The sequence below is a fragment of the Acinetobacter sp. GD03645 genome, assembly GCF_029845285.1.
In the GTDB taxonomy this organism is placed as follows: domain Bacteria; phylum Pseudomonadota; class Gammaproteobacteria; order Pseudomonadales; family Moraxellaceae; genus Acinetobacter; species Acinetobacter corruptisaponis.
On record NZ_JAOCLL010000006.1, the window covers coordinates 115,343 to 208,556 of the forward strand.

Consider the following 93,214-nt stretch of genomic DNA (forward strand, 5'->3'; position numbering starts at 1 on the left):
CTTGTGAAAGGTTGGTTGTTAGATACGAATATCCTCTCTGAATTACGTCGTTCCAAGCCTCACCCACAAGTTTTAAAATTTATTGCTGAACAACGTAACGAATCTTTATTTGTGAGTGTGATTACATTCGCTGAGATTCGTTTTGGAATAGAAAGAATTGCTGATATACAAAAACAACAAGCTTTAAGTATTTGGTTGGATAAAGAGTTACGTCCATTTTTTATGAATCGTGTACTTTCTCTTGATGAAGAAATTATATTGAAATGGCGTATTTTATTGGAACAAGGTCGCAAACAAGGGTATACCTACTCACAACCAGATTTATTTATTGCAACAACAGCATTACATTATAATTTAGGTTTGGTAACTCGAAATATCAAAGATTTTGAGAAAATTGATATTCCTTTATGTAATCCTTGGGATAACTAAAATCTTGGTTTAGTTATTTTTATAATTATCCTTCACTTTCACATAATGACGTGCTGAATAAGGTAAAAACTCCAGTTCTTTTTCAGTCAGTGGACGCATTTGTTGTACTGGACTACCAACATAAAGATAACCACTTTTTAATACCTTACGGGGTGGCACCAGACTGCCAGCACCGATCATGACGTCATCTTCAATTATCACATCATCTAAAACAACAGTATTGATTCCGACTAAAACTCGGTTGCCAATGGTGCAACCATGTAAAGTCACATGATGCCCAACCGTCACATCCTCACCAATGATCAGTGGTGAACCATTCGGTTTAGCTTGATTCTTATGACTGACATGCAGCATGCAATGATCCTGTACATTGCTATTTTTGCCAATCTGGATGGAGTTGACATCTCCACGAATCACGGCGAAAGGCCATACTGAAACATTCTCTGCCAGTTTTACGTCACCAATGACCACAGACATTTCATCAATATAACAACTTGGATCAATTTCTGGACGGTGGTCGAGATAAGGGCGGATATTCTTGGTCATGGTCAGTATCAAAATAAAATATGGATGAATTATAAAATAAAAAGGCACCCAGACTAAAGTGTGTGGGTGCCTGATTTGGCAATTCTAAAATTAGAACAAGTTGCTAAAGAACATCTTGATATGGTCAATCATACGGGCAAAGAAGCCAGCTTCTTCCACAGGTTTGAGTGCAACCAGTGGTTTTTCAGCAATCACTTTACCGTCAAGGCTGGCCACCAATTTACCAACGACCTGACCTTTTGCCAAAGGTGCATTCAATTTAGGCTGTACCACAAGCTGGGTCTTGATTTTGTCAGCCTGACCTTTCGGCATGGTCACGTTGAAGTTTTCAGCTAAACCAATCTGAACATCATCTTCCTTACCAAACCAGACCTTGGCTTTTGCAAGCACCTGATTGGCTGGTTGTACATTAGCCGTTTCAAAGTTTGCAAAACCCCAAGCTAAAAGGGTACGTGTCTGATTGGCACGCTCATTCATGCTTGGTGTACCAAAGATCACGGAAATCAGGCGCATTGGACCACGTTTGCTTGATGTGGTGAGGCAGTAACCCGCTTCTTCGGTATGACCTGTTTTGAGGCCATCAACACTTGGGTCAGTGTAAAGCAGGGCATTACGGTTGCCTTGCTTGATGCCGTTAAAGGTAAATTCTTTTTCAGAATAGATTGGATAGTATTTGGAACTGTCCTTGATGATGTGCTGGGCAAGGACCGCCATATCTTTTGCAGTTGAGTAATGTCCTTCCGCTGGCATTCCTGTTGAGTTAATGAAATGGGTGTTCACCATGCCAATGCGTTTGGCTTCCTGGTTCATCATGTGGGCAAATGTGCCTTCATTGCCTGCAACGTGTTCAGCAACCGCCTTGGAGGCATCATTTCCAGACTGGATGATAATACCACGCAGCATTTCCAGAACAGTCGCGGTCCCATTGAGTGGTACATACATACACGATTCAGTGCTGCTACCACGGCACCATGCAGATTCATTCATCCGCACCTGTTCATCTTCAGTCAATTCACCCTTTAAAAGTTTCTGCTCTATGATGTAGCTTGTCATCATTTTTGTCATAGATGCAGGCGCAAGTTTTTCATTTTCGTTTTTGGCAGCGAGAATCTGTCCTGTCTCATAATCCATGAGCACATAGGATTTATTATTTAATTCTGGTGGAGCAGATAGGACAGTTGCTGCATATGAAAAGCTTGGCAAAAGTAGTAATGCAGCAAGAGCGCTTTTTTGAGTCATTCTAGGTGGTTCCAATATCTTGTATGAAGCAGAAGAGCCTAGCATTTTAGGACAAAGCAAAGCCGACTGCTATGGGCGAAGTCGGCTTTTTATCATGCTATTGTAGCAAATCGGTTACTTGGAATAATAATTACGGACATCATCACAGATTTGACGGTTATCTTCATCCGAGGCTACCTTGGCAATGTCACGGGCTTCTTTCAAGGGTTCCTTATATTCCTTGGTTTGCATGCGTTTGCTGAGAATCTCAACCGCATTTTTTTCATTGGATAAATAGGACTTGACCAGGGTGTCGTAGGCCTTGTTGAACTTTAAATCCTTGCCAATCAAGGTTGGGCAAGTTTCAGACAATACATAAATGACCGCAAGTTCCTGTGGGGAAACTTCATCAGACATTGGGGTGACTTCAATCTTTTCAGTTTCAGGCTGTTTGTCTGCTGCAAATGTGGTAGGAACAAAAGTGCTGGCAGCGATGAGGAATGATAAACCTAGTGTTTTTACAACATTTTTCTTCATAAGAAATCAAACTCAAAACAAGACTTAAAGAATTTGAACAACTTATAGCATAAAAACAGATAAAAATTTGTATATTTGCTGTAGGGAATATGGAGAAACTGTGGTTTTAAATATCAATATCTAAAACCACTTTAATGTCTGGATGGCCTGTTTAGCCCTCAAAATTCAATACTTCTTCACATACCGCTTTCTGTTCAGCCTTATCAACCTCTGTGGCAGCTTGACGGGCATCTTTTAGTAAAGTGTTGAATTCACCATCTTTTTGCAGGCTTTCAAGCGAAGCAGACTTGTCCGAGTAGCTCCCCAAATAAGAACCCACCATTTTTTTGATATTCTGGTCAAATTTTGCATTCTTACCGATCAGGTTGGGACACATCTCAATCAGCACTTGTGCATTGGCAATATCATCCTTAATCAATGCATCCGCTTCTTTTACCGAAGCTGCGTCAGCAAAAACTGCTGGTGCCGCAAGAAATGTGAAACTAACCGCTAAAACTCGAACAAAACTGGATAAATGTCTCATGGCTGCATAAATTTCTAATACTATGAAAGTATAAATATATATAATTCAATGAATATTTCAATTGAAAAAACTGCACAGTAATTTTTGAAGAGACAGAACCTTAGTGAATATCTTGATTGCAAATGATGATGGTGTGTTTGCACCTGGACTGCAAGCCTTGGCGCAGGCGTTAAAACCTTTGGGGCGGGTTGTGGTGGTTGCCCCTGAGAGTGAGCGTAGTGGTTATTCAAGCGCCTTAACGCTAGATCGGCCCTTACGTCCCATCCCCATTTCCGAAGATGTCTGGGCTGTCAATGGCACACCTGCGGACTGTGTCTACTTATCCATGAATGGCTTGTTTGATTTCGAATTTGACCTTGTGGTCAGTGGAGTCAACAGTGGTGCCAACCTAGGCGATGATGTTCTATATTCAGGTACGGTTGGGGCTGCATTTGAGGGAAGATTGATGAAACATCCAGCAATTGCCGTGTCTTTGGCGGGTGCAAATGTACGTTCCTATGAACATCCGCAGCATTATGCGCAAGCGGCACAATGGGTGCATGACTTCATTGCCAAAGGACTGCCTGTGTTGCCACCGCGTCATATCTTTAACATTAATATTCCCGATGTTGAGCAGATCAAGGGGGCACAGGTGACTTATCAGGGTCGCCGTGCGCAGTCCAAGCCAATCAGCAGCCATGTTGATCCGCGTGGTCGGCAAGTGTACTGGATTGGGCTTGCTGGAGAGGCGGTGACTGATCCTCAGTCGGCTTCCAGCCATATCCAGTCTGATTTTTTTGCGGTATCGAATGGTTATGTCAGCATCACCCCAATCCAGATGGATGCGACAAATTATGCGGTACTGGACAATCTACATACCTATGTGAATGGACCTGAATAAGCACCTAAATGTTATAACTTTGTGAATATGGAAAGTGAGAACTCGTTTTTTCTCACTTTTTTGGTACTCTTAGGCGCAAATAAGTTAAGGTTTTTTCGATGAGGGCGAAGATGCACTTAAATCATGTTTCGATTTTTCTATCACAAAAAATGATGAAAACAATCGTACTGTCTACGGTGGTAACACTCACAGCGGTGGTTACTGGTTGTGCATCTAAACCGCAGGTGAATGGTGGCGTTCGCAATGTACAGGCACCAAATTACTATACAGTGCGTTCAGGCGACACCTTGAGTGGGATTGCAAATCGCTATGGCCTGAATTATCTGGATATTGCCGCATTGAATGACATTGCGGCGCCATACCGCATCTATGTCAACCAGTCTTTACGCTTAAAGGGTTCTGTGGCGCAGCGTACCACCTCAACCCAGGCGGTTACCCAGGCTGCTCCAATCCAGCGCCAGAGCATTAATTTGCCAGCACAACAGCCAGTGGTTCCAAAACCGCAACCTGTGGTTCCTAGAACTCAGCCTGTTGCTCCAGTGGCCCCCGTAAATCCATCCTCTTCAACTCTGGCATCCAGCCTGCGTTGGGTAAAACCATCAAATGGTGCGGTCATTCAGGGCTTTAATCTTGCGGGTAACGTGAAAGGTATTCGCTATGGCGGCAATGAGGGCGATCCAATATTTGCCGCTGCAAATGGTCAGGTGGTTTATGCTGCGGATGGTCTGAAAGAATATGGAAACTTGGTATTGATCAAGCATATTGACGGTTACATCACGGCATACGCCCATAACAGCAAGATGCTGGTGAAGAGTGGGGACAATGTCACCGCAGGACAAAAAATCGCAGAGATGGGTTCTTCTGGCGCTACCCGTGTGATGCTGGAATTTCAGGTTCGTCTAGATGGTAAACCTGTGAATCCAACAACAGTTTTACCTAATTAGGGTCTGTTGACATTTCAGCCATGCCTTGCGTTATCGGCTAAAACGACATAAACAAGGCATGAAACGTAGACAATGGCGATACCCTTGTCAAGTTTCATAACGCGGTTTAGGGAAGTTTTAGCCATAACCCTACGGGACAGGGACATTTTTTGCCGCTCCTGCGTTATGTCTTGCTTACTTAGAGTTACTAAGTTTCGCAATCCATGCCTTGTACCGTCTAAAAAATGTCCTCTGTCGCAAGCACCTGTGAAATGTTAACAGACCCTACAATGTTATTTAACAAACTTTCAACAATTTGTTAATAATAGCTATTCCACAAATAGACTTTTCTGTATACTAGGCTTGTTTGCTTTTATTAGAACAATAAGCATATTAATAAATTACGAGGGAAGTCTATGTTAGATCAATTGCGTGCAATGGGGGTCTTTGCTTGCGTTGTAGAAAAAAGTTCTTTTAGCGGTGCAGCAAGAGAACTGGGCATTACAACCAGTGCGGTCAGTCAACAAATCCGATCTTTAGAACAAGAAATGGATGTCACCCTACTTCATCGTTCGACCCGAAAACTGAGTCTAACCGAGGCGGGTCAAGCATTCTTTTTGAGCTGTCAGGAAATGCTGGCTGCGGCAGAGCGTGGCAAAATCCGTATTAACGAATTGCGTGATGATCTGGTGGGAGATTTACGTATCGCAACCACGCCTGAGCTGGGTGCGCTGCATGTCATTCCAGCGTTGTCACACTGGATGTCGGCCCATAAGGGATTGGCCATTCATTTTGAAGCAGACCATCGCTATATTGACCTGATTGAAGAGCGTATTGATATTGCGATTCGCATGAGCCTACGGGTGGATGACCACCATGTGACCGCCGTACCTTTGGCTCGGGTGGATCAGGTATTGGTCGCTTCACCAAGTTACCTGAATCAGGCGCCACCGATTACCCGTCCAGAAGACTTGCGTCATCATGAGCTGCTTCCAGTCACCTTAATGCAGAACTATCAGCATTTTGCATTCCGTCACGGTTTAAGTGGGGAAATCGTCAATGTTGACATGAAAACACGTTTGGGCACCAACAATGTTTTTGTGGCAAAATCACTTTGCCAACAGGGACTTGGTCTGGCACGTATTTTATACATGGATATCCAGAAAGAGCTGATTAATGGCACGCTGGTTGAGGTGTTGCCTGACTGGCACATGCCTGCCTATACCTTGCATGCCTTAACCTCCAAGCGTGAACAGTATCCAATGAAAGTACACCGCTGTATTGATGCGTTGAAACAATATTTTGTGCAGTTACCAGGTGGGCGTTCTTTGCAGGGCGTTGCTTGAACTGATCAATAAAACCAAAAAGCGATGCTTAAGAGAGCATGGCTTTTTTATGGATTATTTACGTTTTTTAGCTAAGGCCTTAAGGGTTTTAACCTCGACTACCGTTTCCTCGGGGGCTTTGGTCTCTGTTTCAGCCTTTTTGCTTTTCTTGCGTTTTTTCTTTTTCTTGTGCTGTTCCTCTTCAACAGCCTCGCCATCCTCAATGGCCTGCCAATATTCCAGCTGTTCCATCACGGCGGCATAGATGGAGTTCTTACTGTATCGGCCTTTCTTGTCGAGGGTGCCAACTGGACGAGCCATCAGGATTTCCAGCGCCTGATCAATGGTATCAATCGCATGGACATGGAATTGCCCCGTTTGTACTGCTTCAATCACGTCCTGTCGTAGCATCAGGTGTTGCATGTTCTGGCGTGGAATAATCACCCCTTGTTTGCCTGTAAAGCCTTGCAACTTACAGGCATCAAAGAAGCCCTCAATTTTGGCATTCACCCCACCAATCGGCTGTACTTGACCCAACTGGTTCATTGAGCCTGTAATTGCCCAGGACTGATCAATTGGGATTTGGCAGATCGCGGAAATTAACGCAGAAAGTTCGGCAACGGTGGCACTGTCCCCATCTACCTGTCCATAGCTTTGCTCAAACGCCAAGGCAGCAGAGAAGTGCAGGATTTGTTCACGGCCAAAGTGGGCTTTTAGGAAGCTCGACATGAGCAATACGCCTTTGGCATGCAATGAACCACCCAGCTCTACACTGCGTTCAATATCCAGAATATCGCCACCACCTTGATAAACAGAGGCGGTCAGGCGAGAAGGTAAGCCAAACTCAACATCGGCATAGTGAATCACAGAAAGGGCATTGATTTGACCGAGACGATGCCCAGAAGTTTCAATCAACTGCGTACCACGAGACAGGTCTTGCCAGTAAAGTTCACGTAAATAGCCTAAACGATATTGGCGATGATGCAGGGCCTGGTTGACATGCTGGTCGGTGACAATCTTGTCACCCGCTTTAAAGGCATGGTGATGCGCTTCGCGGATCAGGTCACCAAGGGTTGAGGCATGTAATGATAAAGAGCTTTGATCCTCAGCCTGACGGCTGGAATCAGTAAGCAATGCGGCTAGTGCAGAACGGTCAAAGGGAAGTAATTTATCTGCCTGAACATAGTCAGCAATCAACTGCATATAAGCCTGTTCGTTACTGTCATTACGTTGTAATGTATCGGTAAAGTCGGCACGGATTTTAAAGACACTGCCAAGTTCAGGTTCTACTTCCAGAATTTCATAATAAATTTCAGGTTCGGCTAATAAAACCACTTTAATATCAAGTGGAACAGATGCAGGTTCAATGGAGATGCTGCCTGTGAGGGTGAGCATATGTTCCAGTGAAGAAAGCTTGAGTTGTCCAGATTTTAAGGCACGTTTCAGACCTTGCCACGCATAAGGCTGCTCCAGCAGTTGTTCCGCTTCCAGCATCAAAAAGCCGCCATTGGCCCGATGCAGTGAACCAGGACGAATCAGGGTGAAATCGGTAGTGATCGTACCATTGTGAGTCAGTTGCTCTACATGACCCAGTAAGTTGTAGTGCGTTGGAAAATCTTCAAAAATAACGGGTGCGCCACTATTTGGTTTATTGGCAATAATGACATTGGCCTGATAGCGTGAGGGTACGCGGTTGAACAGTGCAGGGGTAAAGTCATCTTCCTCTTGCTCTAAAATCAACTCAACATTGTCAATGATGTCTTCTGCATATTGTTTTAAATAAATATCGAGACCTTTAACCTCCTTATTTTTGTTTAAAATCAGTTCAATACGGGGCATCACCACCTGGGTGGCAATATCACGGTTTAAGCTGGACACCTGATCCCGTGCATCATCTTCCAGATCGCCCAGATGTAAACCCAAACGTTCCAGTTTTTTCTCCATATAACGCATATTGGAGTTGATTTCAGCACGTTCCTTGCTCGTTAATGCGTTCAGGTCATTTTGGGTGAGTTCATGATATTCATTGTCTTTCAACTGCATCGGAATAAAGACATGCTTGTCATTGCGGGAAATCAATTTTAAATCGAGTTCCTCGCCCTCTTTGGTCAGTTCAACCAGTGCCTGTTGCTGTACATCACCCGTATCCTGACGGATACGTTCAATACGGTTGTGATATGTTTCCGCACTAAAACGGCGTTCCAACTGCTTTAAGATAACTTGCCATGCCTGCTGCAAGGCATTTTGGAATTTAGTGCCTTGTCCCGCTGGAAAGCGCAAGGCAATCGGTTGTCTTGGATTCTTGAAATTATTGACGTAGACCCAGTCATCAGGGGTAGGCATGGTTTTGGCGTGCTGTTGGAGCAAACGCTTGATCATGGTTCGTTTACCAAGACCAGCCGTACCCACGGCAAAAATGTTATAGCCTGAATAGGGTAAAGAAATCCCTGCTTCGACTGAGGCGCGGGCGCGATCCTGTCCTAAAAAATTATTCAGTGGCTTAATTCGTTTGGTTGAACTTGGAATTTCAGCCAAATCTGGCGTATGCGTCAGTTGGTGTGCATGTAATGCCGTTTTAAGTAGGGTTGCCTGGATGTCCGTCTGTTCAAAAGCACTTGGAAATGAATTGATTTTTGCTGTAATCGTGTTTGTTGGTGTTGAAGATAAAGTTGTTGCAGTCATTTGATCGAGTTTTTGGGTCACTATTGCTATCCAACAAATAAAACGAAATGTGGGTAATTAACGTTATACGGGTTTAACCCCAAAGATCAAGCGAACTTGTGTTTTTTATCGACAAAACAAAACAATGACTTTATTTGATTGCATAAAGCAACTTGCAAGCAGGCGCAAGACACGATTGAATAGGCACATTCACGCATGTTCATGGAAAATAATAACCAATGACAACTCAAGCCACTGGGTGGGCATCTGCATTTAAGGCATTTTGGGATCGCCGTGCCCTGATTATGTTATTTCTGGGTTTCTCGGCAGGGATTCCGATTCTACTGATTTTTTCCAGTTTATCGCTGTGGCTGGGTGAGGCTGGCATTGATAAGAGTGCAGTGACCTTTTTTAGTTGGGCTGCCTTGGGTTATTCCTTTAAGTTTGTGTGGGCACCCTTAATTGATGAATTGCCTGTGCCGTTCTTGACCAAAACTTTGGGTCGTCGTCGGGCCTGGCTGCTGATTGCCCAGTGTTTAATTATCTGTGCAATTTGTATCATGGCATTTTCTGACCCAGCACTTGGGCAAGGCTATTTGGTTCAAATGGCAGTGGGTGCGGTTCTATTGGGGTTTTCAGCGGCAACACAGGACATTGTGATTGATGCCTACCGTATTGAGCTTGCTGAAACTGAAATGCAAACGGTTTTGGCTTCGACCTATAACGCTGGTTATCGCATCGGGATGATCGTTGCAGGTGCAGGTGCATTATTTTTAGCGGCTTATATGGGAACCGCAAAAGGCAACTACATCTATGAGGCCTGGAAATATACCTATTTAACCATGGCTGCCGTCATGGTGGTTGGAATTGTGACTACCCTCATTATTCGTGAACCACAAGTCAATCGTGTCTATAAACATTATAAAACCACAGACTATTATCGCTTGGTATTTGTGTTCTTTATTGCCGTGGCAACCTTTGTGGTGAGCTATATCTATTCAGGCAATGTCACGGAAGCAATGACTAAATCCGCGGCGATTAAAGACACCGCCGCATTGTTTGGCTTGGAGGCATTGCGCTTTTTAACCGCCACAGCAGCAGCGCTATTTGTAGGCACTACATTGGTGAAAATGGGTGTCGTCAATCAGCAGATGGCAAAAGAAACATGGGTTGCGCCCATTCTGGATTTCTTTAAACGCTATGGCGTAAAACTGGCTTTGGTTTTATTACTGTTGATTGGTTTCTTCCGTATCTCTGACATTATTGCAGGGGTGATTTCCAATGTGTTCTATCAGGACCTGAACTTTAGTAAAGAGCAGATTGCCGAAGCGGTCAAGATTTATGGTGTTCTGTTTAGTTTGGTGGGGGGCTTTCTGGGAGGGCTACTCGCGCAGCGCATGAACATTATGAAGCTGATGTTTGTCGGTGCGGTGTTGGCAAGCTCAACCAACCTGATTTTTATCGGTCTGGTTAAATCTGGAAAACCACTGGATCAGGTTGAAGTGCAAGTCGGTAGTCAACATTATCAGGTACTGGCGGATGAGGTGGGTTACTGGAAATTAGATGTTCCAACTCAGGTTCTGAGTAAGGCGAAACAAATTGAGGTCACAGCATCCTATTTAGATAAAGACAATGAGCCACCTGTGGTCATTGCCCAGCCTTATTTGGTGGGTGATGGCAAGAGTGCAGCTATGCAATTGTTGCCTGTAACCAGTAATAATCAAATTACCTTGCATGAGCATAACAGCAGCATCGTCGTCAAAGGTCAATATTTCGGTGAGCCTTTAACAGCCACCCAGAAGATTGTGATTGATTTGGACGGGGAAAGTTTTGATGCAAAACTGGATAAAAATGGGGTTTTTAGCGCAGTTGTTGGTGCAGATAAACTGCTGGCTTCACCCTCCAAACAGCTTAAAGCACAGTTGCTGGATGGAGAGCGTAGCCTGTTATCTACCGCACATCACTATCAGGCAAATAGTCATCTGACACTGAACAATGAACTTGATGTTGATATGCAGGACATACCATTGATTGACCCGAAATCAACCCAGAATGTTGAGATCAAGGGTAAGGTGATTAAAAGCTACAGCTCTTTATGGCTGTATATGGCGATTATTATCGATAATTTGGCCTCAGGTTTGGCGGGAGCGGCCTTTATCGCATTCCTATCCAGTCTGACTAGTGTGTCATTTACAGCGGTTCAATATGCAATTTTTAGTTCCCTGATGACACTTACCCCTAAATTATTAGGGGGATATTCAGGAACAATCGTCAGCAATATCGGTTATCCAAATTTCTTTTTGATGACCACATTGATTGGTATTCCCATTTTAATTTTAGTGGTTTGGGTTGCGAAACTGTTGCGTGACCATGAAAACCAGATAACACAGCAGAAAGGTGAATAACGATGCGCATGTTACATACGATGCTACGAGTAGGCAATTTAGAACGGTCGTTAAAGTTCTATACTGAAGTGCTTGGTATGAAATTGCTACGCCAGCGTGACTATGAAGAGGGCCGCTTTACATTGGCCTTTGTTGGTTATGGCGATGAAGAACACAATACTGTTCTTGAGTTAACCCATAACTGGGATACATCAAGCTATGATCTTGGCAATGCTTATGGTCATATTGCGATTGGTGTTGATGATGCCTATAAGGCATGTGAGGAGATCAAGGCCCGTGGTGGTAAGGTGGTGCGTGAGGCTGGCCCGATGAAAGGTGGCGTAACAGTCATCGCCTTTGTTGAAGATCCAGATGGCTATAAGGTCGAGTTGATCCAGCAGGATCAGGATGCTCGTAACAACTAAAATCTGTTCGATTCAGGCTAAGATTTCTTATTGAAAGCACTGGCTTTATTTAAATAGCCCAGTATGATGATTTGATCAAACGGTCAATCATTATATTGGGCTTTATATTTATTGGTATAGGTAGGGATGGGTTATGTTGAAGTTATTGGCACTGGATCGCTTTACAATATTATTGGTTGTCATGGTGGTATTGGCGTCCTTTATTCCAGTATCAGGTCAGCTTGCACATTATTTTAATATTCTCACAACTGTCGCAATTGCTATCCTGTTCTTTTTACATGGTGCAAAACTCTCACGTGAAGCAGTGGTTGAGGGGATGTTGCACTGGAAAATGCATGCCTTGGTATTTGCCTTTACTTTTGTGATTTTCCCAGCTATTGGGTTACTGGCAAAACCCATTTTGGAACCTCTTTTAGGTCAGGAGTTGTATTGGGGTTTCCTGTTTATGTGCTTCCTGCCATCAACAGTACAGTCCTCCATTGCATTTACCTCAATGGCAAAGGGTAATGTTGCTGGGGCAGTGTGTAGCGCATCTTTCTCCAATATCATTGGTATGTTTATTACGCCAATTCTAGTCAGCTATTTTATTCTCGGGCAAAGCCAGCATGATTTTGATCCAACCAAGTCAATTATTCAAATCACCTTATTGTTACTGGTTCCTTTTATTTTGGGGCAGTTATTACGTCCTTATGTTTTTCCTTATATGCTTAAGCTGCCAAGTCTGGTAAAGGCTTTTGATCAGGGTTCCATCTTGATGGTGGTGTATGGTGCTTTTAGTAGTGCCGTGGTGGCTGGTTTATGGCATCAGGTGAGTGGCTTGACGCTGCTTTATTTAACAGTTGCATGTTCTGTTCTGCTGACTGTGGTGATGTTGCTTGCTTTATATCTGCCCAAATGGCTGGGCTTTAACCGTGCCGATCAAATCACCATTTTCTTTTGTAGTTCCAAGAAAACACTGGCCAGTGGTGTCCCGATGGCACAAATCCTGTTTATTGGACAGCCACTGGGGATGATTGTGTTGCCAATTATGATTTTCCACCAAGTTCAGTTGATGGTGTGTGGGGTAATCGCCAATCACTGGTCAAAATCAGGTCAGGAATAGTTCGCAAAATTTAATTTATTGGCGTATAATACTCGCCACTTGTTGGCTTTGCCCTGACCTGGAGTCTCGGTGAGTCAAAAGAAATGGTCTGTTGTGGTGTTGATCTGCGAGTGTGAAAACACTTTGCTTTCCTCATGTTGAGAGTGATCAATTGCGATAACAGTTTAAGCCTTTCTTACTAAATAGGAGCATCGACCATGCGCGCCGATATTCACCCTAAATACCAAACATTAGTTGCGACCTGTTCATGTGGTAACGTGATCGAAACTCGTTCTGCGCTTGGTAAAGAAACAATTTACCTTGACGTATGTTCAGCTTGCCACCCATTCTATACTGGTAAACAAAAGAATGTGGACACTGGCGGTCGTATCGACAAATTCAAGCAACGTTTCTCTGGTATGTCACGTTCTATCAAACGTTAATATCGAGAAAACAAAAAAACGGGCATATTGCCCGTTTTTTTATGATTATAATTTCTAGACATAGGGCGTATTGAATACGCCCTATGTGAATTTATTGGTCTTGCACGTCCGTTAAACGGTCCAGTTTCTTCTGGAAATAGTTACCCTGTAAGAAACGGGCCTCTACATTCCATGCATTGGCAAACTGGTTCATGTCATTGAGTTCAGTCAGGAAAATCTCAACAGGTTTTTGGGCAATAAAATGCAGAATCTTTTCCTGTAGTACTGCCATCTCTTTTTCAGACCCCAGCATTTTTGCCAGCTTGCTATGGAAGCTGAGATATTGGGTATCAATCTGTTGAAGTATGCTGTCACTATACAATGAGTCGCCAAAACCACGGATGGAAATCTCTGCACCATGTTGTCGCAGTAAGGCAATTTGTGGCTGTGCCTGAGACAGGTTCTGCTGTAGGGCCTGCTCTGAGAATTGCAGAATCAGTGGATGAGCCTGTTTACTGCCAATAATGGTAAGTAACTTCGCAACCAACTCAGGCAGTTTCTTGTCATTTAATAAGATATGGTGATTGAGGTTTACAATCAATTTCGCTTTAGGGTACTGGGTAATGAAGTTGTGCAACTGCTTGCATGCCTCAACCAGTATCCAGCGGTCCAGTTGAACCGATAATTCAGGGTCATCCTTTAAATCACCCAAGTCAGTGATATCCTGCCATTGATTGTTATGGATAAAACCACCCGATACTTCATAGGTATGGGTATGTTGATCCTGCTTGTCATAAAGTTGCTGGTATTTTAGGTGAATATCACCTGCATCCAGTTTTTGCCTGAGTTCCTGTAACAGGCTTAACTCTACATTGGTTGGAATATGTTCGGTTGTTAAACCAATATCCGCATCAATTTTCGGGCTATCAATGGTTGGCAAACCAAGTGAGAACGCCTTGGTCAGGATCTGTTCAAGACTGGCTTCATCCGCAATTGGCTGGGCAAGCTCACTGTAGCCCAGTTTTAGATGAAGAGGGAATGTATAATTCTCAGTCACCAGTAACTGTGGTTTTTGCAGGCTATTCAATCCAATCAGCAGTGAGTTGAGTACATGGGTTGATTCTGCCTGAAACAAGGCAACATAAAGCGCATGGTCCACCTGACAGACAGGAACATTGACCTGTTCCTTAATAAAACCTGCAATGTTGGCGAAATAGGCCTTGGTGGCACGCCAGTCAGTCTGGAATACTTCGTTTGGACAGCTATTAAGGCTAAATAAAACCAGTGCATTGGCATTGGCTGGGTGGTTTGCAAGCTGTCGGTTGATTTGTTGCAGGGCTGTGTTCAGGCCTGAGATTTTTTCAGAGGAAGTAACGGCTGGTATAGTCGCTGAAGACTGACTGGTGGACTCACATTCGATGTTCAGCTGGATTTCATCCTCATTTCCCGAAGGAATGAACTCAACCTGTAACGCACTGTTTTTTACACTTGGGTTTTGGGTGCGAAGTTCAAAACGCCCTTGTTCGAACTGTCCCTGTGAAATTTTCTTAAAACGCAGTTTAAACTGACTCAGGTCTTGAGGCTGCAAAACGTCCAGAATGGGCAGGCCAATTAAATCATCTGCGTTGCTGAACCCAAAAAGCTGTGCATATTCGGTGTTGGCCGTAATATGAATGCCTTCCTGCAAAATTGCGACCGCTTTATGGGTTTCTGCAACCAGTGACTGCGCCTGGGTTTGTGCCGCTTCCAATTCACTGAGTAGGCGATGTTCCGCCTGAACCAAACGGCTATAGGACAGGGCCCGAATAATACTGATATAAAAATTTTCAGGTGATTTAAGATTTAGGACATCATAAATCCCTTTATGAATATAAGTTTGATATTGATCAGCTTTGTAGTCATCTGGTTCAAGTAACAGTACAGGCAGGCTAGGCTGTGACGATGCCTGAATCAGTGAAAGAGTCTGTTCAATCTTTAGGTCGTATGCACGTCCAAAAATAACCATATCCCAGGGAAGATTCAGCTGTTTTTCAAATGTTTTGAGGTCATCAAGCAAGGTTGCCTTAACCTGATGTTCCTGATTGGAGAATAACTCCAGAATCTGGTTATAACGTAACTGGTTGTCATCAATAATGAGTAAGCGGGTTTCAGTTCGTTTTAACTTTTTAGAGAGTAAAGAATTTCTCACTTCAATGCTTCCCATAAATCTTGATCATTGGTATCCATATTCTTTTGTGCCATGAATTTATGAAGAATGGACTGTTCATCTTCATTTAGCAGTTCAAAATCAAATTGAACAAAACTCTGGGTAATTAATTGGGCGTTTAATAAATACACTTTTACTTCCTCTTTCCCCAATCTTAAATGAATCGCCTGTTGTTCCCGAAAAATTTGTGAACCAGGTAAAATTAAAGTTGTTTTGGTTTCATCCAGATTCTGGTTTTTTAATAAAAGTGCTGGATGATAGTTACTGACATGCCGATCGGCCTGAATGCGTACAGCACATGGGAAGATTTCCTGCGCAAGAACTTCCAGACCAAGTTCCAGACTTTTCTCAGTTGACTGCTTAAGCCAGCGAATCACCCCACCACGCCAGTGTCCATGTGAGGTTTCCTTGACCAGAATGTATTCACCTGTTCTTAAATTCTTGGGAGCTTCCCCCGACCATTTAATGCGGTAGCCATTAACACTGATATCCAGTATATCGGATTGGTAAACTGCCTTGCTTTCACGACTTAGGCGTTGAATGCTTGATTCTTCATTATTTCCAGAAAGCTTTTTATCCCAGGCAGACATAAACTTTGATTCGTTTTGTAAATTAAAGTGATGCTCTAGTAATAAGGTTTCTGAAAAGTTCTTTGCCTTGGAAAGATAAAAGTGCGCTGTCAGCAAACCAAAACAGATATGCAACTGGGCTGAATATTCATAACGTTCATGACGACGCTCTGCTGTGGTTCCAAGAATGGTCTGAACATGGAACTTAAGTGCAGGGGTCAGGTAAATTTTTTCATTCTTGGAAATATATTCAGCATTTTTATGCAATGTTGCCGTGACATGGTCCAGCAAAGTATTGGTGCTAATAAAAACATTGGGATTAAAACCTGAGCTTTGCTTTTTATTATAGATTGGTGGGTGGTCCTTGGTGGTGTCCACGACATATTTGGTCAGGTCAGTCTCTTTAGACAGGATTTGAACCATTTTTGCCCAGTCAAAACTACACTGGAACAATGCTTGAATTTCAGACTGGCGAATCTGGTTGGTATTAAAAATATCCATCAAAATCAGCTGGGCATAGGCCTGGGAAATATTGCTGAGAGAGTTGGGTTTGCCACCCTGAATCTGTTCCAGATTGGTCTGATGATATTTATGGGTGAGTGCAGCCTCATAAAGTTGATGGGAAATCAGCCATTGTCCTGCAACAGGTTCACTATAGAGCATATGTTGCTGATAGAGCAGTTGGGTCAGCTGCTGCAAGGCCTGAAAGGTTGCCAAGGTTCTGGCAGTTTGTAAGTTCTTTTTCTGGTTTAGCGCAAAGATTGAAAATTTTTGATTGTCGAGCTGGTCACTACTACGGCGCACAATATTAATATAGATTGCCGCAAAATAGCAGCGTAACAACATGGCCAGTTCAATGATGTGTTCATTACGGTCTGAACTGATGACACCCTGGTTAAAAAAATTCTTTTCCAAGCTACCCAATACATTTTCAATTGTCGGATGTAAAATTTGTACCAGATCAAAACGCAGTGTCTCAGAACACTCAAGTTCGCTGAGTTCTAACAGGGCTGCAAATAGTGCTTTGGAGGTATCTCCCAACTGCATGATGGACAGGTTGGAAATCCATTCATTCAAGCTTTTTGAATTGGTGTCGCAAAAGCTTAGTTTATCCCGTCTCAAGACAGTTGGAATTTGAAATATATCCGAAAAAGCATTATTCATCATTGTGTTATCAATCTCAGAACGTTTGAACCCCAAAAAGCGGTGTTTTATTTTTTTCGCCCGCAATTTCCCTCACAAGTTTCGGAACCAGGTAACCTGGTAAACTTGCCAATACATCACTGTATATCTGATCTATCTCTGAAGACCTTAAATCAAAATGCTGAGCCCCTTTGACTTTATCCAAAACATGCAGGTAATAGGGCATTACCCGCGCTTCAAATAAACGGAAACTCAACTCATGCAAAATTTTTGCAGAATCATTCACACCTTTTAATAAAACCGCCTGATTCAGCACGGTTATGTGATGGAGTGATAACTGTAATAACTTTGAGCAGGTGAAACCATCCAGTTCAGCTGCATGGTTTGAGTGTACCACTACTATAATGCGTAGCCTACTGTTTTTTAATATAGAAATCAGTTCTTCATCAATACGGTTTGGAATAACGATGGGAACACGTGAATGAATTCTCAGTATTTTAATCTGTGGGAGGGAGGCAAGACGCTCCAGCCAAAGTGAAATTTTTCGATTTGAAAGCGTCAGTGGATCGCCACCACTTAAAATCACTTCATTGATCAGCGGATTTTGCTCAATATATTGCCTGATATGTGGCCAGTCATCATTTTTAGGTAGATTTTCCTGATAGGGAAAGTGACGGCGAAAGCAGTAACGGCAGTGAATTGCACATGCACCTGTTAAGGTCAGTAAAAAACGCGACTGATATTTATGTAGAACGCCAGCCATCTGGTTGGCTGCCTCTTCACCCAGTGGGTCGGTGACAAACTCAGGATGTTCCTCAAGTTCCAGATGATGGGGGAGGACTTGTAGCAACAGGGGATCAAGGGGATCGCCAATGCTCATTTTTCCGACGAATGCACGCGGGACACGCAATTTAAACTTTTCAGAGGCGAGGATTGCCCCTGATAATAGCTGATCGGTGGATAACTCAAGCAGATTTAACAGCTCCAGAGGGTCAGTAATGAGGTCACTCAGTTGTGATTGCCAGTTTTGCTCTTGATGTAAATAGTTTATCATGCCATACGTTAAAAATAGTGTGAGGACTATGCCTGTACGTGTAGTCTAGCATTAATAGAGTTGAGTTTTAAGTTTGGAGTGCGCCTTTCATGGCCTATTATTCTACAAATGATTTTAAAGCAGGCCTCAAGGTTATGCTTGATGGCAACCCATGTTCAATCATGGAAAACGAATATGTAAAACCAGGTAAAGGTCAGGCGTTCAACCGTGTGAAACTGCGTAACCTGCGTTCTGGTAAGGTATTGGAAAAAACTTTCAAGTCAGGTGACTCTTTGGAAGCCGCTGATATTGTTGAAGTTGAAATGGATTACCTCTACAACGATGGCGAAATGTGGAACTTCATGGACCCTGTATCTTTCGAGCAAATCGCTGCTGACAAAACTGCAATGGGTGATGCTGCGAAATGGTTAAAAGACGATTCAAATGAAAAATGTACCATCATGTTGTTCAATGGCGTACCTTTAACTGTGAGTCCACCGAACTTTGTTGTGCTTAAAATCGTTGAGACTGATCCAGGTGTACGTGGCGATACTTCTGGTGGTGGCGGAAAGCCAGCGAAACTTGAAACAGGTGCTGTGGTGCGTGTTCCATTATTCGTACAGCAAGAAGAAAGTGTTCGTGTAGACACGCGTACAGGTGACTATCTAGAGCGTGCATAATCGTAAATGAGTAGCACTGCTACGCAAGATATACGATTCTCTAAGGGATGATTAAACAATCATCCCTTTTTTTATGCCAAAGTATTAGATAAATAATTTTTGATAAAAGATAAACTGACAAAGATATTTTTCTACAGAAAATAGAGAAAGGGAAATCAAAATAACCACAAGTTATGTATTGGAGAGGTTTTGAATGGAGACAACACAAGCAAAATCAACACTTCCCTCAAAACTCCTATGGAGTTTGGTTGCCATAGTCGGGGCAATTTCATTTGGGATATTGGCGGTGAGTCGCGGTGAGCATGTCAATGCAGTCTGGCTGGTTCTCGCTGCGGTCTGTGTCTATAGCATTGCATATAGGTTCTATAGTTTATTTATTGCAAATAAGGTATTTGAGTTAAATCCCAGACGTTTAACACCAGCGCATCGCTTAAATGATGGTCTGGATTATGTCCCGACCAATAAATATGTTTTATTCGGACATCACTTTGCAGCGATTGCGGGTGCAGGACCGTTGGTGGGACCAATTCTAGCAGCGCAGATGGGTTATTTGCCTGGAACAATCTGGCTTCTGGTGGGTGTGGTGATTGCTGGGGCAGTGCAGGATTTTCTGGTTCTGTTTATTTCCACACGACGTGATGGTCGTTCCTTGGGAGAAATGGCAAAGCAGGAACTTGGAACTTTTGCAGGTGTCATTGTTATGCTCGGCACATTGGGCGTAATGATCATTATTCTTGCAGTATTGGCTTTAGTTGTTGTAAAAGCCTTGGCCCATAGCCCGTGGGGTGTGTTTAGTATTGCCGCCACCATTCCAATTGCCCTGTTTATGGGCATTTATATGCGTTACCTACGCCCAGGAAAAATTGCAGAGGTATCCATCATCGGTTTTGTGCTGATGATGGCTGCAATTGTGTTTGGTGGTGATGTGGCGAAAGATCCATATTGGGGGCAATTGTTTACCCTCAGTGGAACACAGCTGACCTGGGCACTGATCATTTATGGCTTTATTGCCTCAGTATTGCCAGTTTGGTTGCTATTGGCACCGCGTGACTATCTATCCACTTTCCTTAAAATCGGTGTGATTGCAGGTCTGGCTGTTGGGATTATCTTTGCCATGCCTGACCTGAAAATGCCTGCGGTGACCCATTTTATTGATGGTACAGGTCCTGTATTTGCAGGCAGTTTATTCCCTTTCCTATTTATTACCATTGCCTGTGGTGCGATTTCAGGTTTCCATGCGCTGGTTTCTTCTGGAACAACCCCAAAACTGGTTGATAATGAAGTCAATATCCGCATGATCGGCTATGGTGGGATGTTGATGGAATCTGGCGTTGGGATAATGGCAATGATCTGTGCGACAGTGCTTGATCCTGGTGTTTATTTTGCGATTAATGCACCAGCGGCTGTTCTCGGTACAACGGTGGATACGGCTGCGGAAGCGGTGCGTAATCTAGGTTTCATCGTCACACCTGAGATGCTGACTGTGCTTGCTCAGGAAGTTGGTGAAAGTTCAATCCTTTCCCGTACGGGTGGCGCGCCAACCTTTGCGATTGGTATGGCACATATCATCTCTGAAATTTTCAATAGCCGTTCCATGATGGCATTCTGGTATCATTTTGCCATTCTGTTTGAAGCCTTATTCATCCTCACTGCGGTAGATGCGGGAACACGTGCCTGTCGTTTCATGGTGCAAGATACGGTCGGTATCGTGGTGCCAGCGGTGAAACAATCCAGTTCATTCTTTGGAAATCTGGTTGGAACCTTTGTTGCGGTTGCAGGCTGGGGCTTCTTTGTTTATCAGGGCGTGGTTGATCCACTGGGTGGGATTAACTCATTGTGGCCGCTATTCGGTATCGGTAACCAGATTCTTGCCTCAATGGCATTGATTTTGGGTACAGTCATTTTATTCAAGATGAAAAAAGAGAAATATGTTTGGGTCACCATTGTCCCAACAATTTTCCTGTTCATTACCTCAATGACCGCGGGTTGGCAAAAGATTTTCCATGAAAATCCAAAGATTGGTTTCCTTGCGCAAGCCAACCGTTTTTCTGATGCGATTGCGCGTGGTGAGGTGCTTGCTCCAGCCAAAACTGTTGCTGAAATGCAGACAATTGTCATGTCCAATCAGATCAATGCCGCATTGTGTGGCTTCTTTATGATTGTGGCGATTGTGATGGTAATTGCCTCAATTGGAATTGTACGCCGTGCATTGCAAAGTTCTGTGCCTACTGTCAATGAAGCACCCGCAGTTTATTCAGAAACACCGATGACTGCGAATAGCATCAAGGGAGAGTAGGCATGGATTTTAAGATCGCTCGGCAGGGTGGTTCTGTGATTGTAAAGATCATTAAGTTCACGATCCTGTCACAAAAACACCTGATTTTTTCGCCCAAAAATTGGTCGAGGATTGCGGTTTTATGGCAGAACCTGCAAAAAAGTTTTCGTTTGATGGTCGGTGTCCCTGACTATGAAAATTATGTACAGCACATGCAAAAGCATCATCCTGATTTGACACCGATGGATGCCAAGACATTTTATCGTCATTGTATTGATTCACGCTACCCGTCAGCAGGCGGTAATATGAAGAAATGTCCTTGCTAGAAATCTTTTGATTTCTTTGAAAAAAACCTAAAACAGTGTATGTTGAGACATACACTGTTTTATTTTTGGGAGAATATAATGTGGGGCACGGAAAAAGCTTCGGTTCAAGACAAAAAACAACAAAACCAAGAATTAGAACAAGATATTAAAAGCTTTAGCCAAAAGATCGATAAATTTTTAGTAGAAGTGAACCAGCTTATTCTGGATAAACCACAACAAACTAAACTTGCCCTGACCTGTTTACTGGCAGGCGGTCATGTGTTGTTTGAAGACTTACCTGGTTTAGGCAAAACCACGTTGGCCAGTGCACTGGCGCGTTTGGCTGGACTGCATTTCCAGCGTATTCAGTTCACCAATGACATGCTGGCAAGTGATGTGATTGGAATCAATATCTTTAATCAAAAAGAACATTTATTTGAGTTTAAGAAAGGTCCGATTTTTACCCAGATTTTGCTGGCCGATGAAATTAACCGTTGTAGCCCCAAAACACAGAGTGCCTTGCTTGAGGCAATGGAAGAGGGGGCAGTCACGGTGGATGGGATTCATTATGAATTGCCACAGCCATTCTGGGTGTTGGCTACTCAAAATCCGCTGTTTCAAAGTGGAACGTATGCCTTGCCTGAGTCGCAGCTTGACCGTTTCCTCATGCGTTTATCTTTGGGTTATCCATCACGGCAGGCAGAAAAATTGCTGCTACAGCAAAGCTCACGTCAGGTTTTGATTCATCAGTTGGATGCTGTATTTAATCAGGCTGATATTCTGCATTTACGTGAATTGGCAAAACAGGTTTTTCTCAGTGATGCAGTGTTAAATTATATTCTTGATTTAGCAGCTGAAACCCGTAAGCAACGACATGGACTTTCTACCCGCGGCGTATTGGCGCTCAAGGCGGCAGCACAGGCCTATGCACTGGTTGAGGGACGAAGCTTCGTCACAACCGATGATGTGCAAACGGTTTTTGTGGCAGTGGTTGCCCATCGTTTAAGTCTGGGAGAGGTTGAGGTGAAACAGCTTTTGCAGTCAGTTGATACCTTATAGTTGAGAGTGGCTTATGCAGAATGGACTTAGGCAGCGAGTACAGCATTGGATTGCAAAACGCTTTCAGGTAGAGGGTACTAAAATACTGTTGCAGAAAGATGTTTTGGTTTTCATTTATAAGCAGGGTTTTTTATATCTTATTTTGATTCTGATTACCTTTATTGCTGGGATTAACTATGCCAATAACCTGATTTTAGGATTCTGCTTTTTAATCAGTGCCATTTTATGTATTAGTTTTTACCTGACTTTCAAACAGTTGCACGGCTTACAAATTGAAGTTGTGACTCCAGAAATTGGACAGGTTGAACAGGCTTTAATGCTCAAGCTGCTGTTTAAACAGCCAGCAAATAACAGTCGATATCTGCGGGTGCAATGGCAGCAACAGGAACAGATTTTTTATTTGGATCAAACACAACAAATTTTAGAATTGCCTATTCTTCCTCAAAAGCGGGGGATCTATGAGGTAGGCTCAGTGAAAATTTATTCCACCTATCCTTTAGGACTGGTACGGGCTTGGACTTATCTATATCCCAAACAGAAAGTCTGGATTGCACCCAAAGCCCATGACTGGCAGAAAGAGCATAAACATCAGAGCACAAATGCGAATGACAGTCTGGATGAGTTTAAAGAGTTGAGAGCATTTCAGCAGGGTGATTCCTATCAAAATGTCGCATGGAAGCAGGTTGCACGTGGGCAGGGATTTTTTATCAAGATGTTTGAAGCCCAGGCCAACCATCAACATCTGGAAATTGATTATCAACAGATTCCAACACAGGGACATGAAGAAAAGCTCAGTTTCATGATGGGCTTGATTGAGCAATGTGAACAGTTGGGGGATGACTATGCCGTGATTTTGCCACATGCGAGACTGGAAAGTGGACAAGGGCAATCACAGCTCATCAAGGCTAAACTTTTACTGGCGCAGGCTTGACGATGACCAAACAAATCTATTTCTGTATTTTGGCTGCGCTGGCATGTATCTTGATGGGGCAAGTCCCCTTTATTCCAGTTACCCTAAGTGGGTTATGGGGCGTTGTCTGGTTAACACTGGTCTGGCGATATAGCAAACACAGGATCAATCCATTTCCTAAACTGGTTTTGATATTGTTTACCTTACTATCATTAGGGCTGATTTATATCAACTATCAGACCTTGTTGGGTGTGGAGGCAGGTGTCGCTTTTTTAAGCACCTGTTTATTTGCCAAAAGTCTGGAGGCTAAAAATACCCGTGATCTACTGATCGTGTTCAACTTTGCTTTATTCGTTAGTGCAAGCTTACTGTTGCACAGTCAGGCATTCTGGATGGCGGTACTTGTATTCGCATCATTTGTGATGTGTTTGATGGGATTGTATCGGATTCAGACCAGCTTATTTAGCAACAACACAATATCCTCAAACCAGTTGAAACAGGACATTAAGCAGATTTTTAAGTTTGTGGGTATAGCAACGCCGTTCTTTATTTTACTGTTTGTCTTTTTCCCGCGTCTGCCCCCTCTGTGGTCAATTCCAATTCAGAAAGATCGGGCAACCACAGGCATCAGTGACCGCATGTCACCTGGGGATATTGCCGAGCTTTCGCAGTCCTCGGCTTTGGCTTTTCGTGTGGTCGCAAATATGTATCAGTTGCCAAGTCGCAATGAATTATATTGGCGTGCTTTGGTGCTGGATGAATATGATGGCACCACCTGGACCAGTAGTTTTTTTAATCAGCAAATCAAAAATATACAGTCTACCTCGCATAGTGTGCCGTACCAATATCTGCCTGCCGATGAACAGGCAAACTGGATTATGGGTTTGGAATATTCAGTTCCTCAGGGACGTTATTTACAGCTTTATCAGGATGATAGTATTCGACCAACCCGATTGATTAAACGTAATCAACCCATTCAAATGCAATGGTTGGGACGAACATCAACAGAAGCTGTTTCTTTGTCACCACGTCAACTTGAATTCAATATCAGGTTTAAAGAGGGCAGTGATAAAAAAGCCCAGCAATTGGCACATGAGTTGTTTGAGCAGAACCAACAGCAACCTGAAAAATACATTCAAGCAGTGCTGTCTTGGTATCGTAAAAATGGCTTTGTCTATACCCTGACACCTGGCACTTTGGGGGGGAATCGTATCGATCAATTCCTATTTTCCAGCCGAAAAGGTTTTTGTGAACATTATGCCTCCAGTTTTGTCATGTTGATGCGTTATGTGGGGATACCTGCACGAGTGGTGACAGGCTATCAGGGCGGACAACTTGCGCCTGATGGTCAAAGTTGGGAGGTTCGCCAACTGGATGCACATGCCTGGAGTGAGGTTTATCTCAATGGTAAGTGGAAAAGAATCGACCCGACTGCAATGATTGCCCCACAACGGATTGATGCTGGGATGCAGGATTATCTGGCAGAAGATCAAACAGTTTGGGGCGATAACCAAACACAGGCTTGGCGTGTACAGCAGTTTAAATTATTAAAAAATATGCGTATCTGGAGCGATTACCTAAGTTATCAATGGCAAAGCAAAGTCGTGGGTTATGATGCCGAAAAACAAAAAAACTGGTTAGCTCGACTGGGGCTGGATTCAAGCTATGGCTCTGCTGTGGTTCTCATTTTAGGAATAGGTGGTGTTTTAATGCTCTACGTTGGTTTTTATTGGTGGAGACAAAGCAGACGCCAAGAGCAATATCAACGTATCATTTTTAAATTTCAAAAACAGTTACCGAAACATTTGCAAAAATATCCTGCTGAAACTTTCCATAGCTGGATCAAACGTTTGTCGTTACTTGTTGAGGATCAACAATCATTTGAACAAGTGATTGTGTTATATCAAAAAATCGTGTTTTTAGAACAAAAGGATGGTTCTGATATTCATCAATTCAGGAAGTTGCTTAAAGACTGCGCGATTGCACTCAAACAGTCCCAAAAAAACTTGTGAATACGCTGAAAAATGAATATTATGCTTGTCATTCTAGGTGTATAGCTCAGTTGGTTAGAGCGCTACGTTGACATCGTAGAGGTCTCCAGTTCGAGTCTGGATATACCTACCAAATTTTAATGCTAAATTGGTCAGCTTGATGGTTTAAAATCATCAAAATTTTCGTCAAAAACACCTTATTATTTCCGTTTTAGCACCAAATGGACACCAAGTTTTTACTTGGTTTTCTGTGTTGGTGCTGCAACGACACCAAGGTGATTTTATGCAAAAACCAGTGAAGCGTGGCAATGCTTGGTGTATCCAAGTCCGTTATAAAAATCTTCGTGATACCGCAACTAGAGATACTGCTCGTGAATGTGAGCAATGGGCTGCTATACGTCTGCTTGAGATGAAAGCAGAGTATGATCCTAAAAAAACTCAAGAACAAAAACCTTATTTTTCATTCTATGGACTTTGTCAAAAATACTATGATGAAGAAGGTTGTAAGAAAAGAGGCAAATCTTTCATTGAGCAACAAATAAAAAAAGAAACATTTAAAAAGTATTTTGGTGATCTTGCAGAAAAATCAATATATGAAATTGAACCAATTGACATAAAGAATTGGCGAGATAAACGTTTAAAGGATGTCACATCTGGAACGGTACATAGACAAATGTGCCTGTACACTTCTGTGTTTAATTATGCTAAAAATGAACTTTTCATGATTAAAGAAAATCCATTTGCTCAAGTAGTAAAACCTGAAAAGCCCCCATCTCGCAACCGATTAATAAGTCCAAGTGAAATAGAAATCATACTTCAAGCACTTAATTATAAAATTGGTACTACACCTAAAACGCCACGGCAGTATGTTGCTTGGGCTTTTCTTTTTGCGATAGAAACAGCGATGCGAAAAGGGGAGATTGTAGGAATTACTTGCAATAATATTCACGCTGATTATGTACACTTACCGATCACTAAAAATGGTGATGCTCGTGATGTGCCATTATCAAAAGAAGCCCGTGAACTTCTTGACCTGGTTCCTCACACTGACCGAGTAAAATTAATTCCTCACAACTCAAATTCATTTCGCTTAGTTTGGCAAAGGGCAATTGAAAAAACTGAACTACATAATATTGTTCATTTCCATGATACACGGCATGAAGCTATTACTTGACTTGTGAACAAGCGTAAATTGCCAGTTGAGATACTTGCCCGATCAGAACAGAAGCAAAACCCAAAAAGTTTTTCAGCAATATCCATATTTAAAAGTCTTTAATGGAGAGATCTTCCAAAATCAAAAGGTCTATACACCCAAACAGATTTATATCTATAGCCAGCCCTATAAACGTGACACTTCTTATCTGAATGACATGATTGCTTTTTTTTAAGTATGAAAATATGGAGTTTGACTTTGTTATTTTAGTTTTAACTAGTAAGTTACTTAAAATTTCTAGAGTTGTTGTAAGATTCAGCTAATCTAAACTCCTACCATGGTATAAGATCGAATAGCATTGCTATTTCTAGATAGATAGTCTATTTTATAAATATGAACTATTCAAATTTACCTAAAAGACCACGTGGTCGGCCCACTAAACATGGAAGCAACTATGCAGATACGAAAGACGTATTAATACGTCGTGGTATTGAATTGCTTACAGAACGGGGAATGAATGCCATGAGCCTAGATGATCTCATGAAGCCTATTCAGATTCCTAAAGGTTCGTTCTACCATTATTTTGAGAACAAAGAAGCATTTATTTTAGAAGTCTTAAAGGCCTACGAAATTTATTTTGCGAGACGATTGAATAAATTTTTAAGCCAACCAGATCTTCCCCCAGTAGAAAAACTACAAAACTTTGTAAAAGACGCTGGAGAAAAGTTACAAAAATATGATTATAAGCGAGGCTGTATTCTCGGTAATTTAGGGCAAGAGGTTTCTTATTTAGCGCCTGAAATTATTGATCGAATAGAAAGTATTTTTCAGGTGTGGCAGAAAATGGTTTCTGACTGTTTACATGAATTTTACTCTCAATATAGCTTAACAGATTGTAAGGAAATGGCTTACCAATTTTGGATTGGATGGGAAGGTGCCGTTCTTAGAGCACGTTTAATCAAATCTACGAGTCCTTTAGAAGCATTTTTTCGCTTGTTTACATTGGGCGTAGAACAGTTTAATAGTGTAAGAAATTGATTAAAAAAATGCAGAAAATGCATTTATTTTTTAATCAATTCTAGTCGATAGGTCTAATTAAATAAAGAGGATGTTTTATGTACACAGGTATCTTAATCACTAAAGATGACGCTGGTTATGTCTCAAAAGTTGCTGAGATTACTCCAAATCCTTTGCAGGAAAGAGAGGTTAGAGTTGAAGTAAAATATTCAACATTAAATTATAAAGATGCTTTAGCCATTACTGGGCGTTCGCCAGTAGTACGCAGTTTTCCATTAACACCAGGCATCGATTTTTCAGGTGTTGTAATTGAATCAGAACATCCAGCATGGAAACAAGGAGATGAAGTTCTATTAAATGGTTGGGGTGTTGGGGAAAAATACTCTGGCGGATTAGCTGAACAAGTGACTGTTTCAGGTGATTGGCTCATACAAAAACCTTCTGCTTTTTCTTTTAAAGATACGATGATTATTGGGACAGCAGGTTATACAGCTATGCTGTGTGTCATGGCTTTGCAAAAGCATGGAATCAAACCAAGTGATGGAAAAATTTTAGTAACGGGTGCAAATGGCGGAGTGGGTAGTATTGCCATTATTATTTTGAGTCATCTTGGCTATGAGATTACAGCATCAACTGGTAGACCCCAAGAATCAGAATATTTAACCTATTTAGGTGCGAGTGAAATTATTGATCGCGCTGAATTATCTTCACAAGGAAAGCCGCTAAATAAGGAAATTTGGGCAGGTGTAATTGATACTGTGGGTAGTCATACTTTAGCCAATGCATGTGCTAGTACAAAATATCGTGGTGCTGTCGCTGCGTGTGGTTTAGCTGGTGGAATGGATTTTCCTGCAACAGTTGCTCCATTTATCCTGAGAGGGATTACCTTATATGGAATTGATAGTGTTATGGCACCAATCGAGCTAAGAAAAGAAGCTTGGGAGCGTTTAGCTAAAGAACTAGATAAAATAAAACTGGAAACAGTAACGACTGAAATTCAGTTAACAGATGCTGTAAATATTTCAAATGAAATTTTAGATGGAAAAATAAGAGGTAGGATTGTTGTAAAAGTATAATTTTTAAAGTGGATTTTCAAAATGAGATTTGGCGTAGATCTCATTTTTTAGATGAGGATATTCCCATTAGTCAATTCATTCCCTTTATTTAATTTTTAGTCAATAGAGTTATTTAAATTATGACCAGTACTTATATAAATGTACAAGACACAGCATTTATCAAGTACTGGTGGAGTTAACTGGTGGATCTTTGATGAAAAAGACACTTAAGTTTCAGTATTATTTTAAGGATTTTTGCCATAGTGACTTTACAGATATAGTAGTTATTCCCTCAAAATTTTTATCATAATTAATTAGATTATGTTATGCCTGTCTAATTTTTGCGGGTTTTTCAATGAGTGGGTTCCAAAATGAAAGAAACCCAAAATCAATCTTTGCTTCGAGCCCATATCAGCCTTTGTATGACTTTTGAATTTCTTGTAAAATACTCCCTTGTGAAGATGTAGACATAAATATAATAAATGATATGTTATAATATATCAATTGATGGTTTTTAGGTCGTGTATACTTATAATAAAATACATATCCAGTTTGCTAGTTATTTAGCTGAAAAATATCTATTAAAAATTTTAATTACAGCACTTCATTAATGGTGCTAAATTTAAGTAAAACAATTAAATGATTTAATTTTACAAGTCATACTTTAGACTTGATTTATTGTATCAATAATTTTGATAATATTTATATATTTTGTTTATAACCGATCGAGAAATTAATAAAATCAACTAAATCATCTTCAATATTTAACAGTTCATCAAATTTATTTTGACAGATATAACGAAAAATAATTTCATAAGCTCCGCCAATCGCAGCATCATAAAATAAATCAGGAACAGCTACCCACAATTCAGGTTGTTTGATCTTAATAGCACTATGAATTAATTTAAGTCTTTTTCCTAATTCTGAAAAAAATAAATTGCGTTGCTCTAAACATCGACTCCCAGCTTTTGGGAATTCAATTGCCCATGCCTTAGTGAAGTCCTGTTCAGTAACACACAGTTGTAAATAGGCACGTAGAGAGGACCTGATCCATTGATCACCGTTGCTCCCCTGAGCTTTGATATCCGTAAGCACTTGTTCATACAAGGCTTTTCGACCTAAATCATCAGCGGCAAGAAAACAATCTTCTTTATTTTCAAATATTTCATAAAATGCCTGTTTAGATACTCGTGCTGTTTTAACAATGTCAGCAATCGTTGTGGCAGCAAACCCCTTTTCAGCGAATACACTAATTGCTGCTTTAACTAAACGTCGACGTTGCTTTTCACGTGTTTCTTCGGTTAAGAGGCTGGTACGGCCTCTGGGTAAGCCTGCAGCTTGAGTATCGTAAGCACCAGAAAGTTTTTCCACACTAAATCTTCTACAAATTTTTAATCTTAGCAAAGCTATCATTAACCCGTTTATTGCTCAAGATTGTTTTGTTTAAACAATCTTCAATTGAAAAATAAATATATAAGTTTCAATTGGATGAAAAATATTGATTGACTAAGAATGCAAAGCAAACTACAAAAGAACCAATAAGTACTTTTGTGAATTGGAAATAATATGTCTACCTTAGAAGCTATTAAAATTAGTCAATCTTCCACAGCACATCGTTTGAAAGCTTCTTTCCCTGTCAGACGCTTAAGTTTTGATTTCACCAGTTCAAAGCGTTATTGGTTTGATAATGATGCTTATTTCACCCATTTGATGAATGCAATGTCCGCTATTTTTCCTCAGGGGGAATTGATGCTAATAGAAGCTTTGAGAAATATTCGGGACAAAATTGATGATCCTCTACTTCAAGCAGAAATCAGTGCTTTTATCGGACAAGAAGCCATGCATGCTAAAGAGCATTTGGCATTTAATCGTTATGCTGATGAACAGCAGATTAATATCGATAAATTACAGAATGAAGTTAAAGCCTTGTACGCCATAATGCAAAAAATATTGCCAAGTATGCATATCATGTCAATTGGGTGTGCGATTGAACATATTACCGCAACCTTAGGGGCTGAACTTTTACGCAATGATCATTGGAATAATCGTTTAGTTGGTCCAGTTGCTGAACTATGGCTTTGGCATGCAGTTGAAGAAAATGAACATAAAGCAGTATTCTTTGATGCATATGTCGCCTCAGGCGGGGGATATGTATCACGTATTTTTTATATGACCTTCGCAGGCAGTATTTTAACTTTCTTAATTGCAAATAACACACGACGATTGCTTAAAGCAGATCGAATGCTTTCTCTGAAAGGTATAGCGCAGTTCCTCAAACAGGGAGTCGGTCATCGAGGATTATTAACCTTACAAACCGTTAAAGATTTTTTAGATTATTATCGACCTGATTTTCATCCTTTTGATCATGATACCAAGGCTTTAGAAAAACTCTGGCAGCAACGTTTGGATCTAAAAATTTAAATCTTAGGGAAATACATAAATGAAAACCACATCAAATATTGATGCAAGTTATATTCAAGCACAATCAGAAGAAGTTGTAGAACGATTTCTGACTGCTTTGGTTGAACAAGATCATAATGTGATTAGAGAACTCCTTCATTCAGATGTGCTTTATACAAATGTTTCTTTACCGACTTTTAGAGGTGGAAAACGGGTTGCTGGTTTAATCAAACTTGCGCTCAGTAGCTCAAGAAAGTTACAAGTTAAAAATCATCAAATCGTAGCAAAAGAAAATATTGTACTCACCGAGCGTACAGATATTGTAGAAATTGGACCATTGCATATTGGATTTTGGGTATGTGGCACATTTAAAGTGGAGAATGGAAAAATAATTTTATGGCGTGATTATTTTGATTGGTTAAATGTGAGCCAGGGGTTGCTCAGAGGAGTTTTCGGGATAGGAATAACTGGTTTACGTCCCAAGATATAGATTTTTAAGATATTTTTTGAAATTTTTGACTTTTGGTAGTTGTGTATCTTTAAGGTTAAAAATAAGTAGTGTATTTGGCTGATAGTGTTTTTGCGAACAAAGTCCCAAAATGATATTTTATCTTATTTAATAAGTTCTAAAATGGAACTTTAGAAAGAAAAGAGTTGAGTTGTTCTATGAAAGTTCTCGTATCAAGTAAAATGTCATCAGGAAAAATCAAAGATAAGATTAATCAAAAGATTGCTCAAACGGCAGGGGCTTTAATCGGAGTTGTAAAACCTGAAAAACAGGTTTTATTACCAAGGGAATATGAACTTAGTCCGCATGTGTATTACAAACGTTTTGGTAGTACGCATTATGGAATTATGGTACCTGACTTGCCTGAACCATTCAGGTATTTATCGTGGGCATCCGTAATCGGTTATATTGGTTTTGCTATAACGGATTCAGAATACAAAATATCTCCGGATGGAAAAGGGGATACGGCATCATTGGTACATGGAACCGCTTTATCTACTTCAGATGATGCTTATCAAACGTATTCGATTAAACGTGATTTAACGTTTCAAAGAAAACCCTTTGCAGTTCAATTTAAAAATCACACATCTTTGACTCAGCATGGGAACAATTATTTATTAGAAACATATCGTGATGATTTAAAAGTTGAATTAACACTTGAACCAACTCAAGCAATTACTTGGTTTGCACATAGTGAACTTTATAAGCATTTCAGTACGCTTATGCGTTACACGGGATGTATTACACAACAAGGCATTAAAAAAAATGTTGACGGAATATGTACGTTAGAGTCATGGAAAGCAGTTTCTACATCCTTATTAAGGAATACTTGGTTAGTTGATAATATTCAGCTACCAGTGAAGATTTTTAGTTACCAAGTAATTAATATTGATGAAAAACAACAGCTTTTACTAGTTTTTGTTTGTTATCAAGATCAGCCTATCATAACATCTGTTTATTACCGTCATGTTGATGGTATATCAATACAATATAATGGCGAAGCTCATTTTGAGGTAATGGAATTACAGCATAAGCCTAAAATTACGCCTGATGGTTTCTTGATGGATGTTCCAAAAAGTTTTGTATGGACTGCATATCATAACGATAAGAAAATTTTAGATATTAAAGCAAATGTTGATACCGAATATTGTTATGGTTTAGCAGCTGGATTTGTTTCTGCTTATCAGTGGCAAGGGGAGTTTTGTGACCAAAAAGTTAGTGGTAGGGGGTATTTAGAATATATTGATAGACGATAATCTTTATGTGACTGATTTAAAATTAATAATTTTGGATAAATTGAAAGTGATTCAAATTAATTCACTATTTAGCTGTTTTTCTATAATCCCTTTTACAGACTCTCTGTAAGTGTATGAGTTAAACTTTCTGCAGGATTTTATAAAGAAGCTTTGGATTTTATGATAATACAAAGTTATGGCAATTCCATCTTTAAGGTGAGATTGAAATTGTTGAGGAGCTCTAAATGGATGAGCGAAGATCAGAGCAAAATCAGGATACTCTCTTTGATCCATACTAAGGATATTCTGAAAGGCAAAGGGGCAAGATTGGATAAATTTGAGTTTTAGTATGCATATCTTGATTAAGATATAAACTCAAATCCTTTAGAATTTGAGTTTATTGATAACACCATCTGATCAATCTGAAGACAGAATGATAATCTAAAGATCATTAAAACAGACTAGAATGAATCAATCGTAATGAGGTTGTCATAAGGCAATTTTCCAACTCTCGGGTAAGGTTGCGATGCTGATTTACCAACAGCAATCATTAAACACACTACATGATCTTCAGGTAAGTTAATGAGCTTTGCCATCGCATCAAAGTCAAAACCATCCATAGGGCAACTGTCTAAACCATGTTCTTGAGCAAGTAACATCAACGTTTGAGCAAAGATACCCGCGCTACGCATGACTTCGTCACGTTGGGTTTGTGGACGGTCACGGTAATATTGGTCAATTGCGCCAACCATAATATTTTGAACTTCTGGAGAAGCCCCATCCCATACATGCTTCGCATCAACTTCCCAAGTACTGACTTTTGCACATAAAACAATTAATAATGATGATTCTGTAACTTGTGGCTGATCCCAGGCAATTGCTCTTATCTGCTTTCTTAATTCAACATTCTCAACTAGCACGGGTCGCCAGTGCTGAAGGTTAAAGGCACTCGGTGCATTTTCCATGACACTGCTTAATAAGTTCTTTTTATCTGTATCCGAGATTTTGAAGTCTGGGTCAAAGCGTTTAATGGCACGGCGTTGTTGAATTGCATCGATTACATTCATACATGATATCCTTGAATCTTTTTTGGAAAAATTATTGGCATTGATAGCGAAGTGCGACTTCGCTTGAGGAAAAGTTAGGTAAAAGTTTTAAACGTGAATTTTGATAAGTTTTCCACAAATTTTCATCTTTTAAAACAGGGATTGTTATTGTTTCGCGTTGATCAAAGCCAATCAACGCTGCATCAACAAGTTGATCCACATCCATCATTGGAGGCATTTGACTGATATCGGCACCTGAACGTTCCCATATTGCGGTTTTTGTCGCAGAGGGGAGCACAGCCTGAATATAAACATTGGTTTCTTTGAGTTCTAAGCTCAGGCTTTGACTAAAAAATTCAACAAATGATTTACTTGCCCCGTAGACAGTCAGACCAAACTCTGGGGCAAGGCCAACTACTGATCCAAGATTAATAATAGCACCCGCGTTTTGAGGGATTAATCTTTGTAGAATTGCGTGAGATAAGCGGACTAACGCTGAGATATTTAAAGAAATCAGTTTCTCAATTTGTTCTAAATCCTGTTCTAAAAACTGACCACTAACGCTAATTCCTGCGTTATTGACCAGTAGATTAATTTGAGGATCGGATTTGAGTCGGTTTTCAATTGATATTACATCTTCATTTTTAGATAAATCGACAGCCATGACTTCAACTTGGACGCCATATTGTTGTTGGATTTTTTGCGCGATTTGTTTCAATCGGCTTTGATCTCTTGCTACTAGAATTAAATCATACCCGCGTTTTGCCAGACGATCTGCATAGACTGCACCAATACCTGAAGATGCGCCTGTTACCAGTGCTTTAGAATGTTTATTCATAATTGCTTCTCTTTAGATTATGATTGTAATCTAAACCTGTATTTTTTTGATGTCAATCATAATCAATGTATAATCGAATTATTGCTATCCATGTTGAGCATTGCCAATGAAAGTGACCAAGACTCAGGTTAAAGAAAATCGTGAGAAGATTGTGACTAAGGCGACTGAGCTATTTAAAAGCAAAGGTTATGATGGCATTGGAATTGCTGAATTGATGTCCAGTGCAGGTTTCACACATGGCGGTTTTTATAAGCATTTCAGTTCTAAACTAGACCTAATTCAAATTAGTGTAAAAAATGGTGTTGAACAAGTTTTAAAACAAATTGATGGGCTAAGCTTGAAACAATTTATTCAACTATATGTTTCCAGGCAGCATCGAGATCATGCTGATCAAGGCTGTACTTTGGCCGCTTTATCCTGTGATGCGGCAAGGCAACCTGAGCAAGTCAAACAAGAGTTTGAAAATGGTATCGAACATTTACTGCAATTTATTATGGATGAACTTGCTACACATTCTACTGACGAAGATGCTGAGCTTCGAAAAAAAGCGATTTGTATCTTATCTCAGTCGGTTGGGGCCGTAGTATTGTCTCGGGCATGCCCTGATAATACGCGTTTATCAGATGAAATATTGTTCAATTGTAAAGAGGATTTAATAAAATTTATAGCTGAATAATCTGTGGATGCTTTCTTAATCAAGTGTTTTATCTCAGAATCATTATCATCATAATTAGCCTAAATAGTTTGATTCGATTCAGGCTAAAACACTGAGCTCATGCACCTATATATAAAATCAAGCCACAGAATGCAGAAGCAAAAATCACATACATGACTTTAACTTCAAAATGGAATAAGGCAACAAATGCTCCAATTGCAATGGATGCAGCTTCATAGTTAAAGGGATGATTGAATCCATTCGGCCATAAAACGTGATAGCTAAAGAAAAGTGCCAGATTTAAAATTACACCCACTACAGCAGCAGTGATTGCTGTTAATGGTGCAGTAAATTTTAACTGATTGTGAGTTGATTCAATCACTGGGGCGCCAGCAAGAATAAAAATGAAAGAAAACAGGAATGTAAACCAGGTAACAATGACGGCACCTAAAGCACCAGCTAAAAATAAATGGTCACTTCCTAATAATGCATGATTGAAGCCACCTAGAAATCCTACAAAGGCAACCACCATAATTAGGGGGCCAGGGGTACTTTCTCCGAGCGCTAAGCTATCAATCAGTTGGCATATAAGCCATCGAAAATGTGATTCGATAATGCAAATAGTTGATCATCATCATTTATCTGACTTCGAATACCTTGAATAACTTTTTCAATACCGATTGCTTCGGGAGGCTCAATCCCTCCTACATCAAGGTAATGAACAATTTCAGTGATTCTCTTTAATGCAGGTGTTTCTAAATTAAAACTATGTAAAAGAACTTCGAAAGTCACCCAGTGATTAATGTGGCTGAACGTTGCTCCATCAAAATCGAATCCAAATGCATCTTTGGGGCAGTTACTTGGCGTTTCTAACCAAATGAATGTTGGTGAGGTATCTATAAAGTCTTGATTACCGTTGAATCCAGATCGTAATCGTATTCCAAATATGAATTTGGATTTAGCAATACACACGACGATTTCATTTCTAACTAATACCCATCAGCAGCATTATAGTTAGGCATTGGAAATGCAAAGGCATCTAGAATAAATTATATTCAAGATGCCTAGATTTGGATGATTTATTTAAGATGTGCAATCAGTTTATCAGCTTCTATTTCCCCTTGAACGCGTAAACTTTTTAATTCATTGCCATTATTGTCGATAAAAATGAGTGCAGGTGGGCCATACAAATGCATGGCTTGTAGCCATTCTTTTTGTACTTGGCTACTTTCACTCATATCAAAACGTATCCTTTTGTATTTCGAAAATGCTTCAATCACACGGCTATCACGAAACGTTGAACGTTCCATAACTTGGCAAGCAGCACACCAATCGGCAGATACATCGATCACAACGGTCTGTCTATTTTGTTTGGCTTGATCTAGTAAGGCTTGTAAAGCTTTTGGTTGGCTCACTGTTTCAAAGACTACATTCGCAGGTTTAGTGGTATCAGGTGATACTGCCGTATGGCTTAAAGCTGCAAGTGGGTGTAATGGATCATCTTGGCCTGTTGCAGCTCCGATCCATAAAAATAGCGCCAATACGCTAAGTCCAAGCCCAAATGCTTTGACTAGACGATCTTTATGGTTTTTTGCTTGTTCAAAAGCGCCTAACCAAACTCCATAGCCCCCAAGTAAGGTGCCCCACATCCATAGTGTAACACTTCCAGTCCAAACGCGAGATAGTAACCAAATTGCGACAGCGATTAATCCAACACCAAAAATACTCTTGATTTGCTCCATCCAGCTTCCAGAGCGTGGCAATAATTTAGCACTTGTCGTACCTAGGATAATCAATGGAATCCCCATACCTAGTCCTAGACTAAATAATGCCATTCCACCAAGTAAGGCATCACCTGTGGCACTGATATAGACCAATACACCCGCTAAAGGTGCAGAAACACAGGGTGAAACAACAAGTGCTGAAAGTGCGCCCATCAGTGCAACCGAACCAATGCGCCCGCCTTTTTGTCGTTGAGAGAATCGATCTAATTTGTTTTGAACAAAATGCGGGAGTTGTAGGGTGTACACACCAAACATGCCGAAAGCTAAAACAATAAACAAAATAGCAAAGCTGATAAGTACCGCTGGTGATTGTAGCCATAGTTGAAGATTTGCTTTCGCACCGAAATACCCCATGAGCGTTCCCATGATGGCATAACACACCGCCATGCCCAGTACATAAGCAAGGGACAGTTTAAAACCTCTCCATCCTGTCAATCGCTCACTTTTTTCACCCGCAATCAAACCTGAAAGAATCGGCATCATGGGAAATACACAAGGTGTAAATGCAAGACCTGCACCTAAGACTAAAAGTGTTAATAAAATGAGTGGCACACTCGCATGATTTAAAAATGCAGCAAGACTAGAGGCGTTATTCAGATCGTAATTTTCATCTTTATTTTTTACATGACTTATGGTTTCTAGTGTGGTGTTGGGCTTTTTAATACTAGTTGCAGAAACCAATTTTAATCCTTTGGGATGAATGGTTAGCACTTCATCTACAGGTGGAAAGCATAAGCCACTATCAGCACAACCTTGGTAACGCAATTTGATTTGAACTGTTTCTGGTTGGCTATTACCTAAATGGGTGATGCCAACTTTCATTGTTGCAGCATCATGAAATACAGCAACACGTCCAAAATTAGGATCTTGTTTCCACGCCATATGACCAGCAAACTCGCTTGTACCTATCGTCACATCTTTTGGTGTGAAGACTTCTACATGAATTCGATCTCGATACAAACTGTAATTGGGCGCAATTGTCCATTTCAAATTTAATGCAGCTTGATTTTGATCTGGTTGTACTTTTAATGAAAATGCCTGTTCGACAGGCAAGAAGCTATCTTGAGTTGTATCCACAACTTTCGAGAAATCAGGTGCAGCAGCATTCACGATTTGCAGTGATAAAAAACCTAAAATTAAAACAATAAAAATATGCAGTGTAGATCTATAAACATCTTGAATCGGATTGAAGAACGTTCTCATCCAGACATCCCCTAATTTCATTTATACGGACGTACATTTTTTGATGGATGAAGCGTACTGAAGTTAATCACAACTTGCCTTAACACTTGCTTAAGCCATTGCTGGATTGTCTTAAGCAAGTGTTAATGTTTGACCGATTGCATTTCATTAGTCTATGAGCTGAGGAAAATGTGGAGTCAGTCGATGGCTTGGGAAAAACAAACGTTAGCAAAAATAAAATGGCGAATTGCAGTTTTAGCATTACTGGGTTGCGCTGGTGCTTTAAGCGTCAGCACAATTCAGGCAGCAGAACCGTCAGCAGTTTCTGCGAACAATAAAATGTTGCCAGCGAGCGATATTAATTGGTCGAAATATGCAGGGAAAGTGGTTGTGATTGACTTCTGGGCCAGTTGGTGTGGCCCTTGTCGAGAATCTTTTCCTTGGATGAAACAAATGCAAGCCAAGTACGGAAAGGATGGATTGATTTTCGTAGGAATCAATGTAGACAAAGATCCTGCATTAGCGCTCAAGTTTATTCAGCAATATCAGCCTAATTTTGAAATTAGATCAGACCAACAAGGAAAGTTAGCCAGCCAATTTAAGGTACCAGGAATGCCTTCCACATTTATTCTTGGGCGCGATGGTCAGCCAGCAGCAAAACATCAAGGTTTCTTCAAGGCCAAAGAAGCCGAGTATGAGGCTGAGATTGTGCGTTTACTTTCCAATAAAAATCCTTAATCAGAGGTGAAATTTGAAACTTAGTCTAAAGATATTAACCAGTCTAGGCATCTTACTGCCGAGTCTGTTGTTATCAGCATGTAGTCATATGCCAACGAAGATGCAAGCTTTAGGGGTTAAGCCCTGGGAGCGTGATATTTTGGCTCGTCCAGCAATGCAATTAGATGCTGCACCATTAGATGCAGCTTATGATGAACATATTTATTTTAGTAAAGAAGCAGCCAGTGGCGGTCGTGGTTTTGGTGGTGGAGGTTGCGGATGCAATTAACAAAAAAATCAGCACGCCACATTGCGCTTGCTTTGACTCAGGCTTCAACAGTTTTATTAAGTAGTCACGTTGCACATGCTGAAACGACAGCGACATCTAGTAAAGAAAGCACAACTTCACCTTTTAGTTTATCTAAAATCGTAGAGCCAGGTTGGAAAGTCGATACTGCGGTGCTGATGTATAAAGAGGCGGATAGTCGTGTTCAAGCAATCGAACCTAGTCTGCGTTTTGAAAAAGACTTTGGTGATCAACATATTTTATCTGGAAAAGTTGTTGTTGATTCACTCACAGGTGCTTCACCCAATGGCGCGACATCAGCCAATGTTCCACAAACTTTTACAGGACCATCAGGTAATGCTGCGAAACCAACGCCAGCAAACCAATTACCATTAGATGATGAATTCCATGATACACGTGTTGCAGCATCCGCAAATTGGCAACAACCGATTGCACCAGATATGAAGCTAAATGTAGGTGGAAATGTCTCAAATGAGTATGATTTCAGATCAATCGGAGCAAATGCGAGTATTGCGAAAGACTTTAATGACAAGAATACCACTGTGTCATTGGGTGGCGCATTTGAGTATGACAGTATCGATGCCGTTGGTGGTGCGCCAGTACCTCTAACTCCACAATTGGACGGGCAGAAACAACAAGGTACAAAGAGCAAAAATGTTTCTGATGTTTTGCTCGGTCTGACGCAAGTGATTGACCGTCACTCATTGGTACAACTCAATTATTCATTATCGATGAGTAATGGTTATCAAAATGACCCATATAAAGTTTTGACGCTAGTCGATGCCAATGGCAATTTAATTGCTGATCAGGACTTTGCAGCGGGCAGTAATTTTTACCTATTTGAGAATCGTCCAGATAAAAGAACACGTCATAGCTTCTTTGGTGAATACAAATATGGGTTTGATCGTGGTGATGTTGCCGATGTCTCCTATCGTTTTACCACAGATGACTGGGGCGTTAAATCACACACATTTGATGCAAAATATCGTTATGCAGTTAATGAGAAATATTTTGTAGAACCCCATGTTCGTTACTATACTCAAACAGCTGCTGATTTCTATCATAGCTACTTAAAAGTGGGGGACGGTATTGAACTGGATGCTCAAGGTGAACCTGTTCCAACCGTACAATATGCATCGGCGGATAGTCGCTTGGGTGCGTTTGATGCAACGACCTACGGCGTTAAGTTTGGGATGAATCTTGCAAATGACCGTGAGCTGAGTTTCCGCGTCGAACAATATGATCAGAAAGCCAAAGATCTAAAACCGATTGGTGGGAATTTAGCAGGACAAATTTTGCAACCAGATTTATCGGCAACGTTTGTTCAACTTGGTTATAGTTTTAAATGGTAATAATTTAACCTAAGCTGTTAAAACCTATTACTTTCGAGTGGTAGGTTTCATAATTTATCCTGATTTAAACTAAGCCTGAGTATGATGTCTCATAGATTAGAATTAATACAAGAAAATGATGCGCTTCATCAAATTCGCTTTACTGCGATGGCAAGCCCTTGCCAAGTGTTATTAGATCATACTGATTGGACGAGTGCAGCACATATTGCACAAGCTGTTTATGCAGAATGTTTACGCATTGAACAAAAATATAGCCGTTATCGGGATGATAGTTTTTTATCTGCTCTGCATCGCAATACAGACTGTTGGTTTGATGTGGATGAAGAAACAGCAAAATTATTTGATTTTTCTGAAATTTTACATCAATTGTCCGAAAAAAAATTTGATATTACCTCTGGTGTACTTGGAAAAATTTGGCATTTTGATGGTTCAGAGCAAGTTCCAACTATTGAGCAAATCAATCAGCTTTTGCCTCATATTGGTTGGGACAAAGTAAAATGGAATCAATCTCAGAAAAAAATTTACTTACCTCAAGGAATGTCGCTCGATTTTGGTGGAATTGGTAAAGAATACGCAGTTGATCGTTGTGCCGAAATCATTGAGCAATTAAGTCAGCAAGCTTATTTGGTCAATTTTGGTGGAGATCTCAGAGCTAAAGGACCAAGAAAATCAGGTTTGGCATGGCGAATCGGTTTAGAAACACCTGAACCAAACAATCAAGCTCAAGCCTATTTTGATTTAAATACAGGAGCTATGGCGACCAGTGGCGATAGTAAAAGGTATCTGTTTAAAGATGGTGTTCGTTATAGCCATATTTTAAATCCATTAACAGGGGCCTCTGTAAAAGATGCACCGCGTTCAATTACCGTTTATGCTCAAACCTGTATTCAAGCTGGCATGTTAGCGACCTTAGCAATGTTAGAAGGTGCAGGTGCAAAACGGTTCTTAGCAGAACAATCAGAGGGACAAGCATGGATTATCGACTAAGTGGACAACGTATTTTTTTAGTTGAAGATGATCTTATGCTAGGTGAGTCTTTATCTGAAATCTTGCAAGCTCAAGGTGCAGAGGTAAATTGGCATAAGAATGCTGAACGGGTTATGAGTTGCTTGCAAACGTCAAGCTATGACTTGATGATTTTGGATATTGGTTTACCTAAAATTTCAGGTTTTGAGTTACTTGCCCAATTACGGGAAATGCAACAAGACTTGCCTGTTCTGATTTTATCGGCACGGGACATGATTCAAGACCGAGTTTTTGGTCTCGATCTTGGTGCAGATGATTATGTTTTAAAACCTTTTGATTTGTCTGAATTACTGGCAAGAGTACGCGTACTGATTAGAAGACGTAGTGGGAGAGCACAATCTAAAATTAAAGTGGGTGAAGTATGTCTTGATCCTAACTCACATCAGGTCTCTTATTTAAATCAGGTGGTGAATTTATCACGTCAGGAATATCGCCTGCTAAAACTGCTTATGGAAAATATTGGACAAGTGATTACACGGGATCGACTTGAAAGCACTTTATTGGATAAAGATGAATTGGAAAGTAATGCGCTTGAAGTGCATATTCATCATTTACGCAAAAAAATATTTCCTCAGTTCATTAGAACCATACGTGGCGTTGGTTATTTAGTTCAAGTAGAAGCCTAATGTCAGCAGTTTTGTCTATAAAAAAGCAGGTTGTCAAGACCAGTTTAACCGCCCTTATAATTGCGTTGATTGTGAGTAGCATTCTCGGCTATCTGGCTATTAAGCATGAAGTGGGTGAGCTGTTTGACGCAACTTTAATTGATAATACACGAATTATAAAAGGCTTAATTGATTCAGAACATACCAAACAAAATTGGGCTGATTTGCAAAATAGCCTTGATGAAACCTTGCTTGAACATATTGATCGGACAGATCAGCGCTTTAATGGACATGCCTACGAGAAAAAAATCGCAATTCAGGTATGGACTCGTGAAGGCGATTTGATCTTGCGTTCTGCCAGTGCCCCTAATCATGCATTGGCACCGTTAAAGGAGGGTTTGGTAAGGTTCGATGGGGATGATTACAACTGGATGGTTTATACCGTCTGGTTGCCAAACAAGAAAAAATGGTTAACTGTTGCAGAACGGTCGGACATTCGTCAGGAACTCTCTAGAAATGTTGAGGCCAGTTTATTGCTTGCGCTGATCATTGCATTGTTTTGTGCGATTGGATTGTTAAAAATTCAGCTTAAAAAAGCATTTGCGCCGTTAGTGGAACTGGGAGAAAAAATTTCTCAACGTGATTTTAATGATTTAAGTGCTTTGGAGTTACCCAACTCGCCAGATGAATTAAAACCTGTCATTACTGAGTTAAATGATCTATTTCAGCGAGTCGATTCCTCATTGGAACGTGAGAAACGTTTTCTTGCCGATGCTGCCCATGAATTAAGAACACCACTCACGGTGATTAAGCTACAGGTTGAACAGGCATTGCTTCAACCAGAATCACGCCAAATGATTTTGGAGCGACTATTGGCCAGTGTGGATCGCAATCAGCAGGTGGTTGAGCAAATGCTATTACTTGCCCGCTTAGAAGCGGGGCAAATGTTTATAAAATCATCATCAGTCATTTTTTCTGCCTTAATCAGGGAAACCATTGCACAGTTAATGCCATTGGCATTTAAACGGAATATTGAATTTGACTTAGAGGTTGCAGAAATTGGTGTAAATGGTGATTCAGCATTGTTACTTTCACTGCTACGAAATCTTTTTGACAATGCGCTAAGACATTCTCCAGATGATAGCCATATTAATATTAGGCTGTTTAAAAAAAATCAGCAGGTTATTTTTGAGGTTATTGATTCTGGAGTCGGAATCAATCCTCAATTTTTAGGTGAGGTGACAGGGCGTTTTAGTCAGGGTGGCGGCAGTGATGTCGGTGCTTCAGGACTGGGATTGGCCATTGTTTCTGAGATTGCACATTTGCATGGTATGAAACTGACTCTGAAAAATCATGAAGAACGGGGTTTGATGGTACGTTTGGTTTGGCAAAGCCAATGATTTATAAGCATCTGCATTCAATCTAAGACGTATTGATACTGGATCAGGACTGTTGGGTTTGTTGGATTGAATGTCGTCCTGAGCTGCTTTTAATCTTTAATATTTGGCTCTATTCTTGGAGTGTCATTCATTTCATGTCTGACCTTGCTAATGCGCTCGTAGATGAATTTTCGCATTCTATTTACTGCACCAAGTGGCTTATGTTCAGGAATCGAATGCCACGGTGAAAAAGAAAGATTTTCACAAAACCTGTTCTGGTCTGGGGTATCAAAAAACTGTTGAGGAATCCGAATGGTGGCAACCTTGTAAAAAGGTGCCTTGTTTTCTTTCCATTCGGTCATGGAATCCTCAACCGACATGGTATTTGATGTTCGAGGCTGAATTAAAAATTCCATGCAGGCATCATTCTTCTGTAAACTATTTTGAAGTGACTCCCTTAGAAAGTCATGCGTGGGAGAAACTGGAACAGCTTCTTTTTTATAAGAGGAACATGGCTGAACAGAGTATTTAACTGCCTGTCGGTCTGGGCCTAGTCCTAACTGGTAGGGAACCATAGACCAATATCGGGCATGTAAAGGGTTGGCAATCTTGCTTCTGGAATTTAAGGCAATCCATGTTCCTTTGGCCCCTAATGAAAAGGGAATATGAAGTTTTTTAACAAAGCTATCACTGTTCATGTCTTTTATGAAAGACATATACCGAACAGGGCTATTCACAAAAAAAACTGGGTGATTAATTAAAATAAAGTCTTGAGTGGAATGTTCATTATCTAGAAGTTTTGGTCCTGATATCCCCAGAACTTTGATTGCCATGCCTCTGGCATCTTTTTTACTATCTGCCTGAGTTGCATCGCTGGATGCATTTGAAAAGCGAATCCATGCGGGATAGGTTTTCCCTTGAACAAAAATGCCTTGGGCAAGTTTTTGAGGAAGCTCATCATTTATTTTGAATTCTGCCTTGACGCAACCATGCGCTTTGGGATGGGCATCGCGCAGGGTCATGCCAGATTGATATTGCCTACGAATTGATGTTTCAACCAAGTCGGCAATTTTTACAGTAATGGCTTCCTCATCAGGATAAAGAGCTTCTCCCAGATGTGTATCTACAGTGGAATAAGCCATGCCTCTGGATGAGCTCGATGTAGGGTTCGCTGGGGCGGCATGTGCAACTGTACATATACTGATCATTAGCATCTGTTGAAGTATTTTTTTCATTTCATTATCCTTGCCTGAAATTAGTATCATGTCTTAATTTATTTAGTAGAAATGGCGTTTTTTGAGAAGTAACAGGCGGTACGACAGTTCTGGAAAACACAGAACTAATGATGGTGCTAACAACACAAGTTGTTTATTACCGAGGCAGCAAATAAATTATAGCTGTATTATACAGGTATTAAAGTTGCAAAAGGTAGCGAGCGTACTATATTTCAAATTCTATAAACTCTTTTCAAATATTTCATAAACTCAAACACTATGGTTTAAAAACGATATTTAACACTCGCGCCAATGGTGCGTGGTTGTGCGGCAGAAGCAGTATATCCACCATTACCTGAATTGACCAATCCTAAAAAGTAGTGTTTATCTAACACATTCTTTGCCCAGATAGAGAAATCAATTTCATTCTGACCGTAGGGTAGACGTACGCCAGTGATCAGGTTCAATACACCATAGCTCGGTATTTTTGAATACATTGAGTTATTGGCATCGGCATAAGTCTCTGAACGCCAACCATAATTAATCAAACTATAGTGTTCCGCATGTGCAAATACATCATGTTGATGTTGCAGTGAAAGATTGGTGGTCCAGCGTGGTGCGCCATTCACCTGATTGCCTGAAATATCACGATAACCTTTGCCATAACCACTGTCAGCCGTTCCGCCAGTGCCATTGAAGATTTCAAATGGTGTGGGTGCTGTACCAGAATCAAAAGTTGCATCAGTGTAGGCAGCATTAAAATTCACTGAAAACTGACGATTTAACTGCGCCTTTACATCTAGCTCAATGCCTTTGCTGGTCAAATCACCGACATTGGTCAATAGGTTGAGATATTGATTTTCAATTGCAATGGTGGTGACTGCCTGATAATCCTTAATTTTGGTTAAAAAGCCATTGATATTGAACAACAAGCGTTGATCCAGCCATGTGCTTTTTAGGCCAATTTCTAGATTTCTGGCTTTTTCAGGATCAATATTGAGTACAGTATTGCCCAAAGCTGCTGCTGGCGTTGCCACACTGTTAAGATTATATCCTCCTGACTTTTCACCTGTGGATAGGGTGATAAACCCTAAAATATCAGGCTTGAACTGATAACTTGCGGTGAGTAAACCTGCCACACTCTGGTCTGTTCTAGAAAGATGCCCTGAATCATAAGCTCTAAATAAAGGACTAAAAGCGGTATAAATGGTAGGCTGAATATCAGTTTGTTGAATTTGTCCTGATTTTCTTTCCGAGGTTAAACGAATCCCTGTGGTTACATCAAATTTGGGGAGTACATGCCATGTTGATTGTCCAAAGAGGGCATAACTGTCTGTTGTGGACTGGCCTAGACCTGAAAGATAAGCATTATTGGGAAAAGCTGTCGTGGCAGCAAGCGCATTTATGCCTGTTTGATACGAATTATGACTGTCAATATTTTGATAATAGTAAAAAGCGCCGAGTACATAATCGAATGTTTGGTTCAGTGGAGAGGCAAGACGGACTTCCTGTGAAAACTGGTTCTGATCGACATTAAAGCCACCTGTAATTCCATCCAGACGTGTGAAATCCAGATCATTTTTGGGTTTAAATTTCCAGTCACGCCATGCTGTGATGGAGGTGAGCTTAAAGCCATTATCAAATAACCAGTTTAATTCAGTAGATACCGCATTTTGTTTAATTTTTGATTGCTGCTCTGCATCTAAATCTACTGCATAATCATAAGGGCTGCGTTTGATATTGTTCGCTCCCAATAGTGTAACTCTGTCTGCATAAGTTGTTGCATTTGATCCTGCTACACCTAAAGGTAAATAACTGGCAACATTCCCAGACGGATTCCACGGCCCGAAACTGTAGGGAATAAGAGAACCCGTGCTTGAATCTTCCTGATTATGCTCGGCAATCACACGTAAACTCAGTTGATCATCTGGTTGATACAATACTTGTCCACGTACCCCATAGCGGTTGATTTCATTTAAATCTTCACCTGTGTAGGTATTTTTGACCCAGCCATCATCATGCGTACCATATGCTGAAACACGTACGGCAACATCGTCCGACAAAGGCTGGTTGAACATCCCTTTAAGTTGATGATAGCCACGTTCACCCATTGAAACTTCCACACTTCTTTCCTGATGAAATACAGGTGGTCTGGAGCTAATATTTAATACGCCAGCAGTGGTGTTTTTACCAAATAATGTTCCTTGTGGGCCACGCAACAAATCAATTTGTTCAATATCCAGTAGATCAAAGACAGCTTGTCCTGGTAGCCCTAGATAAACATTGTCCAGATAGATGCCAACACTGCTTTCCAAGCCATCGTTAGCGGTATTATTTCCGATCCCCCGAATCGCCACACTGGATTGTCGGGCGTGGATAAACTGTGAGGTAAAATTAGGTAATTGCTGCTGTAAGTCCTGTATTTGATACAGTTTAGCTTCTTCAAGCTGTTTGCCTTGAATCACGGTAATGGGAGTGGGTACTTTTTGTGCTTCTTCGGCACGGCGGCGTGCTGTGACTACAATACTATCAAGCTGTAGAATAGCTTTATCATCAGTGGATTGAGCTGATTTTGATGCGATCTCTGCTGATAACCCTGAAGCTGTTTCCTGTGCCTGATTCCTTGCATAGCCACCCTGTGAAATCGCTGCTATTGATAAAGTCAAACTGCTGAGTATGAAAGGTTTCGATGCTTTTAATATTGTATTTTTAAGCAATAGATAGCTGTGCATATCTTTCCCTGAATATATTCTATTTGTTTTAAGGCTAAAATAGTCCTATTTTTTAATAGGATAAACGACCTCTTTCATTAGATCAATAAGACAGGGTTATATAAATGATTACACAATACCAGCACTGGATATTTAAGAATCAAACTCACTCAATATCACACGTTTGAATTAAAAATGATGCTTGTCATTCAGAATAAAATTTGGCGTTACCCATAATTCTTTCTTTTTGAGTTACAGGAAATTTTTGTTCCTGAATCAATTGCATCATGGCTTTGCGCCCAGCTTGTTTATAAGCAGAACAATAGGTGGCGGCAACGCTTAGCTCATCCAAAGCCCGCCATTGATAAACGTCCGCATCGACAAATAAAATGTCATCAGGTTGTGGAATTGCCACTGCTTGCGATGCAAAATAACACGCTAAATCAAACATTTTTTTGAGTCGATAATAACGTGCTAGTTCATATAAAGGCTCAGCGCGTTGCTGTCGTGCAATCCATGTTTGCAAATACGCCGTAAAAACCTGTTCAGTTGGATAATTTAAACGTTCCATCAAGCGTGCTGCCCAGCACTGTGCGACCCAGCGTTCTTCTTCCCATCCACCAGATTTGGCCCGCTGATCGTAGGCCTGATAAGCCAGTTCATATAATTCAGCATCACGGTAGCTTTGGGCTAAATAGAATTGATAACGCAAATTATCAGGTTCATCTTTTAAACCTTGCTGTAAAATTGCCACATCTTTTAAATAGGTGTCAGGGTCTTTGCCTCGTGCGCCCTCATTATGGCGCGAAGTCACATAAATCCCTGTAACTTGCTGCCATTGATGGGGTGATGGGGAATCTAAATACTCATGTAATACACCTTGCCAGTGCCAATCAATTTGAGTTGAGACCAGCGCGTTGCGTTGATAGCTGAGATTGCCATGTAAAAAGGTAAAGTGGTAGGCTAACTCAGTAAAACCTCCCCAATTGACAGCTTGATCAACTAAGAGTGTTTCATCCGCATCAATAAACATTAAATAATCAGCATGCGGCAATGTATTGGTCAGTGCCAGTTGTAGTGCTTCAGTACGGTTATGTCCAAAATTTTTCCACGGACGTTCAAACAATTGCCCCGAGACATCCTGCATATATGCCTGAATGATCTGTTGAGTACCATCAGTCGAGCCTGTATCGACAATCACCCATGAATCAATATAGGGTTTTACTGAAGCCAAGCATTCTAAAATCGCGTTGGCTTCATTTTTGACGATCATATTGAGACGGATATGTGGGCGTGCTGCTGTTATTTTATTTTGAATTGATGTCATGAGTATTTGATGATCCTAATTTTTTGTATGATTTGATGACGCTGATGACCGTTTTGCCTGATTGTGATTGTATATTCATGCTTGCTTGAATTTTTTCAGTGCGTAGCTGCATATTCTTTAAACCCACACTGATGTTGTTGTTAAGTATTTCACAATCAAATCCAATGCCATTATCCTCAATCTCTAAAATCAATTGTCGGGATGGTGAGAAATACAATTGCACAAGGACACGGGTTGCCTGACTGTGTTTCATAATATTGCTTAATGCTTCTTCAGCAACTCTTTGTAGTGTTAGGCATTCTAATTGGGTGGGTTGCTCCAGCCATTCTGCTGCAAATGTCCATTCAGAATGGATACCGATTTCATCAAAAATTTGGCTAAACCGATGGCGTATCGGCGCGCCCCATAAGATTGGCGTTGCAGGCGCATTTGCCCCGATGCTTGAGCCGCTATCAATCACTTGACGCAGATCATCACGGAATATTTTTAACATGGATAAAATCTGTTGATTATCCAGACTTTTTTTACTTTGAGAAATGAGACTCATCGACTGTGTTAAAGAGTTGCCTAGCGTGTTGTGCAGATCTTGCGACAGGTGTAAACGTTCCTGCAGTTTGGTATTTTCTATCTTTAACTGTTGTACTTTTAAAATATCTTTCACGTTACTGGCAATGATGAGTGCTGCAAAAATGATCGAGACTAGGAGTACAAAAAATTGCATGATAAACCAACTCGAACTGCTGGTAAAATTATGATCAAAATCGGCGTTAAATAAAAATCTTAATTTAAAAATAGCTTGAATAATCAATAAAATACATACAAGTACGAATGTGGTTTTGAGCCATTTATCAATCGGATGCTGAGGTGTAATGCGCAGGATGGCAGGCAATTTATGGCCGAAAACCAAAGCCATGACAAGTCCGACCAAGACAACACGTATATTTAGATTGTCCAGCATCAGGGCATAATAAAACAAACCCATTTCCATAGAAAATAAGGCGAAGAGACAAAATTTCCATGAGACCTGATGATTAAACTGCAAGACAATAGATTGCGCCAAAGCAATAAAAGTAAACACATACAATACGCCAAGGGGCATTGACCATTGATGTAAATGTGTGGGACTAATCAAACTTTGTGCAAGCATGACAGCACCTGCTGAAAGCAGGGCAAATGACAGCCACAGAACAGACAAATATTGACGTTGCCTTGTCCAGAAAAAAGCAATAATGAAACCGAGGCTCATCAAGAAAATGGGAATCAATAAAATAAAGCCATGATTGGGATAATTCTCCATAGGATAATCCGTTAGAATAAACCAAGAGAATGAGCAATTTTGATGGCTTTGGAACGACTATCGACCGCCAGTTTGCTATAGATATTGCGTAAATGTGATTCGATGGTATAACGTGATAAACTTAATAATGTGGCAATATCCTGATTATTCATGCCTTGTACCACATATTCCAGAATTTCCAGCTCTCGACTTGAGAGGGTTTCTGTCGAGTTGTCCAATGCGTGAGGTTTTTTTATCACCGTTGATAAAATCAGTTGTGCCAAAAATGGGTCAATCGGTGTACCGCCTTTCAGCATGTGCCTAATTGACATGCTGACTTCAAAATCATCCCGTTCTTTCAATAAATAACCCGTTGCTCCCGCCTGAATCGCTTTTAAAATCGCATCCCGTGTGCTCCATGCAGAAATGACCAGAATGGGCGCAGTTGCATTTTTTTGCCGAAATTTATAAATCAATTTTGTCCCATTACCATCAGGTAAGCCTAAATCGACCAGAGCAAATTCAAATTTTTCCTTTTTAATCAATGTGAGTGACTGACTCAAGGTATCGGCAAAAAATAAATCCTGAGCTGCATATCCGATAGAAATCAGCAAACATTTAAGGCGTTCCTGAATCATTGGTTCATCTTCTACAATGAGTACAGGAACAGGTAAAGTTAACATTTGGTCTGTCATGATGTTGACCTTATCGTGATGGTCTTGATATCGATCATATCGATTTATCAAATGTTACACATCATTGAAATCAGGTATTCAGCAAGATTTAAGTTTCAAAATCTGAAAAGAGGTTTTACCTGCATTAGAATAGACATTTATTTCAGTTTGAATGCTTTGTAAGCGTTGCCGAATACTGCGTAAACCTACGCCGTGGTTATTGTTAAAAGCAGATGCTGAATCAAAGCCAATGCCATCATCCTCAATTTCTAGAATAAACTGGTAAAGGCTGGAGTAAGATAAATGGACCTGTACCTTTTTAGCCTGACTATGTTTAATGATATTGGTCAATAATTCTTCGGTGACTCGCTGGAGGGTGAGCATCTCTTGTTTTGAGGGTTGAATATGCCAGTTTTCTGAAAGTTGCCAGATGAGTGCGATGCCAAGTTCTATAAAAATTGCATCAAAGCGCTGGCGAATTGGCAATGCCCATTGTGCAGGGGTTAAGGGAAGATCATGAGTTTGATCTGACCTTTCATTGGTAGTGACTTGAGACAAGTCACTTTTTAACTGTTCAAATAACAGTAAAAATTGTTGATTATCCATATTTTGCTTATTGTTATTTAAGCGACTGATTGAGCGTACTAATGTACTACCAACAATGTCATGTAGATCATGCGAAAATTGTAAATGTTCCTGTGTTTTAATTTTGGATTTCTGTAGATCAAAAAAGTTACGAAAATTTGCAGCAAATAAAATGGTAATAATTAAGATAGTTAGTTGATTAAGAAACCAGTGTGAAATAGAACCGAAATCAATTGGGCTATAATCCGCCCGATAAATAAATGCACTGAGCGACACGCAACGGAAAATAAAGATAGTACCTGTTATAAAAAATAAAAATTTTAAAATTTTTTCAATGGATTGATGGGCTGGAGCGAAAAATAAGTTTAAAGATTTATGCCATAGAATAATCACTGTTCCAAGCGCAAAGATGAGCATACGAACAAAATGCTGATCATGGATAAACGAAAAATATAATACCCCAATTTCGGCTAAACAAATAACCAATAGACAGAGTTTAATTGAAATATGCTGTTTAAATTGTACTAATACGGACTGTGTAAACGTGATATATGTAATTAAATATAAGATGAGCAAATAAAAATAATGGTAACTTTGCGCCTGTATAGGGATCAGGCTTTGAATAAAAAGTGCTATGCCATGAAAACATGCAGAAACCGCCAGCCAAAAAATGGAGATGAACTGACGAAAGTTCCACCATAACATGCCTAACCCTAAGCTCAGACCAAGCAAGAGTAAGGGAACAAACAAAATGTAATAATCAGAGGTAGATTGAAGCATGGCGGTGGAATTTTTCTTAAAAAGTATGTATTAAAATTCAGCAATATAGCCACTTATATGATATCCATGTGCAAGTGTCCATAGCACATCATTATCTTATTTTATATGAAATATCAAAGTCATTGCGATAAAAAGATTTTTTGCTACGCTCATTGATTTCAATGATTCCAAAACAAAAAAAGTATTCTCTAATGAAAGTAGAGATAAGCCGTTATCTTGAAAATAAAAATTTGTTTAGGGAGAAAGCATATGCTGAGAGAAGCATTCCTTGGTGAAATCTGTATGGTCGCATTTCACTTTGTGCCACAAGGTTGGATGTTTTGTGATGGACGACTGTTAAATGCACAGGAACATTCGTCTTTATATAATTTATTAGGCAATACATATGGAGGTGAGAAAGATAAAACATTTGCATTACCCGATTTGCGAGGACGTATGCCAATCTGTGCAGGAGAGCGATTAACTGATAAACAATCTTTTTCTCTTGCTCAACAAGGAGGCAGTACATCTGTTCGTTTAATTGCCGATAATCTTCCACCGCATCAACATAAGCTGACAGGACAAAAACTAAAAGCCAATATTTCTCTAACTCCACAAGCCAGTCAGGGGGCAGCAAGTACTTCTGACCCATCCAATGCGGTTTGGTCAAATTCAGGGGATGATCTTTTAACGATGTCAAACAGTTTCAGTACGGTGACATCAGGTTTAAAAAATATGCGTCCCTTACAGGCAAGTATTGAAACCGAACTGTCAGGAACAACTGCAATGCAAGGCTCAGGTTCGGCTTTTGATGTGATGAATCCATACTTAAGCCTGAATTTTATTATTTGTGTCTATGGAACTTATCCACACTAGAAATGACTCTATTTCTTATGATAAAAATAATAAAATTCAATCGTATATGTCACTAAATTTTTGGTGGTTTTCTTATAAGGCTCTTCTTTAAAAAAGAAGAGTTTTTTTCATTTACTCACTGATTTCAATGATTCCAAAATAAAAAAAATGTTTTGTAATGTTCTGTGATTATCGTCACATTTGCAGGGAACATCATGAATCACATTTATAAAAAAATATGGAGCAAAACACTTGGGCGCATTGTAGTCGTCTCTGAGCATGCTAGGAGTACCGCATGCGGTTGTGGTTCGACCCACACAATTGGTTCGACTGTACACATTATCGAAGAACAACAACCCTCCTTTACACTCAAGCCAGTCGTGATTGCAGTCGCAATAAGCCTAGGTGGATTAAGTAGCCAAAGTGCTTTTGCTGAGTCAATTATCAAGTGTGACTATGCTGATGGTTCAAATGCAGCCATATATAATACTATTTTGGGGAATGGAACTGGTACAGATACTGCTGCACCTGCTGGTACGAGAGGGGATATGGTTTGTGGGAGTCTACCTGTGAGTATAACATTTGACCTTGCAACCAATACTGCAACGATCAATCAAAATGTGGTTGTGACTATTTCTACCGACACTTTAAAAGTGGGTACAGGTGGTATAGATTCAAAAGGCGATGTGAATGAAGCTGCAACTAATAAAGAAATTTCATTTAATAACAATAAACTGACCAATATTGTTGCAGGAACACAAAATAGCGATGCGGTTAACTTTGCTCAATTAAACTCTTTAGTAAATGTTTTTGGCGGTGGTGCTGGTTTTAGTGGTGGTGTATTTACTGGACCAACTTATACGATACAAGGTTCGAACTATACAAATATTGGTAGTGCTTTTACTGCTGTAGATACTAAGTTAAGTAATCTTCAAACTCAAATTAATAATTTACCATCAGGTGGAGGCACTGGTGCAGATGGTAAAAGTGCTTATGAGCTTGCAGTTGCAGGTGGATATGTTGGTACACAAACTCAGTGGTTAGCCTCTTTAAAAGGCGATAAAGGTGACACAGGTCTAACAGGTGCAACTGGTGAAAAAGGCGACAAGGGCGATAAAGGTGACACAGGCCTGACAGGTGCAACTGGTGCAACTGGTGAAAAAGGCGACAAAGGTGACACAGGCCTGACAGGCGCAACTGGTGAAAAAGGCGATAAAGGCGACAAAGGTGACACAGGCCTGACAGGTGAAAAAGGCGACAAGGGAGACAAAGGCGCAACTGGTGAAAAAGGCGACAAGGGCGATAAAGGTGATACAGGTCTAACTGGTGATAAAGGTGATAAAGGTGATAAAGGTGATACTGGCGCAGCAGGTATAGATGGAGCAAAAGGCGATACGGGTGCCAAAGGCGATACAGGCGCAGCAGGTATAGATGGAGCGAAAGGCGACACGGGTGCCAAGGGTGACACAGGTTCAGTAGGTGCAACGGGTGCCAAGGGTGATACTGGAGCAGCAGGTGTAGACGGAGCCAAGGGTGACACAGGAGCAGCAGGTATAGATGGAGCGAAAGGCGACACAGGAGCTAAAGGTGACACAGGAGCTAAAGGTGACACAGGAGCTAAAGGTGACACAGGAGCTAAAGGTGACACAGGAGCTAAAGGTGACACAGGTGCTAAGGGCGATACAGGTGCCAAGGGTGATACAGGCGCAGCAGGTATAGATGGAGCTAAAGGTGACACTGGAGCAGCAGGCGTAGATGGAGCGAAAGGTGACACGGGTGCCAAAGGTGATACTGGCGCAGCAGGCGCAGATGGAGCAAAAGGTGACACTGGAGCGAAAGGCGACACGGGTGCCAAGGGTGACACAGGAGCAGCAGGTGTAGACGGAGCCAAAGGCGATACAGGTGCCAAGGGTGATACTGGAGCAGCAGGTGTAGACGGAGCAAAAGGTGACACTGGAGCGAAAGGAGACACTGGAGCCAAAGGCGATACAGGTGCCAAGGGTGACACAGGAGCGGTAGGTGCAACTGGTGCCAAGGGTGACACTGGAGCAGCAGGTGCAGATGGAGCCAAGGGTGACACGGGTGCCAAGGGTGATACAGGAGCAGCAGGTGCAGATGGAGCCAAGGGTGACACAGGTGCTAAGGGCGATACAGGCGCAGCAGGCGTAGATGGAGCCAAGGGTGACACAGGTGCTAAGGGCGATACAGGCGCAGCAGGTGCAGATGGAGCCAAAGGTGATACGGGTGCCAAGGGTGACACTGGAGCAGCAGGTGTAGACGGAGCCAAGGGTGACACAGGTGCCAAGGGTGATACAGGAGCAGCAGGTGCAGACGGAGCTAAAGGTGACACAGGTGCCAAAGGTGATACTGGTTCAGTTGGTGCAACAGGCGCGAAAGGTGACACAGGTTCAGTAGGTGCAACGGGTGCGAAAGGCGACACTGGCGCAGCAGGTATAGATGGAGCAAAAGGCGACACGGGTGCGAAAGGTGATACTGGCGCAGCAGGTGTAGACGGCGCTAAAGGCGATACGGGTGCCAAGGGTGACACAGGAGCAGCAGGTGTAGACGGAGCCAAAGGCGACACGGGTGCCAAGGGCGATACAGGCTCAGCAGGTATAGATGGAGCCAAAGGCGATACGGGTGCCAAGGGTGACACAGGAGCAGCAGGTGTAGACGGAGCCAAAGGTGACACAGGTGCCAAGGGTGACACAGGAGCAGCAGGTGTAGACGGAGCAAAAGGTGATACAGGTGCCAAGGGTGACACAGGAGCGGTAGGTGCAACTGGTGCCAAGGGGGATACTGGAGCGAAAGGTGATGGATTATTAGACAGCAAAACGGCTTATAGCATTGCAGTCAGCAATGGCTATAAGGGTACAGAAACAGAATGGTTGGAACAGGTTGGACTTGGAGAAAATGGTACAGGTAACCCATATTTCCAGGTACAGTCGAATACACCAAAAGTTGAACCAAAAGCACAAGCTACTGGAAAAGATGCAATTGCAATTGGAGCAGATGCTTCTGCGCAAGGTGACCAATCCATTAGTATTGGTGTTGGTAACCAGGTGACGGGAAACAATTCAGGAGCGATTGGCGATCCAAGTTATATCAATGCAGATGATAGTTATGCGATTGGTAATAACAACACCATTAATGGTGATGGTAAAACATTTGTTCTGGGTAATAACGTTAATACCTCTGCAAAAAATGCAGTTGTATTGGGTAATGATTCGGCGTCAGATCGAGATAATACAATTTCAGTTGGAGCAACAGGTAAAGAACGTCAAATTATTCATGTAGCAGCAGGAACAGCAGATACAGATGCTGTGAATGTGAAACAGATGAAAGATGCTGATATTAAAGTGCTGAATGATGCCAAAACTCATGCAGATGCGGGAGATAAGGTGACATTGAATAGTGCGAAAACCTATACTAATGAGCGTGAAGTGGTGATTCGTCAGGACTTTACAACTGCCGATGCAACAACCCTCCGCGATGCCAAAGCCCATGCCGATGCAGGAGATCAAACGACATTGTCAAGCGCGAAAACCTATACTGATACCAAGTTTGCCGATCTGGAAAATGCATTTACGGATACGTCAAATCGTATGGCGCAGGATATTAACAAAAACCGTGAACTTGCAGCACAAGGTATTGCAGGAATTGCGGCAATGACCAATATCCCAACACCTGCGGTACAAGGTACAAGCACTGTCGGAATGGGAGTAGGTAACTATGATAGCAAGTCAGCAATTGCAGTGGGTGCAAGCCACTACTTTGATAATGGAGTTGCAATTAAAGGCTCATTCTCAAGTGGATTAAGTAGTAGTAAGACAACCGCTGTTGGTGCAGGCGTGTCTTATTCATGGAAGTAATATCATTGATATTAATTATGAAAGCTTAATTTTGATTGATAAGAAACACTGATTAATTTAATCAGTGTTTCTACTGAGAGTATTTAAAATTCCGTTTCTTATGGTTTTAAGACCCTCATATTAAAACAATTGCTTACATTATATGCACTATGCTAAATTGCAGCCGTCTCAATATTGAAAAAGCCTATCTTGAGAGTTGCTCTAGTCCTTGCCCTTTCGGCAATGTTCCTGCAAACCGTTGTATTTATACAACCACTGTTACCCGCACAATATCGTATTGCGCTGGTCTGTGTCACTATTTCCGATGCTTTTTCCAATAGCCTCAGTGCTGATCAGCAGCAGAATGTTCATCATTTATCTGAACACCATCACCAGCATCACATGATGGATGACGATCAAAAAGCCCATACCACTCAAAGTCCTCATCAACATGATGTTGGACATGAATGTCCATACTGTACGGTATTTGCCAATTTAACCACAGGTCTGGACTTTAGCCTTGAGGAGGTCTTTGATCGACTTTATGTTCGGATGTTGACGTTTCAGCGTAATTTCCAGCATATTTATTTTGATTTACAGCGTTTATACCTACTACCGCAAGGGCGAGCACCGCCTTTATTCGCATAAATACTGATTAGGAAATACAAAGCTTTTTTGCTTTGTTCTTCATTTATATTTTTGCGAGATTAATTATGGCTCAGCCTAAATTTGATTTACAACCGCTTGTGGTTGCGATGAGTATTGTCTGTTATTCAACAACAGTTTTTGCAGAACAACGTCAAGAAAATATCTTTCAATTAGCTCCGATAGTGGTCACTGCACAAGTGGCAAATGATGCCAATGGATTGATCGTTCACGCTGACCCAAAACAACCGATTCAGCCAGTTCCTGCGACTGATGGTGCTGCTTATTTAAAAACTATTCCAGGATTCAGTAGTATTGGAAGTGGTGGAACCAATGGTGATATTAGTTTTAGGGGCATGTTTGGTTCACGAATTAAAGTGCTGAATGATGGCTCTGAAGAGTTGGGTGCATGTCCTGCTCGAATGGATAATCCGACATCTTATATTTCACCTGAGAGTTTTGACCGTATTACCGTCATTAAAGGTCCACAAACTGTACGTTATCCAACCCCAGGTTCAGCGGCAACAGTATTATTTGAACGTGATCCAATCAAATTTGAACAGGATCAACATTATAAAGGTCAGGCAAGTGTGGTCGCTGGTTCATATGGACGTGTAGACCATAATGTTGATGCAGTGGTGGGGAATGAGACTGGCTATGCTCGTATCAATGCTAATCGTTCGGTATCCGATGATTATCAGGATGGTGATGGTAAAAACGTTCATTCAAGTTGGGAGCGTTGGGGCGCTGACCTTGCCCTAGGCTGGACACCAACTGAAAATACTTGGATTGAATTGCAAGGTGGTAAGGGAGACGGAGAGTCTGCTTATGCAGGTCGTTCAATGGATGGCTCGCAATTTAAGCGTGAAAGTCTTGGACTACATGCTGAACAACGTAATATCAATGATGTGATTAAAAAGGTCGAAGCACAGGTCGACTACAGTTTTAATGATCACATTATGGATAATTTTAGCCTGAGAGCCGTGCCCACAACAGGACCTATGGCGATGCCGATGGCAATGGATGTTACTCGTAGGACTTTAAATGCCAGAGCTGCCATCACCACTGATTGGAATAATATCAGTGTGGTTTCTGGTGTTGATTCCCAGTACAACAAACAGGCTGGCAATATGTATATGCGTGGTGATGTACCACCACCAATGGATGAAACTTTGAGTTTCCAAAGTTATGGTGCATTTACTGAAGCCACTATTGCTGTGAATGACAATAATAAAGTGGTGACAGGTCTACGTGCTGACCATGTTGAAATTAAAAACTTGGCAAGCAACAAAACCCGTAAGGATACCGTACCCAGTGGTTTTATTCGGTTGGAAAACCTGATGCCTGAGCATAATCTCAAAAGCTATATTGGCTTGGGATATGTTGAACGTACCCCTGATTTCTGGGAGATATATAGTACCGCATTACCATCAACAGGCACTGACATGGGAGATATGTCAGGTGGCATGGATGGTATGACAGGTATGGATGATATGGGGGGAGGAATGGTTATGCCAACGGTTGCCCGAACGTCAGATCATTTGGACTATCTCAAGAATGAAAAAACTCTACAACTGGATTTAGGCTATCAACTGGAACACGGAAAATACAATAGTTGGGCTTCTGCCTATGCAGGTGTAATCAAGGATTTTATGCTGGTGAGCTATGCTGATCCTGAGAATGAGATGATTAGCTCAACTATTCGTAATGTCGATGCCACCATTGCAGGTGCTGAGTTAGGCGTGGGCTATAAGTTTACAGACAACATCCAAACCGATGCCAGTGCCATGTATGCATGGGGTAAAAACACCACTGACAATCGACCATTGCCTCAAATTGCACCTTTAGAAGGACGTTTTAATTTACGTTATGTTGCAGATAATTATTCTCTAGGTCTACTGTGGCGTGTAGTGGCAAAACAAGACCGCATTAGTAAAAATGAGGGTAATATCGTTGGCTACGATATTGGAGAGAGTAAGGCATTTAATACCTTATCTTTAAATGGTGCGTATAAGTTGACCCAAAATGTTGAATGGTCAATCGGTGTTGATAATCTTCTGGATGAAACCTATGCCGAACATTTAAACAAGGGTGGGGCAGCGACTGGCTTTTATCCATCCAATACCCAATATAATAATATTGGGCGTAACTATTGGACTCGGATCAGCATGAAATTCTAAGCGCAATACATCTTAAAAAAGACCATGCTTTTGCATGGTCTTTGTATTTATTTAATTGAATTCATAGAAATTATTTTTTGATTGCCTGCGTATAACGCTGATTGACTGTATTCCAGTTGACCACTTGCCAAAAGGCTTTGGTGTAATCAGCACGGCGATTTTGGTATTTTAAATAATAGGCATGTTCCCATACATCCAGTCCTAAAAGTGGAATACCTTTAGTTTCAGCAATATCCATGAGTGGATTGTCCTGATTTGGTGTGGAGGTTACCGCAAGCTTATTGTCTGGTGTGACTATTAACCATGCCCAACCAGAACCAAAGCGGCTCGTTGCTGCCTCATTAAATTTCTGTTTAAACGCATCCAGAGAACCAAAATCTGCATTAATCTGTTTGAGAAGTGCAGCACTTGGCTGTCCTGTTTTATTGCTTGGGGCTAGACTTGACCAAAAGAAATCGTGGTTATAATGTCCACCACCATTATTGCGTACAGCAGCGTTATACTTGGAAATCTGCTTTTGTAGTTCGGTTAGGTCTACTTTATCTAATTCTGGATAGTTTTTAATTTGTGCATTTAGGTTATCAACATAGGCTTTGTGATGTTTGCCATAGTGAATTTCCATTGTTTGTTGGTCGATCGCAGGTTCTAAGGCGTTACTTGCATAAGGTAATGCAGCCTGTTTAAATTCAGCAAATGTGGTTGAGCTTAGACCGAGTAGCATACTCAGGAAAAGTGTTTTTTTAGCAACTGAAAAATTCATGATCAACTCCTTGAAATGGTTGTTTATTGAGAACGATTATTACTTATAAGTTTAAGATTTCCCATTTTCTTAACATAACTATAACGAAATCATTGGGATGTTCTTTAAGCTAACATTTTTTATTTTATTGATAAAAAATGAGTATTAGATGAGTCTATAACGCAGATAAATAAGACCATACCGAAATATGGTCTTATGATGTTTATTTTAGGTTGTCTAGAACAAATTCAGGCGATTTGATAAATAACCGAATCAATGCCCGAGAGGGCTTGCATGGATGTCGTTTGCCTTTTTCCCAACTTTCTACAGTTCTTGTGGAAATACCCAATTTAGTTGCGAGTTGTGCTTGAGAAATTTTCATTTGCCGACGTGCCCTGATCATTTCATCAGCCAGTTCCTCATCCTGAACAGTAGTTGAAGTGTGAGAGTCAAATTGCTGTTTCATCATCTCACCCTAATATGCCAGTTGCAGCAACAGTCTGAATAACAAGGCGATTAGCAATAAACCAAAGAAACCTGCAAGCCAGAGCAAGATAAACCACTGTGATTGAGATAATTTCATCTTGTTTCTCCTAGTGATAACCTTCATCGCCAACACGGACTTTATCCCTAAATACCCAGTACGCCATGATGGTGTAGATGATAATAATCGGGATCAAAATCAGTGCTCCGATTAGTGCAAACAACTGACTATTGGCTGGCGCAGCAGCATCCCAGATCGTTACTGATGGCGGAATAATATAAGGGAATATACTGATCAGAAAGCCTGTATATGCCAAGAAAACCAACGCTAAGGTGTATAAAAAGGGCATTGATTCCTGACGTTTTTGACAGGCACGAATAGTAAAAAAGGTGAAAACCACCACCAAGATTGGAACTGGACTGAAATACAAAATTTGAGGTTGCGTAAACCAGCGTTCAGCAATCATTGGATGTGCCAGTGGCGTATATATACTGACAGCAGCAAATATCAGTAACAACGCCAAGATCAGTTTTGGCATTAAACGATACATACTGTTTTGTAATTGATCATCAGTTTTCATAATCAACCAGCCACAGCCAAGTGCAGCATAAACAACTACCACACCTACACCTGTAAAAATTGCAAATGGCGTGAGCCAATCCAGACCACCCCCTGCATAACGCCCATCGACAATATGTATGCCCTGAATATATGCACCAAGAATCACACCCTGTAAAAAACTGGATAATACTGAGCCACCAATAAATGCTGCATCCCATAGATGCTTGGTACGGTTTGCCTTAAAGCGAAATTCAAAGGCAACTCCACGGAAAATCAGCGCAATGACCATCAATATAATCGGTAGATAAAGGGCTGATAAAACTGCGGAATAAACCATTGGAAATGCTGCAAATAAGCCAGCACCACCCAGTACCATCCATGTTTCATTACCATCCCAGACAGGCGCGACAGTATTCATCATCACATCACGTTCCTGCTGATTCTTAATGAATGGAAACAAAATACCAATGCCGAGATCAAAGCCGTCCAGTACCACATAAATGAAAACGCCAATCGCAATAATGACAATCCAGATTAAAGACAAATCAATCATGAAGATGCTCCTTGATCTTGATCATCAAGACGTTCATCTGCGGCACTCAGTGGACGCATAGGTGTTTTAAAATGACCGACACCGCCAACTTCTTGTTGTTGGCTATAAATAAATTCAGGGCCTTTGTGCATCAGTTTCAGCATGTAATAGATGCCGATACCAAAGACGATGCAGTAGACCATGACAAAGATAATCAGCGTTAGGCCAACCTGCTCTGCTGAAACAGGGGAAAGCGCATCTTTGGTACGCATCACGCCATAGACCACCCACGGCTGACGACCAACCTCCGTGGTAAACCAACCAGCCAATAGTGCAATAAAGCCTGATGGTCCCATCAATAAAGCGAAGCGATGAAACCATTTGCTTTCAAACAGTTTGCCTGTTTTTCTCAGCCAAACGCCAGTAATGCCTAGCAGCAGCATTAACATGCCTAAACCGACCATGATACGGAAGCTCCAAAAAACTACAGTCGAATTCGGGCGATCTTCAGGTGCAAAGTCTTTTAAGCCTTTCACTGTACCATCCATTGAATGGGTGAGAATGAGACTACCTAGATTTGGAATCGCAATCGCATATTTGGTACGTTCTTCCTGCATGTCAGGAATGCCGAATAAATACAATGGCATACCCTCATCATAGTTGGTCTCCCAATGTCCCTCCATCGCTGCCAGCTTTGCAGGTTGATGTTCGAGCGTATTTAAACCATGTGCATCACCCACGAAGACCTGTAAGGGAGCTAAAATCAGAATCAGCCACAGTGCCATCGAAAAAGACTTTTTCACCAATTCATCCCGACGACCTTTCAGCAAATGCCATGCCGCAGTCGCTGCAACCAATAAGGCCGCCACCATAAAGGCAGCAATTGCCATGTGAGCAAGGCGATAAGGAAAGGAGGGGTTAAATACAATTGCAAACCAATCCTGTGGCACAACAATGCCATTTTCTATAGTGAAGCCTTGCGGTGTTTGCATCCAACTGTTTGAGGATAAAATCCAGAACATTGAAATACAGGTTCCCACTGCGACCATGAGTGTGGCAAAGAAATGCGCCTTTTTACTGACTCGTCCCCAACCAAATAACATGATGCCAAGAAAGCCCGCCTCCAAGAAAAATGCGCTTAGGACTTCATAGGTGAGCAATGGACCTGTGACACCGCCAGCAAAGCGTGAAAACTCGCTCCAGTTTGTACCAAACTGATAGCTCATCACCACACCTGAGACCACACCCATCCCAAATGCAACAGCAAAGATTTTGACCCAATACTTAAACAGGTCTTGATAAATCGGATTGTTGGTACGTAACCAACGCCATTCCAATACTGCTAAAAAGCTTGCAAGTCCAATCGAAATTGCAGGAAAAATGATGTGAAACGATACGGTAAAGGCAAACTGTATTCTCGCCAGTTCAAGTGCTGTTAAGCCTAGAGTCATGACTGCACCTCATCTTTTTGCTGATGAGCTAAACCTATGGTTGTAGCAATCTCTACCCGTGTAAGAGCATGAAAATAAAACATGATGATAATCTCTTGAAAATATTAATTTTTCAAAACAAATGTTTTGAGCTTCAAGTGAAAGATCATCAAAGTGGCGGGGCACGCCCTTGAGGAATAAGGAAGAGTTGCTGGAGTTGAAAGAAAACATGGAAACAGTTTTCAATAAACGCTAGAAACCGTACCTGAATACGGATCAGAATCTGTTTTAGATCAAGGTCAGGTAAGGGTACAACATGGCTATATACCACACAGTACTGACATTGATGCCCTGCATCGTGATGATGGTGGCTAGTTGCTGTAATGTCAGATGAGGGTGCTGCATGTCCCATGTCGTGCATGTGATGAGACATGCTGTGATGCTGTTCTGGTGCGTTGTGATGGTTGTGACTAGAAGATGTCACAGAATGGTGAAGTTGCAGTGCTTGGGCAATAGTCTCACATACTGGAGAGATTTGATATTTCTCTGGCAGCAAGGGCTGTAAGAACACAGCGATTTGTAACAAGACTGCATAGAAGCCTAGCAATCTTCCAAAAACCATCAACACCCAATTGATCTCTTTCTGGAAATCGGTTGTGCCACACTATAGCAAAAAAATAGCTTTCTTAAAGTCTTAATTATTTATTTTTTAATAAAAAAATTGTGGTAATTTGATAATCACAGATTTTTAGTATGATTTGTTTTGAAGCTAATTGTCGATTTATAATAAATTATTTAAGAGAAAAATATTAAACCTCTGAGCGCCAATTCTCAGATAATCGATTGAGAATTGGCGCTAGGTAGATTAATGCTTTTGGGTCTGTATCCAGAAACCTAACATCACCATCATGGCAATCAAGCCTGCAAGTATAGCCAGCAGAATATCCCGAAGTGTCTTATCTATTGGCAACCACGTCCATTTGTGTAAATAGGCAAAGCTAAAACCCTCTAAAGCATCCTGTTGTGTCACTTGAGCGGCAATTACACCACTGCTTGGTTCAATATAGAGTCGTAGTTGATTGGCTAAAGTCGTTTCAATTTTGATAACAGGCAAACGCTTATTAATAAAACCATACTCACCACCAAAGCTTGTGATCCATGTACTTTGACCAAGTTGATTGAATGGCAGATTGAGATAATTTGCAGCAAGTTGTCTGCTTTGTTGCAAGACATTCAGTATATTCGCTGTATGGGCATCCATTAACTTTATTTCAGGTGCTTGGCTTTTACCATGTGTATGGTGGTCATGTTCTTTGACTGCGGTCATACTGCCTTGCATTGGATTTTGTCCGATAGGCTGAAATAACCATCCTGCCTGAGCCTGATGTTGATTGAATGCAATTGGTACAAGACTTAAACGCTGTAAAGGCTGTGATACGACAGCTTGCCATGCTTCCAGATTTAAATCTTCTGTATTAAAAACGGGCTGAATATTTTGAATATCAGGTTTTTTCTGCCATACATGATAAAAACCACTGATGACCCAAAGCAGCATAAACACACTTAAACTGATACTTAAATAACGATGTAAAAAACGCATTGGTTTATGACCTAACCGATGATTTTTGCGATTATGGATTTTAAAAAATAATCCAATTCCCATAAATATCAGCACCAATATACCAATTAAGGCGATTTGCATCAGCAGCGTTTGACCTGTCCAGGCTTGATTACCCCACGTCCATGTATGACCTAAACGGAAAATTCTTGCCATCCACATTTTTTGATCATTGGACAAGGTCGATAGTCGAGATTGAGAGGTATCAACATAAGCCCTTAGACCATTGCTAAAATCGACACGCCAAATCGGTAATAAACGATTAACACTTGGATAATCATCACTAAACTCGGCAATGAGGGTGGTTGAAACAATCTCTTGCTCTCTTAACCCCGTGTACCAGAGTGCAAGGCGTTTAGCATCTTGCTGTTCTGCACCCTGAATTAACTGACCTGTTTGGCTGTCATAATATTCAGCCATATCTTGATAGGGTTTTAAGACACGATAGGCAACTTGTTGAGATTGCAACTGAATCGCTTGCAAAGCAGAAAAATGTTCAATTTGCTGCTGCTTTAAAAGCTGTGGAACAGCCAAAGCAGACCGCAAATCAAGCTCTTGAGATGGTGGCATACGTTTTACAGGCTGTGGCTGTGTTGCACTCATAATTGGGTGCAACACGCCAGTTAAAGCCCAGAATAAAACTAAAATGCCTAAAACCATCCCAAAATAACGATGCAAACGTATCAGTTTCTTAAGTTGGTTGGCATTCATGGCTTATTTCCCAAAGTGGTAACGTAAGCCTAATAAATAGGTACGAGGTGCAGCAGGGGTATAACTCGCCTGATTGTTGCTGTAAGAGGTGCTTTCAGAATAGTGCTCATCTGTTACATTGAGAACTTGCCCATAAATTTCATAAGCATTTTTACGATAATTGGCACGTAAATTTAAAACAGTATGTCCATTATACTTCTCAGTATTGGCATCATTCATCCAGTAGGAACCCACGTAGACACCCTCAGCAGAGAGCAGCAATTCAGGAATAGGTTTGATCTGGTATTCAAGCGTACCAAAGGTTTTCGGTGCGCTTGGCATGGTATTACCACTGTAATCTAAAACACTGGAGGGCTGGAACTCCTTATATTCGTGTTCTGCCCAGCTACCAGATAACTTTAAACGCTGGTCATAGAGATCACTAATTTTCCATGTTCCCCCAATCTCAATACCTTGATGTAGCGTTTTGCCTGTATTACGTGGTTCACGAGTATTGTCTGGTTTGGTATAGCTCATCACTTCATCCTTACCCTGTAAGCGGTATAAGGTGATTTCACCATCTAAGCGATCATCAAGTAGTTTAAAACGTAAACCTGTATCCACGTTATCAAAGGTGGCTTCTTTGAGATTGGGTGTCACTAGATTCGCACCATATAGACTGCTGACCTCTGGCGGAACAAACCCCTGTGACCAATTGCTATATATATCCATTGCAGGGGTGATATTCCAGACAAAACCGAGTTGAGGGCTGGCTTTATGAAAATTTCGTTTTTCATCAGGTGCGCCTGTTACAGTAGATGGTGTTAATTTATTGTCATAATCATAGCTAATCCAGTCATAACGTGCGCCACCGACCAGATTTAATGTTGGTAAAATCTGCCAGTTGGCTTGAGCATAAATTGCCTGATTATTGACATCAACATTAAAGTCACGTAGTAACTGGCGTTGTTTAAAGCCTGTATAAACTAAGGTATTTGGATCACGGAAGATTTCAATATCATTGGTTTTTGCTTGAGTTGGAGAATGATCAGCCATAAGGCCAACAATCAACTTAACCTGATCTAATGTTGCAGAATGCTGTAGATTTAAACCATAGGATTGAAACGCATTATAGGTGGTTTGACCACTATATGTTCCAGTCGGTTTACCGTTTTTAATATCAGTACGAATGGTATAACTTGGATTTTGTTCTGTGCTGTTGTCACGATAATAGATTGTTGCCTGACTTTGCTGCTCATCACTCCATTGATGACTCATTTGGGAAGAAAGGCGAGTTGCATCTACATCACGATAAGTAAATGTTTGATAGCTATAACCTGCACGTTTATCGAAATCATCTTTATTTAAACTGCCTGTCATATCCGCTTTGAGATGATTATAGCTGACAATATTTTTGACTTGTGTTGCATCAGAAATACGCCAGTCATGTCTCAATGTCACACTTTGCTTATTACTTTCAGCATGATCCTGCCAACTATCTCCACGATCGCTGGCATAGCCTGAAATTCTTAAACCATGTTCACCAAAATCTGTATTAAAGGTATTGGAAGCCCCCAAATCCACACGACGATAGCCCTCACTGCTTGCACTGATTCCTAAATCAGCCGTTGGCGTTAAGCTTGGGGCTTTGGTTAGAAAGTTAATTGTTCCACCAATGGCATTACTGCCATATAAGCTGCTGGCTGGACCACGTAGGATTTCAATACTCTCAATCCCTGCCAAATTTACTTCATAAAGTGCGTTGTGGTTAAACACACCAACAGGGCGCACTGAAACGCCATCTTCTAAATATTGATAAACCGCAGCAGTGGTGATCGGTTGGCGAATCGACATCATGTGTTGTTCGTTGCCCAAATCATTCATTAAGACACCTGGTGTTTGATTGACAAGCTGACCAATAAAGGTCGCATGTTTTTCTTCAATGTCAGTGTTGCTAATTTTACTGATTGCAGCAGGAGTATTATTGATGGATTCACCCTCACGACTTGCAGTGACTACAATGGTAGAGAGTGTTTTAGTTTCATTATTTGCTGTGTTTTCGGCAAATGCCAAAGAACTATAGCTAATAGACAGGCACGCAGCCGTTAATACTGACAAACGAAATTGAGTATTCATTTTTAAACTCTATAAAAAAGCAATAAACGAGGCTGTACGCAGTGATTTCACTGAATACGATGTAAAAAATTGCAATTTATAGAGCGAGTGGTGGAGCTTGTTTTATGGGAAGAATATAGAAGATGCGAGGGATGTGCAGATCTTCTGTCCATGTATAACACAGGCATCGTATACGACTAAACCAAGCCAGTAAAAATATTAAAATAAATGCAATGAGTGGAACGATTGCAGCAGCATCTAAACCATGTGTACATAAAGGACAGTGCTTCATGATTTTGCTTGCAAGTGCAAAAACTTCCTGAGCATATTCACTGAGTTGAGAATGCTGCTGATGGGACATCTCATGCATGGAATGATGATGACTATGCTGGTCATGAGTCAGCATCATCGTATTTTGAATTTCTGTGACTTGGCAATGAGATGGCATTGCATAAAGTGCGGGCATGATGCCTGTGTGTACCATCGTTGGTAAGAAGATATGCCAGAGTAAACACAGCAAAGTGATCGCACCAAGCACGGTACGCCACTTTAGCAAGTGTTGACGAAAACTGGACTTCATATCAGCGATACGTCGTAGTAGAAATGTGGCAGCAGTATAATTAAAAAAAGATTACAATTCAAAAACAATCTTTTTGCAATTAAATGTTGTATTGGTCAAATAAGATCAAACTCTTTGATAGAGAATTTGAAGTTTTTCTGCTCGGGGCTATTCAATTCAATGCAGCCAACTGATTGCTCTCAAAATGCATGTAATTTGAGCTACATAAGTATTAATTATAATTCGACGTAACTTGTATCTCCTTGTGGTAATCTTCTCAGTCTATAAAGTAAGTTTAATTCTACGATTAGCATGGTTTTAGCCAATCATTTTTAAATGGCACACATCCGATAAATAACTTATTACTCACGTTATGATATTTGTTTAGATGTGACTTATGTCCTAAGCAGTTATCTATGCAAACTTGTGTAATGTTAAGTCTTGGTTTACATATTATTCGACAAATATGCACTGTACAGTTTGCAGCAAATGTTCGTTTGGTTTTGCTCATCTTGAAACTTGCGACTCGGAGAGTTTGTCTCTAGATCATTGTTTGATTCCACTAGATCATTACAGTAATAGAAGTGGCACTTCAAATGTTAATTATAAAAATAAAAGAATTTTTTCCATTTTAAAGAGCAAAAATTTATACGAAATTTACGCCCATAAATTTTCAGATTATTAAAATATATTTCTAGGAAAGCGTTCTATACATAGGAAAATTCATGGGTTTCTTTAGGTCTGCTGCTGAAAGTAATCGTTTGCAGAACACATTGCTTAATCAGAAAGGTCTCTTGGATGGTCTTCATACAGAGAGATTGGTTGATCAGTATGCTGATGTATCGCCAGAAGTACAAAAAGTGATTGTTCAGATTCTCAAGGAACGTGGCTATTCAAAAAGTGAAATAGAACAATTATTGAAGCAGTGATTTTATGCAAAATTTACGTCTGCCGTTTTTTTCAATATAGATAATTTACGCTGTCAATTTCCATACTCATGCTGATCTATTTTTAAATGGCATTTGCAATGTGGGAATTTATTTTCGTATTTTTATTTTCCTTAGTGTTGGCATATCCACTTGGTGGATATCTTGCAAAAGTAATGCAGGCAACACCAATGAAATCAGACATCCTGTTTAACTGGATAGAGAAACCGCTTTATGCAGTGATGGGGGTTAAAAATGCTGGTATGAATTGGCGACATTATATGCTCGCTTTTTTAATCAGTAATATTGCTTTGCTTGCCATCAGTGTTGTGATTTTAATGACACAGGCTTGGCTACCCTTCAATCCTGACCATATTCCCAACATGAAATGGGACTTGGCTTTACATACTGCCATCTCATTTTTAACCAATACCAACCAACAGCATTATTCTGGTCAAGCCCAGTTGTCTTATTTCGCTCAAATGACTGTGATTACAGGTATGCAGTTTATTTCGCCCCTGATTGGTCTCGCCCTTGTGGTGGCAATGTTAAGAGCATTGTTCTTACAGGAAAAGTTAACCAATGGCATTAAACGCAACTGGAATGAGGTTAATTTAGGCAACTATTGGCAGGACATCATTCGTCCGTTATTCCGTTTTATGATTCCATTGGCAATGGTTTGGTCACTATTGCTGACCAGTCAGGGTGTGCCATCCACTTTATCCAGTGGACCAAGCATACAAACCGTAGAACAACATGCAGAATTTAGCTCGCAACAGATTCCACTTGGTCCAGTTGCGCCAATGGTTGCCATCAAGCAACTGGGCAGTAATGGTGGTGGTTGGTATGGTCCAAATAGTACTGTGCCTTTAGAAAATCCAACACCACTTTCCAATGTTCTTGAAATGATTGCCATTTTACTGATTCCAATGGCTGTGATTTTTATGATTGGAACATTGGTCAATCGTAAAAAACTGATGTGGATGATATTCGGTACGATGATGCTGATGTCATTGATTTCCACATCACTGGCATTCTGGACGGAAAAATCTTCATTAAGTGTTAATCCTGCCTTGATGGAAGGTAAAGAAATGCGTTTTGGTGCAGAGGCATCGGCATTGTGGGGGACTTTAACCACGCAGGTAAATAACGGTTCAGTCAATATGATGCACGACTCAGCCTCGCCACTCACAGGTTTGGTTGAGCTATGTAATATGTTGATTAATGCCATCTGGGGTGGGATTGGCTGTGGTTTATCTCAATTCTTTATCTACTTATTTATTGCAGTCTTTATCGCTGGTTTGATGACTGGGCGAACGCCCGAAGTCTTTGGACGAAAAATTGAAGTCACCGAAATCAAGTTGTTGGCGGTTGTGATTGTCTTACAGCCTGTGATGTTACTGACTTTAACTGCAATCACATTGGCAATTCCAAGTTTGACAGGCAATTCAAATCCATCCTTTCATGCAATTAGTCAAGTCTTTTACGAATATGTGTCTGCCTTTGCCAATAATGGCTCAGGTTTTGAGGGGCTGGCGGATAACACTGTTTGGTGGAATTTAAGCACAAGCATTGCCTTGCTTGCAGGTCGTTACAGCACCCTGATTATTCCTGTAATGATTGCAGTTAGTTTAGCCAGCAAAGTACAAGGTTCTGAAAATAAAGGTTCTTTACAGATTGAATCACCGACATTTGCTTTAACGCTTGTGGGAATTGTACTGATTCTGACCTTGTTGCAATTTATGCCTGTGTTGGTTCTTGGACCAATTGCCGATTATGTATCAGTACAGTTTTAACAGTGGAGCAGTCAAATGAAAACATTAAATGCAAGTAAGATGGACATTGTTAATCAGGAAATTGTTCAACAGACTTTTTATAAACTGCTACCACAACATGCATTCAAAAATCCTGTCATGGCATGTGTCTGGGTGGGTACAGTCTTAACCTTTGTGGCAACCTTAATGGGACAAGCCAGTTTAGGACTGGGACTGACATTAAGCCTGATTTTGTTGATTACCGTGTTATTTGCCAATTATGCCGAAGCGGTGGCAGAAGCCAAAGGTAGAGGGCAAGCCTCATCCTTACGTCAGGCAAGAGAGAATCTATTTGCCAATCGGCTTGCGGATTTAAATGCCCAAGCGGTGCGTATTTCAGCCACTGAACTCAAAAAAGGTGATTTCGTCATCGTCAATGCAGGAGAATTAATTCCTGCGGATGGTGAGATTATTCAGGGTTTTGCCACCATCAATGAATCGGCAGTGACAGGTGAATCTGCTCCTGTGTTACGTGAAGCCAATACTGATTGCTCAGGTGTGATTGGGGGAACAAAAGTCTTATCAGACAGCATCATTATAGAAGTCAGTAATGAAGCAGGTCATAGCTTTTTAGACCGTATGATTGCGTTGGTTGAGGGTGCGAACCGTCAAAAAACACCAAATGAAATCGCTTTGGGAATTTTACTGAATGTGATGACGGTGACTTTTATTGTCGTGGTGATGACGCTGCCATTCATTGGGGGAATTGTCGGTGTCAAAATCAGTATCGTGTTACTGATTGCTTTATTGGTATGCCTGATTCCAACCACGATTGGCGGTCTATTGCCTGCGATTGGGATTGCAGGAATGAACCGTGCATTAAAAGCCAATGTCTTGGCAAAATCAGGTAAAGCGGTTGAAGTTGCAGGCGATATAGATGTGCTGTTACTGGATAAAACAGGCACAATTACCTATGGTGACCGTCAGGCAACGGCATTTTATCCACTCGCAGGTGTGACTCCAAGCGAATTACGCCAAGCTGCCATGCTAACCTCTTTTGCCGACCCAACCCCCGAAGGTAAATCGGTGGTGAGTCTAGGCAAGGAACTTGGAGAAAGTATCAGTGAGCCTCAAGATGCAGAATTTATCCAGTTTAGTGCAGCCACACGTTTATCAGGTGTCGATTTAGCAACAGGACAAAAGATTCGTAAAGGCGCTGCTGATGCCATCCTTAAATTTACTGAGCAGGATATTCAAGACAACATCGAACTCAAAACCAGAGTGGAACAGGTTGCTTCCAAAGGGGCAACACCTTTAGTGGTGGCATCCAATCACAATATTCTCGGTGTGATTGAACTTTCAGATGTGATTAAACAAGGCATTAAAGAACGTTTTGCTTTATTGCGGCAAATGGGTATTAAAACCATTATGGTCACGGGGGATAATCCTTTAACGGCTGCTGCAATTGCTGCTGAAGCAGGCGTGGATGATTATATTGCGGAAGCAAGACCAGAAGATAAACTCGCCTGTATTCGCAATGAGCAGGCAATGGGACGACTGGTGGCAATGGTTGGCGATGGAACCAATGATGCTCCTGCATTGGCTCAGGCAGATATTGGCTTGGCAATGAATTCTGGCACACAGGCAGCTAAAGAAGCAGGCAATATGGTGGACTTGGATTCTGACCCGACTAAATTATTGGATGTGGTTGAAATCGGCAAACAGCAATTGATTACACGAGGTGCATTAACCACCTTTTCACTGGCAAATGATGTCTCAAAATATTTTGTGATTTTACCTGCCTTATTCGCAGTCGCCATTCCTCAACTCAATATATTAAACATTCTACATCTGGATAATCCAAGCAGTGCCATTGTTTCAGCCTTAATCTTTAATGCCTTGATTATTCCGATGTTAATTCCATTGGCATTACGTGGTGTTCAGTTTAAGCCTGCCAGTGCCTTACAACTGCTAAGACGCAATATGCTGGTTTATGGTGTCGGTGGCGTAGTGTTTCCATTTATTGTCATCAAGTTGATTGATGTGTTGATATCCAGTTTTTTCTAAAATAAGAGGTAAATACCATGAATATGCAACAACAACTTGCAGCCATATCCAATGAAAAACAGCCTGTTTTACGTCAAAGCATCGGGTTGGTGACAGTTGGATTTATACTGTGTGGTGTTTTATATTGTGCAGTGAATGTGTCGATTGCTCAAATCATTTTTCCAGAGCAAGCCAATGGTAGCTTGATTGAACATCAAGGCAAAATGGTGGGTTCAGCTTTGGTCGCTCAATTATTTACTGGTTCACAATATTTCCATCCTAGACCCAGTGCGGTGGATTACAATCCACAAAGTGTTGGGGGGAGTAACTTGGCAGTGAGCAATCCAGATTTACAGCAACAAATTGCTGAACGTCGGGCAAAGTTCGCTCATGAAAATACTATCAATCCGCAGGATGTACCTAATGAAATGCTGACTGCTTCTGGCAGTGGAATTGACCCCGATATTTCCCCACAAAGTGCATTATTACAGCTAAAACGAGTGGCACAACAGCGTCAGCTTACTGAACAACAGGTTGAAAGTGTAGTTAAACAGCGCATTCAACCTAAACAATTTGGCTTGTTTGGACAAGAGCGAGTCAATGTACTGCAATTGAATTTGGCTTTAGACCAATTACAACGTCCGCTTTAATGCTGAACATGAGAGAACCCGATTGATGACCATTGACCGTAATAGCAAAGCTGATGCGTGGCTGGCTCATAGTCAGCGAGAACAGTCAGGGCGTTTAACCCTGTTTTTGGGAGCAGCACCTGGTGTAGGTAAAACCTACGCCATGTTAAGCCGAGCGCATGAACTGGTCAGGCAAGGTCATCATGTCGTAGTTGGCATTGTAGAAACGCATGGGCGTATCGAAACAGAGCAACTGGTTGAAGGTTTACAGGTACTGCCCCGTAAACGTATCCAGTACCAGAATCGTAGTCTTGAGGAAATGGATTTAGACCAGATTCTTGCCATTAAACCTAAAATTGTACTGGTTGATGAACTTGCTCATCGTAATGTGCCAAATAGTCGGCATGAATATCGCTGGCAGGATGTAAACGAAATTTTGGATGCAGGAATTGATGTCTATAGCACCCTGAACATTCAACATCTGGAAAGCCTGAATGATGTGGTGTATCAGATTACAGGGGTTCGGGTCAGTGAAACCGTCCCTGACCTGATTTTTAAACGCCTGAAAGATGTACGTCTGGTTGATTTACCTGTACCTGAATTACTGGAACGGATGAAACAGGGCAAAATTTATATGCCTGAACAAACCGTTCATGCACTGGATGGATTTTTTAAACCTGTTAATTTAATTGCCTTGCGTGACCTTGCCATTCAAACCGTTGCAGGACAAATCGATTTAAATTATCGGGAAAAGTTTACCGCACAGGGACAGGTCATTCCTGTACAAAACCATTTAATGTTGGTGATTGATGGTTCAGAATTTTCAGAGGATTTGGTACGTCGAGCCAATCGTATTGCAGAACGACGTAATGCTCTCTGGAGTGTGATTTCGGTTCAAAAAAGTCGGCAAAAACAGCAACGCATTTTAACGGTCAATAAAGCCTTTCAACTTGCCCGTAAACTGGGTGCAGAAACCTATCTATTTTACAATGACCATGTGGCAGAAAGCATTATTCAAGCAGCTTATGATTATGGCGCATCCAATATACTGATTTGCTATCAGCCAAAAAAAACAAGGTGGAAAAATTTATTCAATCAATCCATTACTGATAAATTATTGGCAGAGCCTCATCCCTTTGAAATTACACTGGTACAACCCTCCAGTCTGGAAAATAAGGATATTGCCTCGCCATCCAGTCAAAATAAACTTGGGTTTAATCCCCAGTTACGGCAATGGTTGGAAAGCAGCATCATTGTCTGTTTAGGATTGATGATTGCCACCGTAAGCGACCAGTTTATTGGCTATAATGATTTGGCATTGATTTTTATTATTACCGTGATGTTGGTTGCGATTAGAACACAAATGCTGATGACGTTTATCAGTGTACTGGTGTGTTTTGCCCTGTATAACTACTTTTTTATTAGCCCACGTTTTAGTTTTGAAATTAATGCCAAAAATGGCGTGATTACCATTGTGATATTTTTGGTATCTGCATTATTGGTTGGGCGTTTGGCAAGCCTGCTAAAAGCTCAGGTGGTCAGTCTAAAATCTGCAAACTCCGTATCCATTCAACTGCTAGAACTGGAACGTAAATTATCGCCCTGTGTTGATTTATCCCAAGTGGTACATGTGGCAAAACAACATTTGGAAACGGTACTTAATGCACAAGTCTGGTTGAAGATAGGGGAAAAATATACAACATTAAATGTTGCATTGAATGAAAAAGAGCAGATTGCGGCAGACTGGACACAGAAAAATTTACAGCCTTGTGGACGTTTTACCAATACCTTAACTCAGTCAGACTGGTGGTTTAATCCGTTAATTTTAGAAAAGCAGCATGGCGTGATTGGCATCAAATTTCCAGCCAGCCAAAACATGATTTCATTTGAACAACAACGTTTAATTGAATTGATGATTGAAGATATTGCCCAGACGGCTTCCCGTATCCAATTGGCAACGGAACTGGAAGATGCCAGAGTTGTTGGAGAAACTGAAAAATTACGCTCTGCCTTATTGTCATCAGTTTCACATGATTTACGTTCGCCTTTAGCTGCCATTATTGGTTCGGCAGATAGCTTAAAATACTATGCTGAACATATGTCTAAACATGACCAGAATGAATTACTGGACACCATTCACATCGAAGGTGAACGCCTTGACCGTTATATCCAGAACTTACTGGATATGACCCGATTAGGACATCAGGGACTCACTTTGGCACGAGACTGGATTGATGTAGATACCTTGATTCAATCGGCAACAGAGCGTTTGATTCGCTATCAACCCCATATCAAAATTCAAAAAAATATTGCTCCGAACTTGCCACAACTTTATGTTCATCCTGCATTGGTTGAACAGGCAATTTTTAATGTGCTAGAAAATGCCGCTAAATTTTCACCTGACAATACGCCTGTGCAGATCACGGCTGTTCAGGATGGAAACTATATCCAGATTGATATTATTGATGAGGGCATCGGGATTCCAGAACAGGAACGAGAGCAGATTTTTAATATGTTCTATACCATGCAGCGTGGTGATCGGGGTAAAACAGGCACAGGTTTGGGGCTATCAATTGTGAAAGCAATTATTGGGGCACATATGGGGGAGATACAGGCATTAGCTGCATTTCAAAATTATGGGACTTTAATTAGAATACGTTTACCACTGAATTTATCGGAATAGTTCATGTTGCATCATGCTGTACACGGTTCGATTCTGATTATTGATGATGAACCCCAGATTCGTAAATTTCTGGATATTGCCTTACGTACACAGGGATATCAGATTCTGGTTGCTGAAAATGGTCTCAAAGGCTTGGAAGTTCTGGCAACACAAGGGGCAGATTTGGTGATTCTGGATTTAGGTTTACCTGATATGGATGGCAAAGAGGTGTTGCTTGAATTGCGACAATGGTCGGATGCACCTGTCATTGTATTATCTGCCCGACCTGATGAGCAGCAGAAAGTGATGCTACTTGATGCAGGGGCAAATGATTATGTCACCAAACCTTTTAGTATTCAGGAGTTGGCTGCACGGATTCGGGTATTATTTCGGGATAAGCCTGTTAAGGTTGAACAGCATATTATTTTTGATGATGGTTATTTATACATTGATGTGGCTGAACATGTCGTCAAATTAAATGGTATAGAGCTATCTTTAAGCAAAAAAGAATTTCAGCTTCTGGCTTTATTGATACGTTATCAAGGGAAAATCATCACACAAAAACAGCTTATTGTAGAGCTGTGGGGCAATACCCACGTTGAAGATACCCATTACTTGCGGATTTTAGTCAAAAAATTAAGAGATAAAATTGGTGATGTTGCAACTGAACCTAAGTATATTCAAACCATTACGGGGGTTGGACTAAGATTTAATTGTTCTATTCATTTTAATCATTAAAAGATTACATCATTTTTTTAATGTAATCTTATCTGAAGATATAGTTTAAAAACTATTCGATAAAGCTCAAATAAAAATATTTTTCCCTCTATTCTCAACCAACTCCCTTTATTTCATCGCCTTGATTAAAATTTGTAATATAATAAATGTCTATATTTTATTCTTTCTGTATTGAAGATATTAATTTCACAGTTTATTCACATCAGTATCTATTAACTTAAAATATTATAAAAGTTAAAGGTGGTATGTATGCAACTTATTAAACGAACAATGATTTTTTCAGGTTTGATTGCTTCTTTAGGTTTTTTATGCTCTTTTGCAACGCATGCAGAAATCCAAACTCCTAAAGTAGTGGATAAGATTGAGGTCGATAAGTATGTCGGCAAGTGGTATGAAATAGCACACTTTCCGATGTATTTTCAGCGAAAATGTGTGAGTGATACTACAGCCAATTATTCGATCAACTCTGATAAAACTATTGCTGTAATTAATAGTTGTCGTACAAAAAAAGGAGAAACCATTAGTTCTGAAGGTGTCGGTTATCCCCAAAATGAAGGCAGTAGTAAGTTAAAGGTTAGCTTCTTACCTTCTGGATTACGATGGATTCCGTTCACCAAAGGAGATTATTGGATTCTAAGAATTGATTCTAACTACCGTGTTGCATTGGTAGGGGGGCCATCTCATAAGTACCTATGGATCTTATCAAGAGATTCGAATCTGGATGCAGCAACGTACCAATCGTATGTGCAAACTGCCCGCGATTATGGATATGATGTTTCTAAGCTGGTTCGCACTCCACAGAAACAATAAGTGGTAAATAGTTGAACTGGCCTAGTTTTTAATTCAACTTAATTTTTAATTATTTATTAGACTTTTGAAATCTATTGATTGCCTAGGCTGTAAAGACTTTCGTAAGCTCGGAATGATCTTCTGGAATTAATTGAGAGTTTTTAGGAGAGTTATGCACTTTTGATAAATTTGCGTTTAACAACTTATCAATCATAATTTATTTAAGGTTTTAGTTGAATTACTATCGAGACATATAATTCTTTTATAGGATTGTATGTCTATCTCACAAATATTAATCATTCTAGCGATTACCAAAAACTATTCAGGTGAAACCTTTAATGTAGTTGAACATCTTAAGAATAGTGTGCATTAATCAAATATAAATTTATGTTTTTTAATGATTTCGTATTAAAATTGGGGTGGTCAGTAAAGCTTCACATAAAATTCATATCGAATTTTCTAAAATGATAATTATAAAAATGAGGTAGTCAGGAAGAATCAATGTTTAAATTTTTTCTGGGATGGATAGATAGTTGGTCAAATAGAAATTCGCTTGGATCAAATCCAGTTGATGACCCTAAAAGCATTAAAGATACTCAAGTCCAATGGTTGAGAATTGTTCCATTTATTTTACTGCACATTGCTTGTTTAGCTGTGTTCTGGGTAGGCATTTCATGGTTTGCAATTATTTTTATGATCATATTTTATGTGATCAGAATGTTTGCAATTACCGCCTTTTTCCATCGTTATTTATCTCATAAAACATTTCAAACTTCACGGCCAGTACAATTTATTTTTCTGCTTATAGGAACAATGAGTGCACAACGTGGCCCGCTCTGGTGGGCTGCACATCATCGGTATCACCATCATTTTACTGATACAGAACAAGACCCTCATTCATCTACCCATGGTTTTTGGTACAGCCATATTGGGTGGTTTTTGAATGAACAGAACTTCTCGACGCGCAAACATATCATCAAAGATTGGTTAAAGTTTCCTGAGATTATCTGGTTAGATCGATTTAGTTTACTCATTGTTTTAGTGACCGCTTTTGCTGTCTATGTGTTGGGCGAGTGGCTCGCTGCTACTCATCCGAATTTAGGTACTTCGGGGCTGCAACTATTAGTGTGGGGCTTTGTTGTTTCAACCGTGCTATTGATTCATGCAACTTTATGTATTAACTCACTGGCTCATTTATACGGAAGCAGAGATTTCGATACTACGGATAATAGTCGTAATAATCTTCTTCTTTCAATTATAACGTTAGGTGAGGGATGGCATAACAATCATCATTATTATGCAGGTAGTACGCGTCAAGGGTTTTTCTGGTGGCAAATTGATGTCACCTATTATGTTTTAAAATCAATGTCTTGGATGGGTTTAATCTGGGGGATAAAACCTGTGCCACAGCGTATTTATGCTGCTTATAACAGTCAAAAACAAAATCTTAAAATGAACCGAATCAAAACTCAAACGAAGGAGTCTTCATGAAAATTGCAATTGTTGGCTCTGGTATCTCTGGAATGTATGCTGCTTGGAAACTTTCAAAAAAGCATCATGTCACCATTTTTGAAAAAGAGAACTATTTTGGTGGGCATACCGATACCCATGAGTTTAGTATTGATCAAAAGAATGTAACCATAGACAGTGGTTTTATTGTCTTCAATGCGTATAACTATCCACTTTTTAGTGCAATGCTTGCTGAGCTTGGAGTCAAAGCACAGAACAGCGACATGAGTTTTTCCGTCAATAATCTGGTGACAGGGTTACAATACAATCCTTCAAAAAAATGGTCATTATTGGTTAGACCACAAAACTTTTTAAATAAAAACTTTCGGGGGATGCTGTCGGATTTACTTCGCTTTTATAAAGAAAATAAAGATGTTTCTGTTGAGGAAAGTCATCCTGAATTAACCATTGACGAGTATTTAAATCATCATGGATATTCTCAGGCGTTTAGAGATGAACACCTATATCCAATGTGCGGGGCGCTTTGGTCAAGCCCTATCGATCAAGTAGGCAATATTCCCTACAAGTTCGTGGTAAGTTTTTTTCAGCATCACCGTATGCTGCAATTAAAAGATCGACCGCAGTGGCAAACTGTTAAAGGTGGCTCAATATCCTACATCTATGCAATTCAACATCATTGCCCAACGATTATCTGGAAAAAAAATCAAGTAAAGCAAGTGATCAGAAGCAAAGATCATATTTCCATTGTGACAGCACATGGGCAAGAGCAATTTGATTGGGTCATTTTTGCAAGTCATGCTGACGACACTTTAAAATTATTAGATGAGCCTTCAAACATAGAGCGTGAAGTCTTAGGCAGTTTTGATTACCAAGATAATCGTATGGTAGTACACCATGATACATCTATTATGCCGAAATCTAGATCACAGTGGGCAAGCTGGCATGTTCATGTGACTCCGCAAGCTCAAAATGAACAATCTACCTTGACCGACAATGTTCACTTTGGTTTTACCTACTGGATGAATAGTTTGCAAAATTTGAACTGTAAAACACAGGTTTTTTCTACACTTAATCCCAATACACCGATTGCCAAAGATAAGATTTATATTGAAAGGCATTATCGGCATCCCGTATTTAATAAAACTGCACTTGAGGCCCAATCCCGTTGGCATGAATTAGATGGCAAAAACCGTAGTTCATTTTGTGGTGCGTATTGGGGTTGGGGATTTCATGAAGATGGGGCAAGAAGTGCTGAACGTGTTGTAGAACATTTAATGACTATAGCTGATGAATAGAGGGCTGAGTATGTTAGAAACTCCACTTGCTATCGCGAAAGCTAAAATCAGACATCGCCGATTTACCCCTAAGGCACATGAATTTAAAGCAACATTAAGCTATTTATATTTTGATCCTGATCAGATAACAACCAAACTCAGTGATTCATGGTTATGTTCAACAGCACACTGGAATCTTCTAAAGATAGATGAAAATGATTTTTTGCAAGGTTATACAGGGAATTTAAGGCAAAGGATAAAAAACATCTTATTGCAGCAAGTAGATGCGGTCTTGCCCATACAATCAGAAATTCGTGTATTGGCTTTACCACGAATGCTTGGTTTCAGTTTTAATTCGGTTGTGTTTTATTTTATTTTTAATAGTCAAAAACAGCTTCTTTTTATCTTAACTGAGATCACCAATACGCCTTGGAAAGAACGCAAAGTATATGTGCATGATTGTCGTGATAAGTTAAAACACCATTCTGAGTATCATGGTGCAGAATTCGAATTTCAAAAAAGTTTTCATGTTTCTCCATTTATGCCGATGAATATTCAGTATAAATGGCGTTTTAACTTTTCTGATGCTCAAAACGTGATTCATATGCAGCTTTATCAAACACAAAAATTAATTTTTGATGCAACGATGCTTTTCGAATTAGAAAATATCACAGTTCCTTCACAGCTCAATCGTTATGCTGTTCATTATGTTTTTGAACCTTTCAAAATGCTCGCTTCAATTTATTTACAAGCATTTTATTTATGGCGAAAGAAAGTTCCATTTTATCGGCACCCTAAAAAAGATAAGGATTTAAAACAAGATGATCAAAACGCTTATTTTCGGTGAAAACGATTCACTGCCATTAGTTTTACGCAGCTTACTCAAACTTCGTCATGGTCAAATTCATTTCCGTGGTGAATGGAATGGCACGGTAGGTGAAGTTTCTGATTTAGAAGCAACGGTGGATGTGCATAATAAAGCCCTCATTGATCTAATTTTTAAAAATGGCGTGCTTGGGGCGGCTGAGGGTTATATTCAGGGATATTGGAGCAGTGAAAACTTAGTTGAACTGATCCAAATTTTAGCGAGAAACCGTCATGTTCTCGATAAAATTAATCAAAATATGCTTTCGCAAGCAAGCCAACTGATTTTAAAAGCGTGGTACAAAACACGTGAAAATTCATTATCAGGCAGCCGTAAAAATATTGCAGAGCACTATGATCTCAGCAATGATTTTTTTAAGCTCTTTCTAGACTCTTCCATGATGTACTCCAGTGCAATCTATAAGCAAACGCACATGACATTAGAGCAAGCATCTGATTATAAAAAAGAATTGATCTGCCAAAAATTGCAATTGAAACCGATGGATCATCTCGTTGAAATCGGAAGCGGTTGGGGCGGTTTTGCGATCTATGCAGCCCAGCATTACGGCTGTAAAGTGACCACAATTACGATTTCACAGGCTCAGTACGATGAAGCAAATAAACGTATTGCAGCAGCAGGTTTAAGTCATCGTGTGAATGTTGAACTCAAGGATTATCGTTTATTGGAAGGCAAGTTCGACAAATTGGTTTCCATCGAAATGATCGAAGCTGTGGGTGAGCAATATTTATCAACTTACTTTAATAAATGTAGATCCCTGCTTAAGCCATATGGTTTGGGATTGATCCAAGCCATTACCATTGAAGATGCACGTTATAAAAAAGCATTAAGTACAGTGGATTATATTAAACGCTATATTTTCCCAGGTAGTTTTATTCCATGTATTAGTGTGCTGACCCAAGCTGCATCTGAACAGAAACTGCGTTTAAAACATCTTGAAGATATTGGCCTTAGTTATGCTGAAACGATTCATCAATGGCGTGAACGTTTTTTAAATGCCAAACCACAGGTATTGGCACTGGGGTTTGATGAAAACTTCATTCGAATGTGGGATTTCTACCTTTGTTACTGCGAAGGTGGCTTTAAAGAAGGTGTAATTAGCAATGTACAACTCTTATTCGAAGCAAGCCCTTATTAATAATCAACTTATGTGATGCATCAAGGAGGCAAGTATGTTGTGGCAATTGTTTGTACTTGATACTGTCGTGATGACAATTTGTTGGCTATGGGCGACATACAACCTTCGTGCAGGCATTGTTGATGTGGCATGGAGTTTTTGCATTTTCCTGAATATTGTCATTACTGCTTGGTGTATAGATGTCGCACCAGAGAATGTCAGATGGTTTATAGGAATTTTGAGTTCTGTCTGGTTTTTACGATTGAGTGTGCATTTATTTCGCCGTTATTTGGCCGAGCAGGAAGAAGATCGTCGATATGCAAATATGCGGTTAGCGATGGGAAAATATCAACACCTTGGCTTTTTTGCCTTTTTTATGTTTCAAGCGGGTTTAGCAATTTTATTTAGTATTCCAATGTGGAGTTTACTGAATGTGCCAATTACAGTTTGGAATAACCAAAGCAATGATTTTATTATTATTGCAGGCGTGATTATGGTGATTGCATTTATGGGTGAAGTAATTGCAGATCAGCAATTATACCGTTTCAAGCAAAATCCACAGAATCATGGAAAGACGATGGATCAGGGGCTATGGAAATATTCGCGTCATCCAAACTACTTTTTTGAATGGATACATTGGTTTGCTTATCCAGTAATTGGGTTGGCGGCAGGGTTATATAGCCTCTGGATTTATCCTGTTTTGATGTGGTTCTTTTTGTATTACATCACGGGGATTCCATTTAGTGAACAGCAGGCATTAAAAAATCGAGGTCAAAATTATCTCGATTATCAAAAACGAACTTCTATGTTTATTCCATGGAAACCCAAAAATAGGTGAGCGTATGGACTTTATTATTCAGCAATCATTGAAACTCGTTGAGAGTGGCCTAGTGCCTGATCAAGCGATTCGTGCAGCAATTCGTACATTAAGCAAAAAGCGTTTGATTCAAGAGGGTCGCTATGATCCAGAACAGGGTGCTCAACGCTATATGGATGTGTTGAATATGTTGAAGCAGAGTGAAATTGCGATTGAAACAGACAAAGCCAATGAACAACATTATGAGTTGCCAACTGCTTTCTTTCAGGCAGTTTTAGGCAAAAGATTAAAATATAGTGCCTGTTTTTTTGCAGATGATACAACCCAATTAGATGAAGCAGAAGAGTTCGCACTGCAAGTTTACAGTGAACGAGCGCAATTGCATGATGGTCAAAATATCTTGGAACTCGGCTGTGGTTGGGGTTCATTTACCTTATGGATGGCGGAGCATTATCCGAACGCTAAAATTACTGCAGTATCCAATTCCGTAACGCAACGTCAACATATTTTAGCTGAAGCGGAAAAACGTGGTCTACAAAATATTAAAATCATCACCTGTGATGTCAACATACTCGAATTAAAAGAAAATTCGTTTGATCGTATTGTGTCTGTAGAAATGTTTGAGCACGTTAGAAATTATCAAAAATTATTTCAGAAAATTCAATTATGGCTCAAACCCAAAGGATTGTTATGGTGTCATATTTTTTGCCATCGCTTCTTACATTATCCATTCGAAATAAAAAGTGAATATGATTGGATGTCACGCTACTTCTTTACAGGGGGATTAATGCCAGCAACGTCTACGTTTTTGCATTTCCAAAAAGATTTAGAGTTATCACAGCATTGGCAATGGTCAGGTACGCACTACGAAAAAACAGCAAATGCCTGGCTCGAAAACATGGATCGTAACGCTGGACAATTAAAACCACTATTCGAGCAGGTATATGCACAGAATGCTGATGCTTGGTGGCAACGTTGGCGTATCTTTTTTATGGCTTGCGCGGAATTGTTTGGATTTGAACAAGGACAAGAATGGGTCATAGGTCACTTTCTGTTCAAAAAGAAAACCGTATAATTAAAATGAGAATCTATTAGTAGATATGTTTATGTTTAAATCCAATAAAAGCGGTGAAAATATTCATCCACTGAGTGAGATGTTTAATCGTCATTATTGGTTGCAAATCGGGTTAATCGCGCTGTCGATTATTATCGGTATTGCATGCAGTGCTTGGGTCATTAAAGGCTCACTGCTCAAAACAGCGCTTGAGCAAGAAATGGAACATTATTGGATGCGAGTTGATCGTAATCCCAATGCTGATTTACCTGATACAAAAAATTTATATGGCTATCGCTGGCTAAGTAAAGATCCACCTTTAGTGTTTAAAAATCAAACTTTAAAGCAGGGCGTTCATCGGGTCTTCGTCGATGGCAAAGATCGAATGACTGTTTATGGTGAAAGAAATGGACAACATGTCCTTCTTGTTTTTGGTGAAAGTAATGTCAACAAAATTGTGTGGATGTTTGGTTTAGCACCGTTAATGTTCAGCCTGATTGTACTGTATAGCATCTTGTGGTTTTCAAATCGGAGAGCTAAACGTTATTTTTCACCAATTACACGGCTAGCAAACGCTTTAGATCATATTGATTGGGCACATCAAAATAAAGAAGCTTCTCCCTTTCAAGGGATCAATACTAACGGCAATCTGGAAGCTGAATATTTAAAGCAGGCATTAGAAAAGTATCATCAAGTTTTAAACGATTTCATCAACCGAGAACGTGAGTTTACAGGGGATGTTAGTCATGAATTACGCACACCACTCACAATTTTAAAAGGTAGTGTACAGCTTTGTCAGGTTAAATATGGGGAAGATAAAGCACTGCATCGTATTTCCAATACCATTGAGGATATGCAATTGCTTGTCGAAACACTATTGGCGATCGCACGCAATACTACCAATACCTTAACTGCTGAACAAACACGATTATCCAATATAATTAGTGATTTGCTAAAGGATCTTGAGCCTGTTAGCCAAAGCAAAGGCGTTCAAATTTTTGTTCACTATGACCCTCAAGAGTTATCTCGACTGATTTATCCCTCAATGACTAAAATGGTGCTGAGTAATATTCTTCGCAATGCATTGAATTATTCTCAAGGGTCTAATATCCATATTATTCAACGTCAAAATAGTATTGTGATTGCCGATAACGGGATTGGGATTGAAATGCCCAATGATCTTAAAGTTCAGGAGTTAAGTTCACAATTTCAACTGACGGCCAAAGGTCATGGGATTGGTTTACAACTGGTTAGAAAGTTATGCACTCAGTTGGGATGGAGAGTTGAGTTATTTGACCGCCAATATTATTTAAGCACTCATCCTCATCTCCAATTAGAAAATACAACTGGTTTAATTGTTGTGGTGTATATGAATTAATGAGTACTCAAATCAAACGCAACTTTTAAACCAACGCCTGAAATGGTATGGATCAACTTCTCTTGAAAGGGCTTATCAATCATCTTTCTTAAGTTGTAGATATGACTGCGTAAAGCATCACTTTCTGGTTCTTCATCTCCCCAAAGCTCGATCACAATTTCTTGTTTAGTAATGACTTTGGGAGAATTTCTCATCAAAATTTTAAGTAATTTGAATTGAATGCGGGGCAGCTCTATCGACTGACCTGCACGCGTTACGGTTTGAGTCGAACTATCTAAAATCAAGTCATGAATTTGGATTTTACTTGTTGATACTTCGCCAAGAGAGCGCTTAATAAGTGCCCGAATACGCATCACCAATTCATTAAAATCAAAAGGTTTGATTAAATAATCATCAGTTCCTGCGGTGAAACCCTTTAGTTTATCATCCAATGTGTCTCTGGCCGTTAACATCAGAATTGGAATATCTTTGCCTTGATCAGTTCTCAGCCATTCACATAAATCATAGCCTGAACCATCGGGTAAATTAATGTCGAGTAAAAGTAAATGATAAGGGTTCGTTTTTAAAAAATTGCGTGCAGCATCTAAATTACGGGCATGATCAATGACAAAGCCATGTTGTTCTAGAAACTCACAGACTGTTGCAGCAAGCTCGAAGTGATCTTCTACCATAAGAATAAATTGATTGTTCATAATAATTCGATCAAGTTATAGATTTAGTAATTGTTGCTTTAATTTAGCATTAAATGGTGAGTTCCCAAACCATATTTTAAAGTATTGATTCGCTTGAGAATCAGTAATTGCACCTAAGCGCTTTTGGTTCAGAGATAAGCTTAACTGTTTGCTCGTTTGGTCATAATTTAAAGTATAGAGATCGCCCCTTTTTACGGGGTGATATAATGCAGTAATTCTGTTTAAAACTGATTCGTCTGAAAAATTAGTCACATTTTTCTTAAGGTAGTAAGTCGCCGCTTTTTTAAATGCCCATTCTGGAATATTTTGGTTATAAGAAAAATCTAATCTAATATTTTGATTTTCCCAGTTTTGACTGCAATTATTGGCGTAATAGCTAACTGATCCTACATTTTTTGATGTGACGATGAGGGGAGCTGTATTACATAGTTGTGTATTTGCATGTACTAAGCTTAAAGGCGTGATAAGACATGTGACACTGAGTCCAATTTTTCTTAAATAATTAAGCATTTCGCACCTCTACTTTTATATTTAATTCAACAATCTATAGCTGTTCATGAAGCTTATTTACTAGGCTGAATTTAAACTATTTTTTAAATGGTAAAAGCAAGGCATAAGCATTTCCTATATAGGGTAGAGAACGATATAAACCATTAGCAGGGTCCCAATAATCTTGCTGAAAAATGATCAAACCCTTGTCATTAATTTTGATTTGGCTAACTCCATATGAGGACATAGTTTTCATACGGCCAAACATTTTGAAGTCATACACCATATGCCAATGAATATAGGCCGAATCATCTGTGTGCGTTGCACTCATTAATTTTACAGTAACATTGCTGACACGTCTGTTCATTCCTTCAAAATGTTTAACTAGCTCATTTTTAGTAGAAAATTGAGAAAGAGTATCATTGATGTATAAATCATCTGCATAGAGTTGACTTGTGTTTTTAACAAAATCAACAGTTCCCATTGTATTAAATGCAGCTACAAAGCGCTGCCCGACAAGCTGAGCTTGTTGATCATTCAATATAATTCCTGAGATGTGCTTATTTGCTTTATCAAAGTCAGTGCTATAACTTGGTATACTTTTACAACTAACCAATGAAAGTAATGCCAGTGTTGAAACTGTTACACTTCTTAGAAATGTCATTTTGCTAAACTCACATCATTTTAAAGTTAGATTAAAAGAGCAAGCGTGAATAGGATGTGAAATGCAATATAGATGGTTTTAGCTAAAGCAACTTCTTCCAAATGAATCTATGATAAGAACAGAATTGGTTTACCTTCGAATTGACCCATCTTCAGAGCAGTCTGAAAGGTAAAGGGTCTAGATTGGGTAAATTTAAGTTTTATAGAAATAAAATATATATAAAACATGGTTTTATTGATTTAGTTCAACTGACGCCATCTCCACCAAATTTTTTGTTATAATCTGTTACAAATAATCGGCGACACCATATAAGCACCAATTGATATTAAGTATATGATTTTTATTTGGAAATAATACGTTGACATCGTAGAGGTCTCCAGTTCGAGTCTGGATATACCTACCAAAATATTAAATTTGTATGTCGATGTATTACGATATATGAGTTAAAAAGCTCTAAATATTATGTATTTAGAGATTTTTTATTGCTTTGTATAACGTTATATGAATACGTATAGCGCTTCTGAATTTGTATCATCTAATGTATCATGTGAATAAATCTAACTCATGATACATATTTTAATGAAAAGAGCAGCAATCAAGAAAAGACCATTATCAGATACAGTCCTGACAAATCTCGAACCAGAAGAAAAAGATTATAGAGAACGTGATACAGGACCACTTTATTTCCTAGTACAAAAAACTGGCAAAAAATCTTGGCAATTGCGATATAAAAATGAAAAAGGGACGTGGTCTTGGAAAGGGTTAGGTGCATATCCAAGTGTGAGTGGAGCGACAGCAAGGCGTAAAGCGAATGAACTATCTATCAAAATAGCAAATGGTGAGATTCTAGAAACACGTAAACAAGTCAAGAATAAGCAACAAGAAATTGCTCAAAGGAAGTTTAATGTTTTAATGAATGAGTGGCTAGACACTAAAAAAACATCTTGGGGGGAGGAAACATTTGATAAAGCGAAAAAGTCGATTAATCGACATATCATTCCCAAATTTGGTGAACGAGATTTTACTGAAATTACACCTAAAGAGTGGTTTGACTTTTTTCAAGGCCTACAGCGTGGCTTGAATATCCATACTCAAGTTGAGAAGTTAACTTCTTATTGTCGTAATGCTTATGACTGGGCGAAGTTCCAAGCAAAAATAAATTTTAATCCCATCGAGGGCATGACCAAGCATTTGGATAAAAAAATTGGCGGTAATATGAAGTTCGTTGAAATAGATGAATTTCCAAGATTAATCACAGATATTCGTACTCATCATCAACGTAAATTAGCGATTGGTTTAGAGTTAATGGCTTTATTATTTCCACGCCCTGTAGAGTTACGTTTTGCAACTTGGAATCAATTTGATTTTGATAAAGCAATTTGGGTTAAACCTGCTGAAATTATGAAAAAGGGAATCGTCCATGGTGTACCTTTGCCTAAACAGGCAATTGCATTGTTAGAGGAATTAAAAGACTATAGAACTGAATCAGATTTGTTGTTTGCTGGGAGAAATAGCCTAAGTGAACCTATCTCTGATAATACATTTAATATGGCTTTGAACCGTATGGGGTACAAAGGTCGTCAAAATCCGCATGGTTTTAGGCATATTGCAAGTACGGCATTAAACAATAAGTTTAGTGATAAAGAGCAAGTTGTTGAAGCATGTTTAGCCCATATGAAAAAAGGTGTAAAAGGAGCTTATGATAAAGGATCGCATTTTGAAGAGCGTGTGGGGATGATGCAATGGTGGGCTAATTATATAGATGACCTAACTGAAAATTTTTAAGTTAAGAGGTTTCTTAAATTTTTAGCATTATCAAATTGTTAAAAATATTTTTTGATTATCATTACGATTAGTACCTAAGTATATGTAAATTTGGTCTCGATCATGAAGATGTCTTCAGCGTAGTAGAGGAAGCTTATAATATGTTAGGAATGAATTCAATTTTCTATAGCGTTAAGTTAATCTGTATAAATCAAAGAATCATATAAATATATATTAGCCAGTTGGTGGATTTTTTAATCTTCTTTACTTTCTTTAAAAGCAATTAAAAAGCACAATAGCTCCTTTTAGAGCTCTATTGTGCTTATCATTTAGTAAGTTTAAAAACTGAAAGATTTAACGAGTGAAGTAAGAATTATGCAAGTAAATTTACAGGGGGTTCATAAACTTTGTTAATAAGTAGAAGAATAAAATTATTAATAACTCTTTTAATTGTTGAATCGATTTGATAAAAATTTGACAAATGATTTCTATGCCATTATTATGCGCCACCTCGGAGTGATAGTGAGTTTAATTAAAATATTATAAATATTGATTCTATGTGAAAAAATTATTAAATCTAAATTTTAAAATAAATTTAATTCTATATTAATAGTACAATTGTATCATTATGATATCTTATTTTATTAATTTAAAAAAAACTATCACTATTTTTAAATCTTAAAATAGTGAGTATATTGTGAAAAAAAATAAATTAGAAGTCGATTATCTTGAAATCGTAGTTGATGTAAATCATAAGCCAGAAGAAGTAGCATCATGTTATCAAATTTTTAGTGATGAAAAATATAATTTTGATGAATCAAAAGTTAAATATCGATCAAAAAAAATATTATCTGAATTTAATAGTATTATAGCATTGCAATCATTTTCATCATTAAATGATTATAATTCTAAATTAAAGATCACAGGCAACTTTTACAAATGGTTGAATGGCCATAATGTGACAGGTTGTGAAAATTTAATAGAGTTAGTTTTGCAGACTATTGATAAATTGAAAAAATTAAATTTAGTAGATCCAACAAAAGAACAATTAGAAACTATTCGTCTCGGTAATTTTAGACTTTATAGAGTTGATATAAAAAGAGATATAGTTTTTGACAGTAAGCAAAATGCTATTCAATATTTGTCTACTCTTAGAAATTTATCGACTTATCCAAAAAAGAAAAAAACAATATTTGAGAATGGCGTCTATTTTGGCTTTACTTCTAAGCGCTGGTCCATTTGTAATTATCATAAAGGTCAAGAAATTAGAGATAATTTTAAAAGATCTAAGACAAGTTTAGAGTTGAAAGCGTTAGCCGATCTTATGCTTCGTCAAGAAATAAAAATTAAATCTAAACAATTAGCTACCTGGGACTTGCATTTTGGTCACCAATGGCTTGATTTAAATAATATTGATAATTTCTTTAACAAGATACTTGAGAAAATATATATACCAGAAATCATTCTTAAAGATTCAAAAATTAATATTTGCGATAAGAGTGACCGAAAATTCTATAATTGTGTTATCAACGGCGACCATAAAGAAGTTTATTCAAGAGCAACTATTAGTAGAAAAAGAAGAATTTTCTTAGATAAATATAATATTGATATCAATAATATATAAGTTTAGAGTTTGAAAAATGAGAAAATTAAGATTAACAAAAAAAGAAGTCTGTTATATGCTTTCAATTAAAGCTGATAAGTTAAGAAAACTAATAATAGAAGATGAGACTTTCCCACGCCCGATTAAAGATGGCCAGAATAGACAATCACCAGTTTATTTCGATTTAAATGCAATTGAAGCGTGGTGGCAAAGTAGACTAGAAAACTCATTAAATAATTACGTATAAAATAAAGAAGTAAGATTTTCTAGAATCTTGCTTCTTAATATAATTTTTTAATTTTATCACTATAAATCAATAATTTTACTTATCTTTATATTTATCTGATAAAGCAATTATCATGTCTCTAATAATTTTTTTATGAGATGCTGAAAGCTTGACATAAGCTTCAAATATTTCTTTATCTTTGTACCCTAATTCCTGCTGCCATATAAGATCTCGTTGCTCAATTGCTTTTTGAATATCTTTTTCAAAAACCAATTCTTCTAACGGTACTTCTAGCCATTTTGCTAATGCAAGCAATTTGTCCCCTGAGGGAATCGCTTCCCCGATGAGCCATTTACGGACGCCGTGCAAAGTCATAGGTTTACCAGAGTAATTCAAGTTGAACTCTCTTTCTAAGATAGACGCCTTTGCTTCGTAACCTTTTGATTGCATAGCTATAGTTAAGCGTTTTGCAAATAAGGTTTTTTCATCATCATTTTCCATCTCCTCAAAATAATCAGGTTAACTGATAGTTGCGTAACTATTGATTATAGTTACGTAAAAATGTAGACTTTAGTTACTTTTGCAAGATTTTACTTAAATTTATAATCGGGGGTCAAATGATTAAAAATAGTCCACTATTTATACAGAAGATAATAGTACTTACTTTATTTTCTTTACTTATATCAATATTTGATGTGATTTATTTAGAAAAATCCTTAAACCAAGAATCAGCTCTCATAATACTGATAGCTGATATTTTTATCGGTCTCATATTTTTTTCTTTAATTTATTTTTTATCTAAAAAAAGTAACGTAGCAAGAATTATTCTTATCATTCTAATTTTCTTAGGAATATTAGCATATCTATTTGTATTATTGTTTGAAAATTACTCTATATTTCAAGGTTTTCTATATTTATTTTCTATATTTTTGGATATTTATACTTTAATTCTTTTGTTTAGTAGTGATGTTAATAGCTTTATTAAGTCTGGCTATATGAAAAATGAAGCTGATGGAAGCTTTAAGGCATGGTTTTCTACGTTATCAAGCATACTCCTTATTATGATTATTGGAGCAAAATTGTTAAATCAGTATGAATTTAAAAAGCAACCACATATAGAAAATAAAATGCAATCAGAAGATATGTCTATTGAAAATCAGATAGAGAGTCTTTCAGCAAAAATTGATGATGTTAAGGCTCATGATTCAGAATGGGAAAATAGTCCAGACTTTCGAGATGAGGGAATAGGGGAAGAAAGTTATGATGATACTGTTAATACAATCAGTCAAATGGGTGAGGGGCAACCAATTGCTGTAAGGTTTAGTATTAATGATTTTAATACGTCATTATATGAAAAAGCCGCATACAACATTATTGTACAAGGCCTGACTAATGGAGAAATCACTGTATACGATGTAGTCTTAAATAGAGGAAACAAATGTGGTCTTGCTAAATATGCTAGAGAAACGCAAATTCCTGCAACATTAAAATTTGGAGAATATGTTGAATTATCAATAGGTACTTGTGATGCTCAAATGGTTCAAGAAATAGAAGTCAAAACAAATTTTGGCAGCTATATGTTTAAACCTCAAATTTAATTTTAACAAAGCTGTTTGGTTTTTAAATATTCAAGATAAGGATGAGTAAGAT

The 93,214-nt window shown here is 39.8% G+C and carries 80 protein-coding genes, 1 tRNA gene and 3 pseudogenes (1 of these 84 only partly in view); 52 read left to right on the forward strand and 32 right to left on the reverse strand.

All coding sequences use genetic code 11. From position 1 onward, the window contains the following. Positions 1–7: the end of a hypothetical protein gene (locus tag N5J47_RS06515; RefSeq protein WP_279960653.1), read on the forward strand. 218 nt of this gene lie to the left of the window's left edge; 7 of the gene's 225 nt are visible here — the last part of the coding sequence; its start codon lies beyond the left edge, outside the window; its stop codon occupies positions 5–7. Further along, positions 4–429 (forward strand): type II toxin-antitoxin system VapC family toxin, encoded by a 426-nt coding sequence (locus tag N5J47_RS06520; RefSeq protein WP_279960654.1) that lies wholly within the window; start codon positions 4–6, stop codon positions 427–429. The genes N5J47_RS06515 and N5J47_RS06520 overlap by 4 nt, the downstream gene beginning before the upstream one ends. Positions 430–438: 9 nt before the next feature. Here N5J47_RS06520 and N5J47_RS06525 read toward each other — a convergent pair whose 3' ends face one another. The 4 genes from N5J47_RS06525 to N5J47_RS06540 form a co-directional block, all read right to left on the reverse strand. Continuing rightward, positions 439–975, reverse strand: coding sequence for a gamma carbonic anhydrase family protein (locus tag N5J47_RS06525; protein WP_279960655.1), 537 nt, complete (start codon positions 973–975; stop codon positions 439–441). A 90-nt stretch (positions 976–1,065) separates the two neighbouring features. After that, positions 1,066–2,214, reverse strand: coding sequence for a D-alanyl-D-alanine carboxypeptidase PBP5/6 (gene dacC, locus N5J47_RS06530; protein ID WP_267979086.1), 1,149 nt, complete (start codon positions 2,212–2,214; stop codon positions 1,066–1,068). A 114-nt stretch (positions 2,215–2,328) separates the two neighbouring features. Beyond that, complete coding sequence (locus tag N5J47_RS06535; RefSeq protein WP_279960656.1) at positions 2,329–2,730, reverse strand: hypothetical protein; 402 nt, start codon at positions 2,728–2,730, stop codon at positions 2,329–2,331. Between the two features lie 151 nt (positions 2,731–2,881). Further along, entirely contained in the window at positions 2,882–3,253 is a 372-nt protein-coding gene (locus N5J47_RS06540) for a hypothetical protein (RefSeq protein WP_267979088.1), read from the reverse strand. A gap of 103 nt (positions 3,254–3,356) precedes the next feature. Between N5J47_RS06540 and surE the strand changes: the two genes are divergently transcribed. From surE to N5J47_RS06555, 3 genes are all read left to right on the forward strand, one after another. Beyond that, positions 3,357–4,133, forward strand: a complete 777-nt coding sequence (surE, locus tag N5J47_RS06545) for a 5'/3'-nucleotidase SurE (RefSeq protein WP_279960657.1) — start codon at positions 3,357–3,359, stop codon at positions 4,131–4,133. Between the two features lie 110 nt (positions 4,134–4,243). Next, on the forward strand, positions 4,244–5,077 hold the full coding sequence (locus N5J47_RS06550; protein ID WP_279960658.1) for a peptidoglycan DD-metalloendopeptidase family protein: 834 nt from the start codon (positions 4,244–4,246) through the stop codon (positions 5,075–5,077). A gap of 395 nt (positions 5,078–5,472) precedes the next feature. After that, entirely contained in the window at positions 5,473–6,402 is a 930-nt protein-coding gene (locus N5J47_RS06555) for a LysR family transcriptional regulator (RefSeq protein WP_267979091.1), read from the forward strand. Positions 6,403–6,456: 54 nt separating this feature from the next. On the opposite strand, the gene N5J47_RS06560 is transcribed toward N5J47_RS06555, so the two are convergent. Continuing rightward, on the reverse strand, positions 6,457–9,084 hold the full coding sequence (locus N5J47_RS06560) for an ATP-binding protein (RefSeq protein ID WP_279960659.1): 2,628 nt from the start codon (positions 9,082–9,084) through the stop codon (positions 6,457–6,459). 197 nt (positions 9,085–9,281) lie between these two features. On the opposite strand from N5J47_RS06560, the gene N5J47_RS06565 reads away from it, so the two are divergent. The 4 genes from N5J47_RS06565 to rpmE all read left to right on the forward strand — a co-directional run bounded on the left by N5J47_RS06565 (position 9,282) and on the right by rpmE (position 13,375). Further along, positions 9,282–11,447, forward strand: a complete 2,166-nt coding sequence (locus tag N5J47_RS06565; RefSeq protein WP_279960660.1) for an MFS transporter — start codon at positions 9,282–9,284, stop codon at positions 11,445–11,447. A gap of 2 nt (positions 11,448–11,449) precedes the next feature. After that, the gene (gene gloA, locus N5J47_RS06570) at positions 11,450–11,851 is read left to right on the forward strand and encodes a lactoylglutathione lyase (protein WP_279960661.1); all 402 of its coding nucleotides are present in this window, start codon (positions 11,450–11,452) and stop codon (positions 11,849–11,851) included. Positions 11,852–11,984: 133 nt separating this feature from the next. Next, positions 11,985–12,953 carry a bile acid:sodium symporter gene (locus N5J47_RS06575; RefSeq protein WP_279960662.1) on the forward strand — a complete coding sequence of 323 codons (969 nt, stop codon included), beginning with the start codon at positions 11,985–11,987 and terminating at the stop codon, positions 12,951–12,953. 197 nt (positions 12,954–13,150) lie between these two features. Further along, complete coding sequence (rpmE, locus tag N5J47_RS06580) at positions 13,151–13,375, forward strand: 50S ribosomal protein L31 (RefSeq protein ID WP_004679402.1); 225 nt, start codon at positions 13,151–13,153, stop codon at positions 13,373–13,375. A gap of 91 nt (positions 13,376–13,466) precedes the next feature. Here rpmE and N5J47_RS06585 read toward each other — a convergent pair whose 3' ends face one another. From N5J47_RS06585 to epmB, 3 genes are read right to left on the reverse strand one after another with little or no spacing between them, the layout of a single operon-like run. Next, entirely contained in the window at positions 13,467–15,557 is a 2,091-nt protein-coding gene (locus N5J47_RS06585) for an EAL domain-containing protein (protein WP_279960663.1), read from the reverse strand. After that, positions 15,539–17,296: a GTPase gene (locus N5J47_RS06590; RefSeq protein WP_267979097.1), complete on the reverse strand. Its 1,758-nt coding sequence runs from the start codon at positions 17,294–17,296 to the stop codon at positions 15,539–15,541. Before N5J47_RS06590 ends, N5J47_RS06585 begins: the two co-directional genes overlap by 19 nt. Positions 17,297–17,309: 13 nt before the next feature. Next, positions 17,310–18,326, reverse strand: a complete 1,017-nt coding sequence (gene epmB / locus N5J47_RS06595) for an EF-P beta-lysylation protein EpmB (RefSeq protein WP_279960664.1) — start codon at positions 18,324–18,326, stop codon at positions 17,310–17,312. Between the two features lie 89 nt (positions 18,327–18,415). Here epmB and efp point away from each other — a divergent pair, with 89 nt between their 5' ends. The 10 genes from efp (at position 18,416) to N5J47_RS06645 (ending at position 28,771) form a co-directional block, all read left to right on the forward strand. Further along, positions 18,416–18,985, forward strand: coding sequence for an elongation factor P (gene efp, locus N5J47_RS06600; RefSeq protein ID WP_004652839.1), 570 nt, complete (start codon positions 18,416–18,418; stop codon positions 18,983–18,985). 193 nt (positions 18,986–19,178) lie between these two features. Then, entirely contained in the window at positions 19,179–21,281 is a 2,103-nt protein-coding gene (locus N5J47_RS06605; protein WP_279960665.1) for a carbon starvation CstA family protein, read from the forward strand. Between the two features lie 2 nt (positions 21,282–21,283). After that, positions 21,284–21,586, forward strand: coding sequence for a YbdD/YjiX family protein (locus N5J47_RS06610; protein ID WP_267979100.1), 303 nt, complete (start codon positions 21,284–21,286; stop codon positions 21,584–21,586). A gap of 78 nt (positions 21,587–21,664) precedes the next feature. Further along, positions 21,665–22,624, forward strand: coding sequence for an AAA family ATPase (locus tag N5J47_RS06615; protein ID WP_279960667.1), 960 nt, complete (start codon positions 21,665–21,667; stop codon positions 22,622–22,624). Between the two features lie 13 nt (positions 22,625–22,637). Continuing rightward, positions 22,638–23,555 (forward strand): DUF58 domain-containing protein, encoded by a 918-nt coding sequence (locus tag N5J47_RS06620; protein ID WP_267979102.1) that lies wholly within the window; start codon positions 22,638–22,640, stop codon positions 23,553–23,555. A 2-nt stretch (positions 23,556–23,557) separates the two neighbouring features. Beyond that, the gene (locus N5J47_RS06625) at positions 23,558–25,546 is read left to right on the forward strand and encodes a DUF3488 and transglutaminase-like domain-containing protein (protein WP_279960668.1); all 1,989 of its coding nucleotides are present in this window, start codon (positions 23,558–23,560) and stop codon (positions 25,544–25,546) included. A 35-nt stretch (positions 25,547–25,581) separates the two neighbouring features. Next, a tRNA-Val gene (locus tag N5J47_RS06630) sits at positions 25,582–25,658 on the forward strand. A 150-nt stretch (positions 25,659–25,808) separates the two neighbouring features. Next, entirely contained in the window at positions 25,809–26,699 is an 891-nt protein-coding gene (locus tag N5J47_RS06635; protein ID WP_279960669.1) for a site-specific integrase, read from the forward strand. Positions 26,700–27,071: 372 nt separating this feature from the next. After that, positions 27,072–27,716, forward strand: coding sequence for a TetR/AcrR family transcriptional regulator (locus N5J47_RS06640; protein ID WP_279960670.1), 645 nt, complete (start codon positions 27,072–27,074; stop codon positions 27,714–27,716). A 77-nt stretch (positions 27,717–27,793) separates the two neighbouring features. Then, a complete protein-coding gene (locus N5J47_RS06645) occupies positions 27,794–28,771 on the forward strand; it encodes an oxidoreductase (RefSeq protein ID WP_279960671.1) in 978 nt (325 codons plus the stop codon). A gap of 681 nt (positions 28,772–29,452) precedes the next feature. Here N5J47_RS06645 and N5J47_RS06650 read toward each other — a convergent pair. Continuing rightward, positions 29,453–30,121, reverse strand: coding sequence for a TetR/AcrR family transcriptional regulator (locus N5J47_RS06650; protein WP_151798729.1), 669 nt, complete (start codon positions 30,119–30,121; stop codon positions 29,453–29,455). Between the two features lie 195 nt (positions 30,122–30,316). On the opposite strand from N5J47_RS06650, the gene N5J47_RS06655 reads away from it, so the two are divergent. From N5J47_RS06655 to N5J47_RS06665, 3 genes are all read left to right on the forward strand, one after another. Next, positions 30,317–31,171: a metal-dependent hydrolase gene (locus N5J47_RS06655; protein ID WP_279960672.1), complete on the forward strand. Its 855-nt coding sequence runs from the start codon at positions 30,317–30,319 to the stop codon at positions 31,169–31,171. 19 nt (positions 31,172–31,190) lie between these two features. Next, entirely contained in the window at positions 31,191–31,640 is a 450-nt protein-coding gene (locus N5J47_RS06660) for a limonene-1,2-epoxide hydrolase family protein (protein ID WP_279960673.1), read from the forward strand. A 176-nt stretch (positions 31,641–31,816) separates the two neighbouring features. Continuing rightward, a complete protein-coding gene (locus N5J47_RS06665; protein ID WP_279960674.1) occupies positions 31,817–32,914 on the forward strand; it encodes a DUF6670 family protein in 1,098 nt (365 codons plus the stop codon). A gap of 440 nt (positions 32,915–33,354) precedes the next feature. On the opposite strand, the gene N5J47_RS06670 is transcribed toward N5J47_RS06665, so the two are convergent. Then, the gene (locus N5J47_RS06670) at positions 33,355–33,960 is read right to left on the reverse strand and encodes a nitroreductase family protein (RefSeq protein WP_279960675.1); all 606 of its coding nucleotides are present in this window, start codon (positions 33,958–33,960) and stop codon (positions 33,355–33,357) included. 31 nt (positions 33,961–33,991) lie between these two features. Next, positions 33,992–34,777 (reverse strand): SDR family oxidoreductase, encoded by a 786-nt coding sequence (locus N5J47_RS06675; RefSeq protein WP_279960676.1) that lies wholly within the window; start codon positions 34,775–34,777, stop codon positions 33,992–33,994. 106 nt (positions 34,778–34,883) lie between these two features. On the opposite strand from N5J47_RS06675, the gene N5J47_RS06680 reads away from it, so the two are divergent. Further along, on the forward strand, positions 34,884–35,453 hold the full coding sequence (locus tag N5J47_RS06680; RefSeq protein ID WP_279960677.1) for a TetR/AcrR family transcriptional regulator: 570 nt from the start codon (positions 34,884–34,886) through the stop codon (positions 35,451–35,453). A gap of 97 nt (positions 35,454–35,550) precedes the next feature. Here the strand turns inward: N5J47_RS06680 and N5J47_RS06685 are convergent. Together N5J47_RS06685 and N5J47_RS06690 are read right to left on the reverse strand one after the other, a co-directional pair. Next, positions 35,551–36,039 (reverse strand): annotated as a pseudogene (locus N5J47_RS06685) (chromate transporter); the annotation flags it as partial. Then, positions 36,009–36,335: pseudogene (locus N5J47_RS06690) on the reverse strand (chromate resistance protein ChrB domain-containing protein); the annotation flags it as partial. The pseudogenes N5J47_RS06690 and N5J47_RS06685, both read right to left, overlap by 31 nt. Here N5J47_RS06690 and N5J47_RS06695 point away from each other — a divergent pair. Further along, positions 36,280–36,447 (forward strand): annotated as a pseudogene (locus tag N5J47_RS06695) (potassium-transporting ATPase subunit KdpA); the annotation flags it as partial. The pseudogenes N5J47_RS06690 and N5J47_RS06695 sit on opposite strands and share 56 nt — an antisense overlap. Before the next feature lie 64 nt (positions 36,448–36,511). On the opposite strand, the gene dsbD reads toward N5J47_RS06695, so the two are convergent. Further along, a complete protein-coding gene (gene dsbD, locus N5J47_RS06700; RefSeq protein ID WP_279960678.1) occupies positions 36,512–38,419 on the reverse strand; it encodes a protein-disulfide reductase DsbD in 1,908 nt (635 codons plus the stop codon). 183 nt (positions 38,420–38,602) lie between these two features. Here dsbD and N5J47_RS06705 point away from each other — a divergent pair, with 183 nt between their 5' ends. From N5J47_RS06705 to N5J47_RS06730, 6 genes are all read left to right on the forward strand, one after another. Beyond that, positions 38,603–39,136, forward strand: a complete 534-nt coding sequence (locus tag N5J47_RS06705) for a TlpA disulfide reductase family protein (RefSeq protein WP_279960679.1) — start codon at positions 38,603–38,605, stop codon at positions 39,134–39,136. Positions 39,137–39,224: 88 nt separating this feature from the next. Beyond that, positions 39,225–39,404, forward strand: coding sequence for a DUF4266 domain-containing protein (locus N5J47_RS06710; RefSeq protein WP_279960680.1), 180 nt, complete (start codon positions 39,225–39,227; stop codon positions 39,402–39,404). After that, positions 39,395–40,774 (forward strand): DUF3570 domain-containing protein, encoded by a 1,380-nt coding sequence (locus N5J47_RS06715; protein ID WP_279960681.1) that lies wholly within the window; start codon positions 39,395–39,397, stop codon positions 40,772–40,774. Before N5J47_RS06710 ends, N5J47_RS06715 begins: the two co-directional genes overlap by 10 nt. An 84-nt stretch (positions 40,775–40,858) precedes the next feature. Further along, positions 40,859–41,761 carry an FAD:protein FMN transferase gene (locus N5J47_RS06720; protein ID WP_279960682.1) on the forward strand — a complete coding sequence of 301 codons (903 nt, stop codon included), beginning with the start codon at positions 40,859–40,861 and terminating at the stop codon, positions 41,759–41,761. Then, entirely contained in the window at positions 41,746–42,426 is a 681-nt protein-coding gene (locus N5J47_RS06725; protein ID WP_279960683.1) for a response regulator, read from the forward strand. Before N5J47_RS06720 ends, N5J47_RS06725 begins: the two co-directional genes overlap by 16 nt. Next, positions 42,426–43,805: an ATP-binding protein gene (locus N5J47_RS06730; RefSeq protein ID WP_279960684.1), complete on the forward strand. Its 1,380-nt coding sequence runs from the start codon at positions 42,426–42,428 to the stop codon at positions 43,803–43,805. The genes N5J47_RS06725 and N5J47_RS06730 overlap by 1 nt, the downstream gene beginning before the upstream one ends. Positions 43,806–43,894: 89 nt before the next feature. Here N5J47_RS06730 and N5J47_RS06735 read toward each other — a convergent pair whose 3' ends face one another. From N5J47_RS06735 to N5J47_RS06760, 6 genes are all read right to left on the reverse strand, one after another. Then, positions 43,895–44,998 (reverse strand): catalase family protein, encoded by a 1,104-nt coding sequence (locus N5J47_RS06735; RefSeq protein ID WP_279960692.1) that lies wholly within the window; start codon positions 44,996–44,998, stop codon positions 43,895–43,897. Positions 44,999–45,282: 284 nt separating this feature from the next. Continuing rightward, positions 45,283–47,730, reverse strand: a complete 2,448-nt coding sequence (locus N5J47_RS06740) for a TonB-dependent receptor (protein WP_279960685.1) — start codon at positions 47,728–47,730, stop codon at positions 45,283–45,285. Between the two features lie 184 nt (positions 47,731–47,914). Then, positions 47,915–49,036, reverse strand: a complete 1,122-nt coding sequence (locus N5J47_RS06745) for a glycosyltransferase (RefSeq protein ID WP_279960686.1) — start codon at positions 49,034–49,036, stop codon at positions 47,915–47,917. Next, positions 49,017–50,333 carry an ATP-binding protein gene (locus tag N5J47_RS06750; RefSeq protein ID WP_279960687.1) on the reverse strand — a complete coding sequence of 439 codons (1,317 nt, stop codon included), beginning with the start codon at positions 50,331–50,333 and terminating at the stop codon, positions 49,017–49,019. Before N5J47_RS06750 ends, N5J47_RS06745 begins: the two co-directional genes overlap by 20 nt. Before the next feature lie 11 nt (positions 50,334–50,344). Further along, the gene (locus tag N5J47_RS06755; RefSeq protein ID WP_279960688.1) at positions 50,345–51,007 is read right to left on the reverse strand and encodes a response regulator transcription factor; all 663 of its coding nucleotides are present in this window, start codon (positions 51,005–51,007) and stop codon (positions 50,345–50,347) included. Positions 51,008–51,085: 78 nt separating this feature from the next. Further along, positions 51,086–52,276 (reverse strand): ATP-binding protein, encoded by a 1,191-nt coding sequence (locus tag N5J47_RS06760; RefSeq protein WP_279960689.1) that lies wholly within the window; start codon positions 52,274–52,276, stop codon positions 51,086–51,088. Between the two features lie 324 nt (positions 52,277–52,600). On the opposite strand from N5J47_RS06760, the gene N5J47_RS06765 reads away from it, so the two are divergent. From N5J47_RS06765 to N5J47_RS06780, 4 genes are all read left to right on the forward strand, one after another. Next, on the forward strand, positions 52,601–53,206 hold the full coding sequence (locus tag N5J47_RS06765; RefSeq protein ID WP_279960690.1) for a tail fiber protein: 606 nt from the start codon (positions 52,601–52,603) through the stop codon (positions 53,204–53,206). A 194-nt stretch (positions 53,207–53,400) separates the two neighbouring features. After that, entirely contained in the window at positions 53,401–57,057 is a 3,657-nt protein-coding gene (locus tag N5J47_RS06770) for an ESPR-type extended signal peptide-containing protein (protein ID WP_279962403.1), read from the forward strand. A 222-nt stretch (positions 57,058–57,279) separates the two neighbouring features. Beyond that, the gene (locus N5J47_RS06775) at positions 57,280–57,684 is read left to right on the forward strand and encodes a DUF2946 family protein (RefSeq protein ID WP_279961119.1); all 405 of its coding nucleotides are present in this window, start codon (positions 57,280–57,282) and stop codon (positions 57,682–57,684) included. A gap of 65 nt (positions 57,685–57,749) precedes the next feature. Further along, a complete protein-coding gene (locus N5J47_RS06780) occupies positions 57,750–59,861 on the forward strand; it encodes a TonB-dependent receptor (RefSeq protein ID WP_279961092.1) in 2,112 nt (703 codons plus the stop codon). Between the two features lie 70 nt (positions 59,862–59,931). On the opposite strand, the gene N5J47_RS06785 is transcribed toward N5J47_RS06780, so the two are convergent. From N5J47_RS06785 to N5J47_RS06820, 8 genes are all read right to left on the reverse strand, one after another. Further along, positions 59,932–60,582 carry a superoxide dismutase gene (locus N5J47_RS06785; protein ID WP_279961120.1) on the reverse strand — a complete coding sequence of 217 codons (651 nt, stop codon included), beginning with the start codon at positions 60,580–60,582 and terminating at the stop codon, positions 59,932–59,934. Positions 60,583–60,823: 241 nt separating this feature from the next. Then, positions 60,824–61,066, reverse strand: coding sequence for a helix-turn-helix domain-containing protein (locus N5J47_RS06790; RefSeq protein WP_279961093.1), 243 nt, complete (start codon positions 61,064–61,066; stop codon positions 60,824–60,826). A 127-nt stretch (positions 61,067–61,193) separates the two neighbouring features. Beyond that, the gene (cydB, locus tag N5J47_RS06795; RefSeq protein ID WP_279961094.1) at positions 61,194–62,198 is read right to left on the reverse strand and encodes a cytochrome d ubiquinol oxidase subunit II; all 1,005 of its coding nucleotides are present in this window, start codon (positions 62,196–62,198) and stop codon (positions 61,194–61,196) included. Beyond that, entirely contained in the window at positions 62,195–63,628 is a 1,434-nt protein-coding gene (locus N5J47_RS06800; protein WP_279961095.1) for a cytochrome ubiquinol oxidase subunit I, read from the reverse strand. The genes cydB and N5J47_RS06800 overlap by 4 nt, the downstream gene beginning before the upstream one ends. 148 nt (positions 63,629–63,776) lie before the next feature. Next, positions 63,777–64,229 carry a DUF2946 domain-containing protein gene (locus N5J47_RS06805; RefSeq protein WP_279961121.1) on the reverse strand — a complete coding sequence of 151 codons (453 nt, stop codon included), beginning with the start codon at positions 64,227–64,229 and terminating at the stop codon, positions 63,777–63,779. A 243-nt stretch (positions 64,230–64,472) separates the two neighbouring features. Next, positions 64,473–65,936: a PepSY domain-containing protein gene (locus N5J47_RS06810; RefSeq protein WP_279961096.1), complete on the reverse strand. Its 1,464-nt coding sequence runs from the start codon at positions 65,934–65,936 to the stop codon at positions 64,473–64,475. Positions 65,937–65,939: 3 nt separating this feature from the next. Next, positions 65,940–68,051, reverse strand: coding sequence for a TonB-dependent receptor (locus N5J47_RS06815; RefSeq protein ID WP_279961097.1), 2,112 nt, complete (start codon positions 68,049–68,051; stop codon positions 65,940–65,942). Positions 68,052–68,127: 76 nt separating this feature from the next. Next, positions 68,128–68,610: a hypothetical protein gene (locus N5J47_RS06820; protein ID WP_279961098.1), complete on the reverse strand. Its 483-nt coding sequence runs from the start codon at positions 68,608–68,610 to the stop codon at positions 68,128–68,130. A gap of 704 nt (positions 68,611–69,314) precedes the next feature. Between N5J47_RS06820 and N5J47_RS06825 the strand changes: the two genes are divergently transcribed. The 14 genes from N5J47_RS06825 (at position 69,315) to N5J47_RS06890 (ending at position 86,126) form a co-directional block, all read left to right on the forward strand. After that, positions 69,315–69,518, forward strand: coding sequence for a hypothetical protein (locus N5J47_RS06825; protein WP_279961099.1), 204 nt, complete (start codon positions 69,315–69,317; stop codon positions 69,516–69,518). A 98-nt stretch (positions 69,519–69,616) separates the two neighbouring features. After that, positions 69,617–71,311 (forward strand): potassium-transporting ATPase subunit KdpA, encoded by a 1,695-nt coding sequence (gene kdpA / locus N5J47_RS06830; RefSeq protein ID WP_279961100.1) that lies wholly within the window; start codon positions 69,617–69,619, stop codon positions 71,309–71,311. A gap of 15 nt (positions 71,312–71,326) precedes the next feature. Further along, positions 71,327–73,336, forward strand: coding sequence for a potassium-transporting ATPase subunit KdpB (gene kdpB / locus N5J47_RS06835; protein ID WP_279961101.1), 2,010 nt, complete (start codon positions 71,327–71,329; stop codon positions 73,334–73,336). A 17-nt stretch (positions 73,337–73,353) separates the two neighbouring features. Continuing rightward, positions 73,354–73,965 carry a potassium-transporting ATPase subunit KdpC gene (kdpC, locus tag N5J47_RS06840; RefSeq protein ID WP_279961102.1) on the forward strand — a complete coding sequence of 204 codons (612 nt, stop codon included), beginning with the start codon at positions 73,354–73,356 and terminating at the stop codon, positions 73,963–73,965. Between the two features lie 25 nt (positions 73,966–73,990). After that, positions 73,991–76,627, forward strand: a complete 2,637-nt coding sequence (locus tag N5J47_RS06845; protein WP_279961103.1) for a sensor histidine kinase KdpD — start codon at positions 73,991–73,993, stop codon at positions 76,625–76,627. A gap of 3 nt (positions 76,628–76,630) precedes the next feature. Continuing rightward, the gene (locus N5J47_RS06850; protein WP_279961104.1) at positions 76,631–77,344 is read left to right on the forward strand and encodes a response regulator transcription factor; all 714 of its coding nucleotides are present in this window, start codon (positions 76,631–76,633) and stop codon (positions 77,342–77,344) included. Between the two features lie 249 nt (positions 77,345–77,593). Then, the gene (locus N5J47_RS06855) at positions 77,594–78,154 is read left to right on the forward strand and encodes a lipocalin family protein (protein ID WP_279961105.1); all 561 of its coding nucleotides are present in this window, start codon (positions 77,594–77,596) and stop codon (positions 78,152–78,154) included. A gap of 480 nt (positions 78,155–78,634) precedes the next feature. Next, positions 78,635–79,624 (forward strand): acyl-CoA desaturase, encoded by a 990-nt coding sequence (locus N5J47_RS06860; RefSeq protein WP_279961106.1) that lies wholly within the window; start codon positions 78,635–78,637, stop codon positions 79,622–79,624. Then, entirely contained in the window at positions 79,621–80,898 is a 1,278-nt protein-coding gene (locus N5J47_RS06865) for an NAD(P)-binding protein (protein WP_279961107.1), read from the forward strand. The genes N5J47_RS06860 and N5J47_RS06865 overlap by 4 nt, the downstream gene beginning before the upstream one ends. Before the next feature lie 10 nt (positions 80,899–80,908). Further along, positions 80,909–81,724: a DUF1365 domain-containing protein gene (locus N5J47_RS06870; RefSeq protein WP_279961108.1), complete on the forward strand. Its 816-nt coding sequence runs from the start codon at positions 80,909–80,911 to the stop codon at positions 81,722–81,724. Further along, positions 81,699–82,898 (forward strand): cyclopropane-fatty-acyl-phospholipid synthase, encoded by a 1,200-nt coding sequence (locus N5J47_RS06875; protein WP_279961109.1) that lies wholly within the window; start codon positions 81,699–81,701, stop codon positions 82,896–82,898. The genes N5J47_RS06870 and N5J47_RS06875 overlap by 26 nt, the downstream gene beginning before the upstream one ends. A gap of 34 nt (positions 82,899–82,932) precedes the next feature. After that, complete coding sequence (locus N5J47_RS06880) at positions 82,933–83,715, forward strand: DUF1295 domain-containing protein (protein WP_279961110.1); 783 nt, start codon at positions 82,933–82,935, stop codon at positions 83,713–83,715. A gap of 4 nt (positions 83,716–83,719) precedes the next feature. After that, positions 83,720–84,769, forward strand: a complete 1,050-nt coding sequence (locus N5J47_RS06885; protein ID WP_279961111.1) for a cyclopropane-fatty-acyl-phospholipid synthase family protein — start codon at positions 83,720–83,722, stop codon at positions 84,767–84,769. Between the two features lie 31 nt (positions 84,770–84,800). Continuing rightward, positions 84,801–86,126 (forward strand): HAMP domain-containing sensor histidine kinase, encoded by a 1,326-nt coding sequence (locus N5J47_RS06890; RefSeq protein WP_279961112.1) that lies wholly within the window; start codon positions 84,801–84,803, stop codon positions 86,124–86,126. Here the strand turns inward: N5J47_RS06890 and N5J47_RS06895 are convergent. The 3 genes from N5J47_RS06895 to N5J47_RS06905 all read right to left on the reverse strand — a co-directional run bounded on the left by N5J47_RS06895 (position 86,123) and on the right by N5J47_RS06905 (position 87,971). Further along, entirely contained in the window at positions 86,123–86,818 is a 696-nt protein-coding gene (locus tag N5J47_RS06895; RefSeq protein WP_005294193.1) for a response regulator transcription factor, read from the reverse strand. The genes N5J47_RS06890 and N5J47_RS06895 overlap by 4 nt on opposite strands. Positions 86,819–86,833: 15 nt before the next feature. Continuing rightward, on the reverse strand, positions 86,834–87,328 hold the full coding sequence (locus tag N5J47_RS06900) for a chalcone isomerase family protein (protein ID WP_279961113.1): 495 nt from the start codon (positions 87,326–87,328) through the stop codon (positions 86,834–86,836). Between the two features lie 76 nt (positions 87,329–87,404). Beyond that, a complete protein-coding gene (locus tag N5J47_RS06905) occupies positions 87,405–87,971 on the reverse strand; it encodes a nuclear transport factor 2 family protein (protein WP_279961114.1) in 567 nt (188 codons plus the stop codon). Positions 87,972–88,550: 579 nt separating this feature from the next. On the opposite strand from N5J47_RS06905, the gene N5J47_RS06910 reads away from it, so the two are divergent. The 3 genes from N5J47_RS06910 (at position 88,551) to N5J47_RS06920 (ending at position 91,585) form a co-directional block, all read left to right on the forward strand. Then, a complete protein-coding gene (locus N5J47_RS06910) occupies positions 88,551–89,756 on the forward strand; it encodes a tyrosine-type recombinase/integrase (RefSeq protein WP_279961115.1) in 1,206 nt (401 codons plus the stop codon). A gap of 676 nt (positions 89,757–90,432) precedes the next feature. Next, positions 90,433–91,359 carry a phage/plasmid replication protein, II/X family gene (locus tag N5J47_RS06915; RefSeq protein WP_279961116.1) on the forward strand — a complete coding sequence of 309 codons (927 nt, stop codon included), beginning with the start codon at positions 90,433–90,435 and terminating at the stop codon, positions 91,357–91,359. A gap of 16 nt (positions 91,360–91,375) precedes the next feature. After that, positions 91,376–91,585: an AlpA family transcriptional regulator gene (locus tag N5J47_RS06920; RefSeq protein ID WP_199935116.1), complete on the forward strand. Its 210-nt coding sequence runs from the start codon at positions 91,376–91,378 to the stop codon at positions 91,583–91,585. A 75-nt stretch (positions 91,586–91,660) separates the two neighbouring features. On the opposite strand, the gene N5J47_RS06925 is transcribed toward N5J47_RS06920, so the two are convergent. After that, on the reverse strand, positions 91,661–92,065 hold the full coding sequence (locus tag N5J47_RS06925) for an XRE family transcriptional regulator (RefSeq protein ID WP_279961117.1): 405 nt from the start codon (positions 92,063–92,065) through the stop codon (positions 91,661–91,663). Positions 92,066–92,181: 116 nt separating this feature from the next. Here N5J47_RS06925 and N5J47_RS06930 point away from each other — a divergent pair, with 116 nt between their 5' ends. Then, positions 92,182–93,162, forward strand: a complete 981-nt coding sequence (locus tag N5J47_RS06930; RefSeq protein ID WP_279961118.1) for a hypothetical protein — start codon at positions 92,182–92,184, stop codon at positions 93,160–93,162. Positions 93,163–93,214 lie beyond the last annotated feature (52 nt).

Excerpts from the sequence above, each read along its gene's own strand:
- N5J47_RS06860 (WP_279961106.1), top strand. The coding sequence starts at position 78,635 with ATGTTTAAATTTTTTCTGGGATGGATAGATAGTTGGTCAAATAGAAAT.
- N5J47_RS06525 (WP_279960655.1), bottom strand. The coding sequence starts at position 975 with ATGACCAAGAATATCCGCCCTTATCTCGACCACCGTCCAGAAATTGAT.
- N5J47_RS06925 (WP_279961117.1), bottom strand. The coding sequence starts at position 92,065 with ATGGAAAATGATGATGAAAAAACCTTATTTGCAAAACGCTTAACTATA.
- efp (WP_004652839.1), top strand. The coding sequence starts at position 18,416 with ATGGCCTATTATTCTACAAATGATTTTAAAGCAGGCCTCAAGGTTATG.
- N5J47_RS06845 (WP_279961103.1), top strand. The coding sequence starts at position 73,991 with ATGACCATTGACCGTAATAGCAAAGCTGATGCGTGGCTGGCTCATAGT.
- N5J47_RS06855 (WP_279961105.1), top strand. The coding sequence starts at position 77,594 with ATGCAACTTATTAAACGAACAATGATTTTTTCAGGTTTGATTGCTTCT.
- N5J47_RS06775 (WP_279961119.1), top strand. The coding sequence starts at position 57,280 with ATGTTCCTGCAAACCGTTGTATTTATACAACCACTGTTACCCGCACAA.
- N5J47_RS06555 (WP_267979091.1), top strand. The coding sequence starts at position 5,473 with ATGTTAGATCAATTGCGTGCAATGGGGGTCTTTGCTTGCGTTGTAGAA.
- N5J47_RS06785 (WP_279961120.1), bottom strand. The coding sequence starts at position 60,582 with ATGCTACTCGGTCTAAGCTCAACCACATTTGCTGAATTTAAACAGGCT.
- N5J47_RS06930 (WP_279961118.1), top strand. The coding sequence starts at position 92,182 with ATGATTAAAAATAGTCCACTATTTATACAGAAGATAATAGTACTTACT.
- kdpB (WP_279961101.1), top strand. The coding sequence starts at position 71,327 with ATGAAAACATTAAATGCAAGTAAGATGGACATTGTTAATCAGGAAATT.
- N5J47_RS06815 (WP_279961097.1), bottom strand. The coding sequence starts at position 68,051 with ATGAATACTCAATTTCGTTTGTCAGTATTAACGGCTGCGTGCCTGTCT.
- N5J47_RS06660 (WP_279960673.1), top strand. The coding sequence starts at position 31,191 with ATGAAAACCACATCAAATATTGATGCAAGTTATATTCAAGCACAATCA.
- N5J47_RS06725 (WP_279960683.1), top strand. The coding sequence starts at position 41,746 with ATGGATTATCGACTAAGTGGACAACGTATTTTTTTAGTTGAAGATGAT.
- N5J47_RS06790 (WP_279961093.1), bottom strand. The coding sequence starts at position 61,066 with ATGAAACAGCAATTTGACTCTCACACTTCAACTACTGTTCAGGATGAG.
- N5J47_RS06900 (WP_279961113.1), bottom strand. The coding sequence starts at position 87,328 with ATGCTTAATTATTTAAGAAAAATTGGACTCAGTGTCACATGTCTTATC.
- N5J47_RS06590 (WP_267979097.1), bottom strand. The coding sequence starts at position 17,296 with ATGATGAATAATGCTTTTTCGGATATATTTCAAATTCCAACTGTCTTG.
- gloA (WP_279960661.1), top strand. The coding sequence starts at position 11,450 with ATGCGCATGTTACATACGATGCTACGAGTAGGCAATTTAGAACGGTCG.
- N5J47_RS06640 (WP_279960670.1), top strand. The coding sequence starts at position 27,072 with ATGAACTATTCAAATTTACCTAAAAGACCACGTGGTCGGCCCACTAAA.
- N5J47_RS06805 (WP_279961121.1), bottom strand. The coding sequence starts at position 64,229 with ATGGTTTTTGGAAGATTGCTAGGCTTCTATGCAGTCTTGTTACAAATC.
- N5J47_RS06735 (WP_279960692.1), bottom strand. The coding sequence starts at position 44,998 with ATGCTAATGATCAGTATATGTACAGTTGCACATGCCGCCCCAGCGAAC.
- rpmE (WP_004679402.1), top strand. The coding sequence starts at position 13,151 with ATGCGCGCCGATATTCACCCTAAATACCAAACATTAGTTGCGACCTGT.
- epmB (WP_279960664.1), bottom strand. The coding sequence starts at position 18,326 with ATGATAAACTATTTACATCAAGAGCAAAACTGGCAATCACAACTGAGT.
- N5J47_RS06920 (WP_199935116.1), top strand. The coding sequence starts at position 91,376 with ATGAGAAAATTAAGATTAACAAAAAAAGAAGTCTGTTATATGCTTTCA.
- N5J47_RS06635 (WP_279960669.1), top strand. The coding sequence starts at position 25,809 with ATGCAAAAACCAGTGAAGCGTGGCAATGCTTGGTGTATCCAAGTCCGT.
- cydB (WP_279961094.1), bottom strand. The coding sequence starts at position 62,198 with ATGATTGATTTGTCTTTAATCTGGATTGTCATTATTGCGATTGGCGTT.
- N5J47_RS06810 (WP_279961096.1), bottom strand. The coding sequence starts at position 65,936 with ATGAATGCCAACCAACTTAAGAAACTGATACGTTTGCATCGTTATTTT.
- N5J47_RS06890 (WP_279961112.1), top strand. The coding sequence starts at position 84,801 with ATGTTTAAATCCAATAAAAGCGGTGAAAATATTCATCCACTGAGTGAG.
- N5J47_RS06865 (WP_279961107.1), top strand. The coding sequence starts at position 79,621 with ATGAAAATTGCAATTGTTGGCTCTGGTATCTCTGGAATGTATGCTGCT.
- N5J47_RS06605 (WP_279960665.1), top strand. The coding sequence starts at position 19,179 with ATGGAGACAACACAAGCAAAATCAACACTTCCCTCAAAACTCCTATGG.
- N5J47_RS06895 (WP_005294193.1), bottom strand. The coding sequence starts at position 86,818 with ATGAACAATCAATTTATTCTTATGGTAGAAGATCACTTCGAGCTTGCT.
- N5J47_RS06770 (WP_279962403.1), top strand. The coding sequence starts at position 53,401 with ATGAATCACATTTATAAAAAAATATGGAGCAAAACACTTGGGCGCATT.
- N5J47_RS06680 (WP_279960677.1), top strand. The coding sequence starts at position 34,884 with ATGAAAGTGACCAAGACTCAGGTTAAAGAAAATCGTGAGAAGATTGTG.
- N5J47_RS06820 (WP_279961098.1), bottom strand. The coding sequence starts at position 68,610 with ATGAAGTCCAGTTTTCGTCAACACTTGCTAAAGTGGCGTACCGTGCTT.
- N5J47_RS06655 (WP_279960672.1), top strand. The coding sequence starts at position 30,317 with ATGTCTACCTTAGAAGCTATTAAAATTAGTCAATCTTCCACAGCACAT.
- N5J47_RS06780 (WP_279961092.1), top strand. The coding sequence starts at position 57,750 with ATGGCTCAGCCTAAATTTGATTTACAACCGCTTGTGGTTGCGATGAGT.
- N5J47_RS06575 (WP_279960662.1), top strand. The coding sequence starts at position 11,985 with ATGTTGAAGTTATTGGCACTGGATCGCTTTACAATATTATTGGTTGTC.
- N5J47_RS06675 (WP_279960676.1), bottom strand. The coding sequence starts at position 34,777 with ATGAATAAACATTCTAAAGCACTGGTAACAGGCGCATCTTCAGGTATT.
- N5J47_RS06875 (WP_279961109.1), top strand. The coding sequence starts at position 81,699 with ATGATCAAAACGCTTATTTTCGGTGAAAACGATTCACTGCCATTAGTT.
- N5J47_RS06870 (WP_279961108.1), top strand. The coding sequence starts at position 80,909 with ATGTTAGAAACTCCACTTGCTATCGCGAAAGCTAAAATCAGACATCGC.
- N5J47_RS06905 (WP_279961114.1), bottom strand. The coding sequence starts at position 87,971 with ATGACATTTCTAAGAAGTGTAACAGTTTCAACACTGGCATTACTTTCA.
- N5J47_RS06585 (WP_279960663.1), bottom strand. The coding sequence starts at position 15,557 with ATGGGAAGCATTGAAGTGAGAAATTCTTTACTCTCTAAAAAGTTAAAA.
- N5J47_RS06705 (WP_279960679.1), top strand. The coding sequence starts at position 38,603 with ATGGCTTGGGAAAAACAAACGTTAGCAAAAATAAAATGGCGAATTGCA.
- N5J47_RS06755 (WP_279960688.1), bottom strand. The coding sequence starts at position 51,007 with ATGACAGACCAAATGTTAACTTTACCTGTTCCTGTACTCATTGTAGAA.
- N5J47_RS06825 (WP_279961099.1), top strand. The coding sequence starts at position 69,315 with ATGGGTTTCTTTAGGTCTGCTGCTGAAAGTAATCGTTTGCAGAACACA.
- N5J47_RS06765 (WP_279960690.1), top strand. The coding sequence starts at position 52,601 with ATGCTGAGAGAAGCATTCCTTGGTGAAATCTGTATGGTCGCATTTCAC.
- N5J47_RS06645 (WP_279960671.1), top strand. The coding sequence starts at position 27,794 with ATGTACACAGGTATCTTAATCACTAAAGATGACGCTGGTTATGTCTCA.
- N5J47_RS06665 (WP_279960674.1), top strand. The coding sequence starts at position 31,817 with ATGAAAGTTCTCGTATCAAGTAAAATGTCATCAGGAAAAATCAAAGAT.
- N5J47_RS06565 (WP_279960660.1), top strand. The coding sequence starts at position 9,282 with ATGACAACTCAAGCCACTGGGTGGGCATCTGCATTTAAGGCATTTTGG.
- N5J47_RS06625 (WP_279960668.1), top strand. The coding sequence starts at position 23,558 with ATGACCAAACAAATCTATTTCTGTATTTTGGCTGCGCTGGCATGTATC.
- N5J47_RS06730 (WP_279960684.1), top strand. The coding sequence starts at position 42,426 with ATGTCAGCAGTTTTGTCTATAAAAAAGCAGGTTGTCAAGACCAGTTTA.
- N5J47_RS06670 (WP_279960675.1), bottom strand. The coding sequence starts at position 33,960 with ATGAATGTAATCGATGCAATTCAACAACGCCGTGCCATTAAACGCTTT.
- N5J47_RS06910 (WP_279961115.1), top strand. The coding sequence starts at position 88,551 with ATGAAAAGAGCAGCAATCAAGAAAAGACCATTATCAGATACAGTCCTG.
- kdpC (WP_279961102.1), top strand. The coding sequence starts at position 73,354 with ATGAATATGCAACAACAACTTGCAGCCATATCCAATGAAAAACAGCCT.
- kdpA (WP_279961100.1), top strand. The coding sequence starts at position 69,617 with ATGTGGGAATTTATTTTCGTATTTTTATTTTCCTTAGTGTTGGCATAT.
- N5J47_RS06620 (WP_267979102.1), top strand. The coding sequence starts at position 22,638 with ATGCAGAATGGACTTAGGCAGCGAGTACAGCATTGGATTGCAAAACGC.
- N5J47_RS06610 (WP_267979100.1), top strand. The coding sequence starts at position 21,284 with ATGGATTTTAAGATCGCTCGGCAGGGTGGTTCTGTGATTGTAAAGATC.
- N5J47_RS06745 (WP_279960686.1), bottom strand. The coding sequence starts at position 49,036 with ATGACATCAATTCAAAATAAAATAACAGCAGCACGCCCACATATCCGT.
- N5J47_RS06750 (WP_279960687.1), bottom strand. The coding sequence starts at position 50,333 with ATGGAGAATTATCCCAATCATGGCTTTATTTTATTGATTCCCATTTTC.
- N5J47_RS06850 (WP_279961104.1), top strand. The coding sequence starts at position 76,631 with ATGTTGCATCATGCTGTACACGGTTCGATTCTGATTATTGATGATGAA.
- N5J47_RS06550 (WP_279960658.1), top strand. The coding sequence starts at position 4,244 with ATGCACTTAAATCATGTTTCGATTTTTCTATCACAAAAAATGATGAAA.
- N5J47_RS06615 (WP_279960667.1), top strand. The coding sequence starts at position 21,665 with ATGTGGGGCACGGAAAAAGCTTCGGTTCAAGACAAAAAACAACAAAAC.
- N5J47_RS06710 (WP_279960680.1), top strand. The coding sequence starts at position 39,225 with ATGCCAACGAAGATGCAAGCTTTAGGGGTTAAGCCCTGGGAGCGTGAT.
- dsbD (WP_279960678.1), bottom strand. The coding sequence starts at position 38,419 with ATGAGAACGTTCTTCAATCCGATTCAAGATGTTTATAGATCTACACTG.
- N5J47_RS06760 (WP_279960689.1), bottom strand. The coding sequence starts at position 52,276 with ATGTTATGGTGGAACTTTCGTCAGTTCATCTCCATTTTTTGGCTGGCG.
- N5J47_RS06720 (WP_279960682.1), top strand. The coding sequence starts at position 40,859 with ATGTCTCATAGATTAGAATTAATACAAGAAAATGATGCGCTTCATCAA.
- N5J47_RS06540 (WP_267979088.1), bottom strand. The coding sequence starts at position 3,253 with ATGAGACATTTATCCAGTTTTGTTCGAGTTTTAGCGGTTAGTTTCACA.
- N5J47_RS06715 (WP_279960681.1), top strand. The coding sequence starts at position 39,395 with ATGCAATTAACAAAAAAATCAGCACGCCACATTGCGCTTGCTTTGACT.
- N5J47_RS06740 (WP_279960685.1), bottom strand. The coding sequence starts at position 47,730 with ATGCACAGCTATCTATTGCTTAAAAATACAATATTAAAAGCATCGAAA.
- dacC (WP_267979086.1), bottom strand. The coding sequence starts at position 2,214 with ATGACTCAAAAAAGCGCTCTTGCTGCATTACTACTTTTGCCAAGCTTT.
- N5J47_RS06800 (WP_279961095.1), bottom strand. The coding sequence starts at position 63,628 with ATGACTCTAGGCTTAACAGCACTTGAACTGGCGAGAATACAGTTTGCC.
- N5J47_RS06885 (WP_279961111.1), top strand. The coding sequence starts at position 83,720 with ATGGACTTTATTATTCAGCAATCATTGAAACTCGTTGAGAGTGGCCTA.
- N5J47_RS06535 (WP_279960656.1), bottom strand. The coding sequence starts at position 2,730 with ATGAAGAAAAATGTTGTAAAAACACTAGGTTTATCATTCCTCATCGCT.
- N5J47_RS06880 (WP_279961110.1), top strand. The coding sequence starts at position 82,933 with ATGTTGTGGCAATTGTTTGTACTTGATACTGTCGTGATGACAATTTGT.